The sequence below is a fragment of the Sphingomicrobium aestuariivivum genome (genome assembly GCF_024721585.1).
Lineage (GTDB): Bacteria > Pseudomonadota > Alphaproteobacteria > Sphingomonadales > Sphingomonadaceae > Sphingomicrobium > Sphingomicrobium aestuariivivum.
In genome coordinates, this window is the sequence record NZ_CP102629.1 from 775,289 (window position 1) to 883,656 (window position 108,368).

Genomic DNA, 108,368 nt, shown 5'->3' on the forward strand with positions numbered 1-108,368 from the left:
GGTCGATGTCGTCGGGCCATTCGGCCGCGCGTTTCATCGCGCCCTTGAAGACATGCTCGGTGAGCGGCCCGATGAGATTATGCTCCTCGGCCACGGGGATAAAGCGGTCGGGGCCGATCATGCCCGCCAGCGGATGGTCCCAGCGTGACAGCACCTCGAACCCCGTGACGCGGCCGGTGGCAAGGTCCACCTGCGGTTCGAAATGGGCGAGGAACTGGCCTGCCTCCACACCGGCACGGATGCCCTGCTCGAGTTCCGAATGGGCGATGAGCTCGCGTTCCATGCCATCGTCGAACCAGACGGGGCGCGCCAGCCTGCCCGCCTTGCCCGCGGCCAGCGCGATATCGGCGCGTCGCAGGAGCGCGCGGGCGGACAGGTCGCCGCGCGGCGCGGTGGCGATGCCGACATGGGCGCCGACCTGGATCATCTTGCCGTCGATATCGAACGGCTTGGTCGCGGTGTCGAGCATTGCCTGCGCGAGCGTCTCGGTCGCGGCCTTGTCGACATCGGCAGCGCACGACGGAACGATCAGCGCGAACTCGTCCCCCGCCACGCGCGCGGGCACGACCGCCCCGGTGGCGAGCTCGGCAATCTCGGCGGCGATGCGGCGCAAGAGCTCGTCACCAAGGTCGAAGCCGTGGCGCTCGTTGATCGACTTGAAGCGGTTGAGCTGGAGCGAGATGACCGCGACATGGCCCTGGGCGTCCTCGGCGTTGACCCGCTGGCCCGCTTCGGAAAAGCCCTTGCGGTTCGCCAGCCCCGTCATGCCGTCGATCGATGCTCGCTCGCGGGCGCGGCGTTCGCTATCCTCGCGCCGCTGCATCTCGTGCTGCACGTCGACATAATAGCGCCAGCCGAACAGGATCAGCGCGACGTTGAGGACCAGCGTAACGGTCGAGACCCGGAGGTCGGCGGTGACCCCCTGCAGCCCCTCGCTCAGGCGGAAGAAGAAGCTCGCGCCATTGACGATGAACAACGCGATGGCACCGACGAGGATGGCCAGCGTGACCCACTCGCGGCGCCAGCGCAACGCGTGAACCAACCGCTTCAGCGGACCGAGGTCATGCCACCCACTCATGCCAGCCTGATTGGGGCACGAGTGGTTAAAATTTCGCTCAACTCTCGAACGGAGTTTAGCGGCAGCAAGAAGAAGGTGGTGCGGACGGCGGGACTTGAACCCGCACTCCCGTTGGGGAAGCCGATTTTAAGTCGGATGCGTCTACCATTCCGCCACGTCCGCACGCTGAAACGCCTAGCGGCAATTGCGCCCATGTCCAAGGCGCCCGACCCTTTCGGTCGCTGGCGAGGCGAAAATCGGGAAAGCGGGCGACCCGGCGCGCAGCATAGCCTTGGCTATGTGAGCACCGGAAGTGACCGCTTTCGTGATTTGCAGCCCGCCAGGGGCCGAAAGCTAGTCGTTGTCGGCGCTGTGGGCGTTGAGGTTCAGCCGCTCGCGCATTTCCTTGCCCGGCTTGAAGTAGGGCACGCGCTTGGCCGCCACGTCGACCGGCTCGCCGGTGCGCGGGTTGCGCCCCGTGCGCGCATCGCGCTGGCGCGTCGAGAAGGCGCCGAAACCGCGCAGCTCGACACGGCCCCCGTCGGCAAGCTGCTCGATGATGCTGTCGAACAGGTTGGCGACGACGCTTTCCACCTCGCGCTGCGTCAAATCCGGAAAATCCTGGCAAAGCTTCTGCACCAGTTCGGAACGGATCATGCGGCCCTCTTCCCCCATATTCACTCAAACATCCCGCCCCCCGGCAGGCTCTCGGTGACAAGGAGTGGGAAAAAAAACGGGGCGGTGCAAGCCCTTGCTCGCACCGCCCCGAATTTTTTGTCCCGTGAAGGGAAAGGCGACTTACTTGTCGTCCTTCTGCTTCAGGGCTTCGCCGAGGATGTCGCCGAGCGAGGCACCGCTGTCCGACGAACCATACTGGGCGACGGCCTGCTTCTCTTCCGAGATCTGCAGCGCCTTGATCGAGAAGTTCGGCTTCTTCGAACGGTCGAAACCGGTCACGAGGGCATCGAACTTCTGGCCGACCTGGAAACGCTCCGGACGCTGTTCGTCGCGGTCGCGGCCGAGGTCCGAACGGCGGATGAAGCCGATGGCGCCATCGTCGCCGGCCTGCACTTCGAGGCCGCCGTCGCGCACGTCGAGGACGGTGACGGTGACCGTCTCGCCCTTCTTCACGCCGTCGCCGCCGCCGACGGCAACGCCGCCGCGCTCGAGCTGCTTCATGCCGAGGCTGATGCGCTCCTTCTCGACGTCGACGTCGAGAACGACGGCCTTGACCGTCTCACCCTTGTGGTGGAGCTGCAGCGCTTCCTCGCCCGACACGCCCCAGGCGATGTCCGACATGTGGACCATGCCGTCGACGTCGCCCGGAAGGCCGATGAAGAGACCGAATTCGGTGGCGTTCTTGACTTCGCCCTCGACCTCGGTGCCGACCGGGAACTTGTCCGCGAAGTCGTGCCACGGGTTCGACTGGGCCTGCTTGAGGCCGAGCGAGATGCGACGCTTTTCTTCGTCGACCTCGAGGATCTTGACTTCGACTTCCTGCGAGGTCGAGACGATCTTGCCCGGGTGGACGTTCTTCTTGGTCCAGCTCATTTCCGAGACGTGGACGAGGCCTTCGATGCCCGGCTCGAGTTCGACGAAGGCACCATATTCGGTGATGTTCGTCACGCGGCCGGTGAAGTTGGCGTCGACCGGATACTTGGCCGAGGCGCCTTCCCACGGATCGGCTTCGAGCTGCTTCATGCCGAGGCTGATGCGCTGGGTCTCGCGGTTGATGCGGATGATCTGCACCTTGACCTTGTCACCGATGCCGAGAACCTCGCTCGGGTGACCGACGCGCTTGTAGCTGATGTCGGTGACGTGGAGCAGGCCGTCGATGCCGCCGAGGTCGACGAAGGCACCGTAATCGGTGATGTTCTTGACGACGCCCTCGATGACCTGGCCTTCGGTCAGGCTCTGGATGAGGTCCGAACGCTGTTCGGCGCGGGTTTCCTCGAGGATCGCGCGGCGCGACACGACGATGTTGCCGCGGCGACGGTCCATCTTGAGGATCTGGAACGGCTGGGGGATGTCCATCAGCGGGGTGACGTCGCGCACGGGGCGGATGTCGACCTGGCTGCCCGGAAGGAAGGCCACCGCACCGCCGAGGTCGACGGTGAAGCCGCCCTTCACGCGGCCGAAGATGTTGCCTTCGACGCGCTCGTCGGCCTCGAACTGCTTCTCGAGCTTGTCCCAGGCGGCTTCGCGGCGCGCACGGTCACGGGACAGCATCGCTTCGCCATTGGCGTTCTCGACGCGGTCGACATAGACTTCGACTTCGTCGCCGACGCTGAGTTCGGCCTTCTGGCCCGGGGCGGCGAATTCGCGGAGCGGCACGCGGCCTTCCGACTTGAGGCCCACGTCGATGACGGCGAGATCGTTCTCGATGCCGGTCACCTTGCCGGTGACGACGCGGCCTTCGAAGCCTTCGTCCTCGCCACCGAGTTTTTCATTGAGAAGCGCGGCGAAATCGTCGCGCGTCGGGAAAGCCGTATCGGCCATAAAGTTCACTTCTTTCGTCTCTGGGTTTGCCGCCGGACCTTCCACCACGGAAGACCTTCTCCTTGCGGACTTGGACAAACCTGATCCAATCCCGCCCCGCGACCATCGCGAAGCGACATCCACCAGGCCGGCAGGACACGGGGGCTGCGACAGCATCGTCATGAAGCGAAACGACCGACAAAATCGCCAGTAAGTTCCGTCACTTGAAGCTGGAGACGGGCACCCCGCGAACCGGTCGGCTCGCTGGACGGGCGCGCTGTAGCGGCAAAGCGCTATTTTTTCAAGGCTATCCTCGCGCCGCCTCGACGGCCTCGAGCGCCTTTGCGATGGCTTCCTCGACGCCCATCGCGCTGGTGTCGAGCAGCACCGCGTCGGCGGCCTGCGCCAGCGGCGCGCTGTCGCGCCCCGCATCGCGCTCGTCGCGGGCACGGATGTCGGCGAGGACGTCTTCGAGATGCACGGGGATGCCCCGCCCCTCGATCTCCTTGAAGCGGCGCTGGGCGCGCACCTCTGGGCTCGCGGTCACGAACAGCTTGGCGGTGGCATCCGGCGCGATCACCGTGCCGATGTCGCGCCCGTCGAGCACCGCGCCGCCATCCTGACCGGCAAAGTCCTGCTGGCGCTTGAACAGCGCCTCGCGCACTTCGGGATAGGCCGAGACGCGGCTGGCGATCTCCCCGATCGTCTCCGAGCGCAATTCCTCGTCGCCGAGGTCGACCTGCTCCAATGCCTCGACCGCGCGGCGCGCCTCGAAGACATTGCCCGGATCGCCGCCGAAGCGGAACAGCGACAGCGCCACCCCGCGATAGAGCATGCCGGTGTCGAGGTGCGGCAGGTCGTAGTGGCGGGCGAGCGCGCGGGCGATCGTTCCCTTGCCGCTGGCGGCGGGACCGTCGACGGCGATGACGAGGCGCGAGGGCTTTTCCATGATGACAGGGCTTTGACAGCGCTAGCGGGCTATGGCAAGGCGCCGCCCGATGAACATCATGGCCGGCAGTCTGTATCCGGCCTCGCACACATAAGAGGAAGACAGATGGTCAAACCCGAATGGGGCACCAAGCGGACCTGCCCGAAATGCGGCACCCGCTTCTACGACCTCGGCAACGACGAGCCGGTCAGCTGCATCGAATGCGATGCCGAATGGATCCCCGAGCCCGTGCTCAAGTCCAAGCAGCCGCTGCCCTTCGACGACGACGACAAGAAGAAGAAGGACGAGGATCTCGCCGGCGACGATCTCGACGATGTCGAGGACGATGACGGCGGCAGCGCCGATGATGATGTCGATCTCGACACCGGCGATGCGGGCGTCACTGTCACCAAGGATGACGACGGCGACGACGAAAATTAAGGCAATTTGGGCGTCGTGAAATTTTTGGCTTGCATCGCCAGCCAAACCTTCTAAACGACGCCCCACGCTCTGGGGCCGTAGCTCAGCTGGGAGAGCGCTACAATGGCATTGTAGAGGTCAGGGGTTCGATCCCCCTCGGCTCCACCATCCCCTCAAGGGATACGAGAAAAGGCGTCGCGCAAGCGGCGCCTTTTTCGTTTTCGGGCGGCAAGGAGGTCGGCGCGACGCAGGGCTGATGGACGTCGCCCCCCCGCGCCCTGTCGGGACGTTGAGCATCGTCCCCGCGGCCCCATGGGCGCGACCTCGTCCGGAGAAGGCCCCGGGGCCGTCCTGCCGATCGAGAGGCGCTGACGTGCCTTTCTCGTCCCGGCAACGCAAAAGACCCGCCCCCCCGAGGAGACAGGCCGACAAAAGAAAGGGGCGGCACCCGAAGGTACCGCCCCCAACTTTGCAACAATGTCGCTACAGCTTAGAGCTTGTTGGCAACGTTGTTGAAGGTCGAGCCGAGCTGGGTGCCGATCGAGCTCATGGCGGCGATCGCGGCAACGGCGATGAGGGCGGCGATCAGGCCGTATTCGATCGCGGTCGCACCCTTGTCGTTCTTCAGCATCTTGATGATCTTGGTCATGACTGGTCTCCAATTGGTTCCACAAATTCGAGGGGGACATCCCCCAGTGTCCGCCGACCTCGGGAAAAATCCCGTGTCCGGTCATTCCAGATAGCCTTGGAGGAGTTGAGAAAGTCTTAATCCCGCACCGGATTTCTCGTTAACCATTAACCTCGATTTTTGACGGCAATCCGCCGGAAAAATCTAAATGCGGTCGAGAAAGTCCTCAATTTCCCGCGCCAGGTCGCGCAGGATATGGCGATCCTCGCGGCCCCGTCCCGGCACCGGCATCCCCGGCGGCGGCAGCTCGCGGCGGGGACGGAAATCGACCGGCAGGCGCGGGCCGCGGGTCCCGTCGACGCGCATGGCGCGGCTCATGAAATCCTTGAAGATCGCAGCGGGAAGCGTGCCCCCCGACACATTGCCGAGCGAGCGGTCATCGTCATGGCCGACCCACACGCCGACCACGAGGTTGCCGGCAAAGCCGATGAAGATCGCGTCGCGATTGTCCTGCGTGGTGCCGGTCTTGCCGAAGGTCGGCACATTGGAAAGCGCGGCGCGCCGCCCCGTGCCGCGATTGGCGGCATTGTAGAGAAGGTCGAGCATCGGCGCCCATTCCTGCCGCGGATCGAGCCCCGCCTGGCGGCGGATGGCGCCACCCTGCCCGCCCAGGTCGGCCTCGAGCCCCGCGACCTCGACCGGATAGGCCCCGCCCGCGATCGCCGCATAGGCCGCCGTCATCTCGATGAGCGGCACCCCGCCGGTGCCCAGCGCGAAGCTCGGCCCGTCGGGGATGTCGGCAGTGATGCCGAGCTCGCGCGCGGTGCGCACGATGCGCTCGCGCCCCACTTCCTGCGCCAGCCGCACCGTCGCCGCGTTGGACGAGCGCGAAAAGGCCTCGCGCAGCGTGATGCGCCCGCGATATTGCCCGTCACTGTTCTGCGGGCTCCAGCCGTCGACCGTGATGGGCGTATCCTCGATCAGGTCATCGGGCGACCAGCCGGCGCGCAAGGCGGCGAGATAGACGGCGAGCTTGAACGCGCTGCCCGGCTGGCGCGTCGCCTGCGTGGCGCGATTGAAGGGGCTCTTCTTGTAGCTCCGCCCGCCGATCAGCGCGACGACCTCGCCCGTCGGGCGCATCGCCACGAAGCCGACCTGCCGGTCACCGAGATTGGCATTGATCGTCGCCTGCACCGCGATCCGCTGGAGATCGGCATCGAGCGTGGTCGGCACGGTGGTCACGCCATAGCCCGCCTCGATGGTCCGCCGCGCGCGCGGCGCCACCCAGTCGGCAAAATAGGTGCCGGTCGGAAGCCGCGCCCGCCGCCCGCGCAGCGTGGCGCTCTTCGCCCCGCTCGCCTCGGACTGGCTCACCGCGCCCATGTCGGCCATTTCCTGCAGCACGATACGGCTGCGCGCCTGCGCCGCCTCGAGGTCGCGCGTCGGCGCAAGCCGCGAGGGCGCCTTCACCATGCCTGCGAGAAGGGCGCTCTCGGCCAGCGTGAGGTCCTCGGGTGCGCGGTCGAAATAGTGCCGCGCGGCGGCGCGCAGGCCATAGACGCCGTCGCCGAAATAGATGCTCGACAAATAGCGCGACAGGATCTCGTCCTTGGTCAGCCAGCCCTCGAGCCAGAAGGCGATCACCGCCTCGCGCGCCTTGCGCGTCATCGAGCGCTCCCCATCGAGGAAGGCGGTCTTGGCGAGCTGCTGGGTGATGGTCGAGCCGCCCTGCCGGACACCGCCCGCCTGCGCGTTCGCGATCGCGGCGCGCGCCACGCCGCGGGGGTCGACGCCCCAGTGCGAATAGAAGCGCCTGTCCTCGATGGCGATGAAGGCGTTGGTGACATGGGCGGGCAATTGCGTGACATCGACCGGTTCGTCCTTGATCGCCCCGCGCCGCGCGATCGCCTCGCCATCGGCCGAGACGAACAGCATCGCAGGCTCCTCGAGCGGCTCGAGGCTGCGCCCGAGCGGCGCGGTCACGACCAGCCACAGGACGAGCGCCACGAACAGGGCCGCGAAGGCGGTGAAGCCCCAGCGCAGCCAGCGCCAGCGCCGCCGCCGCCGCGGCGGTGCGACGGGCGTGTCGTCGAACGGCGGCAGGGCACCCTCGCCCGCCGGATCGAAAGACGGCTGGTCGCGTTCGGCCATCAGTCTGCCAACCTTGTCTGGATCATCCCGCTGTCTTATACATATATAACAGTTGAGTCCATCGCAGCATCCGCTTGCTGAACCCCGTCTGAAACGGCCATAGGAGCCCCGATGTTTCCGTCCCGCCCGTCCTTCCCGACCCTCGTCGCCAGCGCCATCTCGCTGGCGCTCGCGGGCTGTGGCGGCGCGCAGGATGGCGAGGTGGTGGTCGTCGTCATCGACCCGGATGTCGAGGAGCAGATGCTCGACGCCGCCTTGGCGCAGGGCCTCGTCCGCTTCGACGCGGCGGGCGAGATCGAGCAGGGCCTCGCCACGAGCTGGCACGTGTCCGACGATGGGCGCAGCTACATCTTCCGTCTTGCCGACATCAATTGGGCCGACGGCGAACCGGTGACCGCCCCCGCCGTCGCGCGGCTCCTCGAACAACAGCTCACCCGCGACTCGATCGCCGACGAGTTCGGCGCCATCGAGGACGTGCGCGCCATGACCGACAAGGTGATCGAGATCCGCCTTGCTGCTCCGCAGCGCAACTTCCTCCAGCTCCTCGCCCGTCCCGAGCTGTCGATCGCGCGGCAGGGAGACGGTACCGGCCCATTCACCCGCATTGACCGCCCGGAGGTCAAGGTCGCCGCGGTCACGGTCGGGCGCATGGTCGAGACGCCGCGCGGCGACCTCGTCGAGGAACGGGTCCGGGTCGATACCGGGCGGAGCGCCGAACAGGCGATCGGGGCCTTCACCGAGGGCGAGGCCGATCTCGTCACCGGCGGCACCTTTGCCACCGCGCCGCTCGCGCTCGAGGCTGCAAGGACCTTCGGCCGCCCGCGCTTCGATCCGGTCGCGGGGCTTTTCGGGCTTGTCCCGCAGTCCGCCGAGGGCCCCCTCGCCAGCCCCGAATTGCGCCGCGCCCTGTCCGCCGCGATCGACCGCGACGCCATCATCTCGGCGCTCGGCGTGCGTAGCCTCCTGCCCCGCGCCACCGTGCTGCAGGACGCGCTCGACATGGATGTGCGTCCGCGCCCGCCCGCCTTCGTTGCCGAACCGCTCGAGGATCGCCGCGCCGCCGCACGCGAAGCACTCGCCGGGGCCGAACTCGACGACACGGAAATCGCGATCGCGTTGCCCGACGGCCCCGGCGCCGACATCCTGTTCACGCGCCTCCTTGCTGACTGGAGCGCCATCGGCCTTTCCCCCGCCCGCGTGGCCGAGCCCGAGCAGGCCGACCTCGTCCTCATCGACCGCGTCGCGCCTGCCGCCAATTCGGCCTGGTTCCTGCGCCAGTTCCGCTGTGCGCGCGTCACCATCTGCGATGCCGAGGCCGACCGCCTGCTCGACGAAGCCCGCGCGACCCGCGATCCCGCGCGCCGCAACGCGCTCCTCGCCGAGGCCGCCGCGCGCATCGAGGAGGCGCAGCTCTTCATGCCGATCGCCGCCCCCGTGCGCTGGTCGCTCGTCGCGCCCGGCCTGACCGGCTTTGCCGAAAACCGTTTCGCGCGCCATTTCATCGGCGGCCTGCGCGAGCCGAGGAGACGTTGATGCCCGACCTCTACGACCGTGCCCGCCTGTCGAAAGCACCCGATGCCGTCCGCGCCCGCGTCGAGCGGCTCGAATATGTCCTCGAGCGCCTGTTCACCGTGCCCGGCATCAACCGCCCCGTCGGCCTCGACGCGATCCTCAGCCTCGTCCCCGGCGTCGGCACCATCTCGGGCGCCGCGCTCGGCACCTATCTCGTCTGGGAGGCGCGCAACCTCGGGCTGTCCAAATGGCAGATGGCGCGGATGAACCTCAACACGCTGTTCGACATGGCGGTGGGCGCCATCCCGGTCATCGGGATCGTCCCCGACTTCTTCTTCCGCTCGAACAGCCGGAACCTGCGGATTATCCGCAAACATCTCGATAAACATCACCCGGCGCAGCCCGACTTCGACTAAGCGTTACGGACCCGAAATTGACGGAACTTTGACGCTTACTCGGGTTTGACCTAGCGACTGTTCACTCGAAGAAAGTGTTGATTATGAAGACGCTAGCCCTTTCGCTGGCGACCGTCGCGCTCGCCTTGTCGAGCCCCGTCCACGCCAGCCTCGCTGCCAATGGCAGCGCCAACAGCAACAGCAGCGCTGCCACCGGCAGCCTTGCCGCCTTCGACTATGACGCCTCCAATCTCGAACGCGTCTATTATTACGACGGCCGCAGCTTCGACTATGACGAAGCCGACGTCACCATTGACGGCGACATCGCCGGCGGCACCAATACGCTCGAAGGCTATGCCGCGCTCGCCGAGGCCGCCAAGCAGGCCGAACGCGGCTATCGCGACATGCAGGAGCGCTTCGACGTCGACGATATCGCGCCCAACAAGTACAAGTGGAAACGCGGCGATGCCGAGGGCGACATGCGCATCGTCATCTCCATCTCGCGCCAGCTCGCCTTCGCCTACATGGGCGACACGCTGGTCGGCGCGGCAGCGGTGACCACCGCGCGCGACGACAAGCTCACCCCACAGGGCATCTTCCCCATCTGGCTCAAGAAGCAGATGCACTATTCCAAGGCCTATGAGATGACCCCGATGCCCTACACCCAGTTCCTCGACGAACATGGCATCGCGCTCCATGCCGGCCCGAATCCCGGCCATCCGGCCAGCGCGGGCTGTATCCGCCTGCCCAAGCAGTTCGCGAAGAATTTGTTCGGTCTGACCGATATCGGCACGACCGTGATGATCGGGGCCTGATCGGCAAGGCAGCCCGTCCGTCACGAAAAAGGGCGGCCCGCGCTTCGTGCACGGGCCGCCCTTGTCGTTGCTGGCTGACGCCTAGCGGATCTGCGGCTTGCCGACGTCGCCCTGCCCCACGGTGCGCCCCGCCATGTCGAGCATGCGGTCGAGGGGCTTTCGCGCCGCGTCCATCAGCTCGGGGCTGAGCTCGATCCGAGGTTCCATGTCGCGCAGCGCGACATAGAGCTTCTCGAGCGTGTTAAGCGCCATATAGGGGCACATGTTGCAGTTGCAGTTGCCGTCGCCGCCCGGCACCCCGATGAAATTGGTCTCGGGCCGCGCCTTCTCCATCTGGTGGATGATATGCGGCTCGGTCGCGACCAGCACGGTATCCGCCTCGGTCTCGGAACAGAATTTGAGGATCGAGCTGGTCGAGCCGACATGGTCGGCATGTTCGACGATATGCGGCGGGCATTCGGGATGCGCCGCGACCGGCGCGCCCGGATGCTCGGCCTTGAGCTTGAGGAGCTCGGTTTCCGAGAAAGCCTGGTGGACGATGCAGATGCCCGGCCACAGCAGCATGTCGCGCCCCGTCTTGCGCGCGAGATAGCCCCCGAGATGGCGGTCGGGCGCGAAGATGATCTTCTGGTCCATCGGGATCTGGTCGAGGATTTCCTGCGCCGACGAGGACGTCACAATGATGTCCGACAGCGCCTTCACCTCTGCCGAGCAGTTGATGTAGGTCAGCGCGATATGGTCGGGATGCGCCTCGCGAAACGCCTTGAACTGGTCGGGCGGGCAGCTGTCCTCGAGGCTGCAACCGGCGTCCATGTCGGGCAGGATCACGGTCTTCTCGGGGCTCAGGATCTTGGCCGTCTCGGCCATGAAGCGCACCCCGCAAAAGGCGATCACCTCGGCATCGGTCGCCGCCGCTTTCCGCGACAGGTCGAGGCTGTCGCCGACGAAATCGGCGAGGTCCTGGATCTCGGGCTTCTGGTAATAATGGGCGAGGATGACCGCGTTGCGCTCTTTCTTCAGGCGCTCGATTTCGGCGAGGAGGTCGTCGCCCTGGGGCGGACGCTGGGGGGCACTCATCATTCTTCTCCTTGGGCGGCCCGGCGCGCTCGGCCGGCCGCAATGGCATCTTCATAGCTGGTAGACACGTCGACCGCCTCCGTCGAGGGGTCGGGATCGCTTTCGAAACGGGCGATGACGCGCGCATTTTCGAGCCCCGCGACGCGCAGCGGCAGTTCGAAATTGCGCGCCACCGCCTCGCGCGCCGCCTCGCGCGCCAGCCGCATCGGCACCGCGCCGCCCGCCTGCTTGCGAAGGTCGGCAAGCGCTGCGCGCTGGTTGGCATCGCCAAGTACTTCCTCGGCATCGGTCAGCGCGCCGAGGATACCGTCCTCGCCATATTCGCGCGCGCCGGCGAGATCGACCTCGGGTCCCGCGATCTCGATCTCGGGCAGCGTCACGGTCAGCGTACCGCTGCCCGCGTCCCATTCGAGGTCGTCGGCCTCGAGCGCGGCCATGTCGACCTCATAGCGCGCCGTGCCCGGCAGGATCAGCGTGCGCTCGGCCTCGAACAACCCCGCCAGCCGCCGCTGCCGCGAGGTCACCACCGACACGAATCGCGCGGTAAAGGGGGTCAGCCGGTTCTGCGCCTGCATCGCCTCGAGGCTGGTCGCGACCACCGTCTCGGGGCTCGGCCCCTTGTCGGCGCGGTCGAGCAGCGCGAGGATGGCGAGGAAGACCACCGCCGCCACTCCCACCGCCAGCAAGGCGATGAGGATCGGGCGGATCAGTCCCGGTCGCTGTCGTTCGGAATTGGCTTGTCGGTCGCTATCCATCGTCCCTCCACCTCCTCAACGCACCCCTTGCGGGCAAGTTCGATGAGATGTGCGGTTACCGAGCCGCCGGCAGCGGGCACGAGCCGCTCGTCGAGCCCCGGATAGCAGGTAGCGACAATGGCATGGACGTCGTCATCGCCCGCCATCACCGCCTTCAAGATTTGCTTCTCGCGCGCCATCCTGTGACCCATGAGGTGCCGCACCAGCCGCCGAGGCCGCTCGATTTCGGGGCCGTGGGCGGGATAATAGACCTCGTCCTCCTCGCGCCCCCGGAGCTTGTCGAGACTGCGCAAATAGGCGCCCATGTCGCCGTCGGGCGGCACGATCACGCTCGTTGACCAGCCCATCACATGGTCGCCCGTGAACAAGGCGCCACGATAGGCGAAGCAGAGATGGTTGGAGGTGTGCCCCGGCGTCGCCACCGCGACGAAATCGTGCCCGCCCACATGCAGCGTCTCGCCGTCGCCGAGGATATGGTCGGGGGCATAATCGTCATCGAAGCTCGCATCGGCGCGCGGGCCGTCATCGTCCAAGCTAAGCGGCCCGCAGCCGATGATCGGCGCCCCCGTCGCCGCTTTCAGCGGACGCGAGGCGGGCGAATGGTCGCGATGCGTATGCGTGCAGGCGATGGCGAGGAGCTTGCGGCTCCCCACCGCCGCGACGATCGCCTCGACATGCGCCTCCATGTCGGGGCCGGGGTCGATGACGACCACTTCGGTGTCATCGCCCGCGAAATAGGTCTGCGTGCCGGTGAAGGTATAGGGCGAGGGATTGCGTGCCAGCAGCCGCCCCACACCGGGGCGCAGCATTTCCAATCGGGCGTACGGAGCATCCACGCCCACGCTCCTGCCACGCGGGGCCCGCCGCGCCAAGGCAAAGCGGGACGGATCGGCAAAAGAAAGGGGGCGCCCCGAGGCCTTCACCTCGAGCCGCCCCCTGCTTGCCGGATCCCGTGGGGTTTAGGGACGGATCCTAGCGGTTCCGGCGAGCCTCCATGTCGGCAAGTGCCGCTTCAAGGCCCGTTTCTGCCGCATCGAGGCTGGAGATGACCATATCCACATCGACGGACTGCGTGGCAGCTTCGACCACTGCGTCGATATCCATCGCCGAGAGCGAGGCCTTGGCGGCGCGCAGGCTCGCCTTGATCACTTCGGGGTCCTGTCCCTTGGCGCGAAGCTCGGCGGCTTCGGCATCGATCTCGGCAATCGCGGCCTCGATTTCAGCTTCGGCCTCGGCCAGCTCGGCGCGCATTTCCTCGCGGTCGATGACGACCTCGCGGCGCATCTCGGCCATTTCCTCCGCGAGCTCCTGCCGGACCTCGACCTTCTCGGCGCGCAGTTCGACGATCGCCTCGCGAATGCCTTCCATCGCCGCATCGAATTCGCGGCGCTCGGCGGCGGTCATCTCGCTGTAATCCTTGTCGTCGTCCACATCGAGCTTGATGTGGAGCCCGTCATGGTCGTCCTGTGCGGCGGCAAGCGCGGCGACCGGCGCAACGGGAGCGACCGGTGCGACCGGCGCGACCGGCGCCATCGGGGCCTGCACCGCGGTCGGCACGACCGGCGCGACCGGCGCGGCGGGCGCGGCGGCGGGCACGTCCACCACGCTCACGGCGCGGCTGGCGGTGGCGGGCAGCAGGATCGCGGCGGCCGCGATCATCATCAGCGTGCCCGCGGGGCGGTGTGCACTGTTGGTCATCATCTTCAATCTCCGTTTCAGGCTGGTGTCGCGGGCATTGGCAAAGAGCAGCCGCGCGGGCGCCGCCGACTTGGCGATCGCCCGGCCGTAATCGGCCCGGGCCTTGGGACCGCGCCGCGCCAGGACACGGGCATCGCACGCCGCCTCCTGGTCGAAATGGAAGGCCGCATAGGCTTTCCACGCGATCGGGTTGAACCAGTGGAGAGAAAGGACGAACAGGCCGAACTGGCGGGCGAACAAATCGCCCGAACGATGATGCGACAATTCGTGCTCGAGGGCGAGATCGAGCTCGATGTCGGTGCACCGGTCGGCATAGGATTGGGGCAGCGCGATCACGCGGTTGAGCGTGCCGAAGGCCATCGGTCCGGGGGCTGCGGGCGAGACCATGAGGTCGATGCCGCCGACCCGTTCCACCTTGGTGGCAGGTCCGAGGATGGCGCGGCGGTGCGCAATGTAGCGCCCCTGGTAGATCAGGAAGGTCGCCACCGCGCCGATCGCCCAGACGGTCAGCAGGAGGAGCGGCCAGTCATAGGAGGGCGCCGCGGGCGCGAGCGCCCCGCCCGCCTCGGATTGCCCGCGCATGGCGGCGACGATGAAGGCATCGGCGAGCGCCTGTTCCTGCCCGCCCGCGCTCACGGCAGCAGCAGGCAGCACGGTCGGCGCCGCGACCTCGCGTTCGACCACCGTCTCGAAGGTCGGCACCAGGAAGCGCGCGGCGGGCAGCAGCCACAGCGAATAGGCGACGCGGGCGCCGAATTTCTCGGCCACGGGGCCGCGGATCAGCAGCACCAGCACCATCAGCGCGCTGGTCCAGACGAGCGTTTCGATCAGCCATTCGCTCATTTGCGGAGCTCCTTCAGCAGCTTTTCGATTTCGGCGATCTCATCCTCGTCGATCGCTTCTTCCTCGGCGAGACGCGCGATCATCGGGGTGAGCTTGCCGCCGAACAATCGGTCGACCAGCCGGCGGCTTTCCCCGCCGACATAGGCATCGCGCTCGATCGCGGGGCTGTAGAGGTAGCGCCGCCCCTCGGCGACATGCCGCACCGCGCCCTTCTGGGCGAGGCGCGAGAGCATGGTCTTGACCGTCGGCAGGCTCCAGCCGCGGCTCTGCGGCACGGCCTCGGCTACCTCGGCGGCGCTCATCGCGGTCGGACTCGCCGTCCACAGCGCCTCCATGATTTCCAGTTCGGCTTCGCTGACACGCTTGTCCAAGACTCGGGCTCCTGTTCGATTACGCTCGTAGTCATTACGTCTACAATCGTAATCGTCAAGCCCCGAGTGACGGACCGGGTGATCTTTTTCGACAAACGGGATCAAGTCGGCGCGGGGGAGCACGCCGCCCCGCCCCGCCCTATTCGGCGTCGAGGCTCGCGATTTCCTCGTCGATCGCCCCGAGCAGCTCCTCGCGGCTCTCGGCGCTCAGCTGGTCGGTCTTGCCGATCTGCTCCTTGGCGCTCTCGAGCATGGTGCGATAGGTCGCGGGATCATCGCTGTCGGCGCACAGCACGATGCGGCTCACCCGCTTCTCGCCATCCTCGCCCACCGTCTCGGCATCGGCGGCAAAGGCGCGGGTCGCGCATTCGGGCGTGCCCTCCTCGACCGTCACTTCGGTCTCGACCTCTTCCTCCATCACCTCGCCATTTTCATCGACCCAGCGGCGGACTTCGCGGCGCACGACGCGCTTCTGCCCTTCCTCGGCCGCTTCGACCTTGGGCGTGGGCGGCGGCGGCGGCGGCGCGGGCTGGAGGGCGAGCGCGGCGGCGAGCGTGGTCAGAAGCATATGGGGGTCCCCTTCGATCGATTTCGCGCGAGGCTTCGCCGCGGCGCTTTAACGACCGATGAATAGGGCAGCGATCAGCGGGTCGCCAGCGCCATGTCCGCCCCGACCGGCACCTCGGCACCAAGGTCGCGACTGCGGCGCCGCTCCAGCGCGGTCGGATAGACCTCGCCGAACAGCATCTCGAAGGTCTTGTCCCAGCTGTAGGTGGAGCGCACCATCTTCTTGCCCTCGGCGCCGATCATGGCCGCACCCTCGCGCCACACGCGTTCGATGTTGGCGGCCATGGCGGCGGCATCGTCGACCGGACCGAGATAGCCGGTACCGGGCGGCACCTGGCAGGGCATCGACCCTGCCTCGACGCCGACGACCGGCAGCCCCGCGGCCTGCGCCTCGAGGATCGAATTGCCCGCCACTTCATAGGGCATGGCCGAGACATAGATGTCGGAGGAGGCATAGGCCCGCGCCAGCGCCTGCCGGTCCTTGAGATAGCCCGGCATGTGCACGACGGGCTCGAGCCCCTGCTCGATCTGGCGCTGCCGCCACTTGCCGTCGCCGAGGATGAGGAGATGCGCGCCCATCTCCTCGGGCAGCCGGCGGAAGGCGTCGAGCACGACCTGCACGCGCTTCTCGCGGTCGAGCCGGCCGGCGTAGACGAGCAGCGGCTGCTTGTCGGAAATGCCGAGGCGCGCGCGGAAATCGGGGTCGCGCTCTTCCTCGCGAAACTGCGACAGGTCGATGCCCTGCGGCAGCTGGAAGGGGTCGACCACCCCCATCTCGCGGAATTGCTTCAGCGCGATGGGATTGAGCGCATAGACCGCATCGAAGCGGTTGTAGAGCTTCTTGGCATAACGCCGCGCCATGTCGGCAGCGAAGCGGCCGACGCGCTTGCCCGCGAGATGATGCACGGCCTCGTAGAAATGCGCCTCGGGAAAATCGGTGCGATAGCCCGCCACCGTCGCCGTGCCGGGCGTCGCGTCACGATATTTCAGCGCCGCCCACGGCAAATTGTAAGGGTCGATCGACTCGATCACGTCGGGCCGGAAGCGATCGAGGATCGCGCGCACCTGCTTGTTCCTGAGCATCAGCCGGTAGTTGGGCTGGTGCGGCAGCGTCGGGCTCTTCACATAGGCCGTGATCAGCCGACCTTCCTCGACCACCTTGTCCTCGGGGCCGGGAATGACGAGCAGGTGCTGCCAGTCGAGATTGTCGCGGATATAGCGCCGCTTGTAGCGCAGGTAATTGCCCCCGCCCCCGCCGGTCTCGGAGTAGTTCTGCGTCAGGTCGCAAAGCATGGGCGGACGGCCCGCCGGGTAGGTGGTTCGATCAAGCATGGTCGCCCCATTGCAGGGGAAAATGGGCGAAAAATCGGCAAGCGCGATATTTTCGCTTCAACAGGAGCCCGACTGTCGAAATTTTTTACGCCTCCGCTGCCGCGCCGCGATGCGCTTGCTAGATTTTTGCCTGTTTTCCGGCCTTCCCGAAAATTGGCACGCGGCATGCAAAGTATTCGGCGTCCACATTGGTTCCACAAACCAAAGCTAAAGGGACGGTGACAACGGGTATCTGGTCCCCGACGTCACCGTCCCTTTTCTCTTGGGCCCCATCGGGCCGGAGCGGGGCCGACAGCCCCTCGCCCCTCAGCCTTCGAGCATCGCCTTCAATTCGCCGCTCTCGTACATCTCCATCATGATGTCCGAGCCGCCGACGAATTCGCCCTTCACATAGAGCTGCGGGATGGTCGGCCAGTCCGAATAGTCCTTGATGCCCTGCCGGATCTCCTGGTCCTGCAGCACGTCGACCGTCTCGAAATCCTCGCCGACGAGGCGGTCGAGGATGGCCACCGCGCGGCTCGAGAAGCCGCACTGCGGGAAGAGCTTGGAGCCCTTCATGAAGAGAAGGACGTCATGGTCCTTCACCAGCGCATCGATGCGCGTCTTGATATCGCTCATGTCTTGTCTCCTATGCCGGGGGGCATTTGGTGGTGAGCTGAAGCGCATGCAACTCGCCGCCCATGCGGCCACCCAATGCGGCATACACCTTCTGGTGCTGCTTCACCCGGCTCAATCCTTCGAACTCGCTACTGGTGACGACGGCGGCCCAATGGTCGTCGTCGCCCGCAAGGTCGGTCAGTTCGACGTGCGCATCGGGGATCGCGGCGGTAATCGCCGCCACGATCGCCTCGCCGCTCATCGGCATCAGTCCATGCTCTCGATGAAGTGGCGGCGCGCCTCGACCTGCTTGTGCTCGAGCGCGGCGCGGATGTCGGCCTCGCTGACATCGCAGCCCGCCTGCGTGAGATCGCCCAAAAGCTTGCGGATCACGTCCTCGTCGCCCGCTTCCTCGAAATCGGCACGCACGACTTCCTTGGCGTAATTTTCGGCTTCGACCTCCGACAGCCCCATCTTCTCGGCGGCCCATGCCCCGAGCAGCCGGTTGCGGCGGGCGGCAATCTTGAACTGCATTTCCTGGTCGCGTGCGAACTTGTTCTCGAACGCCTTCTCGCGATCGTCGAATTGACCCATGACACTGTCCCCTTGATCTTGACGGTTCCCCGTCGAGATAGGGCGCAGGACGCGGGCGCGCAATGCGCCGGTGCGCCTAAAATTGGGCCGGAACGGCAAGTGGCCTAGAAAGCGGCGGCCTCGTCGGCATTGGCAAGGCGGGTCGCGGCGGCGACCTGCTCGGCCAGCTGCTGCTCGCCGTCGATGCCATAGACGTCGTGCGCGATGCGCAGCGGCCCCTCGATCGCCTCGGCAGTCAGGTACGTGACGAACACCGCCACGCCCTCGGGCAGCTGGTCGTGCGTCTCGGTGCCGCGGATGTCGGGCACCGGGCGCCCCTTGTAGAGCCACTGGGCAAAGCGCGCCGCATCCTCGAGACGGATGCAGCCGTTCGACAGGGTTCGCACGTCCTTGTTGAAATAATCCTTCATCGGCGTGTCGTGCAGGTAGATGCCCGTCGCATTGGGGAAATTGAACTTGTAATTCCCCATCGAATTGTAGCGCCCCGGAAGCTGCCGCACCTTGAGATTGCCGGGCTGGAGCGCGGTCGACCAGTCGATCTCGCTCGGGCTCAGTACCTTGGCATCGAGCGCCCAGCGGTCGACGATCTCGTACCCCTGGCGGTCGAGATAGGCCTGTCCCTGGTCCTTGATCTTGGGTCCGATGGTGTCGCGCACGAGCGAGTCCGGCACGTGCCAGTAGGGCTTGTGGGTTGCATAGTGGATGGTCGAGTTGATGAGCGGGGTACGCTTGTGCCCCTCGTCGCGCCCGACCACCACCTTCATGCTGTCGACCGGCTGGCCGTTCTCGTACATCCACAGCCGCTGGGTCGCGACATCGACGAGGACGAAGCGGTCGCGCTTGGGTAGCGCGCGGGTGCGCTCGAGCGTCGCCATCAGCGCGCGCTTGGCATCGGCAGGCAGCCCGCGACCCTGCGCGATGGCGGCGGCGCGAAGCTTTTCATAGACGATGTTGCGGCTGGTCTGCTGGCGCACCAGCTGGAACAGCGAGGGCGCACGTTCGAGCAGCTTGATCTGGTCCCCGCGCGAGAAACTCGCGGGCTTCTGGTAAGGATCGCCGATCTCGACACCGCTCGTCGGGCGCTGGAGCAGGCTGACATAATCGATATAGGCGCGGTCGAGCAGCTGCGACAGTTCGGCCGCCGCATTGCGGTCACCGCTCTTGATGCGCTGGCGCAGGCCCGTCGCCTGCGCGGCGATGGTCGGCCCCTTGTCGAAACCTTCGAAATCGGCGGTGCGCAGGAGGGTGATGAGACGATCGGCCGCCTGCTCGTCATCCTGGCTCCCCGACCAGCGCGGCGCGTGGGCGGGCGCGGCCGCGGCATAGGTCGCGGCGCCCATGGGCGCGCTTTCGGCGCCGGCGGCGGCCGGCAAGGACGCGCACAGGATGGTGGCAAGCGAGAGGAGCGTGGCGTGTCGCATGTCGATCATCTTTCGTTACGCCCTTTATACAGGAGAAAACTATACGGAAGCTGAAGGATTCACACGTGTCACCGAATGAAACACACGGCTTCCCGCGTCCGATGGTCGGGGCGCAACTAGCCCTTTCCCCCGGGTCGTCAAACAAAACGTGAAATCGGCCGTCCTGTTCCGTAGCGGGACGCAAGACGCCGACGGACAGCGCGCTCAGCGACCGATGAAGTAGAGCGTGACGAAGAGCGCCGCCATCGACCCCGTCACCAGCGCGCGCTTGCCCTGCCCCGCCGCCGCGCGCCCCGCCCGCCGCGCCGCGACCATGCGGTCGACATAGGCAAGCGCGAACAGCGTGAAGACGATGCCGAGCCCGAGCATCCACCAGCCCGGCTCCTCGCTCTGGTTCACGGCAAGCGCGGTCCCCGCCAGCCCGAGCGGCACTGCCCAGCAGCCGATCGGCATCAGCGGGAGGTTGTCGGGTGCGGGCGTCGCCACGGGCCGCCTCAGTCCATCGTCACGACGAGCTTGCCGGTCACCTTGCGCGTCGCCAGCGCGGCAATCGCCTCGCCGCCCTTCTCGAGCGGATAGGTGCCCGTCACGCGCGGGCTGATCCTGCCCTCGGCGAGCAGCGCGAACAGCTCCTTCACCTGTGCCCCATAGGCTTGCGGATCGCGCATCGCGAAGGCACCCCAGAAGACCCCGCTCACCTCGGCCTCCTTGAGGAGCGCGAGATTGAGCGGCAGCTTCGGGATCCCCGCCGGAAATCCGACCACGAGGAATCGTCCCTGCCAGCCGAGGCTGCGCAGCGCCGGCTCGGCATAATCGCCGCCGACGGGATCGAGCACGATATCGAAGCCCTCGCCCTTGGCGGCATCCTTGAACTGCTTGGCCAGCGCCTTGGACGCCTCCTTGTCGAGCGGCCCGCGCGCATAGATGACGCAATCGTCGGCGCCCGCTTCCTTGGCGACCCGCGCCTTGTCGGGGCTCGACACGGCAGCAACGACGCGCGCGCCATAAGCCTTGGCCAGCTCGACCGCGGCCAGCCCGACCCCGCCCGCCGCGCCGAGCACCAGTACCTGTTGCCCCGCGGCAATACGCCCGCGGTCCTTGAGCGCGTGGATGGCGGTCGCATAGGTCAGCAAGAGCGCCGCACCTTGCGCGTAACTCGCGCCCTCGGGCAGCGGGATCGCCGCCTTCGCCTCGACCACCACCTGCTCTGCCAGCCCGCCGAAGCCCGGCACCGCGATCACGCGGTCGCCCTCGGACAAATGCTCGACCCCCTCGCCGACCTTGTCGACGACGCCCGCCACCTCGCCGCCCGGCGCGAAGGGGCGCGGCGGTTTCATCTGGTAGAGGTCCTGGATGATGAGCAAATCGGGATAGTTGATCGCCGCCGCCTTGACCGCGATCCGCACCTGCCCCGGCCCCGGCTCGGGCGCCTCCACTTCCTCGAGCTTCAGCGTCTCGGGCCCGCCCGGCTCATGGCTCAACAGCGTGCGCATCCTCAGTTCCCCTCGTTCATGATTCCCCGCGCGCGCGCATCCTCGACCACCTGCGCGGCGGTCATGCCGTCGAAGGCGCGGCGGCGGAAAGCGTCGACATCGCGTTCGCGGTTGGAGCGCGCGCCGACCGTGTTCAAGGCGCGGTCGAAGACCAGCCGGTCATCGAGCGGCAGCTGCGCGCGCGCCGCCGCGGCCGAGGCGGCAAACGCCTCCTCGCTCGACCCGTCGATCACCACCGGCTCGGGCGCCTCGCAGCCGGCCACCGCCAGCAGCGCGAGGATCCCGAGGCCGGCGCGGATCAAAGCGCGACCTTGTAGGACGCCGTGGTCTTCTCGGCGATCTCGGCCTCGGTGACGTCGGGCGCCAGCTCGATCAGCTCGAAGGCGCTGTCATGATCCTTGCGGCGGAGCACGCCGAGGTCGGTGATGATCATGTCGACCACATTCTGTCCCGTGAGCGGCAGGTCGCAGGCGGGCTTGAACTTGGCATCGCCGTTCTTCGAGACATGCTCCATCACGACGATGATCTTCTTCACGCCCGCGACGAGGTCCATCGCCCCGCCCATGCCCTTGATCATCTTGCCGGGGATCATCCAGTTGGCGATGTCGCCCTTCTCGCTCACTTCCATCGCGCCGAGCACGGTGAGGTCGATATGCCCCCCGCGGATCATCGCGAAGCTCTGCGCGCTGTCGAAATAGGAGGACTGCGGCAGCTGGCTGATCGTCTGCTTGCCCGCATTGATGAGGTCGGCGTCGACCTCGTCGGCATAGGGGAAGGGCCCGATGCCGAGCATCCCGTTTTCCGACTGCAGCGTCACCGTCTTCCCCTCGGGGATATAGTTGGCAACGAGCGTCGGGATGCCGATCCCGAGGTTGACGAAAAAGCCGTCTTCCAGCTCCTGCGCGGCCCGCGCCGCCATCTGGTTACGATCCCAGGGCACTATGCTTCCTCCCGCTCGCGCGTCGTCACGAATTCGATCTTCTTGTCATAGGGCGCGCCCGAAATGAGGCGGTTCACATAGACGGCGGGCAAGTGGATGCAGTCCGGATCGAGGCTGCCGACCGGTACGATTTCCTCGACCTCGGCCACGCAGATCCTGCCGCAGGTCGCCGCCGGCAGGTTGAAGTTGCGCGCGGTCTTGCGGAACATGAGGTTGCCCGCCTCGTCCGCCTTCCAGCCCTTCACGATCGACAGGTCGGCGAAGATGCCGCGCTCGAGGATATAATCCTGGCCGTCGAAATTCTTCACTTCCTTGCCCTCGGCGACCACGGTGCCGACGCCGGTCTTGGTATAGAAGCCGGGAATGCCCGCGCCGCCCGCGCGCATGCGCTCGGCCAGCGTGCCCTGCGGGCAGAATTCCACCTCGAGCTCGCCCGCCAGATACTGGCGCTCGAATTCCTTGTTCTCGCCGACGTAGGAAGAGATCATCTTCTTCACCTGCCGCGTGCGCAGCAGCTTGCCGATGCCCTCATTGTCGATGCCCGCATTGTTCGAGGCGAAGGTCAGCCCCTTCACCCCGCTGTCGCGGATCGCGTCGAGCAGCCGCTCGGGAATGCCGCACAGGCCGAAGCCCCCCGCGGCGATCAGCATGCCGTCCTCGAGGATGCCCTCGAGCGCATCGGCCGCACTGTCGTAAATCTTGGTCATGAAGCCTCCTGTTGGCCCATCGCCTAAGCACTGCGACAGGCGCATGCAAGCGCCGAGCGCCCCGCCGCCCCGCCGCCGCCATGGTTGACAATCACGGCGCACGGGCGTCGATGCGCGCATCATGCGCTCGCCCCTTCTCCCCGGACTTGCCCTTGCCGCCGCCGCCGGCCTCGCTGCCTTCGCCCTCGACCGGCTCGCGGGCGCCCCGCTCATCCTCGCCGGCCTGCTGCTCGGCCTCGCCCTCCAACCGCTTGCCGCGCGCCTCGGCACCGGCCCCGGCCTCGGGCTCCTCGCCAAGCAGGGCCTGCGCGCCGGCATCATCCTCCTCGGTTTTCGCATCACCTTCGCCGATGTGGCCGCGCTCGGTGTCACCACCTTCGCCGCGCTGCTCCTCGTCATGGGCAGCGCCATCCTCGCCGCGCTGGTCGCGGGACGCATGGTCGGCACCAGCCGCGAGGTCGGCCTGCTCGCGGGCGGCGGCACGGCCATCTGCGGTGCGTCCGCCGCGCTCGCCATCCACGGCGCCATCGGCAAGGGCCGCATCAGCGAGGCGCAATTCACCCTCACCCTGATCGTCCTCGCCGGCGCCAGCGCGCTCGCCTTCCTCGCCTATCCGCTGATCGCCGGATTGCTCGACCTGTCGGACCGGCAGGCGGGCTTCCTCATCGGCGCGGGCATCCATGACGCCGCGCAGGCGGTCGGCGCGGGCTTCGTCGTCTCCGATGGCGCGGGCAATGTCGCCACCATCGTCAAGATGAGCCGCGTCGCGCTTCTCGCCCCGCTGGTCGCGCTGATGACGCTGTGGGTGCATCGCGGCGGGCGCGGGGAGGCGGAAGGCAAGTCGCCCCCGCTCCTCCCCGGCTTCATCCTCGCCTTCCTCCTCGTCATCGCGCTCAACTCGGCCGTCGCGGTGCCCGCCCCGCTCGCCGACGGCGCGCTCGACCTGTCGAAAGCGCTCCTGCTGCTCGCCGTGACCGCCACCGCGATGAAGACCCCGCTCGGCCAGCTGCGCGCCCTCGGCTGGCGCGCCGCCACCCCCGTCGCCGCCGCCACCCTCGCCTCGCTCCTCGCCAGCCTCGGAGCCGCGATCTGGTGGATCGATCACAGCGGATAAGACGTCTCAGTCCCCCGTTCGTCGAACTTGTCGTTGACTGTTGCAGGCCTTCCGGTGCCAAACGGTCGAATATCGATTCACCGGGGGAAAGTTTAGCGTATGTCTGTCCTGTCCATGGACGGCGTGACCAAGCGTTTCGGCGCGATCACGGCCGTCGACAATCTCGTCATGCATGTCGAACAAGGCGAGATCTTCGGCTTCCTCGGCGGCAATGGCGCCGGCAAGACCACCAGCCTGCGCATGGTCCTCGACATCATCCGCCCCACCGAGGGCACGATCAGCGTCATGGGACTGCCCCCCGGCCAGGAAAATGCCGACCGCATCGGCTTCCTTCCCGAGGAACGCGGCCTCTACCCCAACATGCGCGCGATCGACACGATCATCTATTTCGGCGAGTTGAAGGGCATGAGCCCGCGTGACGCGCGCGCCGAGGGCATGGCGCTCCTCGAGCGCTTCGACCTCGCCGACCGCGCCTCGAGCCCCATTTCCGACATGTCGAAGGGCATGGCGCAGAAGGTCCAGCTCGCCACCGCGCTCGTCAATTCGCCCGACCTCCTCATCCTCGACGAGCCCTTCTCGGGGCTCGACCCCGTCAACCAGCAGCTCCTCGAGGCCGAGATCGTGCGGGCCGCCGCGCGCGGTGCAGCGGTCGTCTTCTCCACCCACATCATGCAGCATGCCGAGCGGCTGTGCGACCGCCTCCTCATCCTCCGCAAGGGCGAGAAGAAGTTCGAGGGCGACCTTGCCGCGGCGCAGGCGCTGGTCCCGCCGACCGTGCGCATCACCACCACTGCCGACCTGACGGCGCGCCCCAATGTCGCCGCCGCCCGCGTGGTGGATCGCGACGGCGACTGGACCCGCTACGAGGTTGACCTCGTCGAGGGCAGCGATCCCGCCAAACTCCTCGAGGCCATGACCCGCGACGGCGTGCCGCTGCGCGGCTTCGAGGCGCGCCATGCCGCGCTCCACGACATCTTCGTCCATCTCGTCGGCCATGACGCCGATGCGCAGGCGCAAGGAGAAGCCGCGTGAACAAGATCCTCCTCGTCGCCAAGCGCGAGTTTCGCCACATCACCACGATGCGCAGCTTCTGGGTCTCCATGCTGCTCCTGCCCGCCATCCTCTTCCTCGCCCCCCTCATCCAGAAAGTGGTGAGCGATGACGAGCCCACCCGCATCGCCATCATCGACCGCGATGCCGGCACTTCGGGCGAGGCCATCGCCGCGCGTTTCGAACTGGACGAGACGCTCGCCGAGATGGGCTCGCTGTCGCGCTACGTGCGCCGCTACGAGCTCGAACAGGCCGATCCGCAAGCCTCCTGGGCGCAATATGATCGCGCCCTCACTGCCGCCGACGCCGAAGCCTATGAGGCCGCCGGCGGGCTCGATGCCGCCTTGGAGGCGATCGAGCCCTTGAAGGACGACGACACCCCTGATTTCGAGGCACCGCCGCGCGATTACGAGATCGTCGATGCGCCTGCGGGGCTTGCCGACGCCGACGCCGCCGCCATCGAGGAACAGCGCGAGGACATCTTCGCCGCCAAGGGCCCCGCGGCGCCCGACTATCTCCTCCTCCTCGAGGAGGGCCAGATCGGTCCCGTCGTGCAGGTCTTTTCAAAGAACCGCCCGAGCCCCCGCTTCCTCAATGTCGTGCGCGAGGAAAGCGCGCGCGCCATGCGGCAGGAAGCGCTCGCCACCCGCGGCATCTCGCCCGAAGAGGCGCTCGCCGTCGAAGGGCTCACCCCCCCGATCATGATCTCCACCCCCGCCCCCGGCGGCGGCGCGCGCGAGACCCATGTGATCCGCTCGATCCTGCCGCTGGCGCTCGCCTACATGCTGCTCATGAGCCTCCTGCTCTCCGGCAACTGGATGGTGCAGGGCGCGGTCGAGGAACGCGGTTCGAAGCTGGTCGAGAGCGTCATCGCCTGCGTGCGCCCCCAGCAGCTCATGTTCGGCAAGCTCCTCGGCACCGCCGCCACCGGCCTGTCGATGATCATCGTCTGGCTCGGCTGCGCGGTGCTGGCAGCGCTCGTCACCAAGGGGATCGTCGCCGACCTCCTGCGCCCAGCGCTCGACAGCATTTCCTCGCCGGGTGCCATCCTGACGATCATCTACTTCTTCGTCGTCGGCTATGTGATGCTCGCCACCATCTTCCTCGCCATCGGTGTCCTCAGCGACAATATGAACGAGGCGCAGGGCTTCCTCATGCCCGTGATGATGGTCATCCTCCTGCCCGTCACCTACATGCTGCAGGCAGTGGTGCAGGATGCGGGCGGCACGGCGCTGAAAGTGATGACCTGGTTCCCGCCGATCACCCCCTTCGCGGTCCTCGCGCGCCTCGGCGCGGGCATCGAGACATGGGAACTCGTCGGCACCGCCATCATGCTCGCAGGGTTCACCGCGCTCATGCTCTGGCTGGTCGGCAACCTGTTCCAGGCAAGCCTCCTGAAGAGCGGGCAGAAGAGCGGCGTCGCCCAGCTCGTCGACCGCTTCCGCGTCGCCCGCGACTAGGATCAGGCGGGGAGCGCTGTGCGGCGCTCCCCGTTCCTAGCTAGACAAGCGCCATCTCCAGCGCCGCCTCGCAGTGGATCCGCGTCGTGTCGAAGACCGGTAGCGGGCTGTTGTCCGGCCCCAGCAGCATGCCGATTTCGGTACAGCCGAGGATCAGGCAGTCCGCCCCCGCTTCGCCCAGCCGCGCCGCAATTGCCTCATAGGCCGCGCGGCTCTCCCCGCGCACCTCGTCCCTGCACAATTCCTCATAGATGATGCGGTGCGTCTCGGCGCGGTCCGCCTCGCTCGGTATCACTGGCAGCAGCCCCGCCGCCTCCAGCCGCGCCCGATAGAAATGCTCTTCCATCGTGAAGCGCGTCGCCATCAGCCCCGGCCGCGCGAACCCCGCCGCGACGATCCGCGCCGCGGTCGCATCGGCGATGTGGAGGAGCGGCACGCCTACCCCCGCCATCATCGGCTCCACCACCTTGTGCATCGTGTTCGTCGCCAGCAGCAGCAGTTCCGCGCCGCCCGACTCCAGCGCCCGCGCCTCGGCATTGAGCCGCCCCCCCAGCGCCGCCCATTCGCCCGCCATCTGCATTTGCTCGATGGTCGCGAAATCGACCGAGCGAATGAGCAATTCGGGCGAGTGCAGCCCGCCCAGCTTCTCGCGCGCCAATTCGCACATCAGGCGATAGTAGCCCTGCGTCGAGGCTGCCGACATGCCGCCCAAGATCCCGATCGTCTTCATGGCCAAAAGAAAAGCGCCCGCCGCGCCGCCACGCAAGTGGCAAGCGCGGGCGGGCGCCCTTATACGCTTCGGCCTGGCTTAGCCGCGCAGCTTGGCGAGCACGCCCTGCAGCTGCATCGCGTTCGACATGTCGCCCTCGACCTTGAGCTTGCCGGTCATGAAGGCAGTCATGCCGTCGAGCTGGCCATTGGCCATCGCCTGCCAGTCGTCCCACGCCACCTTGATGGTGGTGTCGGCATCGCCATCCTCTTCGGTCACCTTGTGATCGACGCCGTCGAGCATGATCACGCCCTTGTCGTCATAGTCGATCTTGACCTTCTTGCCTTCGACCCAGGCCTGGTTTTCCTGCATCTTGGCGGCGAGTTCGGCTTTTTCCATGATCGTCGATGCTCCTGACATTCGTGTTGGTTCGCCAACAGACCTAGGAGGACGCAACGCCCCTTTCAACCGCGAAACGACGCGCCTATGTCAGGCCCATGACCTACCAGACCGATCTCAAGCTCTTCATCGATGGTGTGTGGAGCGGCGCCGAAGGCCGCGACTGCATGCCCGTCACCAACCCCGCGACCGGCGAGACGCTCGCCCAGCTGCCGATGGCGACCAAGGCCGACCTCGACGCCGCGCTCCACGCCGCCGAAAAGGCCTATCCGAAATGGCGCGCGACCGACGTCGAGACCCGCGCCGCCATCCTCCACAAGGCCGCCGCCTATCTCAAGAAGAACGCCAAGGAGATCGGCGCCCTCCTCACGCAGGAACAGGGCAAGCCCGTCAAGGAAGCCATCGGCGAAGTCTATGGCGCCGCCCAGATGTTCGACTGGTATGCCGAGGAAGCCAAGCGCGACTATGGCCGCACCCTCGTGCGTCCCGTCGGCCAGCGCTCGATCGTCACCCGCCAGCCGGTCGGCGTCGTCGCCACCTTCACCCCGTGGAACTTCCCCATCTACCTTCTCGCCAAGAAGGTCGCCGCCGCGCTTGCCGCGGGCTGCTCGGTCATCTCCAAGCCGCCCGAGGAAACGCCCGCCTGCGTCAACGCGGTCGCCAAGGCGCTCGAGGATGCGGGCCTTCCCGCCGGCACCTTCCAGCTCGTCCACGGCGATCCCGACATGGTCAGCCGCCATCTCATGGCCAGCCCCATCGTGCGCAAGGTCAGCTTCACCGGCTCGGTAGGGGTCGGCAAGCATCTCATGGGCCTTGCCGCCGACGGCCTGAAGCGCCTCACCCTCGAACTGGGCGGCCACGCCCCCGTCCTCGTCTTCGATGACGTCGATCTCGAGGCCACGCTCGACAAGCTCGTGCCGCAGAAATTCCGCAACGCCGGACAGGTCTGCGTCTCGCCGACCCGCTTCTACGTGCAGGAAGGCATTTACGACGACTTCATCAAGGGCTTTGCCGAACGCACCGGCCGCGTGCAGGTCGGCAACGGCATGGAAGACGGCACCCAGATGGGCCCGCTCGCCCATGAACGCCGCCTCCCCGCCGTCCACGAACTGGTCGCAGATGCGAAAGCCAAGGGCGCCCGCATCGCGGCGGGCGGCGAGCCGATGGGCAATGCCAACTTCTTCCAGCCCACGCTGATCGCCGATGCGCCGCTCGATGCGCGCATCATGAACGAGGAGCCCTTCGGCCCCGTCGCCGTGGCGCGTCCCTTCAAGGATCTCGACGAGGCGCTCGAACAGGCCAACCGCCTGCCCTTCGGCCTTGCCGCCTTCGCCTTCACCAACCAGCTCCAGCGCGCCAACATCCTCGGCGACATGATCGAGGCGGGCATGGTCGGCATCAACAATTTCGCCATCTCGGGCGCCGACACGCCCTTCGGCGGGGTCAAGGATTCGGGCTTCGGCTCGGAAGGCGGCAAGGAAGGCCTCGAGACCTACCAGGTCGTCAAGGCGATCCACATGAGCTGATCTGCGCGATAACAGGGGGGACTGAATATGATCGACGAACTCATCGAAGAGGCTGCCACCAGCAGCCTGGTGGACCGTCTGGGCCGGCGCTGGCGCACCCTCGCCTCGCTGGTCTGCATCGGCCTGCTCGCCTGGGGGGCGATCGGCTACTTCGTGAACGGCTGATTCCAACGATGATGGGGGCAGAGGAGAACCCCAAGGGAACCCTTACGCCCCCGTCATTGTTGACCACCCGCAACGAAAACAACCGAAAGGTTCTCGAATGAGCAAAGGTGCGGGTAACAAGACCCTCCTGTGGGTGGTGGTCGTCATCGCCCTTCTCCTGATCATCGCCTACGCGACCGGTTTCTTCAAAACCGAGGTCGACGATGCCGGCTCGCTGCCGAGCATCGACGTCGAAGGCGGCGAACTTCCCGACATCGACAGCGACGTCGGCGACATCGAGGTCGATACCGAGGAGGTCACCATCGAGACCCCGACGATCGACGTCGAGGAAGCTACGCCCGACGAGGAATAAGCTCACCCACCGCTTTTCCGAGCGGGGGAGCGAAGGGCGGTTCCGCTTCGGCGGGGCCGCCCTTTTCCTTGGCTAGGACAACGAAACCCCTGTCCTACCCTGCCGCCCGGGCCTATGGTCGCGCCCCATGACGCAGCACCCATCTTCGGATCCCGCTTTTCCGGCATTCCTGCCGCCGAAAGTTCCCGAAGTGGACAAAGTGGACACTGTCCGAATTCAATCCAACAGGTGACCAACGTGACCATCCGCACCGGCGGCCGAATCCTCGTCGACCAACTCCTCGCCCAAGGCGTCGACCGCATCTTCACCGTTCCCGGCGAAAGCTTCCTCGCCGTTCTCGACGCGCTCCATGACAGCCCCGAAATCGACACCGTCGTTTGCCGGCAGGAAGGCGGGGTCGCCTATATGGCCGATGCCGACGGCAAGATGACGGGCCGCCCCGGCATCGGCTTCGTCACCCGCGGTCCCGGCGCCACCAACGCCACCGCGGGCGTCCATGTCGCCATGCAGGATTCGACCCCGATGATCCTCTTCATCGGCGACCTCGACCGCGGCGACCGCGACCGCGAAGGCTTTCAGGAGGTCGACTTCACCGCCTTCTTCAGCCCCATCGCCAAATGGGCCGCGCGCATCGACGATGCCGCGCGCATCCCCGAATATGTCGCCCGCGCCTTCCGCGTCGCCAGCTCCGGCCGCCCCGGCCCCGTCGTGCTGTCGCTGCCCGAGGACATGCTGCGCGACGAAGTCGAAGCGCTCGACCGCCCCGCCGTGCCCCCCGTCGCGATCAGCCCCGATCCCGGCGCGCTCCACGCGCTCGTCGAACTTTTGAAGGACGCCGCCAGTCCCATCGCCATTGTCGGCGGTGCCGACTGGTGCCCCTGCGCGGCGCATCATTTCGAAAGCTTCGCGCGCCGCATCGGCCTGCCCGTCGCCGCCGCCTTCCGCCGGCAGGACGCGATCGACAACAACAGCCCCGTCTATGCGGGCCAGCTGGGCTACGGCCCCAACCCCAGGCTCCAGCAGCGGGTGCGTGATGCGGACCTCATCCTCGCCGTCGGCGCCCGCCTCGGCGAGGCCACGACCGACGGCTACAAGCTGATCACCCCCGACCATCCCGACCAGATCCTCGTCCACGTCCACCCCGACCCCAACGAACTGGGCCGCGTCTACCGGACCGACCTGCCCATCGTCTCGGACATGGAGGAATTCGCGCAGGACATGGACGCGTGGGAAGATGACGACCTCGTCCCCTTCTCCTGCGGCGCCAAGGCGCATGAGGAATGGCGCGAATGGTCCGAGCCCAAGCCGCGCGACGGCGTCGCGCTCGACCTCGGCCCCGTCGTCAAGACGATGCGCGAGGCGCTTCCCGCCGACACCATCATCTGCAACGGCGCGGGCAATTTCTCGGGCTGGTGGCACCGCTACTGGCATTACGGCCCGACCCCGACCCAGCTCGCGCCGACCAGCGGCACCATGGGCTATGGCCTTCCCGCCAGCGTCGCCGCTGCCTTGCGCTTCCCCGGCCGCAAGGTCGTCTGCGTCGCGGGTGACGGCGACTTCCTGATGAACGGGCAGGAGCTCGCCACTGCTGCCGCGCATGGCGCTGACCTCCTCGTCATCATCGTCGACAATGGCGCCTATGGCACCATCCGCATGCACCAGGAGCGCGACTATCCCGATCGCATCAGCGCCACCGAGCTCGCGCCCGGCAACCCCGATTTCGTGAAGTTCGCCGAGGCCTTCGGCGGCTGGGGCGCGCGGGTCGAGACCACCGACCGGTTCGACGAAGCCTTCGCCGCGGCGATGGAGAGACAAGGCATCCGCCTCCTCCACCTCCTCACCGACGTCGAGGTCATCACCAACGCCACCACGCTGGAAGCGATGAAAGCGGCACGCAGCTGACGTTGGATGTGGGGAAAACAGGCGCTGGCTTCACCGCCAGCGCCGGCTCTTTGAGATGATGGAAGCCCTATGGGGCGCTAGAGCTTGGGCAGCTCCGACAGGATCGCCTCGACATTGGCTTCCTGGCAGGCGGCGGGATCGAACATTTCGGCCCATTTGCGGTGGCCACGGGCATCGGGATCGCCAAACAGCGCGAGCAGCTGCTGGCCATCGTCGAAATTGCCCGCCTGCTCGTCGTCGAGGACGGGGGCATAGTCGAGTTTGGGCGTGGCAGTGAACATGATCGCTCCTTGCTGGCTCGGCATGTCCGTCTAACCCCCTGTTCGCGCCCGCTGTTGCGGGCATTTGCCTCCGCTTCGGAGCAAGACCGCGACTCGGCCTGCCCCCGAAATCCGCCACCACCCTCGCCTTCCTTGGTAAACAAAAGGAAAAGGCCGCCCCGAAAGGCAGCCTTTCCTTCATCCGATCCGGCAGCGATTATGCTGCCGTCAGGTTCCTTACTCTTCTTCCTCGAGCGAGGTGCCATCCTGATTGGCCGTGCTCCTGTCATGGGAGGAGGGCTGCTGGCCCTGCTGCTGGCCGGTCGCCGGTTCGGTCTGGTGCTGCGGGCGGCCATAGCTGGCCTGCGGCTCATGTTTGTCGAGGTTACTCATCACGTCACTCCTGTGCAGGCGGTTGCGGTGCTGGAAGAACGAAGCACCTGCCCCTCAGGTGGCACCGCAAGGCGCTCCCCGCCCCCTGCCCGTCGCACCGCCAGCGCAACGTTCGTGACGGACCCGAAAAGAAAGAGGCCGACCCTCGGGGCCGGCCTCTCTCGCGGGGATCTAGCCCGCGAAACGCGACACTCTTGTCCGATTAGATGTCGTTGCCGAGGGCACCTTCGACTTCACCCTTGAGCTGCTGGGCTTCGCCCTTCTTCTCCTGGTTGTCGCCCTTGATGATCAGCGACTCATTGTCGGTCGCACGACCGATGCCTTCCTTGGTTTCGCCAACGGCTTCGTTGAAGTTGCCTTTGATCTTTTCGCCAAGTTCACCCATGTGACTTACTCCTTGCGTGTCTGAATTACCCCACCAACGCAAGGACTTGGGACGCCGCCCCTCGGCCCGTCGCCCGCATCCATCGGACCATCAATCTACTGTCAATTCGGGGTGCCGCGAGGCCATAAGCAAAAGAGGCCGAACCCGCAGGTCCGGCCTCTCTCTTCCGGCTTTTCACACCGGAATTGCATGATGTGTTTATCTCATCAGCACCCTATCAACGAACCATCCGAGGATCGGTGCCTCGGTTCGTCGCATTTCGCCCTAGATGAGCCCCGCCAGCGGCGAGGACGGATCGGCATAGCGGCGCTTGGCCATCCGGCCGGCAAGGTAGCTGTCGCGCCCTGCCAGCACCGCATGTTTCATCGCCCGCGCCATGCGAACGGGGTCCTTGGCCTCGGCAATCGCGGTGTTCATGAGGATGCCGTCGCAACCCAGCTCCATGCCGACCGCGGCATCGGACGCCGTGCCGACGCCCGCATCGACCAGCACCGGCACCTTGGCGCCCTCGACGATGAGGCGGATGGTGACGCGGTTCTGGATCCCGAGCCCCGAGCCGATCGGCGCACCCAGCGGCATGATCGCCACCGCGCCCGCATCCTCGAGCTGCTTGGCCGCGATCGGATCGTCGACGCAATAGACCATCGGGTGGAAACCCTCCTTGGCCAGCACTTCGGTCGCCTTCAGCGTCTCGCGCATGTCGGGATAGAGCGTCTTGGCCTCGCCCAGCACCTCGAGCTTGACGAGGTCCCAGCCCCCCGCCTCGCGCGCCAGCCGAAGCGTGCGGATCGCCTCGTCGGCGGTAAAGCAGCCCGCCGTATTGGGCAGATAGGTGATCTTCTTGGGGTCGATATGATCCTGCAGCGTCGGCTGGCCCGGATCGCTGATATTCACGCGGCGCACCGCCACCGTGACGATCTCGGCGCCCGAGGCCTCGACGGCGGCAGCGTTCTGCGCGAAATCCTTATACTTGCCCGTGCCCACGATGAGGCGCGAAGTGAAGGTCCGTCCGGCGACGGTCCACGTGTCGTTGTTCTGGTCGGTCATGAGCGCGTCCTAGCGTGGCCGTTCCTCAACCGCCACCGACGAAATGCACGATCTCGAAGGTGTCGCCATCCTCGACCATCACCTCGCCCAGCGTGGCGCGGGGGACGATGTCGAGGTTGCGCTCGACTGCCACCCGCGCGGGATCGAGACCGATGTCGCGCACCAGCTGGGCGACGCTGGTGCCTTCGGCCACGCGGCGATGGTCGCCATTGACGCGGACGGCAAGGCTGGGATCGAGAGACATGTTACGCTTTTCCTTCCGTTACGGCTTTGCAGCCCATATAGGAGCCGGTCATGAGTTCGCCAGCATCGATCCATGTCCTAAACGGACCCAACCTCAACCTGCTCGGCAAGCGCGAGCCGCAGCTATACGGCTCGACCACGCTCGACGACATCACCATGGCCTTGAACGAGCGCGCGCAGGCGATGGGGCTCGAGGTGATCGTCAAGCAGTCCAACCATGAAGGACAGCTCGTCGACTGGGTCCACGAGGCGGGCGAACAGAAGGCCGCCGCGATCATCATGAACGCGGGCGCCTATTCGCACAGCTCGATCGCGCTCAGGGATGCCATCCCCGCCGTCGGCCTGCCCGTCGTCGAGGTGCATCTCACCAATATCTACGCGCGCGAACATTTCCGCCGCCAGAGCCTGATCAGCCATGTCGCCGTCGGCGGCGTGCAGGGCTTCGGCGCGCAGGGCTACCTCCTTGCGCTGGACGCCGCAGCACGGATCGTCCATGCAGCGCAGTCAACGAAGACCCCCGCGGGGGTCCACAACCAACAGGGAATTTCCGATGCCCAAAAGCAACGGCACTGAAGACAAGATGCGCGTCGACAGCGCGCTGGTGCGCGAGCTCGCCGAACTGCTCAGCGCGAATGAGCTGACCGAAATCGAGGTCGAGGACGGCAGCCGCAAGATCCGCGTCAGCCGCGAGGTCAACGTCACCTACGCCGCTGCCGCCGCCCCTGCAGCCGTGCCCGCTCCGGCACCCGCCGCCGCACCCGCCGCCGCGCCGGCCGTCGACGCAGCGCCCGCCGGTAACGAACTGCCCGCCGGCACGCCCGTTCTCGCCCCGATGGTCGGCACCGCCTACATGTCGCCCGAACCCGGCGCCTCGCCCTTCATCTCGGAAGGTGCTTCGGTCAAGGAAGGCGACACGCTCCTTATCGTCGAGGCCATGAAGGTCATGAACCCGATCACTGCCCCCACCTCGGGCACGGTCAAGAAGATCATGGTGGCGGACGCCCAGCCGGTCGAATTCGACCAGCCGCTCGTCATCATCGGCTGAGGCGCCAGATGGGCAAGATCACCAAGCTCCTCATCGCCAACCGCGGCGAGATCGCACTGCGCATCCACCGCGCCTGCCACGAGCTCGGCATCAAGACCGTCGCGGTCCATTCGACCGCCGACGCCGATGCCATGCATGTCCGGCTCGCCGACGAGACCGTCTGCATCGGCCCGCCCCCCGCGACCGACAGCTATCTCAACGTCGCCAACATCATCTCGGCGGCCGAGATCACCCATGCCGACGCGATCCACCCGGGCTATGGCTTCCTCTCGGAAAACGCCAAGTTCGCCGAGATCGTCGAGAGCCATGACATCACGTGGGTCGGCCCCAAGCCCGAGCATATCCGCATCATGGGCGACAAGGTCGAGGCCAAGCGCACCGCGGGCAAGCTCGGCCTGCCGCTGGTGCCGGGGTCGGACGGCGCGCTCGAGGATGTCGAGGAAGCCAAGAAGCTGGCCGAGGAAATCGGCTATCCGGTGCTGATCAAGGCGGCATCGGGCGGTGGTGGCCGCGGCATGAAGGTCGTGCCCGAGCCCGACCTCCTTGAAAGCCTGTGGAAGCAGGCAGCCAGCGAAGCCAAGGCGGCGTTCGGCGACGACACCGTCTACATGGAAAAATACCTCGGCAACCCGCGCCACATCGAATTCCAGGTGTTCGGCGACGGTGACGGCAAGGCCGTGCATCTGGGCGAGCGCGACTGCTCGATCCAGCGCCGTCACCAGAAGGTGATCGAGGAAGCCCCCTCGCCCGTCATCAGCGCCGAGGAACGCGCGCGCATGGGCAAGGTCTGCGCCGACGCCATGGCCGACATGGGCTATCGCGGTGCGGGCACGATCGAATTCCTCTACGAGGACGGCGAGTTCTACTTCATCGAGATGAACACCCGCCTGCAGGTCGAACATCCCGTCACCGAGATGATCACCGGCATCGACCTCGTGCGCGAACAGATCCATGTCGCGCAGGGCGACGGCCTGTCGGTCACGCAGGACGAGGTCCGCTTCGAGGGCCATGCCATCGAATGCCGCATCAACGCCGAGGATCCGCGCACCTTCGCGCCCTCGCCGGGCAAGGTGAAAAACTACGTCGCGCCCGGCGGCATGCATGTGCGCGTCGATAGCGGGCTCTACGCCGGCTATTCGGTCCCGCCCTATTATGACAGCATGATCGGCAAGCTGATCGTCTACGGGCGCAACCGCGAGAGCTGCATCCTGCGCCTCAAGCGCGCGCTCGAGGAGTTCGTCTTGGACGGGATGAAGACGACGGTGCCCCTGCATCAGCGCATCATCGACACGCCCGAATTCGCCACCGGCGACTATACGATCAAGTGGCTCGAGGAGTGGCTGGAGCAGCAGGACGCCTAGATGGGCGCCCTGCGGCCACGCCTGCATCCCGACCGCTTCGGCATCGTCCGCACGGACGCTGCCCTGCCCGATAGTGTCACCCCCTTCGCGCTCGTCCGCGAGCGCGAAGGGCTGACCGTCATCGCCGGGGCCGAGGCGCTCGAGACGGCGGGGATCGCGCCGGGACCTCCCTATGCGCTCGTCAGCCTCGACCTCGAAAGCGCGCTCGACTGCGTTGGCCTGACCGCCGCCTTCTCGACCGCACTCGCCGCTGCCGGCATCGCCTGCAACGTGATCGCGGGCTTTCACCACGACCACCTCCTCGTGCCATGGGAGCGGCGCGCGGAGGCCACAGACATTCTCGACCGACTGGAGTTCTCATGAGCAAGACCGCCTGGATGACGTTCAACCCGCGCTGCGGCACCGCGCGCAAGACCCTCGCCATCCTCGAGGAGGAAGGCTTCGAGGTGACCCAGCGCCGTTATCTCGATGAACCGCTCAGCCGCGCCGAGATCGAGCATCTCCTCGAGAAGGGCGACATGACCGCGCGCGACGTGCTGCGCGCCAAGGAGCCGCTCGCGCAGGACCTCGGCCTGACGCAGGACACGGCGAGCGACGACGAGATCATCGATGCGATGGTCGAGCACCCCATCCTCCTCAACCGCCCCATCGTCGAGACCGACAAGGGTGCCCTCCTCGCCCGCCCGCAGGACGAGGTGCGCAGGATCATCTGACCTTTGTCCGTCTCGCAATCGCCGTGGTTGCTGCTAGATTGACCATGTGAGCGAGACCCTCGATCCCCGAATGCTGCTGCGCGGCTATGCGGCGGGCATCTTCCCGATGGCCGACAGCGCCGATGCGCCCGACATCTTCTGGGTCGAGCCGCGCCAGCGCGCGGTGCTGCCGCTGGATGGCTTCCATCTTTCGAAGAGCCTCGCGCGGCGGCTGCGCTCGGGGCGCTTCACCGTCACCGCCGATACCGCTTTCGAGGCCGTGCTGGCGGGCTGCGCCAATCGCGACGAGACGTGGATCAACCCGATGATCGCGCGCGCCGTCATCGGCCTCCATGCAGCGGGCCATGCCCATTCGATCGAGACGTGGCACGACGGCAAGCTGGTCGGCGGGCTCTACGGCATCGAACTGGGCGGCGCCTTTTTCGGCGAGAGCATGTTCTCGACCATGACCGACGCCTCGAAAGTGGCGCTGGCGTGGCTGGTGGCGCGGCTCAAGGTCGGCGGGTTCAGCCTGCTCGACTGCCAGTTCATGACCGATCACCTGAAAAGCCTCGGCGCGGTCACGGTGCCGCGCGCGCGCTATCTTCAGATGCTGTCGTCGGCGCTCGGTTCGGGCAAGGGCGAGAGCGGGTCGGCGTCGGACGTCGCCCCCGCGTTCGGCGCACTCGACGGCCTTCTCGCGGAACGCGTCTCGGGCGGTGCGGCGGGGCCTTCGGGAAAGCTCATCGCGCAGCTCTTGGGCCAGACGTCATAGACTTGGTGCTCGACCACGTTGAGTGACGGGCTTTCCTTGTAGAGCCAGCCCGAGAAGATCCGTTCCATCCGGCCGGTGAGGCGGCTCTCGACGTCGAGCTGGACGAAGGCACCCGTCCACGTCTCGTCTTCCCACGGCGCGGTGGTCTCGCAGGCCCGCAAGCGCACCAGCGCATCGCCGATGCGCACTTCCTGGCCGGGGCGCATTTCGAGATCGCGGGTGAGGCCGTTGCGCTTGTTGAGGAAGCCGAGCACGGCGACGCGCTCGGCCATCGGGGTCACCCCCGGCAGGCCGCTATTGTCGACGACCTCGGCGCTTTCCTCGACGACGAGTTCCTCTTCCTCGCCCTCGCCGGTGGCGGGCGGCTCGCTGCTGCAGGCAGCAAGGGCCGCGAGGAGCGGCGCAAGGACAAGCGCGCGGCGCATGCTAGTCCTGGTCGGGCGACCAGGCCTCGTAATCGCCCGTGGCGGCGGGACGCCGGGCGGGCCCGCCGAGCGCGCCGCTCGGGCGATAGGCCTCGATCGTACCGGTGAGGTTGGGCGTGGGATCCTTCTGGAAGGCGCGGCGCGGGGGCATGCTTTCCTCGGGCAGCGCATCGACGGTGCCGCGCAGCCAGGCATTCCATTCGGGCGGCGTACGGCTTGAATCGTTCGAGCCCTCGTAGATCACCCAGCGACGCTTGGGGTCGCTCTTGTGGCGATAATAGGTGTTGCCGAGAGTATCGGTCCCGACCTTTTCGCCATGACGGCTCGTGAACAGGTCGGTGCCGACGCTCGCGCCGTTCCACCAGGTGAAGATCTTGCCAAGGATTCCCATGGGCCGCCGCTTAAAGCGGGCGCTCCTTCCATGCAAGCATCAAGACCCCTCCGTAAGGCGCACGACGTCGCCTTCCGCGATGCCCAGTTCGGCCGAGCGGCCACCCGCGATCTCGAACACCATGCTGACCGGCTCGAGGCTGCCAAGCGGGGTTTCCGACAGCGGCAGCGTATTTTCATAGATGCGCGCGATGGTGCCGTCCTCGCGCACATAGATGATGTCGAGCGGGATGTAGGTGTTCTTCATCCAGAAGCTCTGGTTGGCCGGCGTGTCGTAGAGGAACACCATGCCGCGGTCGGGCGCGAGCGATTCGCGGTACATCAGCCCCTTGCGCTGCGCCTCGGGCGTGTCGGCGATCTCGACGGTGAAATTATGCACTTTACCGCCGGCTGTGGTCACGGTCAGCGGCTTCTCGACGAGGCCGGAGGGCGCGAAACTGGTGGTGGGTTCGGCAGGCTGGCAGGCGGCCAGCGGCGCGGCGACGAAAAGCGCGAGCGCGGCGCTCAGGCCTCGCGCAAGGCCACCGCGGTGAGCCCCTTGCGCCCCTCCGCGATCCGCGCTTCCAGCTCGTCCCCCGGCTCGAGGTCGAGCAGGTGCCCCGAGCGCACCGTCTCCATGTGCACGAAGATGTCCGGCTCGGTCGTCCCGATCCGGTTGAGAAAGCCGTAGCCCTTGACGCGATTGAACCATTTCACCTCCACCGGCTCATAGGGACCGGCGCCTTCGAGCAAGGCTTCGCGGTCCGCCCGTTCGGCGGTAGAGATGGACGAGCGCGGCTCCTGGGGCAAGGCGGTCGACAGGTCGATCTCGAGAATTTCCCGTGCCTGCCAGCCGCGCTCCTGCCGCACGGCGAGCAGTTCGACGCTGGCGCCCTCGGGCAGCGAGCGGCGGTCGTGCGCCTCGAGGATCGAGAAATGGACGAGGATGTCGCCATCGATCGCTTCGGACACGACGAAACCGAAGCCGCGGGTGGCATCGAACCACTTCACGCGGCCCGACACCTCGACGGCACCGTCGGCATCCGAGTCGTTGGCGGAAAGCTCGCTCATTTCGGCATTGGACCGCTGGAACACCACTCTACTTCTCCGAGACTTGTGAGCGTTCATAGCAGAATCGGCTATGTCGGGAAACCGACATCTAACGGATGTTTAACAAGGTGGGCTACCCCGCCTAGGCGGATTTGCGGAATCAGCGCCGCTCGGCGAGATCGTCGCGGTCGGGCTCGGCGCCGGGCTCGAGCCGCACGATCGCCTCGGCCAGCGCGAAGGAGTGACCCGCGCGCAGGAAGGCCGCGATCGCCCGCTGGCGTGCCCTGGGGTCCTCGATCACCGCCTGCGCATAGGGGCCGAGCCGCCGCCGCGCGGCGAACTTGAGCGCGGCGTCCACCGCGCCCTCGCTCGCGACCTCGCGCGCGCTGCCCGCATCGGCATCGCCCACTCCCGCCACGCGCAGCGCCTGGTCGACCCGCCGCGAGCCATAGCCGCGCAGCGTCAGGTCGCGCGCCTTGGCTTCGGCATAGAGGCGGTCGTTGACATAGCCGCGCTGCGCGAACTTGTCGGCCAGCTCCTCGACGGCACGGGGCGCCGCGCCCTCCTCGCCGGCCCAGCCCCGCTCGCGCAACTTGCGATGCAGATAGGCGGCAAGCTTGGCCCGCGTCGTCGCGAAGCGTTCGGCATAGCGCAGCGCGAGCGCCTCCATTTGCGCCGAATCGAGCGGGGGCCGCGGGCGTTTCATCCAGGCCACCCTGTCACAATCCGCCTTGATTGTGCCATAGTCGGGCAGCATTGACGCTGCGACAACCATGGATAACGCATGGTTTGCACATGGCCCGCGCCCCCGAAGAAGGCGCGCGAAACAGAGAATTTCGGCAGCAATTGCCAAGGAAAAACATAGGGTGCTCGACTTGACCAATCTCGACCACAACGATCCGCTCGCGCCCGAGGGGACGACCCCGACGCAGGACGCACTGCCGCGCCGGATCGCCGATTTCGCCACCCTGGGCGATGCCCTCGACTATGCCGCGCGCGGTCGCCGCGGCATGAATTTCCACGACGCGCGCGGTCGTCTCGTCTCGGTCCTGTCCTACGGCCAGCTGCAGGTCGACGCGCTCGCCCATGCCCAGCGCTTCCTCTCGCTCGGGCTCGAGCCCGGCATGCGCGTGGCGCTGGTTGCCGAGACCAACCCGCATTTCGCCGCCTGCTTCTTCGGCGCGGTCTATGCCGGCCTGTGGCCGGTGCCGCTGCCGCTGCCGACCAGCTTTGGCGGGCGCGATGCCTATACGGAACAATTGAAGGTCATGCTCGGCAGCTCGGACCCGCAGCTGTTCCTCTACCCCGAGGACATGGAGAGCTTCTGCACCCCCGCGGGCGACATCCGCGAAGTGCCGCACCGCAGCTGGGAATCGCTGCTCGATATCGAGGTCGGCGATGCCGGCCTGCCGCAGGCCGACCCCGATGCGATCGCCTATCTCCAGTACAGCTCGGGCTCGACCCGCTTCCCCCACGGGGTCGCGGTCACCCATCGCCAGCTGCTCGACAACCTGCGCGCCCACGGCCTCGGCCTGAAGGTCGGCGAGCGCGACACCGACCGCTGCGTCAGCTGGCTGCCCTGGTACCATGACATGGGCCTCGTCGGCTGCATGCTCTCGCCCATGGCGAACCAGCTGTCGGCCGATTACATGAAGACCGAGGATTTTGCCCGTCGCCCGCTGACCTGGCTCGACCTCATCAGCCGCAACCCGGGCACCACCCTCTCCTATTCGCCGACCTTCGGTTACGACATCTGCGCGCGCCGCATCTCGTCCAAGACCAAGGCCGAGGATCGCTTCGACCTGTCGCGCTGGCGCATTGCCGGCAATGGCGCCGACATGATCCGCCCCGACGTCATGCAGAGCTTCGTCGACGCCTATGCGCCGGCGGGCTTCGATCCCAAGAGCTTCTGCCCGAGCTACGGCCTCGCCGAAGCCACGCTGGCGGTCAGCCTCATGCCGCCGGGCGAAGGCATCAAGCTCGAACTGGTCGAGGAAGAGAAGCTGGCCGGCGGCGCGCCCGCCCCGGGCGGCGAGGACCGTCCCCAGCGCTATCGCGCCATCGTCAACTGCGGCAAGGCCGTCGAGGGCATGGAAATCGAGATCCGCGATTATGACGACCGCGTGCTCGCCGACCATCAGGTCGGCCGCGTGCTGGTCCGTGGCGGCTCGGTCATGACCGGCTATTTCCGCGATCCGGAATCGACCAAGGCCTGCCTGTCGGACGACGGCTGGCTCGACACCGGCGACATGGGCTACCTGTCGAACGACTATATCTTCATCGTCGGCCGCGCCAAGGACATGATCATCATCAACGGCCGCAACCACTGGCCGCAGGACATCGAATGGGCGGTCGAGCAGCTACCCGGCTTCAAGTCGGGCGACATCGCCGCCTTCGCGCTGACCACCGAGACGGGCGAGGAACTGCCCGCCGTGCTGGTCCACTGCCGCGTCTCCGACCTTTCCGAGCGTGGCCGCCTTCGCGACGAGATCAAGGAGCGCGTGCGCTCGATCACCGGCATCTCGCCGATCGTCGAACTGGTGCCGCCGCGCAGCCTTCCCCGCACCTCGTCGGGCAAGCTGTCGCGCACCAAGGCGCGCAACATGTACGTGTCGGGCGAAATCCAGCCGGTCGATATTGCTGCCTAAGGGGCTTGAACAAATGACAAGGCGCGGCTAGTTCCGCGCCTCGGCCTAGGGGTATAGCTCAGTTGGTAGAGCATCGGTCTCCAAAACCGAGGGTCGCGGGTTCGAATCCTGCTGCCCCTGCCAGGCCGCCAAGATGTTTCGGGGGGAACGTCGCATGACCGCCAGTGTGAAGCCGCAGCGCCTGTTGCTGCCTTTCCTTCTCCTCGCGGTCATCGTGCTGGCGCTGCGCCTGCCCCTCCATCCCATCGCCGTGCTGACCGTCGACGAATCGAGCTACATGCTCGTGGCGCGCGACCTGCTCGCGGGGCAGTGGCCGCTGTCGGGCAATTTCGACCACAAGCCGGTCGCGCTCTACATGCTCTATGCCGCCGCGATGGGCATTGGCGGGCACGATCCTTCCTCGATCCGCTGGATCGCCACCCTGTCGGCGCTGGCCTCGAGCCTCGCCGTCCTGTGGATCGCTTGTCGTGCCTATGCGCTGCCCCTGCGCAGCGCCATGATCGCGGCGCTGGCCTGGACCTTCGCCTCCTTCGGGCTCGAGGGCTACAGCTCGAACACCGAGATCATCCTCAACGCTTTCGTCATGCTGTGGCTCGCCGCCTTCCTCGGCTGGTCGGCGGGCGCCGCGCGTTTCTGGCCCGCGGCCATCCTGTCGGGCGTCGCCGCGGGCGTGGCGGTGCAGGTCAACTATCTCGCCGGCCCGCTGCTGGCGGCGCTCTACCTCGGCGGGCTGCTCGTGAGCCCGCGCGACAATTTCCGCTGGCTCCTCCTGTCGGGGCTGGTCTCGATCGCGACCGCGCTGGCGCTGCTCGTGCCGCTTGTCATGGCGGGTACGCTCGAGAGCTATATCGCCCAGCAGCAGGCCTTCCTCGGCCGCTACCAGGGCAATATCGCCAAGGCCGACTGGGGCGAGCTGATGCAGCCCGTCGCGCTCCAGCTCGCCCCGCTCGCCCTCGTCTCGCTGCTGCTCGGCCTTGCCGGTCGCGAGGGGCGCGGCGCGGGCAAGAGCCTCGTCGCCTTCCTCTACATCGCCGCCGCGGTCGCGATGGCGCTCGTCTCGGGACGCGTCTTCGCCCATTATTTCCACCTGCTGCTGCCCGGCCTGTTCCTGCTCGCGCTCGCGGGGCTTGCCGGGGCGGACGAGGCGCGGCGCGGACGGCTCGGCCTCCTCCTCCTGCTCGCCACCCTGCCCGGGCTGATGATCGCGCTCGGCCAAGCGCAGCGCGGCATCGGCGTGGCGCGCGCGATGGCGGCGGGCGAACTGACCGAACTCGACCGCGAGCGCAGCGTCACCCGCCTGTTCGCGCCGCACGTGCCCGAGAATGCCACCGGCTATGTCACCTGCACCCAGCCGGTCTATTACATGACGCTGGGGCTGGCGGACCTGACGCCCTATCCCTTCTGGAGCGTGCATGTGTACGGCTACCTGCCGGGCCTCGACCCCGAGACACATGTCCGCCAGATCCATGCCCGCCGTCCCGACGTCTTCATCATGGGCGAGAATTGCCCCGATCCCGAAATCGCGATGATCGAGGATATCTTCGCCGACTATGTGGCGGTCGAGGAGCATCGCGGCGTGAAGCTGGCGCTTCGTCCCGACCTTGCGCAAGGCGCGGCGCGCGCGGCCCGCTGATCATCGCTTGAAGTTTGCGCTTTCCGGCGCTACATCGCCTTCCCATGCGACATGGGTGGTAAGCGATCCCCGCACCGGAACAGCCGGCGGCGGGGGAAGAGCCCTACCCGAAAGCCGTTAGAAGAAGGATGAGCCAAGTGGCCAAGACGAGCCCCGCAGAACTGATTTCGCAGGTCCGTGCCGAAGCGCGCAAGGTCGTCTGGCCGACCCGCAAGGAAACCGTCCAGACCGCGATCATGGTGCTCATCATGACCGCGATCCTCGCCTTCTTCTTCCTCGGCGTCGACAGCGCCTTCCGCGCCGTCGTCAACTTCCTCATCGGCCTCATCGGCTGATCCTGACCTAGAGGTATTACATGTCCCGCTGGTACATCATCCACGCCTATTCCGGTTTCGAGAACAAGGTGAAGGAAGCCGTCCTCTCCGAAGCCAAGCGCCTCGGCCTCGAGGAAGCGGTCGAGCGCGTCGAGGTTCCGACCGAGACGGTCACCGAGATCAAGCGCGGCAAGAAGGTCCAGACCGAACGCAAGTTCATGCCGGGCTATGTGCTGGCCAAGCTGACCATGACCGACGATGTCTTCCACCTCGTGAAGAACACGCCCAAGGTCACCGGTTTCCTCGGCAATGGCGGCAAGCCGCAGCCGATCCCCGACGCGCAGGCCAACCGCATGCTCGACACCAAGGACGAGACCGCCGAGGCGCCCAAGCAGAAGATCTCGGTCGATTACGAGATCGGCGACAACGTCAAGGTGCTCGACGGCCCCTTCGCGAGCTTCAACGGCATCGTCGAAGAGCTCAACTTCGAGCGCGGCATGGTCAAGGTGTCGGTCTCGATCTTCGGCCGCGCCACCCCGGTCGAGCTGGAATTCGACCAGGTCGAACTGGTCAAGTAGGCCCCAAGCCACCGAGAATAAGAAAAGGACCGCTTCGGCGGTCCTTTTTTTGTACCGAGAGATGGCATTCCCGGCGGCCAGCGGGTCGCGCCAGCGAACCCGATTGACGGGGGGGGCAGGCCGTCCTGCCCCCGTATCCATTGGCTTTCGAATTCGCCCAAAAAACCTGAAAATAATTCACAGGCTAATGATGTTGATACGCGCTTGTTAAGCACTAAGTCTGCCCAGTGAGTATACTTCTGAATCCACCTCCATCTTTTCCGTTTATACGTGATGGTGCGGACCTCGCCCGAGCTGCCGCCAAGGACTTCGAGTCATTTTTCATGCTGAGAGGCAAAGTCGAGATTCGCGTTGAGACTGCGCGCGTCAACGCTGCATGCACCAGGGGAGCCGGGGATAATGTCCGAATCCTCATTCCCAGAGAGATGGCTGACGAGGTCATCGATACGCCCGCAAAGCTCTTTTTCCACCTCCTGATCATTGGCCATGAGATCGCGCATGTAGTGCATCGCCATATTAATGGATGTGGCCAATCCCGAGATGACTACCGCGCCTTGGAGATGTGGGCCGACTTTTACGGCGCCAAGGTGATGATGTGCCTACTGACCTTTGGCCACCGCGTCCGGCCAAAATTCAAGACCTTCTATCCAGACACCCACTTTCTAGAAACTGCATTGGAAGGTATGGGAGAAGCTGCTGGAAGACTTGTGGCTGGAGTCTATACAACTGACCGGCGTTATCCATATCCGCTGCTCCGTGTGGGACTAGTCTGCAACGGCGTTACGTCTTTTCTTCGGCGGGAAATTAATGACGCACCAAGTATATTGCCGTTCAGTGTCTATAAGAGAATTTTTTCTTCGCCACAGGTGAAAGAACTCTTGCTTATAAACCCAGAACATTTGGATGCAGATTTTGAGCCCTTGGAGCGCGCAAGACGCTGGCACCTTCAAGAACAGGGTGAAGATGCGGCGATCGCCCCTTGGCTTCTTCCAAGATTTCTCGATCACCTCCATACATCGTTTCAACAGACTCCGGAGGAACTTGAAGCCTCCCGGATAACGCGGCTAAATGAACTCCTTGATGCTGGCCTTCTCTCAGAAGCAGACGTAATCGGAGATTCATTCCTCCACCCTACAGGTTCGGAAGATACAACGAGCGGCAATGGGGACCACAGGTAGCTCCAGCTCGCGCATTCAAGCTCGCTAACCCTCTCACCCCTTCCGGTCCATCCGATAGAGAAACTGCAGCGCCTGCCCCGTGGTGAGCTTCTGCGCCTCCTCCAGCTCGCGCGTCCCCGTCATCTTGATGCGATGCGCGATATCGAAGTTGAGGAAGAAACGTTCGACCATGAGGTCCTCGACGACCGCCTCGGCGCACTCCAGCGCTTCCTCGAAACGGGCGGCGAAGGCGGGGTCGACCTTGCGGCGGCGGGGGATGCTGCTCGGCGCGATGCCGATGCTGTCGGCGGCCAGCCGCACGTTGCCGGTACAGGCGAGCGCGGCAAGGAAAGCGGCCTCGCGCGCCGGCGTCAGGCCGTTCGCGGCGGTGCGGCGGATCTGGGCGCGGCGCTGGCCGCTGGCGGGGAGGTAGCGGAGCGGTGGGAGTGGTGCGGGCTCGGACGCGGGGGTCGATCTTCCGGTGACCGGAACCGGCGTGTCCGGCGCGTCTCCATGCTGCGCCAGCCTTGCGGCAAGCGTCCATGTCCCCTCTCGTGCCGCGGGGCGGGTGTGGAAGGCCGCGAGGGCGGCGGTCCATTTCGCGGCGAAGGCGGGGTCGCTGGCGCGGCGCTTGTAAAGGCCCGCCTTGGGGCGGTGGATGGCCGCGGCGGCGAGCGCGACATTGCCGGTGAGCGCCAGCACTTCGAGGAACACAGCGAAATCCGCGGCGCTATAGGGGCGGCGACGGGGGACGGCTGTAGGATCGGGCTTCATGCATCATTGCATCAGTCCAAATCCTATTTGGCAAGGCGCGCGCGGGCGCGCTCCCCGGGGCGCTAGGCGCCAAAGGTCTCGTCGACGATGCGTGCGGCAATACCGGTCTCGCCCTGCCCTTCGGAGCCCGCGCCAAGTCCGTCGACCGGCACGTCGAGCGAATAGATGAAATGCGCCTCGTCGACATTGCGCTCGGCCTTGCCGCGCAGCATCGTCGGCACGACGCGGACGAGGAGCTTGGTGCCGAAACCGATGCGCTCGCCCGAGAAGGGCGCGGGGCCGGCGGTCGGTTCGAAGGTCTCGCACCAGACGAGCTTGAAGCGCCCGTCCTCGACATGCCAGCGCACGACGATCTCCGCCTCGTCATGGTCGAGGCCGCCATATTTCTGCGCGTTGGTCGACAGTTCGTGGAGCGCGAGGCTGATCTGCTGCGCGGCTTCCGAGCCGATGCGCACCAGCGGCCCCTCGATCCGCACTTTATCGCCATGGACCGCGAGCAGCGGCTCGAGCTGGCGGCGGACGATGGTCTCCACCCCCTGGCTGGTCTTGTCGTCGCCGCGCATGATGGAGCTGGTCGCGCCGGCGAGCGCGTCGATGCGCCCGGCGAAGGTCTCGACATAGCTCTCGATATCCTTGGCATCGCGCGCGCTCTGGCGGGCGAGCGAGGAGACGACGGCGAGCAGGTTGTTCGAGCGATGCACCGCCTCGCGCGTCAGGATGGCGAGCTTGGCATTGGCGTCGGACAGTTCGGCGGTGCGCTCATCGACCTTGGCCTCGAGCGCGTCGCGCGCCTCGCGCAGTTCCTCGTTGGCGCGGCGCAAGTCGCCGGGGCTCGGCAAGGCGACGAGGGCGGGGATCATGCGGAACAGGAGGATCGCGGTGATGGTGGAAACGATGCCGGTCGCCAGCTTGAGCGCGCCGACATAGGGGTAGATGGGCACCCACAAGGTGACGATGCCGAACAGGTGCGTGAAGCCGCACAGGAGGATGAAGCTGGCGAACAGCATGACGATGCCGCGGTGGGGCACGTCCTTGCGGCGCCTCAGCACCATCAGCAGCGCCACGGGGATCGCCATGTAGGAGGCGAAGATGAGCGCGTCGGAGCCCGCCCACAGGAATACCAGCCACGGCTGCCACAACAGGCACATGCCGTGGGGCATGTAGTCGGCCACCGTGACCGCGTGGCGCATCAGCTCGTCTGTCATCTTGTTCCCCTCACGCAACGACCAATGCCTTAGGGGGACGGATCGATCCGGTCCAGCGACAAGGTCTTGGGGAGAGACGATTTTTCCCGGCGCCCTTCGGTGGTAGCTTGAAAGCCGCGCCGCCGCCTGCTAGGCGCGCGCTCGTCTATTCCAAATGGATTCGGACATTCGCGCGGGAGGGTCGCCCCGGTGACCCGCTTGTACCGCTTAACATGAGGGCTGCAGCCTCGGCAGCAGTCCCGACAGTGTGAAAGGAATTCTTTGCCATGGCGAAGAAGATTTCGGGCTATATCAAGCTCCAGGTGCCTTCGGGCGTCGCCAACCCCTCCCCGCCGATCGGCCCCGCGCTCGGTCAGCGTGGTGTCAACATCATGGAATTCTGCAAGGCCTTCAACGCCGCCACGCAGGACATGGAAAAGAACATGCCGATCCCGACGACCATCACGGTCTATGCGGATCGCAGCTTCTCCTTCACCATGAAGACCCCGCCCGCCAGCTTCCTCCTGAAGCGCGCCGCCAAGCTCAAGTCGGGTTCGAAGGAACCGGGCAAGGTCTCGGCCGGCACGATCAAGCGCAGCGAAGTTGCCAAGATCGCGGAAACCAAGATGGCCGACCTCAATGCCAATGACATCGAGGCCGCCACGAAGATCATCGAAGGCTCGGCGCGCGCCATGGGCCTCGAAGTGGTGGAGGGTTAATCATGGCCAAGCTCACGAAGAAGCAGAAGGCGCTCGCCGAAAAGGTCGATTCCGAAAAGCTGTACGGCGTCGATGAAGCCATTTCGCTGGTCAAGGAACTGGCCACCTCGAAGTTCGACGAAACCGTCGAGATCGCCATGAACCTCGGTGTCGACCCGCGTCACGCCGACCAGATGGTCCGCGGCGTCGTCGCCATGCCCAGCGGCACCGGCAAGACCCTCAAGGTCGCCGTGTTCGCCAAGGGCGACAAGGCCGACGCGGCCAAGGAAGCCGGCGCGGACGTCGTCGGTGCCGAAGACCTCATGGAAGACATGCAGAACGGCAACCTCGACTATGACCGCGTGATCGCCACGCCGGACATGATGGGTGTCGTCGGTCGCCTCGGCAAGGTGCTCGGCCCCAAGGGCCTGATGCCGAACCCGAAGCTCGGTACAGTGACCCCCAACCCTGCCGAAGCGGTCAAGAACGCCAAGGCCGGTGAAGTCCAGTATCGCGCCGAGAAGAACGGCATCGTCCACGCCGGCATCGGCAAGGCGAGCTTCGCCGACAAGGACCTCAAGGCCAACTTCGACGCGTTCGTAAACGCGATCGTCAAGGCCAAGCCGTCGGGCGCCAAGGGCAAGTATGTCCAGAAGGTCGCGCTGTCCTCGACCATGGGTCGCGGCGTGCGCATCGACGTGAGCGACGTCGAAGGCGCGTAACGCTCCTTCGTCCTCGCGGACAAGAGATGAGGGCCGGCGGGGCAACCCGCCGGCCCTTTCTTTATGCGCGCGATGGGGACAGGCGGCGGACGCAAGAAAAAGGGGCCGGGAAGCGCAACGCTCCCCGACCCCTTTTTTGTCGGCAGGTGCCGCGGCCCTTACGGCTGCAGCACGCTGTCGATGTCGAACTCGTCGATGCTTACCACCTCGACGTTCGGGCGCCAGGCGCGCAGGTCGTCGATGAACATCGAGGCATCGCCGACAATCACCAGCGACACGCGCTCGGGCTCGAGGAAGGCGCCGTACATGGAGCCTGCCTGGCCGGCCGGGACCATGCGCACGCGGTTGCCGTAGGAGAGCGCCTTTTCGGGCGAAACGCCTTCGAACACCGCACCGGCGACGGTGGCGGCAAAGCCGAGGCTGGTCTGGAGACCGCGATCGGCGCGGCCCGCGAGCAACGCACGGCGCGGCGCCAGCACCTCTTCGGTATAATGGCCATCGCCGACCTTGCCCATTTCCTCGACCAGCAGCTTGGCGACTTCCGCCGCGCTCTCGTTCTTGGTCTGCGAGCGGGCCGAGATGTAGCCGTCATGCGCCAGCGTCGAGACGCCGCTATAGGCGCCATAGGACAGGGCACGCTTGTTGCGCACTTCGTCGAACAGGCGCGCGGTGCCCGAACCGCCGAGCTCGGCGTTGACGAGCTGCATGGCATCGAGGCGCGGATCGTTCGCATCGACGCCGCGCGCGACCGCGAACACCGCCGCCTGGCCCACGCCCGGCATGTCCACGACCACCGTGCGGCGCGGCTGCATGGCCGAGGCGACACTGTCGACGATCACGCCTGCTTCGCCGCTCGCGGTCCAGTCACCGAACGCCTTTTCGGCGATGGCGGTGGCGCGCTCGGCGCTGAGGCCGCCCGAGGCGATGATGGTCGCATTCCCGGGACGCCAATAGGCTTCGCGATAGGCGAGGAGATCCTCGCGGGTCATCGCCTCGAGGCTGTCGGGCGTGCCGCTCGACGGGATCGCATAAGGCGAATTGCCGAAGATCACGGGGCCGAGCAGCATGCCGCCCAATGCCGAGGGATTGTTCATCGACACGCGCAGGCCGTCGAGCGAGCGGTTGCGTTCGCGCTCGAACACGTCCTGCGGATAGGTCGCATTCTTGACGAGGTCGGCGGCGATCATCGCGGCGGCCTCGAGATTGGCGACCGGCGCGAGGACATAGAGGTAGCTGCCGTCGGCCGAGGAGGAGGCCCCGACCTGCGCGCCCAGCGCCTCGAGCTGCGCGGCGATGTCTTCCTCGCTGCGGCTCGCGGTGCCCTTTTCGGCAAGCGCGGCGGCCATGGCGGCACGGCCCGCCTTCTCGAGCGGATCGACGACGGCGCCGCCGTCGAAGGCGATGATCATGGTGCCGACGGGCACGTCACTGGTCTGCCCGGCGAGCACTTCGATGCCGTTCGACAGCTGCGCGCGCTCGAGTTCGGTGGTCGGCACGGTGACCTCGTCGCCCGCGGTCGGCCACGGCATGCGTTCGCCGTCCGCCTTGACCTCGCGAAGCGGCTGGGTCGCGGCGGGCGGGGTGAAGAGCGTCGGGCGCGGCGCGGGGTTGGCCCAGACCGCGTTGTCGCCATCACCCTTGATGTAACGCATCTCGAGACGGTGCGCGGGATCCATGATCTTGGCGGCCACCGCCTGCACCTCGGCAGCGGTCATCGACAGCACCTGTTCGAGGCGCGTGTTGGCAGCCTCGGGATCGCCGGTGCGCACCAGCGCCTCGCCAAGCTCGTTGGCGCGGCCGGCAGCGGTCTCGCGGCGGCGCAGCGTGTTCGACAGGATGGTGTTGCGCGCCTCGGTCATTTCGGCCTCGGTCGGGCCTTCGGCGATGAAGCGGGCGAGCACCTCGTCGAGCGTGGCGGCGACGGTGTCGGCCTCGACCCCGCTGGCGACGGTCGCATCGACCATCATGAAGCCGCCGTCCTCGAGGTCGTTGGCGAAGCTGCCGACGCCCGCGGCCAGCCCCGTGCGCACCAGCGCGGGGTCGAGGCGGTTGCTGTTGCCCGAGGTGAGGATGGTGGTGATGAGGTCGACGGCGGCCATGTCGCGGTTCGCCGTGCCCGGGATCTGCCAGGCATAGCTGACCTTGGGCAGCGGCACGTTGGGCGCGGTCACCGTGACGGTGCGCGCCGCGATCGGCTGCGGCTTCTCATCGATCTCGAGGCTGATCGGGTTGGCGCGCGCGGGGATGTCACCGAAATACTGCTCGGTCCATTCGCGCAGCTGCGCCTCGTCGAAATTGCCGGCGACGACCAGCGTCGCGGTGTCGGGACCGTAATAGGCCTCGAAGAAGGCGCGCGCGTCCTCGAGGGTGGCCGACTGCAGCTCCTCGATATTGCCGATGGTGGCGCGGCGGTAGGGCGAGGCCGAATAGAGGTTCTCGTTCATCGCGAGCAGCTGGCGGCCATAGGGCGGCGAGGCGTAGCGCTGGCGATATTCCTCCTGCACGATGTCACGCTCGGCCTTGAACACGTCCTCGTCGATGACGGGGCGGGCCATGCGCTCGGCGTGGGTCCAGAGAATGGGTTCGAGATGCGCGGCAGGCACGGTCTCGTAATAGTTGGTGCGATCGAGCCAGGTCGAGGCGTTGCGGCTGCCGCCGACGTCATCGACATATTTGGCGATCGAGGAATAGGTGATGTTCTCGGTCTTGCGCGACAGGATATGCTCGAACAGGTGGGCGAAACCGCCGCGGCCCTCGGGGTCGTGCTTGGAGCCGACGTCATACCACATGGAGACATAGACGTCGGGCGTGGTGTCATCCTCGATGGCGATGACGGTCAGGCCATTGTCGAGCGTCCAGCTTTCATAGGCGATCGGCGGCACGGTGAGCTGCGCGGCGCCCGCGTCCTGCGCGGCGGTGGCCGGCGCGGCGGCCAGCGGGAGCGCCAGCGCCATCAGCGCGGCACCACTAAGTGCTTTGATACGGAACATGTCTTTTTCCCCACGTTTGAACTGATGTGGCGAATGCTGCGGGGTGGTCCCGTCGGCGTCATGCGCCATTCGACAAACGACAGGTAACAATCGCCAATGGAAAATATCGGGGCCGATCTAGCCGAGATGAAGCGTGTGCCGCTCGACCGCGCACATGTCGACGCCATCCGGAAAATCGCCGAGGAGCGCGAATATGAGGAGGGCGAGATGGTCGCCGAGGTGGGCGATCCGATGGACCGTTTCGTCTATGTCCTCACCGGCGAGATCGAGGTAGTCGACCCCTATTCGGGGGCGCGGCTGATCGAGAGCAGCCTGGGGCCGACGCAGTTCATGGGCGAGCTCGCCTTTCTGAACGCGGGCAGCTTCACCCTGCCGATGCGCGCGGCCAAGCCGACCCGCACCCTTGAAGCGCCGCGGGAAAAAATGCTCGACCTCATGTCCAAGCGCCCCGAGCTGTCCGACCATGTCATCGGCGTCTTCTCGGCGCGCAGGCGCAAGCAGTTCGAGGACCATCGCTCGGCGATCAAGCTGATCGGCGCCGACCGCGACAGCGCGGTGCAGGAAGTCGCCCGCTTCCTGTCGCGCAACCGCATCCCCTTCCAGAGCTTCGACCTCGACAATCCCGAGGGCGAGGGCATCCAATTGTGCCAGCTCGCCGACCACGAGCCGGCGGTGATCTTCAACGAGGGCATGATCCTCGACGACCCCACCCCGCGCGCCGTCGCCCGCCTCCTCGGCCTCGACCTCAACGTGTGCGAGCGGGCCGAAGCGGACCTGCTGATCGTCGGCGGTGGCCCCGCGGGCGTTGCTGCCGCCGTCTATGCGGGCGCCGAGGGCCTCACCGCGCTGGCGATCGAGGACACGGCGATCGGCGGGCAGGCGGGCACCTCGAGCCGGATCGAGAATTACATGGGCTTTCCCACCGGCATCTCCGGCGCCGACCTCATCTATCGCGGGCAGGTGCAGGCGATGAAGTTCGGTACGCGCTTCGTGATGCCGCGCCGCGTGGTGGGGTTGAAGCGCACCGACGACCATCGTTTCTGTGCCACGCTCGACGATGGCGGGGACGAGATCTGCGCCCATGCCGTGCTGGTGGCGACCGGCGTGCAATATCGCCGCCTGCCGCTGGCCCGGCTGCGCGAGTTCGAGGGGTCGGGCATCTATTATGCGGCGACCGAGATGGAGGCGCGCTTCTGTGCGGGCAAGCCCGCGCTCATCATCGGCGGCGGCAACAGCGCCGGACAGGCCGCCATGTTCCTGTCGCGCCATGCGGCCTGCGTGAAACTGATCGTGCGGGGCGACAGCCTCGCTGACAGCATGTCGAGCTATTTGCGCGAACGGCTCGAGGCCGAACCCAATATCGAGATCCATTATGATTGCGAGGTCACCGCGCTCCACGGCGACAAACGCCTCGAGGAAGTGACGATCCAGTGCGGTGGCGAGGACGGCGCGCGCGAGGATTGCGCGGGGCTCTTCATCATGATCGGCGCGGCGCCCAATACCGACTGGCTGTCGGGGCTGGTGGAGCTCGACGAGAAAGGCTTCGTCAAGACGGGCGAGGAGGCGGGCGTCCCCTCCCCCTACCAAACGAGCTGCAAGGGCATCTTCGCGGTCGGCGACGTGCGCGCGGGCTCGGTCAAGCGTGTGGCAAGCGCCGTGGGCGAAGGCTCGGTGGTGGTGAGCGAAATCTGGCGCCACGTCGCCGACTGCCACGAGAAGCTCGGGCAGGACCCGCCCGGCGAAATGGACGACTGAGAGGGGCGACTGAAAGGGACGATTGGCACCTAGCGGAGCTGGCTGTCCTTCGAGCCGCGCCGGTTGATGGTCGTGTGGCGGACATGCGCATCGCGGCCCGACTGGCACTCGACGCAGGTGCGCACCCCGGGCAGTGCCTCGCGGCGGCGCGGCGGGATGGGCTCGCCGCATTCCTCGCATTCCTCGAGGCTCTCGCCGCTGGCCAAGCGCGCGCGGGCGGCGGCGACGGCGTCGCTCACCGTGTCGTCGATCTGTTCCTGTACCGCACCGTCGCGGGTCCATCCGCCTGCCATCAATGTCTCCTTGCCCTCCCCTAACGAACGGACATCGCCCATTTTTCCGTTGCTCCGGCTTGACTGGCACGGCGAAATCGCTAGGTAGCCCCTCGAAGCCGTCCTTCGGGGCGGTTTTCTCTGTCCGAGACAGTCGCTGACCTTCCGGTCTTAATTTGCGGCCTAGACGGGGATGAAGAGAGATTTGCGGCAGCCATTGCGCGCGCCGCCTGTCGATCCCAACCCCAACGGACTTTTCGCTGCAGCGGCCCCGGCCGGTGCGGCAACCGCTTTTGGTAATGGTGCCAACTGCGGAACGATTGGGAGTATGGCATGGATCGTTCGCAAAAAGCCGATCTGGTTGCCGAGCTGAAGAGCGTCTTTGCGGAGACGGGTGTGGTGGTCGTGACCCGGAACAACGGGTTGTCGGTCTCGCAGTCGACTGAACTTCGCAACCAGATGCGCGACGCCGGTGCCCAGTTCAAGGTCGCGAAGAACCGCCTTGCCAAGATCGCGCTCGAGGGCAGCGACTACCAGCCGATCTCGGACCTGCTTCAGGGTCCGACCGCGCTGGCGACGTCGTCCGACCCCGTCGCGGCCGCGAAGATCGCGGTCAACTTCGCCAAGGACAACGAAGATTTCGAAATCCTCGGCGGGGCGATGGGGACGACCGTCCTCGACGTGAACGGCATCAAGGCCCTGGCCGAACTGCCCTCGCTCGACGAACTGCGTGGCACGCTGGTCGGCCTTATCCAGGCCCCGGCGACGAAGATCGCGCGGATCGCCAAGGAACCGGGCGGCATGCTCGCCCGCGTCCTGAGCGCCAAGGCTGCGGCCTAACTTTTAGGTTTGGTTCAAAACAACTGATCGACAGGGCGGCAAACAACAAAGCGCCCTCTCAAATGGAGTGAATATAATGGCTGATCTGGAAAAGATTGTTGACCAGCTTTCGGAACTCACCGTTCTCGAAGCTGCCGAGCTCGCCAAGATGCTCGAAGACAAGTGGGGCGTGAGCGCCTCGGCCGCCGTCGCCGTTGCCGGCCCGGCTGCTGGTGGTGGCGAAGCCGCCGCTGAAGAAAAGGACGAGTTCGACGTGATCCTCACCGGCGACGGTGGCAAGAAGATCAACGTCATCAAGGAAGTCCGCGCGATCACCGGTCTCGGTCTCGGCGAAGCCAAGGCGCTCGTCGAAGGCGCGCCGAAGCCCCTCAAGGAAGGTGCTTCGAAGGCCGAAGCCGAAGAAATCAAGGGCAAGATCGAAGCCGCTGGCGGCACCGTCGAGCTCAAGTAAGCTCTTCGCGATCTTCCGAGATTTTCGGGACACGGAAAGGGCGGTCCTTCGGGGCCGCCCTTTTTGTATGCGCCCGACTACCGACTTTCTGTCGCAGGGACCAAAGCACGCCTAGCAACGCGGCGGACAATCGCCATTTTTCGCGCCAAGGCTGCGGGGCCAGGAACATCCGGGGAGGGGAAGACCAAGAGGAGACCCTCCCATGATCAAGACTATCGCCGCCATCACGGCCATCGCCCTCGCCGCGCCCGCCATGGGCGCGATCGATCATCACAAGGAAATGGCGCCGAGCCAGAACATCGTCGAGATTGCCGCGGGCAATCACGACTTCGAGACCCTCGTGACCGCGGTCCAGGCCGCCGGCCTCGCCGATGCGCTCTCGGGCGACGGACCCTTCACCGTCTTCGCGCCCACCGATGCCGCCTTCGGGGCGCTGCCCTCGGGCACGGTCGAGAGCCTCGTCCAGCCCGCCAACAAGGGCACACTGACCAACATCCTCACCTATCATGTCGTGGCGGGCGACTATTCGGCCAGCGACATCGTCTCGGCGCTCCAAGCCAATGGCGGCACCGCGAGCTTCCCGACGCTTCTCGAAAATGCCTCGATCACCGCGGCGCTCTATGACGGGAAGGTCTATCTGTCCGATTACAAGGGCAATGCGATCGGGGTGATCGCCACCGACGTCGCTGCCACCAATGGCGTGATCCATGTCCTCGACGGCGTTCTGATGCCGTAGGACGTTTCGGATTCGAGACGAATGACAGGGGCGCGAAGGCGAGTACGGCCTTTCGCCCCCTGTTCATTGCGGAGCCGTTTTGTTAATCAAGATCAAGAGAGCAGCTCATCCACTCGAGTTTCCGGGGGCGGGACAACAGGAGTAGTTAGTCATGAAGCTTGCCCCCCTCGCCGCCATCGCGGCCACCTCGCTTGCCCTTGCCACCCCCGCCGCCGCCCAGAGCGCGGACGGGATCGACAATCGCCCCGACATCGTCGACGCCGCCTCGGGCGCGCCCGAGCTTTTCTCGACCCTCGTCGGCCTCGTGGTCGATGCGGGCCTCGTCGAGGCACTGCAGGCCAACGGCCCCCTCACCGTCTTCGCGCCGACCAACGACGCCTTTGCCGGCGCCAGCCTCGATGACGATGTGACGAGCATCCTGACCTATCATGTGGTGGCCGGCCGCTACACCTCGGGCCGCGTTATCGCGGCGGCCAAGAAGAGCCCCGGCGGGGTCGATCTCGAAACGCTGCAGGGCAACACCATCAACATCCGCCTTGCCAATGGCGAAGTGATCCTGACCGACCAGGACGGCGAGGAACATGGGCTCGTCGCCACCGACATCAACACCTCCAATGGCGTGATCCATGCGATCGACGGGGTGCTCGACCCCACGGCCGACTAGTTTCGACGTGCCGAAGCGGAAGGGGCGGTGCCGGTGACAGCGCCGCCCCTTCTTTCATTCTCCGTCAAGCATTGCCGGTTACCAAGAAGCGATGAACGCCGTTTCACCCACCGGCCGCTATGACGGCGAGATCGAGCGCGAACTCATCCGCACGATGATCCAGCGCGCGCGCCATTCGATCGTCGCCAATATCATCGGCATCTGCATCCTCACCACCGCCGCCTTCCTGGTGCCGTTCGGGCGCGAGCTGACGGTCGGCGTGCTGCTGCGCATGCTGACCATCTCCTTCACCGCCTACAACACCAACCGCGTGCGCGAGTGTATCGACAAGGAGCTGCCGGTGACCCCGGCGGTCAACCGCTTCTGCCTCGGCATGGTCTTCGCCGGCATGAGCTGGGCGGGCCTGCTGTGGGTGCTGCCGCTCCAATATGTGGAGACGCTGTCGGGAACCCTCATCCTGTGCGTGGTCATCACCGGCATCTCGCTCGTGGTCGCGGTCGCCAGCCCGCTACCGCGCGTGATGTGGTCGTTCATCGCGGGCTTCCTCCTGCCGCTGTTCGGCTGGCTGCTGATGATCGCCCCGACCTATGGCCTTGCCCCCGCGGTGACGGTGGCGGGCCTCGGCCTTGCCTCGCTCAGCCTTGGCGCCGGCATGGGGCGCGAGAGCGTCGAGACCGCGCGCACGGTGATCGAGAAACGCGAGCTCGCTATCCAATTGTCGCAGCTCAACGAGGAACTGCGCGCGACGGCGGCGGAGAAGGAGCATCTGGCCAGCCACGATGCGCTGACCGGCCTGCCCAACCGCCGCAGCTTCGAGAAGCGCGTCGCCGGGATCGCGGCGGGGGGCCAGTCCGAACGCTGGAGCCTGCTCCTCGTCGACCTCGACCATTTCAAGGTGATCAACGATGCCGCGGGCCATGCCGGCGGCGATACCGTGCTGCGGGCGATGGGGAGCCTGCTCGCCTCGCTGGCCGGCGCGCTGCCCGGCGAAGCGCATGCCGCGCGCGTCGGCGGGGAGGAATTCGCGCTGCTGGTCGAAGGCTTGCGCGATGCGGCGGTACAGGATGTCGGCATCTCGCTCGGCGCGCGTTGCCGCGTCATCCCGCCGCCGCCCGGCTATGACGGCCGCGTGACCGCCTCGATCGGCATCACCCGCTGGGCTGCGGGCGAGCCGTTCGACCGCACCTTCCGCCGCGCCGACGAGGCGCTCTATGCCGCCAAGGATGAAGGCCGCGACCGCGTCCGCCGCTCCGCCGAAGCGGTCGCCGACCTGCCTTACGAGCAGCCCGCGCGGGGCTAGCCCGCGCCGCGCTCGGCGCGCACCATATTATATTCGTCGCCGAACAGGACGGCATAGGCGGAAAGGTAGATCCACAGCTGAAGGATCACCACCGCGCCGAGCGCGCCATAGGTGGCGTTGTAATTGCCGAACTGGGCGACATAGATGGCAAAGCCGAGCGTCGCGCCGAGCAGGATGACGGCGGCGAGGATGGCGCCGGGGATGGTGTCGCTCAGCGGCGGCACGGGGCCGTTGGGCGCGCGCGCATAGAGCCAGCCGAGCCCCGCGATCGCGCCGATGACGAGCACCACCCACAGGCCGACCCGCATGAGGGCGTAGAATTCGTCGGGCAGCCCCGGGATCATCGCTTCGGCATAGCCGAGGACCGAGATGGCGGCGAGCGCGACCAGCACGCCGGCGATGCCGATCAGCGTGATGCCGAGCCCCGTCCATACCTGCCGGACAAAACCGCGACTCTCCTCGACCCCCTCGATGATGTTGAGCGCGACAAGTACCGCCTTGCCCCCCTTGCTGGCGCTGTAGAGCACGGTGCCGAGCGCGACCACGAAGCCGAGCGCGGTCTTGTTGCCATCGATCGCCGCGATCTTGCGCATCTGGTCGGTGACGATCTCGGCGGCGGCGGGCGGCAGGAGGCGGGTGAGCGCCTCGGCGTGGACGACGGCATCGGCGCGGTCGGCGAACAGGCCATAGCCGATCACCACCGCCGCGATCGTCGGCACCAGCGCGAGGAAGCCGTAAAAGGCGACGCCTGCGGCAAGGAAGGTGGTCCGGTTGCGGCCCGACCGCGCGAAGGCGGCCTTCAGGTCTGCGATCAACTGCATGCCGGCCCAACGCGCCAGCCCCCGCTCCTATCCGAACAGCGACATGTCGAGCGGCTCGGAAGGACCGAACCAGATGACATGGTCGCGGTGATCGGCACGGTCGTCGCCCGTCGAGGAATGGGCAAAGACGGTCATGCCGCCGCGATTGACGCTGAGCCAGCTGGCGACCGCGCCGAAGCGCTCCGTCGGCACCGTCAGCTGGACCGAGCCGCGCGGATGCGGTCCGACGGGACGGGTGTGGAAATGGCCGACGGGCAGGTCGAACCGTGTCGCCAGGGCCACGGCGAGCGCCTTTGCGCGCTCGACCTCCGCGGCGTCGAAATAGAGATGGACATGGAAGTCGTGGATCGTCATTCTAGGTTCCTCGAAAGCGTGTCGCGGGACGTCGGATCGACGAGCCGAGACGACAAGAAGGCACATCGCTGTGCCCCCTCTTGCATTCCCTACAAGAGGCGCTAGATAGGCTCCATCCAACATGATGTGGCTCCGCCGCAGGTTATCCTGTGCCGGGGCCTCCTGCCTTTTCCGGGCCACGTCTCATTCGCGCACGAGACGAACGAATGGAAAAGGGATCACAGGAAAAGCGCCCGACCTGAACAATAGGGTCCGCGAGCATGTTCGCGCGCCCGCTGCGCTGAGGAAATCCATGGCTACCCAGGCAAAAGACGTCCCCACCACGATGGGCCGCTCGCTGAAATCGCGTCGTATCCGCAAGATTTTCGGCAACATCCACGAAGTCTCCGAAATGCCGAACCTCATCGAGGTCCAGCGTGAATCGTATGAGGACTTCCTGCGTTCGGACGCCCAGCGTGCGCACGTCAGCGGCCTCGAGAAGACCCTGCGTTCGGTCTTCCCCATCCAGGACTTTGCCGGCACCGCCCATCTCGACTTCGACGGCTATGTCCTCGAAGAGCCCAAGTTCGACACCGACGAGTGCCGCCAGCGCGGCCTCACCTATGCGGCGCCGATGCGCGTCACCCTGCGCCTGACCTCGTTCGAGATCGATCCCGACACCGAAGCCAAGTCGGTCATCGATATCAAGGAGCAGGACGTCTACATGGGCGACATGCCGCTCATGACCGACAACGGCACCTTCATCATCAACGGCACCGAGCGCGTCATCGTCAGCCAGATGCACCGTTCGCCGGGCGTCCTGTTCGACCATGACCGCGGCAAGACCCACTCGTCGGGCAAGTATCTCTTCGCCGCGCGCGTCATTCCCTATCGCGGCTCGTGGCTCGACTTCGAGTTCGACGCCAAGGACATCGTCAACGTGCGTATCGACCGCAAGCGCAAGCTGCCGGTCACCACGCTGCTCTATGCCCTCGGCCTCAACCACGAGGAAATCCTCGCCCACTTCTATGACACCGTGACCTACAAGCGCGGCAAGAACGGCTGGGAAATCCCCTTCAAGCCCGAAGCGTGGCGCGCCCAGAAGCCGGCGTTCGACATCGTCGACGCCAAGACCGGCGAAGTCGTGTTCGAAGCGGGCCAGAAGATCACCCCGCGCAAGGCCAACAAGGCCAAGACCGACGGTCTCGAGAACCTCGTCATCCCCGCCGAGGAAATCTTCGGCCGTTTCTCGGCCTATGACCTCGTCAACGAGAAGACCGGCGAGATCTACATCGAGGCCGGCGATGAAGTCACCGCCGAGAACCTCGAGAAGCTCGACAAGGCGGGCATCGACCACATCGACCTGCTCGACATCGACTATGTCACCACGGGCCCCTGGATCCGCAACACGCTCAAGGCCGACAAGGCCGAGGACACCGACCAGGCGCTGGCCGACATCTACCGCGTCATGCGCCCGGGCGAGCCGCCCACGCGCGAGACCGCCGATGCACTCTTCTACGGCCTTTTCTTCGATCCCGAGCGCTATGACCTGTCGGCCGTCGGCCGCGTCAAGCTCAACATGCGTCTCGACCTCGACGCCGAGGACACCGTCACCACGCTGCGCCGCGAGGACATCATGGCGGTCGTCAAGACCCTCGTCGACCTGAAGGACGGCAAGGGCGAGATCGACGACATCGACAACCTCGCCAACCGCCGCGTGCGTTCGGTCGGCGAACTGCTGGAAAACCAGTATCGCGTCGGCCTCCTGCGCATGGAACGCGCGGTCAAGGAGCGCATGAGCTCGGTCGACGTGTCGACCGTGATGCCCAACGACCTCATCAACGCCAAGCCCTCGGTGGCGGCGGTGCGCGAGTTCTTCGGCTCCTCGCAGCTCTCGCAGTTCATGGACCAGACCAACCCGCTGTCCGAAGTCACCCACAAGCGCCGCGTCTCGGCGCTCGGCCCGGGTGGTCTTACCCGTGAGCGCGCGGGCTTCGAGGTCCGCGACGTCCACCCGACCCACTATGGCCGTATCTGCCCGATCGAGACCCCTGAAGGCCCGAACATCGGCCTCATCAACTCGCTCGCCAGCTTCAGCCGCGTGAACAAGTACGGCTTCATCGAGACGCCGTACCGCAAGGTCGTCGACAACAAGGTGACCAACGAGGTCGTCTACCTGTCGGCGATGGAAGAGCAGAAGCACACCATCGCGCAGGCGAACGCCGACCTCAACGAGGACGGCAGCTTCGTCGAGGAAATCGTCTCGAGCCGCCAGGCCGGCGAATTCCTGATGGCGCAGCGCGACATGATCACCCTCATGGACGTCAGCCCCAAGCAGCTCGTCTCGGTCGCGGCCAGCCTCATCCCGTTCCTCGAGAACGATGACGCCAACCGCGCGCTCATGGGCTCGAACATGCAGCGTCAGGCCGTGCCGCTCGTGCAGGCCGACGCGCCGCTCGTCGGCACCGGCATGGAAGAGACCGTGGCCCGCGACAGTGGCGCCGCGATCGCTGCCCGCCGCGCCGGCGTGATCGACCAGGTCGATGCCACCCGTATCGTCATCCGCGTCACCGAGAAGGTGGCCGCGGGCGAGAGCGGCGTCGACATCTACACGCTGCAGAAGTTCCAGCGTTCGAACCAGAACACCTGCATCAACCAGCGTCCGTTGGTGAAGGTGGGCGAGACCGTGTCGGCGGGCGAGATCATCGCCGACGGCCCCTCGACCCAGTTCGGCGAACTGGCGCTGGGCCGCAACGTGCTCGTCGCCTTCATGCCGTGGAACGGCTACAACTACGAGGATAGTATCCTCATCTCCGAGCGCATCGTGAAGGACGACGTCTTCACCTCGATCCACATCGAGGAATTCGAAGTCGCCGCGCGTGACACCAAGCTCGGCCCCGAGGACATCACCCGCGACATCCCCAATGTCGGCGAGGAAGCGCTGCGCAACCTCGACGAGGCGGGCATCGTCTACATCGGCGCCGAAGTGCACCCGGGCGACATCCTCGTCGGCAAGATCACGCCGAAGGGCGAAAGCCCGATGACGCCGGAAGAAAAGCTCCTGCGCGCCATCTTCGGCGAAAAGGCCTCGGACGTTCGCGACACCTCGCTGCGCCTGCCGCCGGGCGTCGCCGGCACCATCGTCGACGTGCGCACCTTCAACCGTCACGGCATCGACATCGATGACCGTACCCGCGCCATCCAGGCGGAGGAGAAGGAACGCCTCAAGAAGGACGCCAACGACGAGAAGGCGATCCTCAACCGCGCGACCTACAACCGCCTCGCCGAGCTGCTCGTCGGGCAGACCGCGACCGCGGTTCCGAAGGGCATCAAGAAGGGCGCCAAGCTCGACCCCGAGATGCTCGATGGTGTCGAGCGCAAGCTGTGGTGGAAGATCGCCGTCAAGGACGACGAGGCGCAGGCCGACCTCGAGGCCATGAAGGGCCAGTATGACGAGGCCATCGACCGCATCGACGCCAAGCTCGACGACCGCATCCAGAAGCTGGAAGCGGGCGACGAACTGCCGCCGGGCGTGCTCAAGATGGTCAAGGTCTTCGTCGCGGTGAAGCGCAAGCTGCAGCCGGGCGACAAGATGGCCGGCCGCCACGGGAACAAGGGTGTCATCAGCCGGATCCTTCCGGTCGAGGACATGCCCTTCCTCGAGGACGGCACCCATGCCGACATCGTGCTGAACCCGCTGGGCGTGCCTTCGCGCATGAACGTCGGGCAGATCTTCGAGACGCACCTCGGCTGGGCCGCGCGCGGCCTCGGCCAGCAGATCGGCGCGATGCTCGAGGACATCCACCACAAGGGCAAGGATGTCGCCAAGAAGGACGTCGACGGCGTGCGCAAGCACCTCAAGGACGTCTATGGCGACAAGTATCACGAGGAAATCGATGGCCGCTCGGAAGAGAAGGTCATGGAGCTCGCCCAGCACCTCACCTACGGCGTGCCGATGGGCACCCCCGTCTTCGACGGTGCGCGTGAGGCCGATGTCGCCGACATGCTCGAGAAGGCCGGTCTCGACCGCTCGGGCCAGGTCACGCTGTTCGACGGCCGCACCGGCGAGCCGTTCGACCGCAAGGTGACCGTGGGCTACATCTACATGCTCAAGCTGCACCACCTCGTCGACGACAAGATCCACGCCCGTTCGATCGGCCCGTACAGCCTCGTCACCCAGCAGCCGCTGGGCGGCAAGGCCCAGTTCGGTGGCCAGCGCTTCGGTGAAATGGAAGTCTGGGCGCTGCAGGCCTATGGCGCTGCCTACACCCTGCAGGAAATGCTCACCGTCAAGTCGGATGACGTCGTCGGCCGTACCAAGGTCTACGAAGCCATCGTCAAGGGCGACGACACGTTCGAAGCCGGTATTCCGGAAAGCTTCAACGTGCTGGTCAAGGAAATGCGTTCGCTCGGCATGAGCGTCGACCTCAACTCCGTCTCGGACGGGGACGAGGATGATGGCGACACCCCCGCCATCGCGGCCGAATAACCGAGCGGAAGGGAAAAGAAGAAATGAACGAACTGACCAACTTCGCGAACCCGGCCGCCAAGCCGGAAACCTTCGACCAGATCCGCATCGGCATTGCCTCGCCGGACAAGATCCGTTCGTGGTCTTTCGGCGAGATCAAGAAGCCCGAGACGATCAACTATCGCACGTTCAAGCCCGAGCGTGACGGCCTCTTCTGCGCGCGCATCTTCGGTCCGATCAAGGACTACGAATGCCTGTGCGGCAAGTATAAGCGCATGAAGTACAAGGGCATCGTCTGCGAGAAGTGCGGTGTCGAGGTTACCGTCTCGAAGGTCCGCCGCGAGCGCATGGGCCACATCGAGCTGGCCGCCCCGGTCGCGCACATCTGGTATCTGAAGTCGCTGCCCTCGCGCATCGGCCTCCTCATGGACATGCAGCTCAAGCAGCTCGAGCGTGTCCTGTACTTTGAAAGCTACGTCGTCATCGAGCCGGGCCTCACCCCGCTCGAGAAGTTCCAGCTCTTGACCGAGGACGAGCTCCTCGAGGCGCAGGACGAATATGGCGAGGACGCCTTCTCGGCGGGTATCGGCGCCGAGGCCGTCAAGCAGATGCTGATGGACCTCGACCTCGAGCAGGAACTGGAAGACCTCAAGCGCGAGCTCGAGGAAACCAAGTCGACGCTCAAGCCCAAGAAGATCATCAAGCGCATGAAGATCGTCGAGAGCTTCATCGAATCTGGCAACAAGCCCGAATGGATGATCCTCGACGTCGTGCCGGTCATTCCGCCCGATCTTCGTCCGCTGGTCCCGCTCGACGGCGGCCGCTTCGCGACCTCGGATCTCAATGATCTCTATCGCCGCGTCATCAACCGTAACAACCGCCTGAAGCGCCTCATGGAGCTGCGCGCGCCCGACATCATCGTGCGCAACGAAAAGCGTATGCTGCAGGAAGCCGTGGACGCCCTGTTCGACAACGGCCGCCGTGGCCGCACCATCACCGGTGCCAACAAGCGTCCGCTGAAGTCGCTCAGCGACATGCTCAAGGGCAAGCAGGGCCGCTTCCGCCAGAACCTCCTCGGCAAGCGCGTCGACTATTCGGGCCGTTCGGTCATCGTGACCGGTCCGGAACTCAAGCTGCACCAGTGCGGCCTGCCGAAGAAGATGGCGCTCGAGCTGTTCAAGCCGTTCATCTACTCGCGCCTCGACGCCAAGGGTCTTTCGATGACCCTCAAGCAGGCCAAGAAGTGGGTGGAAAAGGAGCGCAAGGAAGTCTGGGACATCCTCGACGAAGTCATTCGCGAGCACCCGGTCCTCCTCAACCGTGCCCCCACGCTCCACCGCCTCGGCATCCAGGCGTTCGAACCGGTCCTCATCGAGGGCAAGGCCATCCAGCTCCACCCGCTGGTCTGCGCCGCCTTCAACGCCGACTTCGACGGTGACCAGATGGCCGTGCACGTCCCGCTGTCGCTCGAAGCGCAGCTGGAAGCGCGCGTGCTCATGATGAGCACCAACAACATCCTCTCGCCCGCCAACGGCAAGCCGATCATCGTTCCCTCGCAGGACATGATCCTCGGCCTCTACTACATCTCGATGGAGAAAGAGGGCGAGCCGGGCGAAGGCTCGATCTTCACCGACATGACCGAGGTCCACCAGGCCCTCAACGTCGGTGCGGTCACGCTTCACTCGAAGATCGTCGCGCGCGTGCCGCAGACGAACGAGAAGGGCGAAGTGGAGATGAAGCGCTTCGAGACGACCCCGGGCCGCATGCTGCTCGGCGAGACGCTCCCGAAGAGCCACAAGGTGCCGTTCGAGACCGTCAACAAGCTGCTGACCAAGAAGGACATCGGCGACGTGATCGACGAGGTCTATCGTCACACCGGCCAGAAGGCGACGGTCATCTTCGCCGACCAGATCATGGGCCTCGGTTTCCGCAACGCCTTCAAGGCGGGCATCTCCTTCGGCATGGACGACATGGTCATCCCCGCCGCCAAGGAGAAGCTGGTCGAGGAAACCCGTTCGCTGGTCGCCGATTACGAGCAGCAGTATCAGGACGGCCTGATCACGCAGCAGGAAAAGTACAACAAGGTGATCGACGCCTGGAGCCGTTGCGGTGACCAGGTGGCGACCGAGATGATGACCGAGATCCAGACCATCAAGAAGGGCGAGGACGGCCGCGAAGAGCCGGTCAACTCGATCTACATGATGGCCCACTCGGGCGCGCGTGGTAGCCAGGCGCAGATCAAGCAGCTCGCCGGCATGCGCGGCCTCATGGCCAAGCCGTCGGGCGAGATCATCGAGACCCCGATCATCTCGAACTTCAAGGAGGGCCTGACCGTCCTTGAATACTTCAACTCGACCCACGGTGCGCGTAAGGGCCTCGCCGATACGGCGCTCAAGACCGCGAACTCGGGTTACCTTACCCGTCGTCTCGTCGACGTCAGCCAGGACTGCGTCATCGTCGAGAACGACTGTAAGACCGACAATGCGCTCGAAATGCGCGCGATTGTGCAGGGCGGCAGCGTCATTGCCTCGCTCTCGGACCGCGTCCTTGGTCGTACCACCGCCGAAGACATCATGGATGCCGACGGCGAGAAGGTCGCGATCAAGTCGGGCTCGCTCATCGACGAGAAGATGGCCAAGCAGATCGACGACCTGCAGGTGCAGGCGCTCAAGATCCGCTCGCCGCTGATCTGTGAATCGAAGCAGGGCGTCTGCGGCAAGTGCTACGGGCGTGACCTCGCCCGCGGTACGCCGGTCAACATCGGCGAAGCGGTCGGCGTCATCGCCGCCCAGTCGATCGGTGAACCGGGCACGCAGCTCACCATGCGTACCTTCCACATCGGCGGTGCGGCGCAGCTCAACGAGCAGTCGAACCTCGAAGCCCCGGTCGACGGCAAGATCGAGTTCCGCGACATGCCGACGATCGTCGATGCCAAGGGCCGTACGCTCTCGCTGTCGCGTTCGGGCGAACTGGCGATCCTCGACACCGACGGCCGCGAGCTGTCGGCGCACAAGATCCCCTATGGTGCGCATCTCATCTTCGAAAACGGCCACATCGTGAGCCGCGGCGACAAGATGGCCGAATGGGATCCGAGCTTCTCGCCCGTCATCACCGAGCATGGCGGCGTCGTCCGCTACCAGGACATCGTCGACGGCCGCACGCTGGCCGAGGAAACCGACGAATCGACGGGTATCTCGCAGCGCGTCATCACCGAGGACCAGAACAAGTCGAAGAAGGACGACCTCCGTCCCCGCCTCACCATGGGCGGCGAAGGCGAGGAAGCGGGCGTCTATCGCCTCGCCCCCGGTGCCATCGTCGCGATCGAGGACGGTGCCACGGTGGAAGCCGGTACGGTGCTCGCGCGTATGCCGCGTGAAGCCGCCAAGACCCGCGACATCACCGGTGGTCTGCCGCGCGTCGCCGAACTGTTCGAGGCCCGCAAGCCGAAGGACAATGCGGTCATCGCCAAGATCTCGGGCAAGTTTACCTTCGTCCGCGACTACAAGGCCAAGCGCAAGGTCGCCATTGTCCCCGAGGAGGGTGGCGATCCGGTCGAGTATCTGATCCCCAAGACCAAGATCATCGACGTGCAGGAAGGCGACTATGTGAAGAAGGGTGACAACCTCGTCGCCGGCTCGCCCGACCCGCATGACATCCTCGAGGTCATGGGCGTCGAAGCGCTCGCCGAATATCTCGTCAACGAGATCCAGGAAGTCTATCGACTGCAGGGCGTGAAGATCAACGACAAGCACATCGAGACGATCGTTCGCCAGATGCTGCAGAAGGTCGAGATCACCGAAGGCGGCGACACCACGCTGCTTCCGGGCGAACAGGTCGATCGCGAGGAAATGGACGAAGCCAACGCCAAGCTTGCCCCGCGCAAGAAGAAGGCGGAAGGCAAGCCCATCCTGCTTGGCATCACCAAGGCCTCGCTCCAGACCCGCAGCTTCATCTCGGCCGCCTCGTTCCAGGAAACGACGCGCGTCCTCACCGAGGCCTCGGTGCAGGGCAAGGCCGACACGCTGAATGGTCTCAAGGAGAACGTCATCGTCGGTCGCCTCATCCCCGCCGGTACCGGCGCGGGCATGAACCGCGTCCGCATCGCCGCCTCGAGCCGCGATGCCGCGCTGCGCGCCCAGCAGAAGAAGCTCGCCGAGAGCCTCGCTGCCGCGCAGACCGCCGAGGAGCTCAAGGAAGCCGAAGCTGCCGAGCGTGACGCCGATCCGGAAATCGTCGCCGAAGCGACCAAGGATCCGCTGGACGCGGTGACCCAGTCGGGTGACGGTTCGGACGCGGCCGCCGGCGACTATGCCGACGCGGGCGAAGACAAGGAGTAAGGGCAAGCGGGGCTCCGGCCCCCTCGCCTCTCCGGCCTGATCAAAAAGAGGCCCCGGTGCAGCGATGCGCCGGGGCCTTTTTCTTGGGCCTCAGCCTACGAAAAAGCCCCCCGGGTCGCATCCGACCCGGGGGGCTTTCCTGTTCGATCCTGCGGTGGCCTAGCAGCCGTCGCCGTTGATCACGTCCTCGCCGCATTCGCCCGCCGACTTGATGTCCTCGCCGAGCCCCTGCACCGCGTTGCAGCCGGCCAGCGCGATCGCGCCGCCAACCATCGCGAGGGTAAAGAACTTACGCATTTCATTCCTCCCAAATGCACCCTGTCGGCCCCTCCATAGGAAGCCGACCGCACGCCTGTCCAGCGCCAGATCACCCACCCTCGCGGCGCCATGCTTTCGCATGGATGAACCACGAAAAACCCCGCCCTCCCAAAGGGGAGAGCGGGGCTTTCTCGCAACAGTGGGGACGGCCTAGCAGTCGCCGCCCTTGATCACGTCTTCGCCACATTCACCGGCCGAGCTGATGTCCTCGCCCACGCCCTGCACCGTGTTGCAGGCCGAAATCGCGAACGCACCGGCGACCATCGACGCCATGAGGAACTTGCGGATCATGCACTTTCTCCCTTTCAAGGTAGGGGAAAAACGCGACCCCACCCGAAATGGTTTCCGTTACGGCCCCGCAAAAAGCCTCAGACCGCCACGGGGGCCTTGATGTGCGGGTGCGGATCATAGCCGGAAAAGCTGAAGTCCGAGGATTCATAGTCGAACAGTCCCTGTCCGCGATCCTCGATGACGAGCTGCGGGAGGTCACGCGGCTCGCGGGCGAGCTGCGTGCGGGCCTGCTCGAGATGGTTCGAGTAAAGATGAACGTCGCCGCCGGTCCAGACGAAGTCGCCGACCTCGAGCCCCGTCTCGCGCGCCAGCATGTGGGTGAGAAGCGCATAGGAGGCGATGTTGAAGGGCACGCCGAGGAAGAGGTCGGCGCTGCGCTGGTAGAGCTGCAAGGACAGCCTGCCGTTCGCGACATGGGTCTGGAACAGGCAGTGGCAGGGCGCCAGCGCCATCTGGTCGAGTTCGCCCGGGTTCCACGCGCTCACCACCTGGCGGCGGCTGGCGGGGTTGCTCCTGATCTGGTCGACGAGGCCCTTGATCTGGTCGATCGTCTCGCCCGCAGGCGTCTCCCAGCGGCGCCACTGCTTGCCGTAGACGGGGCCGAGGTCGCCCTTCTCGTCGGCCCATTCGTCCCAGATGCTGACCTTGTTGTCCTGGAGATATTTGACGTTGGTGTCGCCATTCAAGAACCACAACAGCTCGACGATGATCGAGCGCAGGTGGAGCTTCTTGGTGGTGAGAAGCGGGAAGCCCTTCGACAGGTCGAACCGCATTTGCGCGCCGAAGACCGAGAGCGTGCCGACACCGGTGCGGTCTTCCTGTGCGGCGCCCGTATCGAGGATGCGCTGCATGAGATCGAGATATTGCTGCATGGCCCCAGCCTAGGGCGCGGCGTCAGCCGATCAAGCGCTTAATCGCAAGGCTGGATCGTGCTCGGCACGGGCAGTTCGCCGACTACCTTGAAGGTGGCGAAATAGGCATCGCCGCCCTCGAGCTGGCTCATGTCGACGCGCTCGAGGCCCAATGCCTCGAATTCGCAGTCGAGGCGGGCGGGCGGCATGCCGTGGCGCTTCACCGGCCGGTCGGCATCGACGACAACGACGAGTCCGTCCTGCTTGAGTCCCTGCCGGAGGTTCCAGAGGAACTGATAGGGCTCGGTGACCTCGTGATACATGTGGACGAGGAAGATGCGGTCGAAGCTGGCATGGGGCAGCCGCGGATCGTCGGCCTCGCCCAGGCGCACCGCGACATTGTCGAGGCCCTCGCGCTGGACGCGCTGGGCGAGAGCATCGCGCACGGTGGGCTGGATGTCCTGGGCAAGGACGCGGCCCGAGGGACCGACGGCGCGCGCGAGGCGGACCGTATAATAGCCTTCGCCCGCCCCGATGTCGGCGACGCTCATGCCGTCCTCGATGCCGGCGAGCCCCATGACGGCCTCGGCCTCGCCAAGCCGGTCGCGCGCATCCTCGGTCGAGAAACGGTCGGACAGGATGGGGGCGACCGGACGGTCGATCGTCGGGAAACCGTCCTCGTCGACCTGCGGCCCCTGCCGGCACGCGGCCAGCGAGAGCATCAGGGCGCCGAGGAGAAGTTTCCTATTCGACATCGTCATCCTCGACTTCGACCGCCTCGCCGGTCACCCGCTGCGACAGCGCCGCGGCCATGAACTTGTCGAGGTCGCCGTCGAGCACGTCGCCCGGCGCGGTCGAGATGACGCCCGTGCGCAGGTCCTTCACCTGCTGGTAGGGCTGGAGGACGTAGGAGCGGATCTGGTGGCCCCAGCCGATCTCGGTCTTGCTCGCATTGGCCGCATTGGCCTCTTCCTCGCGGCGCTGCAGCTCGGCCTCGTAGAGGCGCGCCTTCAGCTGCTTCATCGCCTCGGCCTTGTTCTTGTGCTGCGAGCGCTGCGACTGCGAGGCGACGACGATGTTGGTCGGGATGTGCGTGATGCGCACCGCGCTGTCGGTGGTGTTGATATGCTGCCCGCCCGCACCCGATGCACGATAGGTGTCGATGCGCAGGTCGCTTTCGACGATCTCGATGTCGATGTCCTCGTCGACTTCGGGATAGACCCAGACGCTCGAGAAGCTGGTGTGGCGGCGGGCCGAGGAGTCATAGGGCGAGATGCGCACGAGGCGGTGCACGCCGCTCTCGGTCTTGGCATAGCCATAGGCATTCTCGCCCTTGAGGAGCAGCGTGGCGGACTTGATGCCCGCCTGTTCGCCGGCGTGATAGTCGACCAGCTCGACCTTCATGCCGCGGCGCTCGGCCCAGCGCGAATACATGCGCTGGAGCATCTCGGCCCAGTCCTGGCTCTCGGTGCCGCCGGCGCCGGCATGCACCTCGACATAGGCGTTATTGGCATCGGCCTCGCCCGCGAGCAGCGCCTCGACCTTGTCCTTCTCGGCCTTGGCGGCGAGTTCCTCGAGGCTCTTCAGGGCCTCGTCGACCATCGACTCGTCGCCCTCGGCCTCGGCCATCTCGATCAGTTCGAGCGTGTCGGCGAGCTCGCGCTCCATCCGTTCGGTCGCCTTGATGGCGGCATCGAGGCGGGTGCGCTCGCGCATGACGTCCTGCGCCGCCTTGGGATCGTCCCACAGGGTCGGGTCCTCGACCTTGTCGTTGAGTTCCTTCAATCGCTTCTTGGCCTTGTCCCAGTCGAGGAAGCGACGCAGGAGGTCGGTCGCGGCGTTGATCTGGTCGGCAAAGCCCTGCGCTTCTGCACGCATGAAGAATTCCAATGTGTTGGGCGCCGCTTCGCGTGCGGTCGCCGGAAAAAGCCGTTCAGGCGGGGATTAGTAAATCCCGCCCTCTCTTTGCAAGAAGTCGCTCTCGTCGGGCTGCGTCTGCGGGCGCGGCGCCTGGCGGACCACCGCGGGGCGGGTGGCGACCTGCGGGGCCTCTTCCTCTTCCTCGCGGTTGCGGAAGGAGCGGCGCGGTTCGGTCTTTGGCTGGAAGGCTTCCCAGATCACCGTCGACAGGCGCTCCTCCTCGCGCGGGAAGGCGCCATAGACGCGCTCGCCCGTTCGGCGGTCGATGCGCACGAAGCTGATGCCCTCGGGCGCGACGAAGGGCGTCTTGGGGGCATCGGCCAGCGCCTTTTCGGCGAACTGGAGGAAGACGGGGCCGGCGACGCTGCCGCCCTGCACCCAGTTGCCGCCCATGTCGCGGTTGTCGTCATAGCCGATATAGGTGCCGGTCACGACGTCGGGGGTGCCGCCGACGAACCAGACGTTGGTCGGGCCCGAGGTGGTGCCGGTCTTGCCGAACAGCGGTCGGTCGAGCTGGGCGAGGCGCTGCGCGGTGCCGCGGGTGACGACGCCCTCCATGACATGGACCATCTGGTAGGCGGCCATCGGGTCGACGAGCTGGCGGCCGCGCTTGGGCGGGCGCGGCATGGCGCTGCCGTCCCAGTCGCCGGCGTTGCAATTTTCCATCGCCGCGCAGCGGTTGTCAGCGCGGAAGATGACCTTGCCGGCGCGGTCCTGGACATAGTCGATCAGGCTCGGGCGCACCTCGCGGCCATGATTGGCGAGGATCGCGTAAGCGTTAACGAGCTTGAGCGGGGTGGTCTCGCCCGCGCCCAGCGCCATCGAGAGATAGGGTTCATATTCGCCGAGGCCGAGCTTTTCGGCATTGGCCATGACCTTGTTGATGCCGGTGTCGCTGGCGACGCGGACGGTCATCAGGTTGCGCGACTGTTCGACACCCCAGCGCAGCGTCTTGGGGCCGGCATATTTGCCGTCGAAGTTGCGGAAGCATTTCTCGCCCAGCGCGGCGCCCTGCCAGACGCAGAAAGGCGCATCGACCACCGTCGAGGCGGGGGTGTAGCCGTTCTCGAGCGCGGTCAAATAGACGACGGGCTTGAAGGCCGAGCCCGGCTGGCGGTTGGCCTGCGTGGCGCGGTTGAAGGAGGAGCCGAGCACGTCGAACCCGCCCTGCATGGCGAGCACGCGGCCGGTGTCGACTTCCTGCGCGACGAAGGCGCCGCCCACTTCGGGGATCGAGCGCAGCGCGAAGCTGCCGTCACCCTCGTCCTTGACGACGATGATCATGCCGGGACGGAACTGGTCGAAGGCAATGCCCCCGCCGCCGCGCACGGGCATGGTGGCGGCCGAACGCGGCAGGCTGGCGGTCTGGCCGCCGACGAAGCCGATGGTTGCCGCGCCGCCGTCCTTTTCGAGCACGACGGCCTTGCGCCAGTCGCCGAAGCCGGTGCCGACATTGGCGATGCGCAGCTGGCTTTCCCAGTCCTGGTCCATGTCGACCGTCATGCCGAGATCGCGCCAGCCCTTGGGGCCGTCGAAGCGCGCCAGCGCCTCGCGCAGCGCCTCGGCGGCCGCGTCCTGCATGACGGGATCCATCGAGGTGCGGACCCACAGGCCGCCGGCATAGATGCTGTTCTCGCCGTCCGCGGCATCCTCGCCATAATCCTCGAGCAGGGCGCGGCGCACTTCCTCGAGGAAATAACCTCCGCGCTCCTCGAACGCCTTGGCCGAACCGGTCGGGATGGCAGCGAGCTCGATGCCCATCGCGCGGTCGCGCTGCGCCTCCGAGATGAAGTCGTTGGCGGCCATCTGGGTCAGCACGTAGTTGCGCCGCGCGGTCGCCCGCTCCTTGTTGCGCACGGGATGGTAGTTGGCGGGCCCCTTGGGGATGGCGGCGAGATAGGCGACCTCGTGCAGGTCGAGCTCGTCGACATCCTTGTCGAAATAGGCACGCGCGGCGGCCTGCACGCCATAGGCGTTGCGACCGAGGAAGATCTCGTTGAGGTAGAGGGCGAGGATTTCCTGCTTGGTCAGCGTGTCCTCGATGCGGAAGGCGAGCACCGCCTCGCGGATCTTGCGCAGCACCGAATAGTCATCGTCGCCCGACAGGTTCTTGGCGACCTGCTGGGTGATGGTGGACGAGCCGCGCGAGCGCCCGCCGCCGGTCACGGTCTTCACCGTGAATTCGCCGATCGCCGCGACAAGGCCCGGATAGTCGATGCCGCCGTGCGAAAAGAAGGTCTTGTCCTCGGCCGAGATGAAGGCCTGCACGACCTGGTCGGGATAGTCCTCATAGGCCAGTTCGACGCGGCGCTGGCGCGCATAGCTGCCGACCAGTTCGCCGTCATGCCCGCGCACCATGGTCGGCAGGCTCGGGCGATAGGCGAGGATTTCCTCGCGGCTCATGGTGTTGGCGGCGGCAAGGAACATCGCCGCCATGACCATGAAGAAGCCCGCCAGCGCCGCATAGGCGCCCCAGCGGAACCAGCGCTTCTCGCGCCAGGGGTCGAGCTTCTCGTGCACGCGCGCGTTGAACGCGACCATGTCGGGGATACGGGCCATGACTGACCCTCTAGCGCCGACCGCCCTGCCTTACAATGAACGGTTCAGCGCGCGGCGCGGCGCGCGAGGTCCGCCTCGATCGCCTCGGCCAGCGCATCGACCAGCGGTGCGCGCCCAGAAGCGCTCGCCAGCCGCGCCCCGTCGGCGGCATTGGTGATATAGCCCGCCTCGAGCAGCACGCCCGGCGTCTGGCCGAAACGCAGGACGAAGAAATTGGCGAACTGGTGCGGGGTCGGGCGCAGCGGCACGTCTCCGCTAGCCTCCGCGCGGCGCAGGATGCGGCGGGCGAATTCGGCGCTCTGGCTCATCTGCTCGCGAAGCGCGAGGTCGGTGAGGAGGAATTCGACCGGCGCATCGGCATCGGACACCACCTGCCCGACCCTCTCGGCCTCCGCCTTGGCGAGCGCGGCGGCCTCGGTGGTCGAGGCGATGTCGGCGAGCGAATAGACGGTGACCCCCGTGGCATCGGCGCTGGGCGCGGCATCCATGTGGATCGAGACGAACAGGTCGGCGCCGAGCCTGCGCGCAAGATCGGCGCGCTGGTCGAGGGTCAGCGTCCCCTCCCCGTCATGGGTCAGCGCGACGCGCACCTGCCCGCGCTCCACCAGCCTTGTCCGCACCTCGCGCGCCATGGCCAGCGTCAAATCCTTCTCGCGGGTACCGCCGACACCGGTGGCACCGCCGTCGCGCCCGCCATGGCCGGGATCGAGCAGCACGAGCGGCGCATCGGGGCGGCTCGCCTCGCTGATCTCCACCTCGCCGATCGCCTCGCCCAGTTCGAGCCGCACGCCGCCGCGCCGCGCCTCGCCGATGAGCGCGGTCTCGGCCCCGCGCCGCTCGGCGGATGCGGGCGCCTCGCCGCGCGGCGAGGCGACCAGCCACAGCCCGCCGAGGACAATGACGGCGATGAGGAGGAAGGCGATGAGCCGTTGCATGGCTCCGCCCTATCGCCCTTCCGCGCTTCGAAAAAGCCCTGTCGGCATGGCGACACCATCTTGTAACCCGCGAATCGCGATGCTACCTCCTGTCTGTCGAACCGGGGCAACCCCCCGCGCTTTCGACCCCGCGGGAGCCGCCCTGGCTCCCCTAAAGAGGTTGACGCTGCATGAGCCATCTCGGCGCCCATCTGACGCACGCTTTGCGGCGGCGCGGCGCGTGGCCCATGCATGCAGACACGCAATTCCAGTCACTTGCGCGCTTCCACCGAATCGGAAGGCGCGCCCCCAACATGCCGGACGAGCGATCCCATATCCTCGCCGGCCGGAGAAACATTGATGTCCACGCGCATGTTGATCGATGCGCGCCACCCGGAAGAAACCCGGGTGGCGGTCGCCGACGGAAACCGCATTCAGGAATTTGATTTCGAGTCCAGCGAGCACAAACAGCTCAAAGGGAATATCTATCTTGCCAAGGTGACGCGGGTCGAACCCTCGCTCCAGGCCGCTTTCATCGAATATGGCGGCAACCGTCACGGCTTCCTCGCCTTCTCGGAAATCCACCCCGACTATTACCAGATCCCCAAGGAAGACCGCGACCAGCTGCTCGCCGAAGAGGCCGAGCATGCCGCCGAGGAAGCGCGCCTGCGCGACGAGGAAGGCGATCTCGAGCCGGTCGACGGCCATCACGAGGATGACGGCACCGACGACCGTCCCGCCGAACCCGACGAGGAAGGCCTCGCCTCCGACGCCTCGCCGGTCGACGACACCGCGGTCGAGCAGGTCCGCAACAAGCGCCGCGCGCTGCGCCGCCGCTACAAGATCCAGGATGTCATCCAGCGCCGCCAGGTGCTGCTCGTCCAGGTCGTCAAGGAAGAGCGCGGCAACAAGGGCGCCGCGCTGACCACCTACCTCAGCCTCGCGGGCCGCTATTGCGTCCTCATGCCCAACACCAGCCACGGTGGCGGCATTTCGCGCAAGATCTCCAACGGTGCCGATCGCAAGCGCCTCAAGCAGATCATGTCGGACCTGAAGCTGCCGGGGTCGATGGGCCTCATCGTGCGCACCGCCGGCCTGTCGCGCACCAAGACCGAGATCAAGCGCGACTTCGACTATCTCGCCCGCCTGTGGGACGAGATCCGCGAAAAGACCCTGAAATCCGCCGCCCCCAGTCTCATCTATCGCGACAGCGACCTTGTGAAACGCGCCATCCGCGACCTTTACAGCCGCGAGATCGACGAGGTGCTGGTCGAGGGCGAAGACGGCTACAAGGCAGCGCGACGCTTCATGAAACTGCTCATGCCGAGCCATGTGAAGCGTGTTCAGCAATATGACGACCCCACCCCGATCTTCCAGCGCTACGGCATCGAGGACCAGCTCGGGGGCATGTACAACCCGACTGTCCAGCTGAAGTCGGGCGGCTATCTGGTCATCAATCCGACCGAGGCACTGGTCTCGATCGACATCAACTCGGGCCGCTCCACCAAGGAGCATAATATCGAGCAGACCGCCTTCCAGACCAACCTGGAAGCGGCCAAGGAAATCGCCCGCCAGCTCAGGCTTCGCGACATGGCCGGCCTCATCGTCATCGACTTCATCGACATGGAACAGAATGGCCATGTCCGGAAGGTCGAGCGGGCGATGAAGGACGCGCTGAAGACCGATCGCGCGCGCATCCAGGTCGGGCGCATCAGCTCCTTCGGCCTCCTCGAGATGAGCCGCCAGCGCCTGCGCACCGGCGTGCTCGAGGCCTCCACCCACGCCTGTCCGCATTGCGACGGCACGGGCCTCATGCGCACCGCCAGCTCCTCGGGGCTTTCGGCACTCCGCATGATCGAGGACGAGGCCGCGCGCGGCAAGGGCACGACAATCACGCTCTGCGCCGGTCGCGAGGCCGCCATCTTCCTCTTGAACAAGAAGCGCGCCGAACTGGCCGAGGTCGAGGAACGCTATGGCGTGACCGTCGAGGTCGAGATCGACGAGAAGTTCGAGGGCGCCAAGATGCGCGTCGAATCCAAGGGCCCCCGCCCCACCGACCGCCCCAAGAACAAGCCGATCGTCGACGTGAAGCCCGAACCCATCGAGGACGATGAGGACGTGGAAGAGGTCGAGGAGGCAGAAGACGCCCGCGACGAGGAGGAAGATCGTGAAGATCGTCCCAAGCGCCGTCGTCGCCGTCGTGGCGGGCGCGGACGCCGTCGTGGCGGTCGTGACCGTGACGAGGACCGCTCGGAAGGCGGCAACGAGGACGAGGGTGAGCCCTCCGACGCGGTGAAGGCCGACGCCGAGGCGCCCGAAGAGGCTGCCGAGGAAGAGGCCAAGCCCAAGAAGCGCCGTAGCCGCTCGCGCAAGAAGAAGGACGAGGGCGACACCGAAGGCGACGCCGCGACCGAAGACAAGGCGGAAGAGGCCAAGGCCGAACCCGCCGAGGCTTCGGACGAGGAGGAGGCGCCAGCCCCCAAGACCCGTCGCCGTCCGCGCGCCAAGAAGGCCGATGCCGACGCCAAGGGTGATGAACCCAAGGCCGAGAAAGCCAAGGCCGACGAGACCGAGGAAAAGCCCGCGCCCAAGAAGCGCCGCACCCGTGCCAAGAAGGCCGACGCCGACAAGGCGAAGGACGAGGCTGGGGAAGAGGCCGGGGAAAAGGCCGCCGACAAGGCGCCCGAAACCCCTGCGGAAGAAGGCGAGAAGCCCAAGAAGCGTCGCACTCGCGCCAAGAAGGTCGAGGACAAGCCCGACAGCGGCGAAGGCCCCGCCGAACCGGCCGCCGGCTCGGCGACCACTGCCGCCGGTCGTCGCCCGCGCGCCAAGAAGGCCGACAAGGCCGAGGCGCCGGCCGAGGCGAAGACCGAGACCAAGGCGGCGGCGGAGCCTGCCCCCGCGCCCGCAACCGAAGGCGCGGATGATGGCGACAAGCCGGCCCCGCGCAAGGGCTGGTGGCAGCGCACCTTCGGCTAACGCCGGAGCACCGCATACCGCATGAATAAGGCGCCGCATCGGGTCCGTCCCGATGCGGCGTTTTTCATGGACGGTTCACCTCGCGGGCGGCAAGGTCGCCACTATGACGCGGCTCTCCCAACGCTTCACCGCCGTCGCCGCGCTCCTCGCGCTGCTCTCGGCCCTCACCGTCCGCCCCGCGATGGCGCAGCAATTCCTGCGCGATGCGGAGACCGAGGCGCTGTTCGAGGATATCGCCGCCCCGCTGGTCGAAGCCGCGGGCATGCGGCCAGGCAATGTCGAATTCGTCCTCATCAACGATGACAGCATCAACGCCTTCGTCGCGGGCGGCCAGCGCGTCTACATCCATTCGGGACTGATCGCCTCGTCCGACCATGTCGGGCAGCTGCAGGCGGTCATCGCCCACGAGCTCGGCCATGTCGCGGGCGGGCATATCATCCGCCTCCAATCGGGCGCTTCCAACGCCACCGCCATCTCGATCGCCTCGCTGATCCTCGGCGGGCTGGCGATGGCCGCCGGCGGGGGCGAGGCGGGCATGGGCGCGATGATGCTCGGCCAGCAGGTCGCGATGGCGCAGTTCCTGTCCTTCAGCCGCACGCAGGAAACCAGCGCCGATATCGCGGGCGCCACCTATCTGTCGAAGGCCGGCCTGTCGGGCCGCGGCTCGCTCGAATTTTTCAAGAAGCTGCAGAATCAGGAATATCGCTACGCCATCCCGCAGGACAATGGCTATGCGCGCACCCACCCGATGTCGAGCGAGCGCATCTCCTATCTTACGAACCTCTATGAAGAGGATGCAGCGTGGCAGAACCCCTATGATGCCGACCTCGAGGCCCGCTTCCAGCGCGTGAAGGCCAAGCTCATCGGCTATCTCGACCCGCCGCGGGCGCTGCGCGACTATCCGCGCGGGCAGGACAATGAGATCGCCCATACCGCCCGCGCCTATGCCTATCACCAAGGGGCCTATCCGGCCGAGGCGATGAGCGAGGTCGAGGCGCTGGTCGCGGCAAATCCCGCCGACCCCTATCTCCTCGAGCTGAAGGGGCAGATCCTCCTTGAATCGGGCAAGCCCGTGGAAGCGCTCGACCCGCTGCGCCGTGCCGTCGAGCTCGCCCCCGACGAGCCGCTCATCGCCACCACCTTCGGCCACGCGCTCATCGCGACCGAGGATGAAAGCCATTTCGCGGAAGCCAAGCAGGTGCTTCGACGCGCCGTCGTGCAGGACGAATATAACCCCTTCGCTTGGTACCAGCTCGGCATCATCTACGACCGCGAGGGCGACAGCGCCCGCGCCGCGCTCGCCTCGGCAGAGCGCTTCCACATGCTTGGCCAGCACCGGCTGGCCTTGTCCTCCGCGCGCATGGCGATGGGCGGCATCCCGCAAGGTCCGGACTGGCTTCGCGCGCAGGACATTGCCATGGTCAGCGAGCATGAACTGAAAAAGGCCGGCGAGGAGATTCGATAGTCATGGCCCGTACCACCCTCGTGAGCGCTGCCGTCGGCGGCCTCGTCGGCGCTGCCGTCAGCGCCGCCATCTTCTATTCCGCCGGCCCCCAGCTGATGGGCGAGCGCCTCGTGCGCACCAGCCTGCTCGAGCATCCCGAGATCATCCTCGAGGCGGGCGACGTGCTGCGCGACCGCCAGTACGCCCCGCTGATCGAGGCCAATCGCGAGGTCATCGAAACCCCCTTCGAGGGTGCCGTCCAGGGCGCCTCCGCCGAAGATGCCGATGTCGTGATGGTCGAATTCTACGACTATGCCTGCGGTTACTGCCGCCAGACCAAGCCCGATGTCGACCGCCTGATCGAGGAAGATGACAAGCTGCGCGTCGTCTATCGCGAGCTCCCCGTCCTCGGCCCCGACAGCGTGATCGCCGCGCGCGCCAGCCTCGCTGCCGCCAAGGCGGGCAAGTTCGCGCAGTTCCACGACTATCTCTACGATGCGGGCAGCCCCAACGAAGAGACGATCACCGCCGCGCTGGCCGAGGTCGGCCTCACGCTCGAGGACGCCAAGGACCCCGCCTTCGAGGCCGAACTTCAAAAGAATTTCGAGATCGCCAACGCGCTGGGTGCCAACGGCACGCCAGTGTTCATCATCGGCAATCGCGTGATTAACTCGGCTGACGGCTACCAGGCTTACAAGGACGCCATCGAGGCAGCGCGCCGCGCCAAGGACGCCTAGGCGCCCTCGCCCTCCTCGGCGCGCCCGCGAAAGCCTTTCGCGACGACATACCATTCGCTCGAGCCCTTGCGACTGGCGGGCGGTTTGGCGTGCTTCACGCTGTCGAAATTCTTGTTGAGCAGCGTCACCAACGCCTTGTCCGCGCCGCCCGCAAGCACCTTGGCGACGAATGCCCCGCCGGGTTTCAATATCTCGAGCGCGAAGTCGAGCCCCGCCTCGACCAGCCCCATGGTGCGCAAATGGTCGGTCTGCTTGTGGCCGATGGTGTTGGCCGCCATGTCCGACAGGACGAGGTCGGCGGGCCCGCCGAGCGCGTCCTTCAATTTCTGCGGCGCGGCATCGTCCATGAAGTCCATCTCGAGCAGCGTCGCGCCCTCGATCGGATCGGTCGGCAAGAGGTCGATGCCGACCACCGCGGCCTGCGGCACCTTCTGGCGCACCACCTGTGTCCAGCCGCCCGGCGCCACGCCGAGATCGACCACGGCCTTCACGCCCTTCAACACCTCGAAGCGCTCGTCGAGCTCGAGCAGCTTGTAGGCGGCGCGGCTGCGATAGCCGTCGGCCTTGGCCGCTTTCACATAGGGATCGTCGAGCTGGCGCTGGAGCCAGCGGGTGGAGGCCGCCGTGCGGCGGCGCGCGGTCTTGACCCGCTGCTTGCCGGCGCCGCGTCCGCGCCCCGTGCTCTTGCTCATAGCTGGTATCCGTCCCTTGCCATCAGGCTGCGCAAAATGCCCTCGCGGATGCCGCGGTCGGCGATGCCGAGGTCCTGCGCGGGCCAGATGTCGAGGATCGCCTCGAGGATGGCGCAGCCGGCCACCACGAGGTCGGCGCGCTCGGCCCCGATGCACGGCAGTGCCGCGCGTCCGGCCGGATCGCGCTCGGCGATGGTCTGGGTGATGTCGCGCATGGCGCTGATCGGCACGTGGAGGCCATCCACGGCGCGGCGGTCGTAGCTCGGCAGCTGGAGATAGACCGAGGCCAGCGTGGTCACCGTGCCGCTGGTGCCCAAGAGGCGGATGTCGGCGCGGTCCTTGGGCAGCCATTCGGCAAAGCGCGCGAAGCCCTCGCGGGCGCGGCGGCGCATACGGTCATAGGCGGCGATGCGGTCGGGCCCCTCGATATTGGGACGCCCCTCGCTTTCGGTCAGGCTGACGACGCCCCACGGCGCCGACCACCAGGCGCGGATGCGCGGCATCTCGCCATCGGGCTCGACCAGCACCAGCTCGGTCGAGCCGCCGCCGATGTCGAAGATGACCGCGGGGCCATCGCCCGGCCCCAAGAGCTTGTGACAGCCGAGGACGGCGAGCCGCGCTTCTTCCTGCGGCGGGATGATGTCGAGGACGATGCCCGTCTCGCGCCGCACGCGATCGACGAACTGGCGCCCGTTGGCGGCGCGGCGGCAGGCCTCGGTGGCGACCGAGCGGGCGAGCGTCACGTTGCGGCGCTTCAACTTCTGCGCGCACACGCCCAGCGCCGCGACCGCGCGGTCCATCGATTCGTCGGACAGGCGGCCGGAGGCGGCCAGCCCCTCGCCCAGCCGGACGATGCGGCTGAAAGCATCGATGACGGTGAACCCCTCGCCCCCGTCGGGACGGGCGATGAGGAGGCGGCAATTGTTGGTGCCGAGGTCGAGCGCCCCGTAGCTGGGTGCCCGCCCCCCGCGCGTCGGCGCGGCCGGAGCCGCTTTCGCGCGTGCGCCCCGGGAGCGCCTGCGGCGCGGCGGGGCCTTCCTTGCGGCGTCTTGCGCCATGAACATCTTCTTTCAACACGACACCGCGGGCAAAGTGGCCCGCGGCTGACCTGTGCCCTTTTTAACCCTCTTTGACGCGGCGGCGCAACCGGCATGGCGCAAGGGCTGTTGACAGGGTTCAAACGGCCTATTAGTAGCCCGCCCACGCGCTCCGGAGCGGCCTTGTCGCTCCACGAGTTGCCCCATCGTCTAATGGTAAGACTACGGACTCTGAATCCGTCAATCGTGGTTCGAATCCACGTGGGGCATCCAGCGCTTTTCCCGCACATCGCAAAAGAAAAAAGGCGGTGCCGAAGCACCGCCCTTTCCCTTACGCAGTCCATAGGAAGCAAACCACGGCGCCGGGGGCACCGGGCGCGATCAGCTGTTATTGCTGTCGCAGCCCAGCGCACCGGCCCAGTCGTTCCATGCCTGCGTCGCATATGCGGCATGGCTCGACAGGCCCTGCTCGGCGAGGCGCCGCGCGACGCGCTCGTCGAATTCACCCTTCTTGCCGCATTTGATCGGCGGCGCGTCGTCATAATAGCGCGTGAAGGTGCCGCTCCAGGCGACTCCGCAGCCGACCTTGTAGGCCAGCGTCGCTTCGCGCTGGTTATCGTTGCGATGGTCCTTGAGCGCGACCGTTTCCGCCTGGCAATCGCACGCGGCATAGGCCTTTTCCGTCCACGGCTTGCACACCCGCGCGGGGCGCGTGCCGGGGAAGTTTTCGCGCGGCTTCTCGTCATGATTGCGCAGCGCCAGCCGCGTCCCGCCCGAACTCCCCGACGCCGGCTCGCTACGGCGCCGGTTGACCGCGTCATAGATTTCCTGCTGGCGCTGTCGGCCGCGCTCGAGCGCCGCCTGGCGCGCCGCCTCGGCGGCCTGCGCCGCGCGCTCGGCCTCGCGCCGCTCAGCTTCCCGTTCAGCGGCATTCTGCGCGCTTATCTGGTTGTTGCGCATCCGCTGCATGTCGCGCTGGCGCTCTTCCTCGGCGCGGATCTGGCGCTGCAGTTCGTTGATCCGGCGCTGGTCCGCGGCCATTTCCGCACCCGCCTGCGCGAGCTGGGTCTTGGCGCTGTTGATCGCCCCCATGATCATCTCATGCTCGCGCTGCTGGCGAATACGGCGCTCTGCCTCCTCCTGCTCGCGACGCAGCTGGGCCAGCCTGTTGTTCTCGCGGCGCTGCTCGGCACGACGCTCCTCGGCACGGGCCTCGGCCGCCTCGCGCAGGACACGGCGGCGCTCCTCCTCGGCCAGCCAGTCGGCGCGGGCGATCTCATAGACTTCGCCCGCGGTGCGCCCGTCACGGTCGGTGAGGTCATCGACGACCCCCGCGACGATCATCCGGGCCAGGAGGTCCGAGCGCACCTCGCTAAGGTCGTGGCTTCCGTCACCATAAGCGTAGAACAGGAGGTTGCGACCACGCTCGTCGCGCCAGCCGGCGCCCTGCCCGTCCTCGGCGAGCGCCACCATCGCGTGGAGATGATCGTTCTCGATGGCGAAGTCGACGGGATCAATATCGGGCGTCTTTCCCTCGACGATCGCGTCGTTGACATAAGCAACCGTCGTCCAGCTGCCCTCGACCGAGCGCCGCAACGCAGCCCCGTCACGGCGCCCGTTACGATAGACGACGAAAGTCCGCGTACCGTCGGGCGCTCTCATTTCCGCCGGTCCGTAGATCTTACCCTCGGCGGTCCAGCGACCATGAAAGGCGTAGTCGGAACTGTTTACATAGGTTCCTTCGCGCAGCACCCCTTTGCGGTATAGGCCGATGACGCGGCTGCCATTTGGGTTGGTGCTGTCGACCATCCGTTCCACATCGGGAAACTCGAAGCGTACCGTGGGGCGATAGGTCGAGCGCATGTCGGTGAACATGAAGACGCCAGCCTGCTTTGCCTGACCGATGTCAGCGGGCTGGAAACGCACCTTTACTTCTTCGGTGCTCCGTCGGCCGGTGTTTGTCTCGAGTTTGTAGGTGAAGATCGCGTCGAAATAGGGGTACCGGTCGAACGCCGCACGATCGAGCCGATAATAATGTTTGAGGGCCGTATTCCCCTTGAAATTGTCTTGAACAACGAGGCCCACACCGTCGGTTTTCACGACCATCGGCGCGCGATGCGAGATCCGGATCGAGTCATGCGGGCTGCGCACGTTCTCCCAGTCGCTCGCGACATCGCTGTACAAGGTATAGTCGATCGCATCGAACGCGACACAGCCCGTCAGACCGAGCGCCGCCAGCGGCGCCAGGGCAATCATCAGCTTTCGTTTCATCGTCCCCCCCGGAAGACATTGATATGATGGCGTTCCTTCTAAAGGGACGCCGTCTTTCCGGGATAGCTGGAACTAGTTATAGGTTTTCAAAATAACAGCCTTAACGGACCTCGTTAACGGGGCCGGCCCCATAGAGCCGACCCCGCCCTCTCAATTGTAACGAGAGAGAGGTCCGTGAAGCCCCGCGGGGCTTAGCTCTGGTAGAAGATGTGCGTACCGACCTTGGCGACCTCGTTGAAGGCCGGGGCCCAATGCGGGTTCACATAGTCGGCGTGGTACCACAGGACGTCGCCACGGACGATCTCATGGGCATCGTCGATCGCGACCTGCGCGACGGCCTTGGCGGTGTCCCACGGCTTCATTTCGGTGATGCGGGGGAAGCGACGGTTCTGCACGAAGCTGAACTGCGCCTTCTGCTTGATCACGTCGCACCAGTTGTCGGGATACTGCCCGCTCTCGGCGCGGTTGATCACGACGTCGGCGACGGCCAGCTGGCCCTCGAGGCTTTCGCCACGCGCCTCGAAGTAGATCGCGTTGGCAAGACACCATTCCTGTTCGTTGAGCTCGTTGTCGGCGATGCCGCGGTTGTTGGCGACCATCTCGTCGAGCGTGAACTGTTCGTCTTCCGCGATTTCCGCAGCGCGGTCGAGGAAGGCGGCGCGGGTCGTTTCGTCAAGCGCCGGACCCGTGGCGGCAGTCATGTGAGCGGAAACCTGGGTACCACCGGCGGTGGCAAGCAAAGCGGCACCAATGACGGGCACGAAGCCCGAAGTAAGGAACTTGGTCAAATTATTCTCTAATAAGTGCGGCCGCACATTCAGCTGCCAGCAGGCTCGTCCCCGCTAGGTGAGGCAGTTGAAGATGTCGTCCGTCTCGCTCTCGCTCTTCGCCTACCCTCCACGGCGGCGCGAGCCCTCGCTCTCTCTCGTTACAAGGATCAATTTAGTTCCTTGTTGAAATTAAAAAAGTAGGTGAGCGGTAAACGGATTGTGCAGCGCGACGAAATGCGCAACTTCTTGAAAACGCTCGTTTTTTCTTGCCGTTACATGAACGATTAGCTGTCCATTACATGAACGAAAAAGCCCCCGCCGCAACTCGTCGGCGAGGGCCTTCACTTCATCGCCGGGCCTTTTTCGCCCGAAACCGCCGAATCAGACGGCAGCAGCGTCCTTGCGCGACATTTTCTTGCGCTCGTGCGTGTCGAGATAGCGCTTCCGGAGGCGGATCGCGCCCGGCGTCACCTCGACCAGTTCATCGTCCTGGATATAGGCGATGGCCTGCTCGAGCGTCATGCGGCGCGGCGGGGTCAGGCGGATGCCTTCATCCTTGCCCGAGGCACGGAAGTTGGTGAGCTGCTTGGACTTCTGGGCGTTGACCTCGAGGTCCTGCGGCTTGGCATTCTCGCCGATCACCATGCCCGCATAAAGCGGATCGCCCGGCGAGACGAAGAGGATGCCGCGATCTTCGAGCGCATTGAGCGCATAGGCGACCGCATCGCCCTTCTCCATCGAGATGAGCGCGCCATTCTGGCGCCCCTCGATCTTGCCCTTGTAGGGACCGTAACGCTCGAACACGCGGTTCATGATGCCGGTGCCGCGGGTGTCGGACAGGAATTCGCCATGATAGCCGATGAGGCCCCGGCTGGGCGCCGAGAAGGTCAGGCGGGTCTTGCCCTGCCCCGAGGGACGCATGTCGGTCATCTCGGCCTTGCGCATCGCCATCTTCTCGACGACCGTGCCCGAATAATCGTCATCGACGTCGACGACGACGGTCTCATAGGGCTCTTCCTTGCCCTCGGGCGTCTCGCGCAGCAACACGCGCGGACGGCTGATCGACAGTTCGAAGCCCTCGCGGCGCATGTTCTCGATGAGCACGCCGAGCTGGAGTTCGCCGCGGCCGGCAACCTCGAAGGCGTCCTTGTCGGCGCTTTCCGACACGCGGATCGCGACATTGGTCTCGGCCTCGCGCTCGAGGCGCTCGCGGATGACGCGGCTCTGCACCTTGTCGCCGTCCTGGCCGGCGAACGGGCTGTCGTTGACCGCGAAGGTCATGCTGAGCGTCGGCGGGTCGATTTCAGAGGCCGGGACCGGCTCGGTGATGGTCGGCGTGCCGATGGTGTTCGACACGGTGGCGGTCATGAGGCCCGCGACGGCGACGATGTCGCCTGCCTTGGCTTCCTCGACCGGCACGCGCTCGAGACCCTTGAAGGCGAACAGCTTGGAGATGCGCGCATCTTCCACCTTGTTGCCGTTGATGTCGATCGCGCGGACGGGATCGCCGACCTTGAGCGTACCCTGCTCGATGCGGCCGGTGAGGATGCGCCCGAGGAAGTTGTCGCGGTCGAGCAGCGTCGCCAGCATCTTGAACTCGCCCTCGGTGTCGAGGCCGGGCGCGGGGACATGGTCGACGATGGTCTCGAACAGCGGGACGAGGTCGCCCTCGCGCACGGTCGGATCCTTCGAGGCAAAGCCCGCACGGCCCGAGGCATAAAGCGCGGGGAAGTCGAGCTGTTCGTCATTGGCGTCGAGCGTGAGGAAGAGTTCGAACACTTCGTCGAGCACTTCGGCCTCGCGCGCGTCGGGACGGTCGATCTTGTTGACCACGACGATGGGCTGGAGGCCGAGGCCGAGCGCCTTCTGGCAGACGAACTTGGTCTGCGGCATCGGGCCTTCGGCGGCATCGACGAGCAGGATCACGCCGTCGACCATCGAGAGGATGCGTTCCACCTCGGCGCCGAAGTCGGCGTGGCCCGGGGTGTCGACGATGTTGATCCGCACCGGCTCGCGCCCCTCGCCTTCCCAGACGATCGAGGTGCATTTGGCGAGAATGGTGATCCCGCGTTCCTTCTCGAGATCGTTCGAGTCCATCGCGCGTTCCTCGACGCGCTGGTTGTCGCGGAAGGTGCCCGACTGGCGGAAAAGCTGGTCGACGAGGGTGGTCTTGCCATGATCGACGTGCGCGATGATGGCTACGTTACGAAGCTGCATAAATATTTGTCCGGCTAGGAGGTTTGGCGGCCCCCTAGCCGAAAAGCGTCTCCGCGCCTAGCCCATAGCTACCGCTTGAAGGGGGGCATTCGTCCCGCAGCGGCATCGCGTCGGCTCTGGTGGTAGACCGCCGCGAGGAGGTGGACGCCGAGCAAGGCGGCAAAGGCCCACACATAGGTCTCGTGCGCATCGCCGGCCCAGTCGGCGACCGCTTCGGTCACGCCCGGCACGGCGGGGAAGGCGAGCCCGAACTTCAAGCCCACCATGCCGCCCTTGTCGGAGACCGCCATGAGACCGCCGAGCGGAATGGCGACCATGAAGACATAGAGCAGGAAGTGGCTGATGCCGCCTGCCAGCCGTTCCCAGGCGGGCAGCCGCTCGGGCTGCTTGGGCGCGGTAGTGAAGAAGCGGGTGAGGAGGCGGAAGAGCACCACGAGGATCAGCGCCGCGCCGAGCGTCTTGTGCCACTCGAACCAGTCGGCGCGCTCGGGGGTGCCCTTCTCGTAGACCTTGTGGAACAGCCAGCCGGTCGTGAACTGGCCGATGACCAGCGCGGCGGCGAGCCAGTGCCAGAAGGCGGCGAGCGTCGAATAACGGTGAAGCGGCTTTTGCATGTTCCCCCCGGAATGATGTTGCGCGGACGCTGGCATGACGCCGCGCCATGTTCAACGAAAAAGGCCGCCGTCACCTGTTGTGACGACGGCCGTTTCCTTCAGCAATGCGCGCCTAGCGCGTGAACTTCTCGCCCTTCTCGGCCTTGTCGAGAAGGAGCTGCGAGAAGCTGAAGTTGTCGCCGAGATGGTCCTGCTGGCGCTTCAGCCCCTCGACGATCTTGTCGAGGCCGACGCTGTCGGCCCAGTACATCGGGCCGCCGCGATACACCGGCCAGCCGTAGCCATAGACCCAGACGACGTCGATGTCGGAGGCGCGCTGCGCCTTGCCTTCCTCGAGGATTTTCGCGCCCTCGTTGACCATCGTGTAGAGCGTGCGCTCGATGATTTCCTGCTCGTCGATGTCGTGGCTCTCGACGCCCTTCTGCTTGGCGAAGTCCTCGATGATGCCTTGCACCTTCTCCGACGGGCTCGGGCGGCGGTTCTCGTCATAGTCGTAGAAGCCCGCGCCCTTCTTCTGGCCCCAGCGGTCGATGGCGCAGAGCGCGTCGCGGATGCTCTCGATGCGGCTGGGATCGCGGTGCCAGCCGATGTCGACGCCCGCTAGGTCGGCCATCTGGAAGGGGCCCATCGGCATGCCGAATTCGACATGGACCTTGTCGACCTGGGCGGGCGTGGCGCCTTCCATGAGGAGCTTCTCGGCCTCGAGCTGGCGCGGGATGAGCATGCGGTTGCCGATGAAGCCGTAGCAGACGCCCGCGATGACCGCGACCTTGCGGATCTTCTTGGCCAGCGCCATCGCCGTGACGAGCACGTCGTCGGCGGTCTTGTCGCCGCGCACGACCTCGAGGAGCTTCATGATGTTGGCGGGCGAGAAGAAGTGGAGGCCGAGTACGTCCTCGGGGCGGCTGGTCGAAGCGGCGATCTCGTTGATGTCGAGGTAGCTGGTGTTGGACGCGAGGATGGCGCCCTTCTTCGCAATGCCGTCAAGACGCCCGAAGATTTCCTTCTTCACGTCCATATTCTCGTAGACCGCCTCGATGATGAGGTCGCATTCGGCGAGGTCGCCAAAGTCGAGGCTGGGCTTCAGGAGCCCCATCGCGCCCTCGACCTGCTCGGGCGTCATGCGGCCCTTCTTGGCGGTCGATTCATAGTTCTTGCGCATGATGCCGGTGCCGCGATCGAGCGCATCCTGGTTCATCTCGACGATGGTCACGGGGATGCCCGCGGTGAGGAAGTTCATCGAGATGCCGCCGCCCATGGTGCCGGCACCGATGACGCCGACGCGCTTGATCTCGCGCGGCTGGACGCTGTCGTCCACGCCTTCGATCTTCGAGGCCTTGCGCTCGGCGAAGAAGAAGTACTGGCGCGCCTTGGCCTGGTCGCCGACCATCAATTCCATGAACTTGTTGCGCTCGGCGATGACGCCTTCCTCATAGGGCTTTTCGGTCGCGACCTTGATGAGCTCGAGGTTGGCGGCCGGCGCGACGTCGCCGCGGAACAGCTTGGCGTTCTTCTTCTTGAACTCCTCGAACACCGACGGGTCGGCATCCTTGATGCGATCATCGCGCTGCGACGAGCGCGGCAGCGGGCGGGTGTCCTTCACCTCGTTGGCATAAGCGACGGCATGTTCGATGAGGTCGCCCTCGACGATGCGGTCGACGAGGCCGGCGTCGGCCGCGACCTGCGCGCTGACGGGCTTGCCGGTGACCGCCATCTGCAGCGCCAGCTCGACGCCCGCGACGCGGGGACCGCGCTGGGTGCCGCCGGCGCCGGGGAGCAGGCCGAGATTGACTTCAGGGAAGCCGAGCTTCGCGGTCGGCAGCGCGACGCGATAGTGACAACCGAGCGCGACCTCGCAGCCGCCGCCAAGCGCGGTGCCGTGGATTGCCGCGACGACGGGCTTCTCGCAGGCCTCGATGCGGTCGACGACGGTCGGCAGCCACGGCATCACCGGCGGCTTTCCGAACTCGCTGATGTCGGCGCCCGCGAAGAAGGTGCGGCCCTTGCAGGCGATGACCACGGCTTCGATGCTGTCATCAGCCTCGGCCGCCTCGATCTCGCGCACGAGACCCTGCCGCACCGCCGCGCCCAGCGCGTTCACGGGCGGATTGTCCGACCAGATGATGCGGACGGGGCCGTGGTCTTCGGTGCTGATGGGATCGCTCATTTCTTTTCCTTCTTTGCTTTTTCCGTTCGGCCAGTAGTCGAGGCCATACGATAGCGTTTCGCCCGGTTTTTCACGGAACGTTCTTTAACACTTAGGTCCTTGTAGGTTTTCTGCATCTGGCAGCTCCTTTCGGAGCTTGCCCATCACAACGTGTTTATCACTTCGATGCCACATTAACCCAAGTCCTAGCTTGCGGTGCGGCCGTAGACTTGCCGCGTATAGGGGTGGGAACTGGAAAGTCCGCCGTCGACGACTAACGCGTGGCCGTTGACGTAGGATGCCTCCTCGGAGGCGAGGAACAGGGCGGCATGGGCGATCTCTTCAGGCTCGCCGCCGCGCTGCAGGGGATTGAGGCTGCCGATCTCGGCCTCGCGGCCCTTCTGGCGCGCATGGTCGTAGATGAACTGGGTCATGCCGGTCTCGATCAGGCCGGGGCAGATGGCATTGACGCGCACGCCCGAGCCGGTGAGCTGCTGGGCGCTGATCTTGACGAGGTTGATGACGCCCGCTTTCGAGGCCGTATAGGCCGGCCCGCCCGCGCCCGAGCGCAGGCCCGCGACGCTTGCGGTGACGATGATCGAGCCGCCGCCGCGCTTCTTGATGTGCGGCGCGGCATGCTTGATCGCCATCGCGGGGCCGATCAGGTTGACGCGCAGGATCTCGGCCCAGGCACGCTCGTCCTGGTCGAAGATGCCGTCGAACCCGCCCGAGACGCCCGCATTGGCGAACAGGATGTCGAGCCCGCCATGCTGGTCGACGGTCTGGTCGATGAGCGATTTAACGCTCTGCTCGGAGCCTGCATCGACCTCGACGTCGGTGCCCATGAGGTCGGCGCCGACCACGGTGGCGCCTTCGCTGCGCCACAGGTCGGCGGTCGCGCGCCCTATCCCCGAGCCCGCGCCGGTGATGATGGCGACCTTGCCCTCGAGACGCCCCTTGCTCACAGCCCTGCTCCGATGGTCGACCCGCCGTCGACGACGATGCTCTGGCCGGTCATGTAGCTACTGGCAGGCGAAGCGAGATAAACCGCCGCGCCCGCGATTTCCTCGGGCTCTCCGATGCGGCGAAGAGGCATGTGGCGGGTGATCTTCTTGAGGAGCTCGGGGTTCTCCCACAGCGCCTTGGCGAAGTCGGTGCGGATGAGGCCCGGCGCGATGCAGTTCACGCGAACCTTCCTGGGCCCGAACTCGGCGGCAAGGTTGCGCGCCAGCTGGAAGTCGGCGGCCTTGGAGACGTTATAGGCACCGATGGTGGTGCTGGCCGTCATGCCCCCGATCGAGGAGACGATGACGATCGAGCCGTCCTCGCGCTCCAGCATGCCGGGCGCGACCATCTGGATCAGCCAGTGGTTCGAGATGACATTGTTCTGGAGGATTTTCTCGAACTGCTCGTCGGTGATCCCGCCCATCGGCCCGTAATAGGGGTTGGAGGCGGCGTTGCAGACGAGGATGTCGACCTGGCCGAATTCGGCATTGGCTCGATCGACCATCGCCTGCAGCCCCGCCTTGTCCGAGATGTTGGCAGCGACCGCGATGGCCTTGCCTTTCCCCGCCGCGTTGATCGCCGTGGCGACTTCCTCGCAGGTTTCCTGCGTGCGGCTCGAGATGACGACATTGGCGCCGCGCATCGCCAGCTGTTCGGCGATCGCCTTGCCGATGCCGCGGCTGGAGCCGGTGACGATGGCGCTCTTGCCTGAAAGGTCGAAGGGATCGGTCATCGGGCAATCTCCGCATGTTTGGCATATTCGAGCTTGGCGATGCTCCGCGCATGCACCTCGTCGGGGCCGTCGGCGAGGCGCAGCGTGCGGATGCCCGCCCACATGCCCGCGAGCGGCGTGTCCTGGCTGACGCCCGCGCCGCCGAAGGCCTGGACGGCGTCGTCGATGACCTTGAGCGCCATGTTCGGCGCCTTCACCTTGATCATCGCGATCTCGGCCTTGGCGTGCTTGTTGCCGACCTTGTCCATCATGTCGGCAGCCTTGAGGCAGAGAAGCCGCGTGCAGTCGATCTCGATCCGCGCATCGGCGACGCGCTGCTCCCAGATCGAATGTTCGGCGATGGTCTTGCCGAAGGCGACACGGGCATTGAGGCGCTTCACCATCAGTTCGAGCGCTTCTTCCGCCGCGCCGATGGTGCGCATGCAATGGTGGATGCGGCCGGGCCCGAGGCGGCCTTGCGCGATCTCGAAGCCGCGTCCTTCGCCGAGCAAGAGGTTGGAAGCGGGCACGCGGACATTGTCGAGACGGATTTCCATATGGCCGTGCGGCGCATCGTCATAGCCGTAGACGGTGAGCGGGCGCTCGACCGTCACGCCGTCGGCGTCCAGCGGCATGAGGATCATCGACTGCTGGCGATACTTGTGTTCCTCGGGGTCGGTCTTGCCCATCAGGATCGCGACTTTCGCGCGCGGGTCCCCTGCCCCGCTCGACCACCATTTCCTGCCGTTGATGACATAGTCATCGCCGTCGCGGGTGATCGAGCATTCGATGTTGGTGGCATCGGAAGAAGCGACGCCCGGCTCGGTCATCAGGAAGGCCGAGCGGATCTCGCCGCGCATCAGGGGGCCAAGCCACTGCTCTTTTTGTTCGCGCGTACCGTAGCGGTGGAAGACCTCCATGTTGCCGGTGTCGGGCGCCGAGCAGTTGAAGACTTCGGAGGACCACATGATGCGCCCCATTTCCTCGGCGCACAGCGCATATTCGAGGTTGGTGAGCTGTTCGCCCTCGAACTCGAAACTCTCGTCGACATGGCTGAGCTGGCCGCCCGGCGGCATGAACAGGTTCCACAGCCCCGCCTCACGGGCGAGCGGCTTCAGCTCCTCGATCACCGGCAGCGGCTGCCAGCGGTCACCCTCGGCGATCTGCGAATGATAATCCCCGACTCGCGGGCGGACGTGCTCGTCGATGAACGCCTTCACGCGATCGCGGAAAAAGGCCTGCCTTTCCGTAAGGTCAAAGTCCATCCGAGCTCTCTCCCCTGTTGCCAACGCTTCGGTAGCGTTCCAAAACGGAGCTACTTGCCGTTTTCGTAAAGGACAAGGCCATGGCCGATCTGGAGACATTCAAACGCGACGTGCGGAGTTGGCTGGAGGCCAATGTGCCCGCCTCCATGCGCACCCCGATGAAGTCCGAAAAGGACATTTGCTGGGGCGGTCGCGATTTCGTCTTCCAGTCGGACGACCAGAAGACATGGCTCGAGAAAGCGGGGGAACGCGGCTGGACCGTGCCCGACTGGCCGAAGGAATATGGCGGCGGCGGCCTTTCCCCCGAGGAATCGAAGATCCTCAAGGCCGAGATGAAGAAGATGGGCGTGCGCACCCCGCTCACCAGCTTCGGCATCTCGATGCTCGGCCCCGCGCTGTTGAAATTCGGCACCGAGGAGCAGAAAAAGCGCTTCCTCCCCGAGATCGCGCGCGGCGAGATCCGCTGGTGCCAGGGCTATTCGGAACCCGGCGCGGGCAGCGACCTCGCGGGGCTTCGCACTAGCGCCGACGATGCGGGCGACCATTATGTCGTCAACGGCCAGAAGGTGTGGACCAGCTACGCCGATCAGGCCGACTGGATCTTCTGCCTCGTGCGCACCTCGAAAGAGAGCAAGCACGGCGGCATCAGCTTCCTCCTCTTCGACATGGCGTCGGAGGGCGTGTCGACCAAGCCGATCAAGCTGATCAGCGGCTACAGCCCCTTCTGCGAGACCTTCTTCGATGATGTGAAGGTCCCCAAGGACCAGCTCGTCCACAAGGAAAACGAGGGCTGGACCGTCGCCAAATATCTCCTCGGCCACGAACGCGAGATGATCTCGGGCATGGGCCTTGGCGGCGAGCGCGGCTCCTCGCTCCTCAGCGAAGCGATCCCCGAGGCCGACGCCATCCTCGCCGCCGACCTTGCCCGCTTCGACGTCGACGCCCTCGCCTTCCAGGCGATGAGCGAGGCCTTCATCGACCGGCTGAAGGCGGGCGAAGCGCATCCCGCCGAGCCCAGCATGATGAAATATGCCGGCACCGAGCTGAACAAGCGCCGCCACGAGCTGATCATGCAGGGCGGCGGCAGCGACGCGCTCGAATGGGAAAGCGACCGCTCGAAGGGCGGTGCCAAGCCCCGCGACTGGCTCCGCACGAAGGCGAACTCCATCGAGGGCGGCACCTCCGAAATCCAGCTCGGCATCATCGCCAAGCATATCCTCCAGCTCCCGGGAGCCTGATCCAGCCATGATGAAACTCAACGACGACCAGGTCATGCTCCAGGACACCGTCCGCCCCTTCATGGCGGAGGAAGGGAAGATCGAAACCCAGCTCAGGCACTGGCGCGACATCGGTTGCAAGGACGGCTTCGGCCATGGCCTGTGGAAGCAGTTCGCCGAACTCGGCCTCACCGGTATCCTCATCCCCGAGGAAGAGGGCGGTTCGGGCCTCGGCCAGGTCGAGGCGAACATCGTGCTCGAGGAAGTGGGCCGCAACCTCACCCCCTCGCCCTTCCTGACCACTGCGGTCGCCACTGTCCGCGCGCTGGAAGGCACGGCCCACGCCAGCCGCTGGTTCCCGACCATCCTGTCGGGCGAGACCGTCGCCGCGCTCGCGGTCGATGAGGGCGCGCATCATGCGCCCGCCAACACCGCGCTCGAAGCCACCCGCTCGGGCAATGGCTTCACCCTCTCGGGCGAGAAACAGTTCGTCGTCCATGGCGCCAGCGCCGACCTCATCCTCGTTGCCGCCCGCACCGCGGGCAGCGCGGGCGAGAAGGACGGCATCACGCTCTTCGCGCTGGAGAAGGAGGCGAAAGGCCTCGAGATCGAGAATGTCGCTCTGGCCGATGCCTCGAAGGCCGCACGCCTGACGCTGGACAAGGTCGAGGTCGATGCCGATGCGGTGGTCGGCGAGGTCGATGGCGGCTGGGCGCCGCTTGACCGTGCGCTCGCCGCGGGCAGCGCGGGTGCCGCCTCCGAACTCACCGGCGTCGCTGCCGGTGCCTTCGGCATGACCAACGACTATCTGAAGGAGCGCAAGCAGTTCGGCGTGCCGATCGGCAGCTTCCAGGCGCTCCAGCACCGCGCCGCGCACCTGTGGGGCGAGATCGAGATTGCGCGCGCCGCCACCCTGAAGGCCGCGCAGCTGATGGACGAGGGCGGGCCCCGCGCCGACCTCATGGTCTCGGTCGCCAAGGCCAAGGCGGGTAGCGTCAGCCGCCTCGCCGTCCAGGAGGCCGTGCAGATGTTCGGCGGCATCGGCATGACCGACGAACATGACATCGGCTTCTACATGAAGCGGCAGGCAGTGGTGGACGAGCTGTTCGGCAGCCCCAATTACCACGCGCTCAAGGTGGCGGGGCGCTAGTCCCCGCCGCTCAGGCGTCGCGCTCGAGGAGCACGTTCATCCGCGCGCTCGCGATCGGCGTGTCGCGGTCGTCCTGCCACGCGAAGGCGTCGATGTTCGCCAGCCGCCGCCCGAGCCGCTCGATCACCGCTTCGGCCTGCGTCTCGCGCGGGCGCCCGCCGCGCATGTAATCGACCGTCACCGTGACCGGCTTGATCCGCACGGCATCGTCCGTGCCGAGCCGGTCGCGCAGCGTCGCATAAGCGGCGAATTCCAGGAGCGCGGCGATCGCCCCGCCATGCAGGAAACCGGGGCGCCCCGTCACATCGTCATGGAAGGGCATGCGAAAACGCACGCGCCCGTCGATCTTCTCGACCGACAGGCGAAGCAGTTGCGCATAAGGCGGAAGGTCGGGGTGCGGCGCCATGTCCATGCGCGCCCGCTACCCCATCAAAGGACCGAAGTCAGCCCTTGGTCTTGTAGCCCGCGAGGATGCCGAGCACGAAGGAGGCGAAAAGCGCCCACTGCACGCGGCCGTGCGGATCGCTCCAGCCGAAATATTCGGCACCCCAGCCGAACAATGCAACGAACATCACAGATGACAATCCGACGATCATCGTCTCTCTCTCCCAAATGCCCCACAGGCGAACCCCGGGTGCCCCGATGGCCCCCGACTCCTGTCCGCGATTGAGACAATGTGAGCGAATAAGGTTAGCAAAGCGTAAAGCTTGGCCTCGGCCCCGCTTTGCGCTAGCGGGCGGGGAAACCATCTGACCAGCATCGAGGACTGCCATGAAAGCGCGCGTGACCATCACCCTCAAACCCGGTGTTCTCGATCCGCAGGGCAAGGCCATCCACCATGCCCTCGGCGGCCTCGGTTTCGAGGGTGTCGAGGATGTCCGCGCGGGCAAGGTCATCATGCTCGACCTTGCCGACGGCACGTCCGAAGAGACCATCAACAAGATGTGCGAACAGCTGCTCGCCAATACGGTGATCGAGAATTACGCGGTGGAAGTGCTGTGACCGCCGCCGTCATCGTCTTCCCCGGGTCCAACTGCGACCGCGACCTTGCCGTCGCCTTCGAGGGCGTGACCGGCAAGAAGCCCAACATGGTCTGGCATGCCGAGACCGAATTGCCCGCCGGCACCGACCTCATCGGCCTGCCCGGCGGTTTCTCCTATGGCGATTACCTGCGCTCTGGCGCGATGGCCGCGGTCAGCCCCGTCATGAAGGCGGTCGCCGCCGCCGCCGACAGGGGCGTGCCCACCATCGGCATCTGCAACGGCTTCCAGCTCCTTACCGAGGCGCGGCTGCTGCCGGGCGCGCTGATGCGCAACGCCACGCTGCATTTCATCTGCCGCGATGCCCGTCTCAAGGTCGGCACCAGCGACAGCCCTTTCCTTCGTGGCTATGCGGAGGGCGAGGAGATCACCATTCCCGTCGCCCATCATGACGGCAACTACCAGGCCGATGCGGAAACGCTCGACCGGCTCGAGGGCGAGGGCCGCGTCGCCTTCCGCTATGTCGAGAACCCCAACGGCTCGGCCCGCGACATTGCCGGCATCCTGTCGGAAAAGCGCAACGTGCTGGGCATGATGCCCCACCCCGAGCGCGCCTTCGAGGCCGCCCACGGCAATACTGACGGCAGGCGGCTGTTCGAAGCGCTGGTCAACCAGATCGCCTGACGCGCGATTGCCGGTTCGCAAATCGAGGGAAAATCGCTAACCCGATTCCCGGGCGCCCGTAGCTCAGTTGGATAGAGCACGAGACTTCTAATCTTGAGGCCGGTGGTTCGAATCCACCCGGGCGCACCATTCCCTGCTCAGGCTATCGATCACGCCACGATTTTTTTCCGTCGCCCCACCCGCCCGATCTGGGCTAGGGCCCCGTGCATGTTACCTCGCAAGACCCTTGCCACCGCGCAGATTCCCGGCGGCGATACCCTGACGCTGGTCAGCCATGGGCGCGATTTCGTCGTCAAGCTCGGCGCCGACGAGCTGATGGGCACCCGCATGCAATTTTCGGAGGAGCAGCTGGCGGTGCTGACGCTCCGGCAGCTCAAGGCGAAGGCGCCCCGCATCCTCATTGGCGGCTACGGCCTCGGCTTTACCTACCGCGCCGCGCTCGCCGCCCTTGCCGAGGGCGGGCACGTGACCGTGGCGGAAGTCGTGCCCGAGATCCTCGACTGGGCGCGCGGGCCGCTCGCGCATCTCACCGGGGACAGTCTCGACGATAAGCGGGGCGAGGTGGTCATCGCCGACGTCGCGGCGCTGATCGACGATGCCGCCGAAGGCAGCACTCCCCGCTGGGACGCCATCCTCCTCGATGTCGACAACGGGCCCGACGGCATCGTGCGCGACGACAATGACCGGCTCTATACGCGCGACGGGCTCGACAGGGCACGCGACGCGCTCAATCCGGGAGGCATCCTCGCCATCTGGTCGGCGGCCCCCGACCCCGCCTTCACCCGCCGCTTGAAGAATAGCGGGATGCTGGTGGAAACGCGCACCGTGCGCGCCCGCCCGAACAACAAGGGCCCGCAGCACACCATCTGGTTCGCGCGCAAGCGCTAGGCTGGTTCGCTCTCAAGCGCTAGGCGCCGCGGTCCATCTCCGACGAAGCCGGCAGCAGCGCATCGTCCCCGGGCGTCTTCGCTCGCGCTGACGCGAACCCCTATGGCCCCGACGCCGGCTTCTGATAGGCTGGGCGCATCTGGTCCGGCCGTGATGGCCGTCGGGGGAGTTGCGTCCAATGCCAAAAGCCCTGCCGCTCGACCCGGTCGCGGTATTCGAGCATGACTTTTCGCCCGGCTCGCCGCTCCGCTCCTATCCCCCTGTCCCCGCCGAGACGATCCATCAGGGCGAGGCGATGGCGCTTCGCGCCTTCGGTTCGATCCTCAAGGACATCCGCTCGCCGCGGCACCCCTATTTCGCCAGCTGGCGCGATCCCGACCCCAAGTCGGGGCTCGACAAGGAGCGGGCCGAACCGCCGACCGCCATCATCTTCGTCGCCAGCTTCGGCGAGGCTACGTATGAAACCTCGACCTCGCTTGTCGAAATGGCGGAGATGCACAACCGTCTCGACCGCGCCATGTTGCGCCTCGACCTCAAGCGCGGCGAGGATGGCGGGTTCGCCGTCACCTCGCTGACCCTCGAAATCAATGACGGGGCTTCGGGCACGGGGCGCCACTTCCGCTCCTGCTGGGACGGCAGCGAACTGGCGGCACGCGATATCTCGATCCAGTTTCACGCCCCCGCCACCCGTAGCGACGCCTTCCGCTTCCATGTCGCAGGTCGCCTGCCGCGCCGCTACAACCATGGCGCGAAGATCGAGGAGGAGATGGTGAGCTTCACCGCCTCGGGCGGGGCGATGCCCGTGCCGCCCTGGGTGAATTACTGAGGGCTTCCGGCCAGTCTCCGCTGCCCCCCCCTTTGGTCTAGCCCTCGGAACACCCCCGCAAATCCGCGCGTCCTTCTCCCATGACGCATCACGCGCTGCACGAACCCGACGCGATTTCGCGCACGCTTGCCCCCTTGGCGCGGCTGTGGCGGAGCTACTGGATCGTGCCCGCGCTCCTCATGCTCCTTATCCTCGGCATCACTATCGGGCTGCGCTGGGCCGATGCACTAGGGCTGTCGGGCTGGCTTCATGACCATGGCCTGTCGCTCGTCCGCGACGGCGATGCGATGACCGACTGGGCGACCGCCATCACCGGCGCCAATGCCGCCATCGCCACCCTCTATGTCTCGATCACGCTCATCGTCCTGACGCTCGCGGCCGGCAATCTCGGCGTGCGGCTGATCGATCGCTGGACGGGGCGCGCCTTCATCCGTGCCACCCTCGGCATCTTCCTCGGCGCGCTTGCCGCCAGTGCCTTCTTCCTCGCCAGCCTCGATGCTGACGCGCCGCCCGCCACCCTTCCCCATGCCAGCTTCGGCTTCATCGCCATCCTCTTCCTCTTCTCGCTCGCCTGGCTCGCGGGGGCATTGAACGACCTCGCCGACGCGGTCTTCGTCGACCGCACCATCGCGCGCATTGCCAAGGACGTCATCGCCAAGCCCCCGCCCGACTTCGAGCGCATTCTTGCCCCCGACTGGCCGGACGCCACGCCCGTCCGCGCGCCAGGCGACGGCTATATCGTCACCTGCGACATCGCCCGCCTGTCGGAGATCGCGCGCGATTGCGGCACCTTCATCCGCCTCGACCGATCCTCGGGCGACCACCTCATCGAGGGACAGGCTTATGTGGTGGTGCGCGATGCGGTCGACGAGGACTGTATCGAGGCGATCCACCGCTGCCTCACCCTCGGCCAGACACGCAGCGACCAGAACGGCATCGCCTATCGCATCCGCCTCCTCGTCGAGATCGCCGCCCGCGCCCTGTCGCCCGGCATCAACGACTTCTACACCGCGCGCTGCGTGGTCGATGCGCTCGCCTCGATCATGCTCCACCAGCGCGGGCGGCTCACCCGCGAGGGCCAGCTACTGGTCGAGGTACCGCAGGTCATCTGCCCCACCGCCAGCTTCGCCGCCATCTTCGATGCGCCGGTGAAAGCGCTGCGCCAGTCGGCCGCAGCCTATCCCGCCATCACGGTGCGCGCGATCGAGCGCTTCGGCAGCGCCGCCGCCATCGCCGACGATACGGACTTCACCGCCGTCATGCGCGCCTATGCCGCCGACATTGCCGCCCATGGCAGCGCCCGCGCGGAGACGGAAAGCGACTGCGACGACATCGCCGCCGCGCTCGCTACAGCCTTTGGCCCTAAGCCCGCCGGGTTGCGCGTCGCGGGCTGACGACGGGCCGCGCCAAAGCCGCGCCTTGGCGAGCAACAGCCGCCCCTCGCGACCCGTTCTTTTTCCGAACGCATTTCGAAAAAGGACGCCCCGCGCATGAGCGACAGCATCACCACCATCAACCCTGCCACCGAGCAGGAAATCGACACCTTCAAGCTCATTTCAAACGAGGACGCCGAGGCCGCGATCCAGCGCTGCCACGACGCCTTCATCCTCTGGTCGCAGCGCCCCGCGGAGGAGCGCGCCGAGATCATCGGATCGATCGGCGAGACGCTGGCGAAGAACAAGGAAGCGCTCGCCACCAAGATGACCGAGGAGGTCGGCAAGCTGATCGGCGATGCCCGCGACGAGGTCGACCTGTGCGCCGCCATCTGCAAGTTCACCGCTGAGAACGGCCCCGAGCAGCTGAAGGAAGAGGAGCGCTCGCTATTCGCCGGTGACGGCCGCGGCGTCGTCGCGCACCGCCCGATCGGGGTCATCTACGGCATCCAACCGTGGAATTTCCCTTCCTACCAGGTCATCCGCTACTCGATCGCCAACCTCATGGCGGGCAACGGCTGCCTGCTCAAACATGCCTCCAACTGCACCGGCACGGGCATCATGCTGCGCCACCTCTACGAGGAAGCGGGCCTGCCCGAGGACCTGTTCACCGTCCTCGTCGTCGACCATGACCAGTCCAATGCGGTGATCGACAACGACCTCGTGCGCGGGGTCACGCTGACCGGCTCCGATGCCGCGGGCCACAAGATCGGCGAGCGCGCGGGCGCGGCGCTCAAGAAGACCGTGCTCGAGCTGGGCTCGAACGATGCCTATCTCGTGCTCGAGGACGCCGATGTCGAACAGGCGGTCAAGCTGTCGGTCGAGGGGCGCCTCTACAATAATGCCCAGACGTGCATCAACGCCAAGCGCTTCATCGCCACCGAGCCCGTTTATGAGGAGTTCCTCGAGCGCTTCACCGCCGCGATGAAGGACGTGAAGATCGGCGACCCGATGGACGAGGCGAGCGAGCTCGGACCGATGGCGCGCCACGATTTGCGCGAAAAGCTCATCGGGCAGATGGAGGAAAGCGTCGACAAGGGCGCGAGGATCGAGACCGGCGGCAACAAGCTCGACCGCACCGGCTATTATTTCGAGCCGACTGTCCTGTCGGGCGTCGCGCCCGGCATGCCGGCCTATGAGGACGAATTCTTCGGCCCCGTCGCCAGCGTCATCAAGGCGGTCGACACGGTCGATGCCGTGCGCATCGCCAACGAGAGCCGCTACGGCCTCGGCGGCGGCATCTTCAGCCGCGACGAGGAAAAGGCCAAGCGCATCGCCATCGACCATTTCGACACGGGCATGGTGTTCATCAACAGCTTCGGGCTGGCCGATCCCAACATGCCCTTCGGGGGCGTGAAGGATTCGGGCTTCGGCCGCGAACATGGCGGCTTCGGCATGAAGGAATTCACCAACGCCAAGGCGGTTTTCCTCGGCGCCTAGACGATCAGCTTTCCGGGATTGAAAATGCCCTCGGGGTCCAGCGCGGCCTTGAGGGCTTTCAACATCTGCAAGCGACCCGGCTCGCCGAGCCGCCGCATCTCCGACAGCTTCATCTGGCCGATGCCATGTTCGGCGCTGATCGAGCCGCCATGCGCGACGACCATGTCATGCACTCGTCGTTCGATCGCCTCGCCCTCGGTCTCGCGCCACTCGCCGCTCGCCCGCTCCATCGCGCGCACATGAAGGTGGATGTTGCCGTCGCCGAGATGGCCATAGCCCGACACGCTGACGCCGGGCCATTCGGCCTCGACGGCTTTCGTCACCTCGGCGAGGAAGCCGGGCATGGCATCGACCGGCACCGAGATGTCGTGGCTGTTGGCCATGCCATAATGTTTCTTCTCGCCCTCCGAGAGCGAATGGCGGATGTGCCAGAAGGCCTCCGCCTGCGCCTCCGAGCGGGCGACGACCGCATCGGAGGCCAGCCCTTGCTCGAGCGCCTCGGCCAGCAGGCTTTCCAATTCGCCCGACAGGGTGCCGGGCGACGTGTCCCCCTTGGCCTCTACAAGCACGTTCCATGGCGCTCCCTCGACCGGCGGCGTCACGCCCATCACGGCGACCGCCGCGTCGAGCACGTCCGCGGGGATGATCTCGAAGCCTTCCACCGCATCGCAGCGTGCCTCGGCAAGGCGCAGCAGCTCGAGCGCCTGTGCGGGATCCTTGACCGCCACCCAGGCCGTCGCGCGGTCGGTCGGCGCCGCGACCAGCTGGAGCCGGAGCGCGGTGATGATGCCAAACTGCCCCTCCCCGCCGACCAGCAGCCGGTCGACGCGGGGACCGCGATTGTCCTTCTTCAGGGGCGAGAGCGTATCGAGGATCTCGCCCCCCGACAGCACCGCCTCGAGCCCCACTACCATCGCCCCCATCGTGCCGTGGCGCAGCACCTCGGTACCGCCCGCATTGGTGCTGGCGAGCCCGCCGACCGTCGCCGATCCGCGCGCGCCGAGATCGAGCGGCAGCCGCAGCCCCTCCGACCCGAGCCGCTCCTGCAGGCTGGCGAGGATCATACCCGCCTCGACAACCACCTGCCGCATCTTGTGATCGACAGTCCGTACCGCGTTCATCCGCCGGAGCGACAGGATCATCGCGCGGCCGCTGTCGTCGGGGGTTGCCCCGCCGACCATCGAGCTGTTCCCGCCCTGCGGCACCAGCGGCACCTGATGCCGTTCCGCCGCGCGCACGATCGCCTGCACCTCGGCCAGCGAGGCGGGTTCGAGCAGCGCCGCCGCCTTGCCCGTCCAGCGCCCGCGCCAGTCGGACGTCCAGCCCTCGACATCGACCGCATCGGTTACCACCGACCGCGGCCCCAACGCCGCGCGCAATTCCTCGATCATCGCCTCGCTCATGCCGACCGCCTTAGCCCTTCCCTCGCCCGTGCAAAAGCCGCATGAAAGCGCCCATGACGACGAACCCGCGCATCAACATGATCATCGCCCGCGCCGAAAATGGCGTCATCGGCATGGACGGCGGCATGCCGTGGCACCTGCCCGCCGATTTGAAGCGCTTCAAGAAGCTGACGATGGGCGGCGCCATGATCATGGGCCGCAAGACCTTCGAGAGCCTGCCCGGCCGCCTCCCCGGCCGCCGTCATATCGTGCTGACGCGCGGCAGCTACTGGAAGGCCGACGGCGCCGACGTGGTGCATGACGTGGAGAGCGCGCTCGCACTCGCGGGCGAGGATCCCGTCTGGGTCATCGGCGGAGCGGAGATCTTCAAGCTGTTCCTGCCACATGCGCATCGCATCGAGCTCACCGAGCTGGCGATCAGCCCCGACGGCGACACCTCCCTCCCCGACCCGCGCGAGGAGGCCGGCTGGTCGGTCACGGCGACCGCGGAGCATCCGTCCGAGGAAGGACGTCCCGCCTATCGTTTCGTGACGCTCGAGCGCGACTAGCGGCGCGGCATGGCGGCGGCGGCGGCGCGGAAGCGCATCGCCTGTTCGCCAAGCACGCTGTCGACCGCGGCGGACCAGGTCTCGGCATCGCTCTCGGCAAAGCCGGTGACCTTGTAGTCGATGGTCAGGATCGCGCCGGTGCCGCCGTCCTCGAGCTTCCAGATCATCGTGCCGCTGGCAGGCGCGTAGCGCAGCGGCCCCAGCCCGCCTTCCATCACGATCTCCTTGCCGCGGGTCAGGCCCACGACCTCGAGATGCTTGACGAAATTGCCGTCCCACTGCTCGCAGAAACAGCCGCCGGGCTTCAACTCGAGGCGCATGTTCGCCGCATCGCCCGAATAGCTGTGCGCCCCATTCCACCAGTCGCCCGGACGGGCGAGCAGGTCGAAGGCGCGCTCGGCGCTCACCACCAGCGGCACCTCGTGCCGGATGTGGAAGGCGTTGGTGGTCGTGTTGACGACGTCCGCCGGCGCCGGCCCCGACAAGGCAAGCGCGGCGGCAGCAGTGGCAAGGATCGGTGTCAGGCGCATCGGCAGGCTCCCCTCGAACAAGGTCCCCAGCCTATACGGCGACGGCCCTAGCTGTCGAGGATCGCGTCGATCGCGGCGGCAACCTCTTCGACGCTGCCCATGCCATCCACTTCGCGGACGAGGCCCTGGCGTTCGTAGAAGGGCAGGATCGGCGCGGTCTTGGCGCGATATTCGGCCATGCGGTTGCGCACCGTTTCCTCATTGTCGTCGGGACGGCGCTTGAACTCGTGGCTCCCGCAGACATCACAGGTGCCCTCGACCTTCGGAGGCTTGGCCGTGTCGTGGTAGAGCGCGCCGCAATTGGCGCAGCTGAAACGGCCACAGATCCGCTCGACCAGCGCATCCTCGTCGACCTTGAGCTCGATGACATGCGCCAGCTTGCGCCCGCGGTCGGCGAGCAGCATCTCGAGCGCTTCGGCCTGGTGCTGGGTGCGCGGATAACCGTCGAAGATGGCGCCGTTGCTCGCATCCTCGAGATGCTCGCCAATCAGCGCCGAGACGATGGCGTCCGAGACGAGCTCGCCGCGGTCCATGACGGCCTTGGCCTGCTTGCCGACCTCGGTGCCGGCAGCGATCGCGCTGCGCAGCATGTCGCCGGTCGACAGCTGTTTCATGCCGCGCCCGGCTTCGAGCCGATGCGCCTGCGTCCCCTTGCCTGCCCCCGGGGGGCCGAGAAGGATGATATCCATGTGAGGCGTCCCCTCGCTCGAATCGTTACCCGTTGGTGACAGGGCTAGCCGCTAGCGGCGGCGACCGCCACCCTTGAGCTTGGCCTTCTTGATGAGGTCGCCATATTGGTGGGCGATCAGGTGGCTCTGCACCTGGCTCACGAAATCGACCGTCACGTTGACGAGAATGAGCAGGCTGGTGCCGCCGAGCAGCGCCGAGCCGACATCCATGTTCGAGAACAACACCTCGGGAATGAGGCAGATGGTCACGAGATAGGCTGCGCCGATCACGGTGATACGGTTCAAGAGGTAATCGAAATACTGCTCGGTCGCCTTGCCCGGACGGATGCCCGGGACGAAGCCGCCGGCGCGCTTGAGGTTCTCCGCCGTGTCTTCCGAATTGAACTGCACTGAGGCGTAGAAGAAGCAGAAGAAGGCGATGCCGGCCCCGTAGAGGAACAGGTAGAGCGGCGCGCCGCGCTGGAGATAGGTCGAGATGGTGATGAGCACATCGTTCGACGCTGCATTGGGATCCGCACCGCCGCCCGCGAACTGGAGCACGGTGAGTGGCATCAGCAGGATCGACGAGGCGAAGATCGGCGGGATGACGCCCGCGATGTTGACCTTCATCGGCAGGTGGCTGCGCTCCTGCTGCATCATGCCGCGCGCGGTGGCGCGCTTGGGATATTGCACGAGGACGCGGCGCTGGGCGCGCTCCATGAAGCAGATGAACAGGACGATGAGGACGAGGAGCACGAGCACCGAGACGACGACCAGCGGGTCGACCGCGCCCGAACGGCCGCTCTCGAACAGCTGCGCCAGCAGGCCCGGCATGGAGGCGACGATGCCCGCCATGATGATGAGGCTGACGCCGTTACCCACGCCGCGGCTGGTGATCTGCTCGCCCAGCCACATGAGGAAGAGCGTGCCGCCGATCAGCGAGATGGTCGCAGCGATGCGGAAGGTCATGCCCGGCTCGACGACCGCGGCGATGCCCTGGTTCGCACCGAGGCCCTCGAGGCCGGTGGCGATGACGTAACCCTGCACCGCGGTGAGGAGCACCGTCAGGAAGCGGGTGTACTGGTTGAGCTTCTTGCGCCCGACTTCGCCTTCCTTCTTGAGCTGCTTCCACGGTTCGTGGAGCGCGGCGCCAAGCTGGACGACGATCGAGGCGGTGATGTAGGGCATGATGCCGAGCGCGATGATGCTCATGCGCTCGAGGCTACCGCCCGAGAAAGTGTTGAAGAAATCGAGGACGCCGCCGCGCTGCGTGTCGAACAGCTGCGCCATGGCGCGCGGGTCGATGCCGGGAATGGGAACGAAGCTCAGGAAGCGGAAGAGCACCAGCACGCCGAGCGTGAACCAGAGGCGCTTTTTGAGGTCGGTGGCCTTGCGGAAGCTGTCGAAGCTGATGCCGGCAGCCATGTTCTCGGCGGACGTCGCCATGTCTCGTTCCCTTAACTGTTCAAGCCGGGCGACACGTGGCCACCCCCCCGGAGGCTCGATATAGGAAGGGGTGGGACGATGCCCACCCCTTCACACCAACTTTTAGGCGTCGGCCTTTTCGTCGGCCTTCTTCGGCGCGGTCACTTCGACCTTGCCACCGGCCTTTTCGACCGCCTCGATGGCGCCCTTCGAGGCACCGGCGACCTTGAAGGTCAGCTTCGACTTGATCTCGCCCTTGGCGAGGAGGCGGACGCCGTCCTTGCCGCCACGGGTCAGGCCGATCGCGTCGAGCGCTTCCTGGTCGATGACCTTCTTGGCGTCGAGCTTCTTCTCGTCCACGGCCTTCTGGACCATGCCGATGTTGACGATCGCATAGTCCTTGCCGAACGGGTTGTTGAAGCCGCGCTTCGGCAGGCGCATGTGGAGCGGCATCTGGCCGCCTTCGAAACCGTTGATCGAGACGCCCGAACGGCTCTTCTGGCCCTTCTGGCCGCGACCGCCGGTCTTGCCCTTGCCCGAACCGATGCCACGGCCGATGCGCATGCGGCCCTTGCGGGCGCCGTCGTTGTCCTTGAGGTCGTTGATCTTGATGGTCATGTCTTGCACTCGCTTTCGCTTTTCATCGCGCTTGATTGGAAAAGGGAGGCCTTCCAGCGACTTGAGTTGAAGGCTCCCGGCGCGCTGCCTTTAGGGCAGGTCGCCTGAACGGGCAAGAGGGGCCGGCACTTCGGTGCTGACCCCTCTCCCCTTTGCCGCCCGCCCCTAAGGCCGGGCAGCCAATGCTTTTACGCCTCTTCGACGGTGACGAGGTGCTGGACCTTCTTCACCGCGCCGAGGACTTCCGGGGTCGCCTTCTTCTCGACGGTCCGGTGCATCTTGTTGAGACCAAGGCCCACCAGCGTCTCGCGCTGGCCCTTCTCGCGACGGATCGGCGAGCCGGTCTGGGTGATCTTGATCGTCTTGACGTCGTTCTTCTTGGCCATGTGACTTACTCCGTGACCGCGTCGGCGGTCGCTTCGGCCTCGGCCTTGTCCATGCCACCACGGCCAAGGAGGTCGGCGACCTTCTTGCCGCGACGCTGGGCGACGCTGCGCGGGCTGGTCTGATCCTTGAGCGCCTCGAAGGTGGCGCGGATCATGTTGAACGGGTTGGCGGTGCCGTTCGACTTGGTCACGACGTCAGCGACGCCGAGCGCTTCGAACACGGCACGCATCGGACCGCCGGCGATGATGCCGGTACCCGGAGGCGCGGTGCGAACCACGACCTTGCCGGCGCCGAAGTGGCCCTTGCCGTCGTGATGGAGGGTGCGACCTTCCTTCAGCGGCACGCGGACCATCGCCTTCTTGGCAGCGGCGGTCGCCTTGTTGATCGCTTCCGGCACTTCGCGGGCCTTGCCCGAGCCGAAGCCCGCGCGGCCCTTGCCGTCACCGACCACGACGAGCGCGGCGAAACCGAAGCGCTTACCGCCCTTCACGGTCTTCGAGACGCGGTTGATGTGGACGAGCTTTTCGATCAGCTCCTCGCCATCTTCCTCGTTGCGGCGGTTGTCACGACCACCGCGACCGCGGCCACGGCCACCATCGCGACCGCCACGGCCGCCGTCACGGCCACCGCCGCGACCACCGCGGCCACCGCGGGGCTTGTCTTCACCGGCGACGCCGGCAGCGGCCTGGGCAGCGGCAACCTCGGGGGTTTCCGCAACGCCGGGAGCCTGTTCGCCGTGGGCCGTTTCGGTCGCGGGCGTTTCGGTCGCCTGCACTTCTTCGGTCTTCTTGTCGTCAGCCATATTAGAACTCCAGCCCTTCTTCACGGGCGGCTTCGGCCAGCGCCTTGACGCGGCCATGGAAGAGGAACCCGCCACGGTCGAACACGACCGTGCTCACGCCGGCCTTCTTGGCCTTGGCGGCGACGGTCTTGCCGACGGTGGTCGCGGCATCGACATTCGCGCCCGACTTGACCTTGACGTCCTTGTCGAGGGTCGAGGCCGAAGCGATCGTCTTGCCGGCGGCATCGTCGATGACCTGGGCGTAGATGTGCTTGCCCGAACGGTGCACCGACAGGCGGGGCTTACCGGAGGAGCGCGCCTTGAGCGCCGAGCGGACCCGGCGACGGCGGCGGTCGAAGAGGGACAGTTTAGCCATCTTACTTCTTCTTGCCTTCCTTGCGGAAAATATATTCCCCGCGATATTTGATGCCCTTGCCCTTATAGGGTTCGGGCTTGCGCCACTTGCGGATTT

111 protein-coding genes, 5 tRNA genes and 1 pseudogene (2 of these 117 running past the window's edge) are annotated in these 108,368 nt (G+C 66.2%); 48 read left to right on the forward strand and 69 right to left on the reverse strand.

The features are described from left to right. From NUW81_RS04020 to NUW81_RS04040, 5 genes are all read right to left on the reverse strand, one after another. Positions 1 to 1,078, reverse strand: the 5' portion of a protein-coding gene (locus NUW81_RS04020) for a putative bifunctional diguanylate cyclase/phosphodiesterase (protein WP_245110580.1). It extends 533 nt beyond the left edge of the window; only the first 1,078 of its 1,611 coding nucleotides appear in the window; it begins with the start codon at positions 1,076 to 1,078; its stop codon lies beyond the left edge, outside the window. A 76-nt stretch (positions 1,079 to 1,154) separates the two neighbouring features. Beyond that, positions 1,155 to 1,240, reverse strand: a tRNA-Leu gene (locus tag NUW81_RS04025). Positions 1,241 to 1,411: 171 nt separating this feature from the next. After that, a complete protein-coding gene (locus NUW81_RS04030; protein WP_245110582.1) occupies positions 1,412 to 1,714 on the reverse strand; it encodes an integration host factor subunit beta in 303 nt (100 codons plus the stop codon). Positions 1,715 to 1,855: 141 nt separating this feature from the next. Continuing rightward, a complete protein-coding gene (gene rpsA / locus NUW81_RS04035) occupies positions 1,856 to 3,556 on the reverse strand; it encodes a 30S ribosomal protein S1 (protein WP_245110585.1) in 1,701 nt (566 codons plus the stop codon). A gap of 286 nt (positions 3,557 to 3,842) precedes the next feature. Beyond that, on the reverse strand, positions 3,843 to 4,484 hold the full coding sequence (locus tag NUW81_RS04040) for a (d)CMP kinase (protein ID WP_245110587.1): 642 nt from the start codon (positions 4,482 to 4,484) through the stop codon (positions 3,843 to 3,845). Between the two features lie 105 nt (positions 4,485 to 4,589). Here NUW81_RS04040 and NUW81_RS04045 point away from each other — a divergent pair, with 105 nt between their 5' ends. After that, entirely contained in the window at positions 4,590 to 4,904 is a 315-nt protein-coding gene (locus NUW81_RS04045; protein WP_245110589.1) for an FYDLN acid domain-containing protein, read from the forward strand. A 71-nt stretch (positions 4,905 to 4,975) separates the two neighbouring features. After that, positions 4,976 to 5,051, forward strand: a tRNA-Ala gene (locus tag NUW81_RS04050). Positions 5,052 to 5,373: 322 nt separating this feature from the next. Here the strand turns inward: NUW81_RS04050 and NUW81_RS04055 are convergent. Together NUW81_RS04055 and NUW81_RS04060 are read right to left on the reverse strand one after the other, a co-directional pair. Then, entirely contained in the window at positions 5,374 to 5,532 is a 159-nt protein-coding gene (locus NUW81_RS04055; protein WP_245110591.1) for a Flp family type IVb pilin, read from the reverse strand. A 183-nt stretch (positions 5,533 to 5,715) separates the two neighbouring features. Then, positions 5,716 to 7,662, reverse strand: coding sequence for a transglycosylase domain-containing protein (locus NUW81_RS04060; RefSeq protein ID WP_245110594.1), 1,947 nt, complete (start codon positions 7,660 to 7,662; stop codon positions 5,716 to 5,718). Between the two features lie 111 nt (positions 7,663 to 7,773). Here NUW81_RS04060 and NUW81_RS04065 point away from each other — a divergent pair, with 111 nt between their 5' ends. The 3 genes from NUW81_RS04065 (at position 7,774) to NUW81_RS04075 (ending at position 10,384) form a co-directional block, all read left to right on the forward strand. Then, the gene (locus NUW81_RS04065; protein ID WP_245110597.1) at positions 7,774 to 9,195 is read left to right on the forward strand and encodes an ABC transporter substrate-binding protein; all 1,422 of its coding nucleotides are present in this window, start codon (positions 7,774 to 7,776) and stop codon (positions 9,193 to 9,195) included. Then, the gene (locus NUW81_RS04070) at positions 9,195 to 9,590 is read left to right on the forward strand and encodes a DUF4112 domain-containing protein (protein WP_245110599.1); all 396 of its coding nucleotides are present in this window, start codon (positions 9,195 to 9,197) and stop codon (positions 9,588 to 9,590) included. The genes NUW81_RS04065 and NUW81_RS04070 overlap by 1 nt, the downstream gene beginning before the upstream one ends. An 83-nt stretch (positions 9,591 to 9,673) precedes the next feature. After that, complete coding sequence (locus NUW81_RS04075; RefSeq protein WP_245110600.1) at positions 9,674 to 10,384, forward strand: L,D-transpeptidase family protein; 711 nt, start codon at positions 9,674 to 9,676, stop codon at positions 10,382 to 10,384. Positions 10,385 to 10,465: 81 nt separating this feature from the next. Here the strand turns inward: NUW81_RS04075 and nadA are convergent, their stop codons facing one another. The 16 genes from nadA to NUW81_RS04155 form a co-directional block, all read right to left on the reverse strand. After that, positions 10,466 to 11,461, reverse strand: a complete 996-nt coding sequence (gene nadA / locus NUW81_RS04080; protein ID WP_245113672.1) for a quinolinate synthase NadA — start codon at positions 11,459 to 11,461, stop codon at positions 10,466 to 10,468. Next, a complete protein-coding gene (locus NUW81_RS04085; RefSeq protein WP_245110602.1) occupies positions 11,461 to 12,216 on the reverse strand; it encodes a DUF4230 domain-containing protein in 756 nt (251 codons plus the stop codon). The genes nadA and NUW81_RS04085 overlap by 1 nt, the downstream gene beginning before the upstream one ends. Further along, on the reverse strand, positions 12,168 to 13,025 hold the full coding sequence (locus tag NUW81_RS04090) for an MBL fold metallo-hydrolase (RefSeq protein WP_245113677.1): 858 nt from the start codon (positions 13,023 to 13,025) through the stop codon (positions 12,168 to 12,170). The genes NUW81_RS04085 and NUW81_RS04090 overlap by 49 nt, the downstream gene beginning before the upstream one ends. Before the next feature lie 163 nt (positions 13,026 to 13,188). Continuing rightward, a complete protein-coding gene (locus tag NUW81_RS04095) occupies positions 13,189 to 14,757 on the reverse strand; it encodes a M56 family metallopeptidase (RefSeq protein ID WP_245110604.1) in 1,569 nt (522 codons plus the stop codon). After that, a complete protein-coding gene (locus tag NUW81_RS04100) occupies positions 14,754 to 15,128 on the reverse strand; it encodes a BlaI/MecI/CopY family transcriptional regulator (RefSeq protein WP_245110606.1) in 375 nt (124 codons plus the stop codon). Before NUW81_RS04100 ends, NUW81_RS04095 begins: the two co-directional genes overlap by 4 nt. A 139-nt stretch (positions 15,129 to 15,267) precedes the next feature. Then, positions 15,268 to 15,696 (reverse strand): hypothetical protein, encoded by a 429-nt coding sequence (locus NUW81_RS04105; RefSeq protein WP_245110609.1) that lies wholly within the window; start codon positions 15,694 to 15,696, stop codon positions 15,268 to 15,270. Between the two features lie 74 nt (positions 15,697 to 15,770). Beyond that, on the reverse strand, positions 15,771 to 16,988 hold the full coding sequence (locus NUW81_RS04110) for a glycosyltransferase (protein ID WP_245110611.1): 1,218 nt from the start codon (positions 16,986 to 16,988) through the stop codon (positions 15,771 to 15,773). Between the two features lie 345 nt (positions 16,989 to 17,333). Continuing rightward, positions 17,334 to 17,645 (reverse strand): Grx4 family monothiol glutaredoxin, encoded by a 312-nt coding sequence (gene grxD, locus NUW81_RS04115; protein ID WP_245110614.1) that lies wholly within the window; start codon positions 17,643 to 17,645, stop codon positions 17,334 to 17,336. 10 nt (positions 17,646 to 17,655) lie between these two features. Then, positions 17,656 to 17,892 (reverse strand): BolA/IbaG family iron-sulfur metabolism protein, encoded by a 237-nt coding sequence (locus tag NUW81_RS04120; protein ID WP_245110616.1) that lies wholly within the window; start codon positions 17,890 to 17,892, stop codon positions 17,656 to 17,658. Further along, positions 17,892 to 18,218: a DUF1476 domain-containing protein gene (locus tag NUW81_RS04125; RefSeq protein WP_245110619.1), complete on the reverse strand. Its 327-nt coding sequence runs from the start codon at positions 18,216 to 18,218 to the stop codon at positions 17,892 to 17,894. The genes NUW81_RS04120 and NUW81_RS04125 overlap by 1 nt, the downstream gene beginning before the upstream one ends. Positions 18,219 to 18,322: 104 nt before the next feature. Further along, entirely contained in the window at positions 18,323 to 19,648 is a 1,326-nt protein-coding gene (locus NUW81_RS04130) for a L,D-transpeptidase family protein (protein ID WP_245110622.1), read from the reverse strand. Positions 19,649 to 19,843: 195 nt separating this feature from the next. Then, positions 19,844 to 20,125, reverse strand: coding sequence for a hypothetical protein (locus NUW81_RS04135; RefSeq protein ID WP_245110624.1), 282 nt, complete (start codon positions 20,123 to 20,125; stop codon positions 19,844 to 19,846). A gap of 8 nt (positions 20,126 to 20,133) precedes the next feature. Continuing rightward, the gene (locus NUW81_RS04140) at positions 20,134 to 21,132 is read right to left on the reverse strand and encodes an NADPH:quinone oxidoreductase family protein (RefSeq protein WP_245110626.1); all 999 of its coding nucleotides are present in this window, start codon (positions 21,130 to 21,132) and stop codon (positions 20,134 to 20,136) included. Positions 21,133 to 21,134: 2 nt separating this feature from the next. After that, entirely contained in the window at positions 21,135 to 21,434 is a 300-nt protein-coding gene (locus NUW81_RS04145) for a DUF6694 family lipoprotein (RefSeq protein WP_245110628.1), read from the reverse strand. Beyond that, positions 21,431 to 22,072, reverse strand: a complete 642-nt coding sequence (locus NUW81_RS04150) for a 3-oxoacid CoA-transferase subunit B (protein ID WP_245110630.1) — start codon at positions 22,070 to 22,072, stop codon at positions 21,431 to 21,433. The genes NUW81_RS04145 and NUW81_RS04150 overlap by 4 nt, the downstream gene beginning before the upstream one ends. Continuing rightward, entirely contained in the window at positions 22,072 to 22,779 is a 708-nt protein-coding gene (locus NUW81_RS04155; RefSeq protein WP_245110633.1) for a CoA transferase subunit A, read from the reverse strand. The genes NUW81_RS04150 and NUW81_RS04155 overlap by 1 nt, the downstream gene beginning before the upstream one ends. 121 nt (positions 22,780 to 22,900) lie before the next feature. Between NUW81_RS04155 and NUW81_RS04160 the strand changes: the two genes are divergently transcribed. From NUW81_RS04160 to NUW81_RS04170, 3 genes are all read left to right on the forward strand, one after another. Then, entirely contained in the window at positions 22,901 to 23,893 is a 993-nt protein-coding gene (locus tag NUW81_RS04160) for a YeiH family protein (protein WP_245110635.1), read from the forward strand. Positions 23,894 to 23,992: 99 nt separating this feature from the next. Beyond that, complete coding sequence (locus NUW81_RS04165; RefSeq protein ID WP_245110637.1) at positions 23,993 to 24,925, forward strand: ABC transporter ATP-binding protein; 933 nt, start codon at positions 23,993 to 23,995, stop codon at positions 24,923 to 24,925. After that, complete coding sequence (locus tag NUW81_RS04170; RefSeq protein WP_245110640.1) at positions 24,922 to 26,403, forward strand: ABC transporter permease; 1,482 nt, start codon at positions 24,922 to 24,924, stop codon at positions 26,401 to 26,403. Before NUW81_RS04165 ends, NUW81_RS04170 begins: the two co-directional genes overlap by 4 nt. Positions 26,404 to 26,443: 40 nt before the next feature. Here NUW81_RS04170 and NUW81_RS04175 read toward each other — a convergent pair whose 3' ends face one another. Both NUW81_RS04175 and NUW81_RS04180 read right to left on the reverse strand, forming a co-directional pair. After that, entirely contained in the window at positions 26,444 to 27,133 is a 690-nt protein-coding gene (locus NUW81_RS04175) for an aspartate/glutamate racemase family protein (RefSeq protein WP_245110643.1), read from the reverse strand. 78 nt (positions 27,134 to 27,211) lie between these two features. Next, complete coding sequence (locus tag NUW81_RS04180) at positions 27,212 to 27,511, reverse strand: SCP2 sterol-binding domain-containing protein (RefSeq protein ID WP_245110645.1); 300 nt, start codon at positions 27,509 to 27,511, stop codon at positions 27,212 to 27,214. 98 nt (positions 27,512 to 27,609) lie between these two features. Here NUW81_RS04180 and NUW81_RS04185 point away from each other — a divergent pair, with 98 nt between their 5' ends. From NUW81_RS04185 to NUW81_RS04200, 4 genes are all read left to right on the forward strand, one after another. Continuing rightward, the gene (locus NUW81_RS04185) at positions 27,610 to 29,037 is read left to right on the forward strand and encodes an NAD-dependent succinate-semialdehyde dehydrogenase (protein WP_245110647.1); all 1,428 of its coding nucleotides are present in this window, start codon (positions 27,610 to 27,612) and stop codon (positions 29,035 to 29,037) included. 27 nt (positions 29,038 to 29,064) lie between these two features. Then, a complete protein-coding gene (locus NUW81_RS04190; protein WP_245110649.1) occupies positions 29,065 to 29,202 on the forward strand; it encodes a hypothetical protein in 138 nt (45 codons plus the stop codon). A 97-nt stretch (positions 29,203 to 29,299) separates the two neighbouring features. Then, positions 29,300 to 29,554, forward strand: coding sequence for a hypothetical protein (locus NUW81_RS04195; RefSeq protein WP_245110651.1), 255 nt, complete (start codon positions 29,300 to 29,302; stop codon positions 29,552 to 29,554). Positions 29,555 to 29,782: 228 nt separating this feature from the next. Next, positions 29,783 to 31,456: a thiamine pyrophosphate-binding protein gene (locus NUW81_RS04200; RefSeq protein ID WP_245110653.1), complete on the forward strand. Its 1,674-nt coding sequence runs from the start codon at positions 29,783 to 29,785 to the stop codon at positions 31,454 to 31,456. A gap of 77 nt (positions 31,457 to 31,533) precedes the next feature. On the opposite strand, the gene NUW81_RS04205 is transcribed toward NUW81_RS04200, so the two are convergent. From NUW81_RS04205 to thiS, 5 genes are all read right to left on the reverse strand, one after another. Then, complete coding sequence (locus tag NUW81_RS04205; RefSeq protein ID WP_245110655.1) at positions 31,534 to 31,737, reverse strand: hypothetical protein; 204 nt, start codon at positions 31,735 to 31,737, stop codon at positions 31,534 to 31,536. Between the two features lie 216 nt (positions 31,738 to 31,953). Beyond that, positions 31,954 to 32,109, reverse strand: coding sequence for a hypothetical protein (locus NUW81_RS04210; protein WP_245110657.1), 156 nt, complete (start codon positions 32,107 to 32,109; stop codon positions 31,954 to 31,956). Positions 32,110 to 32,311: 202 nt separating this feature from the next. Next, a complete protein-coding gene (locus NUW81_RS04215; RefSeq protein ID WP_245110659.1) occupies positions 32,312 to 32,494 on the reverse strand; it encodes a CsbD family protein in 183 nt (60 codons plus the stop codon). Between the two features lie 264 nt (positions 32,495 to 32,758). Continuing rightward, positions 32,759 to 33,541, reverse strand: a complete 783-nt coding sequence (locus NUW81_RS04220; protein WP_245110662.1) for a bifunctional sulfur carrier protein/thiazole synthase protein — start codon at positions 33,539 to 33,541, stop codon at positions 32,759 to 32,761. A 25-nt stretch (positions 33,542 to 33,566) separates the two neighbouring features. After that, a complete protein-coding gene (gene thiS, locus NUW81_RS04225) occupies positions 33,567 to 33,785 on the reverse strand; it encodes a sulfur carrier protein ThiS (RefSeq protein WP_245110664.1) in 219 nt (72 codons plus the stop codon). A gap of 50 nt (positions 33,786 to 33,835) precedes the next feature. On the opposite strand from thiS, the gene aroQ reads away from it, so the two are divergent. Genes aroQ through aat form a run of 6 tightly spaced genes read left to right on the forward strand, consistent with a single transcriptional unit; the run spans position 33,836 to position 37,657 of the window. Further along, positions 33,836 to 34,357, forward strand: coding sequence for a type II 3-dehydroquinate dehydratase (gene aroQ, locus NUW81_RS04230; RefSeq protein WP_312025055.1), 522 nt, complete (start codon positions 33,836 to 33,838; stop codon positions 34,355 to 34,357). Further along, positions 34,335 to 34,829, forward strand: a complete 495-nt coding sequence (gene accB, locus NUW81_RS04235) for an acetyl-CoA carboxylase biotin carboxyl carrier protein (RefSeq protein ID WP_245110667.1) — start codon at positions 34,335 to 34,337, stop codon at positions 34,827 to 34,829. Before aroQ ends, accB begins: the two co-directional genes overlap by 23 nt. An 8-nt stretch (positions 34,830 to 34,837) precedes the next feature. Further along, complete coding sequence (gene accC, locus NUW81_RS04240) at positions 34,838 to 36,190, forward strand: acetyl-CoA carboxylase biotin carboxylase subunit (RefSeq protein ID WP_245110669.1); 1,353 nt, start codon at positions 34,838 to 34,840, stop codon at positions 36,188 to 36,190. Continuing rightward, the gene (locus tag NUW81_RS04245) at positions 36,191 to 36,553 is read left to right on the forward strand and encodes an ACT domain-containing protein (RefSeq protein ID WP_245110671.1); all 363 of its coding nucleotides are present in this window, start codon (positions 36,191 to 36,193) and stop codon (positions 36,551 to 36,553) included. It begins immediately after the preceding gene. After that, positions 36,550 to 36,903 carry an arsenate reductase (glutaredoxin) gene (arsC, locus tag NUW81_RS04250; RefSeq protein ID WP_245110674.1) on the forward strand — a complete coding sequence of 118 codons (354 nt, stop codon included), beginning with the start codon at positions 36,550 to 36,552 and terminating at the stop codon, positions 36,901 to 36,903. Before NUW81_RS04245 ends, arsC begins: the two co-directional genes overlap by 4 nt. 46 nt (positions 36,904 to 36,949) lie before the next feature. Then, on the forward strand, positions 36,950 to 37,657 hold the full coding sequence (gene aat, locus NUW81_RS04255; RefSeq protein ID WP_512700977.1) for a leucyl/phenylalanyl-tRNA--protein transferase: 708 nt from the start codon (positions 36,950 to 36,952) through the stop codon (positions 37,655 to 37,657). Positions 37,658 to 37,692: 35 nt separating this feature from the next. On the opposite strand, the pseudogene NUW81_RS12045 reads toward aat, so the two are convergent. The 5 genes and pseudogenes from NUW81_RS12045 to NUW81_RS04280 all read right to left on the reverse strand — a co-directional run. Then, a pseudogene (locus tag NUW81_RS12045) lies at positions 37,693 to 38,082 on the reverse strand (DUF2155 domain-containing protein); the annotation flags it as partial. Between the two features lies 1 nt (position 38,083). Continuing rightward, the gene (locus NUW81_RS04265) at positions 38,084 to 38,473 is read right to left on the reverse strand and encodes an NADH:ubiquinone oxidoreductase subunit NDUFA12 (protein WP_245110676.1); all 390 of its coding nucleotides are present in this window, start codon (positions 38,471 to 38,473) and stop codon (positions 38,084 to 38,086) included. 39 nt (positions 38,474 to 38,512) lie between these two features. Beyond that, on the reverse strand, positions 38,513 to 38,872 hold the full coding sequence (locus NUW81_RS04270; RefSeq protein ID WP_245110678.1) for a DUF192 domain-containing protein: 360 nt from the start codon (positions 38,870 to 38,872) through the stop codon (positions 38,513 to 38,515). A 104-nt stretch (positions 38,873 to 38,976) separates the two neighbouring features. Next, complete coding sequence (locus NUW81_RS04275) at positions 38,977 to 39,522, reverse strand: cold-shock protein (protein WP_245110680.1); 546 nt, start codon at positions 39,520 to 39,522, stop codon at positions 38,977 to 38,979. A 139-nt stretch (positions 39,523 to 39,661) separates the two neighbouring features. Next, positions 39,662 to 40,207 carry a regulatory protein RecX gene (locus tag NUW81_RS04280; protein ID WP_245110682.1) on the reverse strand — a complete coding sequence of 182 codons (546 nt, stop codon included), beginning with the start codon at positions 40,205 to 40,207 and terminating at the stop codon, positions 39,662 to 39,664. Positions 40,208 to 40,376: 169 nt separating this feature from the next. On the opposite strand from NUW81_RS04280, the gene NUW81_RS04285 reads away from it, so the two are divergent. The 6 genes from NUW81_RS04285 (at position 40,377) to NUW81_RS04310 (ending at position 45,852) form a co-directional block, all read left to right on the forward strand. Further along, positions 40,377 to 42,149, forward strand: a complete 1,773-nt coding sequence (locus NUW81_RS04285) for a fatty acyl-AMP ligase (RefSeq protein WP_245110684.1) — start codon at positions 40,377 to 40,379, stop codon at positions 42,147 to 42,149. A gap of 47 nt (positions 42,150 to 42,196) precedes the next feature. Beyond that, positions 42,197 to 42,272 (forward strand) — tRNA-Trp (locus NUW81_RS04290). A gap of 31 nt (positions 42,273 to 42,303) precedes the next feature. Next, the gene (locus NUW81_RS04295; protein ID WP_245110687.1) at positions 42,304 to 43,782 is read left to right on the forward strand and encodes a glycosyltransferase family protein; all 1,479 of its coding nucleotides are present in this window, start codon (positions 42,304 to 42,306) and stop codon (positions 43,780 to 43,782) included. Between the two features lie 137 nt (positions 43,783 to 43,919). After that, the gene (gene secE, locus NUW81_RS04300) at positions 43,920 to 44,117 is read left to right on the forward strand and encodes a preprotein translocase subunit SecE (protein ID WP_245110689.1); all 198 of its coding nucleotides are present in this window, start codon (positions 43,920 to 43,922) and stop codon (positions 44,115 to 44,117) included. Between the two features lie 20 nt (positions 44,118 to 44,137). Further along, on the forward strand, positions 44,138 to 44,674 hold the full coding sequence (gene nusG / locus NUW81_RS04305; RefSeq protein ID WP_245110692.1) for a transcription termination/antitermination protein NusG: 537 nt from the start codon (positions 44,138 to 44,140) through the stop codon (positions 44,672 to 44,674). A gap of 425 nt (positions 44,675 to 45,099) precedes the next feature. Then, entirely contained in the window at positions 45,100 to 45,852 is a 753-nt protein-coding gene (locus NUW81_RS04310) for a M48 family metalloprotease (protein WP_245110695.1), read from the forward strand. Positions 45,853 to 45,885: 33 nt separating this feature from the next. On the opposite strand, the gene NUW81_RS04315 is transcribed toward NUW81_RS04310, so the two are convergent. Together NUW81_RS04315 and NUW81_RS04320 are read right to left on the reverse strand one after the other, a co-directional pair. Beyond that, complete coding sequence (locus NUW81_RS04315) at positions 45,886 to 46,605, reverse strand: hypothetical protein (RefSeq protein WP_245110697.1); 720 nt, start codon at positions 46,603 to 46,605, stop codon at positions 45,886 to 45,888. A gap of 62 nt (positions 46,606 to 46,667) precedes the next feature. Further along, positions 46,668 to 47,810: a sensor histidine kinase gene (locus NUW81_RS04320; RefSeq protein WP_245110699.1), complete on the reverse strand. Its 1,143-nt coding sequence runs from the start codon at positions 47,808 to 47,810 to the stop codon at positions 46,668 to 46,670. A gap of 266 nt (positions 47,811 to 48,076) precedes the next feature. Here NUW81_RS04320 and rplK point away from each other — a divergent pair, with 266 nt between their 5' ends. Beyond that, entirely contained in the window at positions 48,077 to 48,508 is a 432-nt protein-coding gene (rplK, locus tag NUW81_RS04325; RefSeq protein ID WP_245110702.1) for a 50S ribosomal protein L11, read from the forward strand. 2 nt (positions 48,509 to 48,510) lie between these two features. Then, positions 48,511 to 49,209, forward strand: a complete 699-nt coding sequence (gene rplA, locus NUW81_RS04330; RefSeq protein WP_245110704.1) for a 50S ribosomal protein L1 — start codon at positions 48,511 to 48,513, stop codon at positions 49,207 to 49,209. Positions 49,210 to 49,367: 158 nt separating this feature from the next. On the opposite strand, the gene NUW81_RS04335 is transcribed toward rplA, so the two are convergent. Beyond that, complete coding sequence (locus NUW81_RS04335; RefSeq protein ID WP_245110706.1) at positions 49,368 to 52,199, reverse strand: M16 family metallopeptidase; 2,832 nt, start codon at positions 52,197 to 52,199, stop codon at positions 49,368 to 49,370. 126 nt (positions 52,200 to 52,325) lie between these two features. Between NUW81_RS04335 and NUW81_RS04340 the strand changes: the two genes are divergently transcribed. Further along, entirely contained in the window at positions 52,326 to 53,954 is a 1,629-nt protein-coding gene (locus NUW81_RS04340; protein ID WP_312025056.1) for an FAD-dependent oxidoreductase, read from the forward strand. Positions 53,955 to 53,983: 29 nt separating this feature from the next. On the opposite strand, the gene NUW81_RS04345 is transcribed toward NUW81_RS04340, so the two are convergent. Then, complete coding sequence (locus NUW81_RS04345) at positions 53,984 to 54,247, reverse strand: DksA/TraR family C4-type zinc finger protein (protein ID WP_245110712.1); 264 nt, start codon at positions 54,245 to 54,247, stop codon at positions 53,984 to 53,986. A gap of 312 nt (positions 54,248 to 54,559) precedes the next feature. Here NUW81_RS04345 and rplJ point away from each other — a divergent pair, with 312 nt between their 5' ends. From rplJ to NUW81_RS04370, 5 genes are all read left to right on the forward strand, one after another. Then, positions 54,560 to 55,066, forward strand: a complete 507-nt coding sequence (rplJ, locus tag NUW81_RS04350) for a 50S ribosomal protein L10 (protein ID WP_245110715.1) — start codon at positions 54,560 to 54,562, stop codon at positions 55,064 to 55,066. 76 nt (positions 55,067 to 55,142) lie between these two features. Next, complete coding sequence (gene rplL / locus NUW81_RS04355) at positions 55,143 to 55,517, forward strand: 50S ribosomal protein L7/L12 (RefSeq protein ID WP_245110718.1); 375 nt, start codon at positions 55,143 to 55,145, stop codon at positions 55,515 to 55,517. 202 nt (positions 55,518 to 55,719) lie between these two features. After that, positions 55,720 to 56,253 (forward strand): fasciclin domain-containing protein, encoded by a 534-nt coding sequence (locus tag NUW81_RS04360; RefSeq protein ID WP_245110720.1) that lies wholly within the window; start codon positions 55,720 to 55,722, stop codon positions 56,251 to 56,253. A gap of 151 nt (positions 56,254 to 56,404) precedes the next feature. After that, positions 56,405 to 56,917: a fasciclin domain-containing protein gene (locus tag NUW81_RS04365; protein WP_245110723.1), complete on the forward strand. Its 513-nt coding sequence runs from the start codon at positions 56,405 to 56,407 to the stop codon at positions 56,915 to 56,917. Between the two features lie 91 nt (positions 56,918 to 57,008). After that, on the forward strand, positions 57,009 to 58,217 hold the full coding sequence (locus NUW81_RS04370) for a GGDEF domain-containing protein (protein ID WP_245110725.1): 1,209 nt from the start codon (positions 57,009 to 57,011) through the stop codon (positions 58,215 to 58,217). On the opposite strand, the gene NUW81_RS04375 is transcribed toward NUW81_RS04370, so the two are convergent. Together NUW81_RS04375 and NUW81_RS04380 are read right to left on the reverse strand one after the other, a co-directional pair. Further along, on the reverse strand, positions 58,214 to 59,038 hold the full coding sequence (locus tag NUW81_RS04375; protein ID WP_245110726.1) for a YihY/virulence factor BrkB family protein: 825 nt from the start codon (positions 59,036 to 59,038) through the stop codon (positions 58,214 to 58,216). The two genes, NUW81_RS04370 and NUW81_RS04375, sit on opposite strands and share 4 nt — an antisense overlap. Positions 59,039 to 59,065: 27 nt before the next feature. Further along, positions 59,066 to 59,392, reverse strand: coding sequence for a DOPA 4,5-dioxygenase family protein (locus NUW81_RS04380; RefSeq protein WP_245110728.1), 327 nt, complete (start codon positions 59,390 to 59,392; stop codon positions 59,066 to 59,068). A gap of 292 nt (positions 59,393 to 59,684) precedes the next feature. Here NUW81_RS04380 and rpoB point away from each other — a divergent pair, with 292 nt between their 5' ends. Together rpoB and rpoC are read left to right on the forward strand one after the other, a co-directional pair. Further along, positions 59,685 to 63,860, forward strand: coding sequence for a DNA-directed RNA polymerase subunit beta (rpoB, locus tag NUW81_RS04385; RefSeq protein ID WP_245110731.1), 4,176 nt, complete (start codon positions 59,685 to 59,687; stop codon positions 63,858 to 63,860). Between the two features lie 23 nt (positions 63,861 to 63,883). After that, complete coding sequence (gene rpoC / locus NUW81_RS04390) at positions 63,884 to 68,176, forward strand: DNA-directed RNA polymerase subunit beta' (RefSeq protein WP_245110733.1); 4,293 nt, start codon at positions 63,884 to 63,886, stop codon at positions 68,174 to 68,176. 159 nt (positions 68,177 to 68,335) lie between these two features. On the opposite strand, the gene NUW81_RS04395 is transcribed toward rpoC, so the two are convergent. From NUW81_RS04395 to NUW81_RS04425, 7 genes are all read right to left on the reverse strand, one after another. Beyond that, a complete protein-coding gene (locus tag NUW81_RS04395) occupies positions 68,336 to 68,473 on the reverse strand; it encodes an entericidin EcnAB (RefSeq protein WP_245110735.1) in 138 nt (45 codons plus the stop codon). Positions 68,474 to 68,644: 171 nt separating this feature from the next. Further along, positions 68,645 to 68,785, reverse strand: coding sequence for an entericidin A/B family lipoprotein (locus NUW81_RS04400; RefSeq protein ID WP_245110737.1), 141 nt, complete (start codon positions 68,783 to 68,785; stop codon positions 68,645 to 68,647). A gap of 77 nt (positions 68,786 to 68,862) precedes the next feature. Continuing rightward, positions 68,863 to 69,657 carry a thymidylate synthase gene (locus tag NUW81_RS04405; protein ID WP_245110740.1) on the reverse strand — a complete coding sequence of 265 codons (795 nt, stop codon included), beginning with the start codon at positions 69,655 to 69,657 and terminating at the stop codon, positions 68,863 to 68,865. Between the two features lie 38 nt (positions 69,658 to 69,695). After that, entirely contained in the window at positions 69,696 to 70,391 is a 696-nt protein-coding gene (locus NUW81_RS04410) for a class I SAM-dependent methyltransferase (protein WP_376741960.1), read from the reverse strand. Continuing rightward, positions 70,381 to 71,514 carry a peptide chain release factor 2 gene (gene prfB, locus NUW81_RS04415; RefSeq protein ID WP_245110744.1) on the reverse strand — a complete coding sequence of 378 codons (1,134 nt, stop codon included), beginning with the start codon at positions 71,512 to 71,514 and terminating at the stop codon, positions 70,381 to 70,383. The genes NUW81_RS04410 and prfB overlap by 11 nt, the downstream gene beginning before the upstream one ends. Before the next feature lie 66 nt (positions 71,515 to 71,580). After that, the gene (locus NUW81_RS04420) at positions 71,581 to 74,115 is read right to left on the reverse strand and encodes a penicillin-binding protein 1A (RefSeq protein WP_245110747.1); all 2,535 of its coding nucleotides are present in this window, start codon (positions 74,113 to 74,115) and stop codon (positions 71,581 to 71,583) included. A gap of 44 nt (positions 74,116 to 74,159) precedes the next feature. Continuing rightward, positions 74,160 to 75,050, reverse strand: a complete 891-nt coding sequence (locus NUW81_RS04425; protein ID WP_245110749.1) for an N-acetylmuramoyl-L-alanine amidase family protein — start codon at positions 75,048 to 75,050, stop codon at positions 74,160 to 74,162. Positions 75,051 to 75,389: 339 nt separating this feature from the next. Between NUW81_RS04425 and NUW81_RS04430 the strand changes: the two genes are divergently transcribed. From NUW81_RS04430 to NUW81_RS04440, 3 genes are all read left to right on the forward strand, one after another. Continuing rightward, the gene (locus NUW81_RS04430) at positions 75,390 to 78,008 is read left to right on the forward strand and encodes an Rne/Rng family ribonuclease (RefSeq protein ID WP_245110751.1); all 2,619 of its coding nucleotides are present in this window, start codon (positions 75,390 to 75,392) and stop codon (positions 78,006 to 78,008) included. Between the two features lie 103 nt (positions 78,009 to 78,111). Continuing rightward, positions 78,112 to 79,473: a M48 family metalloprotease gene (locus tag NUW81_RS04435; RefSeq protein ID WP_260508535.1), complete on the forward strand. Its 1,362-nt coding sequence runs from the start codon at positions 78,112 to 78,114 to the stop codon at positions 79,471 to 79,473. A 2-nt stretch (positions 79,474 to 79,475) separates the two neighbouring features. After that, positions 79,476 to 80,189, forward strand: coding sequence for a DsbA family protein (locus tag NUW81_RS04440; protein ID WP_245110756.1), 714 nt, complete (start codon positions 79,476 to 79,478; stop codon positions 80,187 to 80,189). On the opposite strand, the gene NUW81_RS04445 is transcribed toward NUW81_RS04440, so the two are convergent. After that, complete coding sequence (locus tag NUW81_RS04445) at positions 80,186 to 80,881, reverse strand: RlmE family RNA methyltransferase (RefSeq protein ID WP_245110761.1); 696 nt, start codon at positions 80,879 to 80,881, stop codon at positions 80,186 to 80,188. The genes NUW81_RS04440 and NUW81_RS04445 overlap by 4 nt on opposite strands. Next, entirely contained in the window at positions 80,878 to 81,939 is a 1,062-nt protein-coding gene (locus NUW81_RS04450) for a Ppx/GppA phosphatase family protein (protein WP_245110763.1), read from the reverse strand. The genes NUW81_RS04445 and NUW81_RS04450 overlap by 4 nt, the downstream gene beginning before the upstream one ends. Positions 81,940 to 82,117: 178 nt before the next feature. Here NUW81_RS04450 and NUW81_RS04455 point away from each other — a divergent pair. Beyond that, positions 82,118 to 82,191: transfer RNA gene (locus NUW81_RS04455), tRNA-Gln, on the forward strand. Positions 82,192 to 82,299: 108 nt separating this feature from the next. Here NUW81_RS04455 and NUW81_RS04460 read toward each other — a convergent pair. From NUW81_RS04460 to NUW81_RS04495, 8 genes are all read right to left on the reverse strand, one after another. After that, positions 82,300 to 84,189, reverse strand: coding sequence for a hypothetical protein (locus NUW81_RS04460; RefSeq protein WP_245110765.1), 1,890 nt, complete (start codon positions 84,187 to 84,189; stop codon positions 82,300 to 82,302). A 191-nt stretch (positions 84,190 to 84,380) separates the two neighbouring features. Then, positions 84,381 to 84,890, reverse strand: coding sequence for a cell wall hydrolase (locus tag NUW81_RS04465; RefSeq protein WP_245110767.1), 510 nt, complete (start codon positions 84,888 to 84,890; stop codon positions 84,381 to 84,383). A 450-nt stretch (positions 84,891 to 85,340) separates the two neighbouring features. Continuing rightward, positions 85,341 to 87,176, reverse strand: coding sequence for a translational GTPase TypA (typA, locus tag NUW81_RS04470; protein ID WP_245110769.1), 1,836 nt, complete (start codon positions 87,174 to 87,176; stop codon positions 85,341 to 85,343). Between the two features lie 68 nt (positions 87,177 to 87,244). Beyond that, on the reverse strand, positions 87,245 to 87,790 hold the full coding sequence (locus tag NUW81_RS04475; protein ID WP_245110771.1) for a cytochrome b: 546 nt from the start codon (positions 87,788 to 87,790) through the stop codon (positions 87,245 to 87,247). Positions 87,791 to 87,902: 112 nt separating this feature from the next. Beyond that, on the reverse strand, positions 87,903 to 89,957 hold the full coding sequence (locus NUW81_RS04480; RefSeq protein WP_245110774.1) for a 3-hydroxyacyl-CoA dehydrogenase NAD-binding domain-containing protein: 2,055 nt from the start codon (positions 89,955 to 89,957) through the stop codon (positions 87,903 to 87,905). A gap of 185 nt (positions 89,958 to 90,142) precedes the next feature. Further along, positions 90,143 to 90,901 carry an SDR family NAD(P)-dependent oxidoreductase gene (locus NUW81_RS04485; RefSeq protein WP_245110777.1) on the reverse strand — a complete coding sequence of 253 codons (759 nt, stop codon included), beginning with the start codon at positions 90,899 to 90,901 and terminating at the stop codon, positions 90,143 to 90,145. Then, on the reverse strand, positions 90,898 to 91,674 hold the full coding sequence (locus NUW81_RS04490) for an SDR family NAD(P)-dependent oxidoreductase (RefSeq protein ID WP_245110779.1): 777 nt from the start codon (positions 91,672 to 91,674) through the stop codon (positions 90,898 to 90,900). The genes NUW81_RS04485 and NUW81_RS04490 overlap by 4 nt, the downstream gene beginning before the upstream one ends. Further along, entirely contained in the window at positions 91,671 to 92,918 is a 1,248-nt protein-coding gene (locus NUW81_RS04495; protein ID WP_245110781.1) for an acyl-CoA dehydrogenase family protein, read from the reverse strand. Before NUW81_RS04495 ends, NUW81_RS04490 begins: the two co-directional genes overlap by 4 nt. 80 nt (positions 92,919 to 92,998) lie before the next feature. Between NUW81_RS04495 and NUW81_RS04500 the strand changes: the two genes are divergently transcribed. Together NUW81_RS04500 and NUW81_RS04505 are read left to right on the forward strand one after the other, a co-directional pair. Continuing rightward, complete coding sequence (locus NUW81_RS04500; RefSeq protein WP_245110784.1) at positions 92,999 to 94,156, forward strand: acyl-CoA dehydrogenase family protein; 1,158 nt, start codon at positions 92,999 to 93,001, stop codon at positions 94,154 to 94,156. Between the two features lie 10 nt (positions 94,157 to 94,166). After that, positions 94,167 to 95,285 (forward strand): acyl-CoA dehydrogenase family protein, encoded by a 1,119-nt coding sequence (locus NUW81_RS04505; RefSeq protein ID WP_245113682.1) that lies wholly within the window; start codon positions 94,167 to 94,169, stop codon positions 95,283 to 95,285. A gap of 10 nt (positions 95,286 to 95,295) precedes the next feature. Here the strand turns inward: NUW81_RS04505 and NUW81_RS04510 are convergent, their stop codons facing one another. Next, complete coding sequence (locus tag NUW81_RS04510) at positions 95,296 to 95,697, reverse strand: PaaI family thioesterase (protein WP_245110786.1); 402 nt, start codon at positions 95,695 to 95,697, stop codon at positions 95,296 to 95,298. A gap of 31 nt (positions 95,698 to 95,728) precedes the next feature. Next, complete coding sequence (locus NUW81_RS04515; RefSeq protein ID WP_260508536.1) at positions 95,729 to 95,857, reverse strand: hypothetical protein; 129 nt, start codon at positions 95,855 to 95,857, stop codon at positions 95,729 to 95,731. A 199-nt stretch (positions 95,858 to 96,056) separates the two neighbouring features. Here NUW81_RS04515 and purS point away from each other — a divergent pair, with 199 nt between their 5' ends. The 7 genes from purS (at position 96,057) to NUW81_RS04550 (ending at position 101,536) form a co-directional block, all read left to right on the forward strand. Next, entirely contained in the window at positions 96,057 to 96,287 is a 231-nt protein-coding gene (purS, locus tag NUW81_RS04520; protein WP_245110789.1) for a phosphoribosylformylglycinamidine synthase subunit PurS, read from the forward strand. Next, a complete protein-coding gene (gene purQ / locus NUW81_RS04525; protein ID WP_245110791.1) occupies positions 96,284 to 96,949 on the forward strand; it encodes a phosphoribosylformylglycinamidine synthase subunit PurQ in 666 nt (221 codons plus the stop codon). Before purS ends, purQ begins: the two co-directional genes overlap by 4 nt. Before the next feature lie 52 nt (positions 96,950 to 97,001). Beyond that, positions 97,002 to 97,078: transfer RNA gene (locus NUW81_RS04530), tRNA-Arg, on the forward strand. A gap of 78 nt (positions 97,079 to 97,156) precedes the next feature. Beyond that, positions 97,157 to 97,837: a polyamine aminopropyltransferase gene (locus NUW81_RS04535; protein ID WP_245110793.1), complete on the forward strand. Its 681-nt coding sequence runs from the start codon at positions 97,157 to 97,159 to the stop codon at positions 97,835 to 97,837. Between the two features lie 178 nt (positions 97,838 to 98,015). Continuing rightward, on the forward strand, positions 98,016 to 98,663 hold the full coding sequence (locus tag NUW81_RS04540) for a hypothetical protein (RefSeq protein ID WP_245110796.1): 648 nt from the start codon (positions 98,016 to 98,018) through the stop codon (positions 98,661 to 98,663). An 80-nt stretch (positions 98,664 to 98,743) separates the two neighbouring features. Next, positions 98,744 to 100,057 (forward strand): DUF2254 family protein, encoded by a 1,314-nt coding sequence (locus tag NUW81_RS04545; protein ID WP_245110798.1) that lies wholly within the window; start codon positions 98,744 to 98,746, stop codon positions 100,055 to 100,057. A 96-nt stretch (positions 100,058 to 100,153) separates the two neighbouring features. Beyond that, positions 100,154 to 101,536, forward strand: coding sequence for an NAD-dependent succinate-semialdehyde dehydrogenase (locus NUW81_RS04550; RefSeq protein WP_245110801.1), 1,383 nt, complete (start codon positions 100,154 to 100,156; stop codon positions 101,534 to 101,536). Here NUW81_RS04550 and NUW81_RS04555 read toward each other — a convergent pair. After that, a complete protein-coding gene (locus NUW81_RS04555; protein ID WP_245110804.1) occupies positions 101,533 to 102,939 on the reverse strand; it encodes an FAD-binding oxidoreductase in 1,407 nt (468 codons plus the stop codon). The two genes, NUW81_RS04550 and NUW81_RS04555, sit on opposite strands and share 4 nt — an antisense overlap. A gap of 53 nt (positions 102,940 to 102,992) precedes the next feature. On the opposite strand from NUW81_RS04555, the gene NUW81_RS04560 reads away from it, so the two are divergent. Then, complete coding sequence (locus NUW81_RS04560) at positions 102,993 to 103,487, forward strand: dihydrofolate reductase (protein WP_245113685.1); 495 nt, start codon at positions 102,993 to 102,995, stop codon at positions 103,485 to 103,487. Here the strand turns inward: NUW81_RS04560 and NUW81_RS04565 are convergent. From NUW81_RS04565 to rplF, 8 genes are all read right to left on the reverse strand, one after another. Further along, complete coding sequence (locus NUW81_RS04565; RefSeq protein ID WP_245110806.1) at positions 103,484 to 104,017, reverse strand: ATPase; 534 nt, start codon at positions 104,015 to 104,017, stop codon at positions 103,484 to 103,486. The genes NUW81_RS04560 and NUW81_RS04565 overlap by 4 nt on opposite strands. A gap of 47 nt (positions 104,018 to 104,064) precedes the next feature. Continuing rightward, positions 104,065 to 104,706, reverse strand: a complete 642-nt coding sequence (locus tag NUW81_RS04570; protein ID WP_245110808.1) for an adenylate kinase — start codon at positions 104,704 to 104,706, stop codon at positions 104,065 to 104,067. A gap of 51 nt (positions 104,707 to 104,757) precedes the next feature. Continuing rightward, the gene (gene secY, locus NUW81_RS04575; protein WP_245110810.1) at positions 104,758 to 106,131 is read right to left on the reverse strand and encodes a preprotein translocase subunit SecY; all 1,374 of its coding nucleotides are present in this window, start codon (positions 106,129 to 106,131) and stop codon (positions 104,758 to 104,760) included. 102 nt (positions 106,132 to 106,233) lie between these two features. Next, on the reverse strand, positions 106,234 to 106,728 hold the full coding sequence (gene rplO, locus NUW81_RS04580; protein ID WP_245110813.1) for a 50S ribosomal protein L15: 495 nt from the start codon (positions 106,726 to 106,728) through the stop codon (positions 106,234 to 106,236). Between the two features lie 188 nt (positions 106,729 to 106,916). Then, positions 106,917 to 107,114, reverse strand: a complete 198-nt coding sequence (rpmD, locus tag NUW81_RS04585) for a 50S ribosomal protein L30 (protein ID WP_245110815.1) — start codon at positions 107,112 to 107,114, stop codon at positions 106,917 to 106,919. Positions 107,115 to 107,119: 5 nt separating this feature from the next. Then, a complete protein-coding gene (gene rpsE / locus NUW81_RS04590; RefSeq protein WP_245110817.1) occupies positions 107,120 to 107,917 on the reverse strand; it encodes a 30S ribosomal protein S5 in 798 nt (265 codons plus the stop codon). Between the two features lies 1 nt (position 107,918). Then, positions 107,919 to 108,272 carry a 50S ribosomal protein L18 gene (gene rplR, locus NUW81_RS04595; RefSeq protein WP_245110819.1) on the reverse strand — a complete coding sequence of 118 codons (354 nt, stop codon included), beginning with the start codon at positions 108,270 to 108,272 and terminating at the stop codon, positions 107,919 to 107,921. A gap of 1 nt (position 108,273) precedes the next feature. After that, positions 108,274 to 108,368 carry the 3' portion of a 50S ribosomal protein L6 gene (rplF, locus tag NUW81_RS04600; RefSeq protein WP_245110821.1) on the reverse strand. Its footprint extends 442 nt past the window's final position, so the window shows 95 of its 537 coding nt (coding positions 443–537); the start codon falls outside the window, past its right edge — the gene reads right to left on this strand; its stop codon occupies positions 108,274 to 108,276.

Excerpts from the sequence above, each read along its gene's own strand:
- NUW81_RS04565 (WP_245110806.1), bottom strand. The coding sequence starts at position 104,017 with ATGCGCCTGACACCGATCCTTGCCACTGCTGCCGCCGCGCTTGCCTTG.
- NUW81_RS04130 (WP_245110622.1), bottom strand. The coding sequence starts at position 19,648 with ATGATCGACATGCGACACGCCACGCTCCTCTCGCTTGCCACCATCCTG.
- NUW81_RS04420 (WP_245110747.1), bottom strand. The coding sequence starts at position 74,115 with ATGGCCCGTATCCCCGACATGGTCGCGTTCAACGCGCGCGTGCACGAG.
- NUW81_RS04490 (WP_245110779.1), bottom strand. The coding sequence starts at position 91,674 with ATGACCGATCCCTTCGACCTTTCAGGCAAGAGCGCCATCGTCACCGGC.
- NUW81_RS04205 (WP_245110655.1), bottom strand. The coding sequence starts at position 31,737 with ATGTTCACTGCCACGCCCAAACTCGACTATGCCCCCGTCCTCGACGAC.
- NUW81_RS04275 (WP_245110680.1), bottom strand. The coding sequence starts at position 39,522 with ATGAGCGAGCTTTCCGCCAACGACTCGGATGCCGACGGTGCCGTCGAG.
- NUW81_RS04065 (WP_245110597.1), top strand. The coding sequence starts at position 7,774 with ATGTTTCCGTCCCGCCCGTCCTTCCCGACCCTCGTCGCCAGCGCCATC.
- accB (WP_245110667.1), top strand. The coding sequence starts at position 34,335 with ATGCCCAAAAGCAACGGCACTGAAGACAAGATGCGCGTCGACAGCGCG.
- rpsA (WP_245110585.1), bottom strand. The coding sequence starts at position 3,556 with ATGGCCGATACGGCTTTCCCGACGCGCGACGATTTCGCCGCGCTTCTC.
- grxD (WP_245110614.1), bottom strand. The coding sequence starts at position 17,645 with ATGAGCGATATCAAGACGCGCATCGATGCGCTGGTGAAGGACCATGAC.
- NUW81_RS04055 (WP_245110591.1), bottom strand. The coding sequence starts at position 5,532 with ATGACCAAGATCATCAAGATGCTGAAGAACGACAAGGGTGCGACCGCG.
- NUW81_RS04480 (WP_245110774.1), bottom strand. The coding sequence starts at position 89,957 with ATGAGCGATCCCATCAGCACCGAAGACCACGGCCCCGTCCGCATCATC.
- NUW81_RS04120 (WP_245110616.1), bottom strand. The coding sequence starts at position 17,892 with ATGCCGATGAGCGGCGAGGCGATCGTGGCGGCGATTACCGCCGCGATC.
- NUW81_RS04395 (WP_245110735.1), bottom strand. The coding sequence starts at position 68,473 with ATGCGTAAGTTCTTTACCCTCGCGATGGTTGGCGGCGCGATCGCGCTG.
- NUW81_RS04180 (WP_245110645.1), bottom strand. The coding sequence starts at position 27,511 with ATGGAAAAAGCCGAACTCGCCGCCAAGATGCAGGAAAACCAGGCCTGG.
- NUW81_RS04510 (WP_245110786.1), bottom strand. The coding sequence starts at position 95,697 with ATGGACATGGCGCCGCACCCCGACCTTCCGCCTTATGCGCAACTGCTT.
- NUW81_RS04365 (WP_245110723.1), top strand. The coding sequence starts at position 56,405 with ATGAAGCTTGCCCCCCTCGCCGCCATCGCGGCCACCTCGCTTGCCCTT.
- NUW81_RS04105 (WP_245110609.1), bottom strand. The coding sequence starts at position 15,696 with ATGCTTCTGACCACGCTCGCCGCCGCGCTCGCCCTCCAGCCCGCGCCG.
- rplL (WP_245110718.1), top strand. The coding sequence starts at position 55,143 with ATGGCTGATCTGGAAAAGATTGTTGACCAGCTTTCGGAACTCACCGTT.
- NUW81_RS04345 (WP_245110712.1), bottom strand. The coding sequence starts at position 54,247 with ATGGCAGGCGGATGGACCCGCGACGGTGCGGTACAGGAACAGATCGAC.
- rpsE (WP_245110817.1), bottom strand. The coding sequence starts at position 107,917 with ATGGCTGACGACAAGAAGACCGAAGAAGTGCAGGCGACCGAAACGCCC.
- NUW81_RS04315 (WP_245110697.1), bottom strand. The coding sequence starts at position 46,605 with ATGAAGCCCGATCCTACAGCCGTCCCCCGTCGCCGCCCCTATAGCGCC.
- NUW81_RS04435 (WP_260508535.1), top strand. The coding sequence starts at position 78,112 with ATGACGCGGCTCTCCCAACGCTTCACCGCCGTCGCCGCGCTCCTCGCG.
- NUW81_RS04570 (WP_245110808.1), bottom strand. The coding sequence starts at position 104,706 with ATGGATATCATCCTTCTCGGCCCCCCGGGGGCAGGCAAGGGGACGCAG.
- typA (WP_245110769.1), bottom strand. The coding sequence starts at position 87,176 with ATGCAGCTTCGTAACGTAGCCATCATCGCGCACGTCGATCATGGCAAG.
- NUW81_RS04280 (WP_245110682.1), bottom strand. The coding sequence starts at position 40,207 with ATGAAACGCCCGCGGCCCCCGCTCGATTCGGCGCAAATGGAGGCGCTC.
- NUW81_RS04500 (WP_245110784.1), top strand. The coding sequence starts at position 92,999 with ATGGCCGATCTGGAGACATTCAAACGCGACGTGCGGAGTTGGCTGGAG.
- NUW81_RS04245 (WP_245110671.1), top strand. The coding sequence starts at position 36,191 with ATGGGCGCCCTGCGGCCACGCCTGCATCCCGACCGCTTCGGCATCGTC.
- arsC (WP_245110674.1), top strand. The coding sequence starts at position 36,550 with ATGAGCAAGACCGCCTGGATGACGTTCAACCCGCGCTGCGGCACCGCG.
- NUW81_RS04405 (WP_245110740.1), bottom strand. The coding sequence starts at position 69,657 with ATGCAGCAATATCTCGATCTCATGCAGCGCATCCTCGATACGGGCGCC.
- NUW81_RS04475 (WP_245110771.1), bottom strand. The coding sequence starts at position 87,790 with ATGCAAAAGCCGCTTCACCGTTATTCGACGCTCGCCGCCTTCTGGCAC.
- NUW81_RS04495 (WP_245110781.1), bottom strand. The coding sequence starts at position 92,918 with ATGGACTTTGACCTTACGGAAAGGCAGGCCTTTTTCCGCGATCGCGTG.
- NUW81_RS04175 (WP_245110643.1), bottom strand. The coding sequence starts at position 27,133 with ATGAAGACGATCGGGATCTTGGGCGGCATGTCGGCAGCCTCGACGCAG.
- prfB (WP_245110744.1), bottom strand. The coding sequence starts at position 71,514 with ATGCGTGCAGAAGCGCAGGGCTTTGCCGACCAGATCAACGCCGCGACC.
- NUW81_RS04430 (WP_245110751.1), top strand. The coding sequence starts at position 75,390 with ATGTCCACGCGCATGTTGATCGATGCGCGCCACCCGGAAGAAACCCGG.
- NUW81_RS04190 (WP_245110649.1), top strand. The coding sequence starts at position 29,065 with ATGATCGACGAACTCATCGAAGAGGCTGCCACCAGCAGCCTGGTGGAC.
- NUW81_RS04440 (WP_245110756.1), top strand. The coding sequence starts at position 79,476 with ATGGCCCGTACCACCCTCGTGAGCGCTGCCGTCGGCGGCCTCGTCGGC.
- rplK (WP_245110702.1), top strand. The coding sequence starts at position 48,077 with ATGGCGAAGAAGATTTCGGGCTATATCAAGCTCCAGGTGCCTTCGGGC.
- NUW81_RS04445 (WP_245110761.1), bottom strand. The coding sequence starts at position 80,881 with ATGAGCAAGAGCACGGGGCGCGGACGCGGCGCCGGCAAGCAGCGGGTC.
- purS (WP_245110789.1), top strand. The coding sequence starts at position 96,057 with ATGAAAGCGCGCGTGACCATCACCCTCAAACCCGGTGTTCTCGATCCG.
- NUW81_RS04070 (WP_245110599.1), top strand. The coding sequence starts at position 9,195 with ATGCCCGACCTCTACGACCGTGCCCGCCTGTCGAAAGCACCCGATGCC.
- NUW81_RS04060 (WP_245110594.1), bottom strand. The coding sequence starts at position 7,662 with ATGGCCGAACGCGACCAGCCGTCTTTCGATCCGGCGGGCGAGGGTGCC.
- rplJ (WP_245110715.1), top strand. The coding sequence starts at position 54,560 with ATGGATCGTTCGCAAAAAGCCGATCTGGTTGCCGAGCTGAAGAGCGTC.
- NUW81_RS04460 (WP_245110765.1), bottom strand. The coding sequence starts at position 84,189 with ATGAAACGAAAGCTGATGATTGCCCTGGCGCCGCTGGCGGCGCTCGGT.
- NUW81_RS04220 (WP_245110662.1), bottom strand. The coding sequence starts at position 33,541 with ATGACCGACCAGAACAACGACACGTGGACCGTCGCCGGACGGACCTTC.
- NUW81_RS04295 (WP_245110687.1), top strand. The coding sequence starts at position 42,304 with ATGACCGCCAGTGTGAAGCCGCAGCGCCTGTTGCTGCCTTTCCTTCTC.
- NUW81_RS04265 (WP_245110676.1), bottom strand. The coding sequence starts at position 38,473 with ATGGGAATCCTTGGCAAGATCTTCACCTGGTGGAACGGCGCGAGCGTC.
- NUW81_RS04075 (WP_245110600.1), top strand. The coding sequence starts at position 9,674 with ATGAAGACGCTAGCCCTTTCGCTGGCGACCGTCGCGCTCGCCTTGTCG.
- NUW81_RS04310 (WP_245110695.1), top strand. The coding sequence starts at position 45,100 with ATGGCTGACGAGGTCATCGATACGCCCGCAAAGCTCTTTTTCCACCTC.
- rpmD (WP_245110815.1), bottom strand. The coding sequence starts at position 107,114 with ATGGCCAAGAAGAACGACGTCAAGACGATCAAGATCACCCAGACCGGC.
- NUW81_RS04160 (WP_245110635.1), top strand. The coding sequence starts at position 22,901 with ATGCGCTCGCCCCTTCTCCCCGGACTTGCCCTTGCCGCCGCCGCCGGC.
- NUW81_RS04505 (WP_245113682.1), top strand. The coding sequence starts at position 94,167 with ATGAAACTCAACGACGACCAGGTCATGCTCCAGGACACCGTCCGCCCC.
- accC (WP_245110669.1), top strand. The coding sequence starts at position 34,838 with ATGGGCAAGATCACCAAGCTCCTCATCGCCAACCGCGGCGAGATCGCA.
- NUW81_RS04210 (WP_245110657.1), bottom strand. The coding sequence starts at position 32,109 with ATGAGTAACCTCGACAAACATGAGCCGCAGGCCAGCTATGGCCGCCCG.
- NUW81_RS04340 (WP_312025056.1), top strand. The coding sequence starts at position 52,326 with ATGAAGCGTGTGCCGCTCGACCGCGCACATGTCGACGCCATCCGGAAA.
- rplO (WP_245110813.1), bottom strand. The coding sequence starts at position 106,728 with ATGACCATCAAGATCAACGACCTCAAGGACAACGACGGCGCCCGCAAG.
- NUW81_RS04085 (WP_245110602.1), bottom strand. The coding sequence starts at position 12,216 with ATGGATAGCGACCGACAAGCCAATTCCGAACGACAGCGACCGGGACTG.
- secY (WP_245110810.1), bottom strand. The coding sequence starts at position 106,131 with ATGGCGACGTCCGCCGAGAACATGGCTGCCGGCATCAGCTTCGACAGC.
- nadA (WP_245113672.1), bottom strand. The coding sequence starts at position 11,461 with ATGAGTGCCCCCCAGCGTCCGCCCCAGGGCGACGACCTCCTCGCCGAA.
- rpoB (WP_245110731.1), top strand. The coding sequence starts at position 59,685 with ATGGCTACCCAGGCAAAAGACGTCCCCACCACGATGGGCCGCTCGCTG.
- NUW81_RS04370 (WP_245110725.1), top strand. The coding sequence starts at position 57,009 with ATGAACGCCGTTTCACCCACCGGCCGCTATGACGGCGAGATCGAGCGC.
- NUW81_RS04535 (WP_245110793.1), top strand. The coding sequence starts at position 97,157 with ATGTTACCTCGCAAGACCCTTGCCACCGCGCAGATTCCCGGCGGCGAT.
- NUW81_RS04560 (WP_245113685.1), top strand. The coding sequence starts at position 102,993 with ATGACGACGAACCCGCGCATCAACATGATCATCGCCCGCGCCGAAAAT.
- NUW81_RS04090 (WP_245113677.1), bottom strand. The coding sequence starts at position 13,025 with ATGCTGCGCCCCGGTGTGGGGCGGCTGCTGGCACGCAATCCCTCGCCC.
- NUW81_RS04450 (WP_245110763.1), bottom strand. The coding sequence starts at position 81,939 with ATGGCGCAAGACGCCGCAAGGAAGGCCCCGCCGCGCCGCAGGCGCTCC.
- thiS (WP_245110664.1), bottom strand. The coding sequence starts at position 33,785 with ATGTCTCTCGATCCCAGCCTTGCCGTCCGCGTCAATGGCGACCATCGC.
- rplA (WP_245110704.1), top strand. The coding sequence starts at position 48,511 with ATGGCCAAGCTCACGAAGAAGCAGAAGGCGCTCGCCGAAAAGGTCGAT.
- NUW81_RS04195 (WP_245110651.1), top strand. The coding sequence starts at position 29,300 with ATGAGCAAAGGTGCGGGTAACAAGACCCTCCTGTGGGTGGTGGTCGTC.
- NUW81_RS04140 (WP_245110626.1), bottom strand. The coding sequence starts at position 21,132 with ATGCGCACGCTGTTGAGCCATGAGCCGGGCGGGCCCGAGACGCTGAAG.
- nusG (WP_245110692.1), top strand. The coding sequence starts at position 44,138 with ATGTCCCGCTGGTACATCATCCACGCCTATTCCGGTTTCGAGAACAAG.
- NUW81_RS04125 (WP_245110619.1), bottom strand. The coding sequence starts at position 18,218 with ATGGGTCAATTCGACGATCGCGAGAAGGCGTTCGAGAACAAGTTCGCA.
- NUW81_RS04555 (WP_245110804.1), bottom strand. The coding sequence starts at position 102,939 with ATGAGCGAGGCGATGATCGAGGAATTGCGCGCGGCGTTGGGGCCGCGG.
- NUW81_RS04375 (WP_245110726.1), bottom strand. The coding sequence starts at position 59,038 with ATGCAGTTGATCGCAGACCTGAAGGCCGCCTTCGCGCGGTCGGGCCGC.
- NUW81_RS04215 (WP_245110659.1), bottom strand. The coding sequence starts at position 32,494 with ATGGGTGAACTTGGCGAAAAGATCAAAGGCAACTTCAACGAAGCCGTT.
- NUW81_RS04045 (WP_245110589.1), top strand. The coding sequence starts at position 4,590 with ATGGTCAAACCCGAATGGGGCACCAAGCGGACCTGCCCGAAATGCGGC.
- NUW81_RS04320 (WP_245110699.1), bottom strand. The coding sequence starts at position 47,810 with ATGACAGACGAGCTGATGCGCCACGCGGTCACGGTGGCCGACTACATG.
- NUW81_RS04185 (WP_245110647.1), top strand. The coding sequence starts at position 27,610 with ATGACCTACCAGACCGATCTCAAGCTCTTCATCGATGGTGTGTGGAGC.
- NUW81_RS04095 (WP_245110604.1), bottom strand. The coding sequence starts at position 14,757 with ATGAGCGAATGGCTGATCGAAACGCTCGTCTGGACCAGCGCGCTGATG.
- NUW81_RS04540 (WP_245110796.1), top strand. The coding sequence starts at position 98,016 with ATGCCAAAAGCCCTGCCGCTCGACCCGGTCGCGGTATTCGAGCATGAC.
- NUW81_RS04380 (WP_245110728.1), bottom strand. The coding sequence starts at position 59,392 with ATGACGATCCACGACTTCCATGTCCATCTCTATTTCGACGCCGCGGAG.
- NUW81_RS04030 (WP_245110582.1), bottom strand. The coding sequence starts at position 1,714 with ATGATCCGTTCCGAACTGGTGCAGAAGCTTTGCCAGGATTTTCCGGAT.
- NUW81_RS04425 (WP_245110749.1), bottom strand. The coding sequence starts at position 75,050 with ATGCAACGGCTCATCGCCTTCCTCCTCATCGCCGTCATTGTCCTCGGC.
- NUW81_RS04165 (WP_245110637.1), top strand. The coding sequence starts at position 23,993 with ATGTCTGTCCTGTCCATGGACGGCGTGACCAAGCGTTTCGGCGCGATC.
- NUW81_RS04155 (WP_245110633.1), bottom strand. The coding sequence starts at position 22,779 with ATGACCAAGATTTACGACAGTGCGGCCGATGCGCTCGAGGGCATCCTC.
- NUW81_RS04545 (WP_245110798.1), top strand. The coding sequence starts at position 98,744 with ATGACGCATCACGCGCTGCACGAACCCGACGCGATTTCGCGCACGCTT.
- aroQ (WP_312025055.1), top strand. The coding sequence starts at position 33,836 with ATGAGTTCGCCAGCATCGATCCATGTCCTAAACGGACCCAACCTCAAC.
- NUW81_RS04465 (WP_245110767.1), bottom strand. The coding sequence starts at position 84,890 with ATGACTGCCGCCACGGGTCCGGCGCTTGACGAAACGACCCGCGCCGCC.
- rplR (WP_245110819.1), bottom strand. The coding sequence starts at position 108,272 with ATGGCTAAACTGTCCCTCTTCGACCGCCGCCGTCGCCGGGTCCGCTCG.
- NUW81_RS04040 (WP_245110587.1), bottom strand. The coding sequence starts at position 4,484 with ATGGAAAAGCCCTCGCGCCTCGTCATCGCCGTCGACGGTCCCGCCGCC.
- NUW81_RS04110 (WP_245110611.1), bottom strand. The coding sequence starts at position 16,988 with ATGCTTTGCGACCTGACGCAGAACTACTCCGAGACCGGCGGGGGCGGG.
- NUW81_RS04360 (WP_245110720.1), top strand. The coding sequence starts at position 55,720 with ATGATCAAGACTATCGCCGCCATCACGGCCATCGCCCTCGCCGCGCCC.
- NUW81_RS04335 (WP_245110706.1), bottom strand. The coding sequence starts at position 52,199 with ATGTTCCGTATCAAAGCACTTAGTGGTGCCGCGCTGATGGCGCTGGCG.
- NUW81_RS04515 (WP_260508536.1), bottom strand. The coding sequence starts at position 95,857 with ATGTTCGTTGCATTGTTCGGCTGGGGTGCCGAATATTTCGGCTGGAGC.
- NUW81_RS04410 (WP_376741960.1), bottom strand. The coding sequence starts at position 70,391 with ATGTCGAATAGGAAACTTCTCCTCGGCGCCCTGATGCTCTCGCTGGCC.
- NUW81_RS04550 (WP_245110801.1), top strand. The coding sequence starts at position 100,154 with ATGAGCGACAGCATCACCACCATCAACCCTGCCACCGAGCAGGAAATC.
- rpoC (WP_245110733.1), top strand. The coding sequence starts at position 63,884 with ATGAACGAACTGACCAACTTCGCGAACCCGGCCGCCAAGCCGGAAACC.
- NUW81_RS04400 (WP_245110737.1), bottom strand. The coding sequence starts at position 68,785 with ATGATCCGCAAGTTCCTCATGGCGTCGATGGTCGCCGGTGCGTTCGCG.